Origin of the sequence: Zhouia amylolytica (assembly GCF_900116365.1) — a bacterium.
Classification (GTDB): Bacteria; Bacteroidota; Bacteroidia; order Flavobacteriales; family Flavobacteriaceae; genus Zhouia; species Zhouia amylolytica.
The window spans coordinates 357,012-472,354 of record NZ_FPAG01000002.1; the positions used below are offsets into that span (position 1 = coordinate 357,012).

92 protein-coding genes (2 of these 92 cut by a window edge) are annotated in these 115,343 nt (G+C 37.1%); 60 read left to right on the forward strand and 32 right to left on the reverse strand.

Annotation, left to right across the window (positions count from 1 at the left end; translation table 11 throughout):
* The 6 genes from BM361_RS04150 to BM361_RS04175 all read left to right on the forward strand — a co-directional run.
* Nucleotides 1-504, forward strand: partial view of a hypothetical protein gene (locus BM361_RS04150; RefSeq protein WP_074977120.1) — the 3' portion only. 138 nt of this gene lie to the left of the window's left edge; the window shows 504 of its 642 coding nt (coding positions 139-642); its start codon lies beyond the left edge, outside the window; its stop codon occupies nucleotides 502-504.
* 95 nt (nucleotides 505-599) lie between these two features.
* Nucleotides 600-1,424, forward strand: coding sequence for a helix-turn-helix domain-containing protein (locus BM361_RS04155; protein WP_074977122.1), 825 nt, complete (start codon nucleotides 600-602; stop codon nucleotides 1,422-1,424).
* A 4-nt stretch (nucleotides 1,425-1,428) separates the two neighbouring features.
* The gene (locus BM361_RS04160) at nucleotides 1,429-1,707 is read left to right on the forward strand and encodes a helix-turn-helix domain-containing protein (protein WP_074977124.1); all 279 of its coding nucleotides are present in this window, start codon (nucleotides 1,429-1,431) and stop codon (nucleotides 1,705-1,707) included.
* 40 nt (nucleotides 1,708-1,747) lie between these two features.
* On the forward strand, nucleotides 1,748-2,797 hold the full coding sequence (locus BM361_RS04165) for a tetratricopeptide repeat protein (protein WP_175496545.1): 1,050 nt from the start codon (nucleotides 1,748-1,750) through the stop codon (nucleotides 2,795-2,797).
* 158 nt (nucleotides 2,798-2,955) lie between these two features.
* The gene (locus BM361_RS04170) at nucleotides 2,956-3,840 is read left to right on the forward strand and encodes a LysR family transcriptional regulator (protein WP_074977129.1); all 885 of its coding nucleotides are present in this window, start codon (nucleotides 2,956-2,958) and stop codon (nucleotides 3,838-3,840) included.
* Nucleotides 3,841-3,913: 73 nt separating this feature from the next.
* Nucleotides 3,914-4,834, forward strand: coding sequence for a YeiH family protein (locus BM361_RS04175; RefSeq protein ID WP_074977131.1), 921 nt, complete (start codon nucleotides 3,914-3,916; stop codon nucleotides 4,832-4,834).
* Nucleotides 4,835-4,896: 62 nt separating this feature from the next.
* Here the strand turns inward: BM361_RS04175 and BM361_RS04180 are convergent, their stop codons facing one another.
* Nucleotides 4,897-5,523, reverse strand: a complete 627-nt coding sequence (locus BM361_RS04180) for a hypothetical protein (protein WP_074977132.1) — start codon at nucleotides 5,521-5,523, stop codon at nucleotides 4,897-4,899.
* A 529-nt stretch (nucleotides 5,524-6,052) separates the two neighbouring features.
* On the opposite strand from BM361_RS04180, the gene BM361_RS04185 reads away from it, so the two are divergent.
* On the forward strand, nucleotides 6,053-6,265 hold the full coding sequence (locus BM361_RS04185; RefSeq protein WP_074977134.1) for a hypothetical protein: 213 nt from the start codon (nucleotides 6,053-6,055) through the stop codon (nucleotides 6,263-6,265).
* Nucleotides 6,207-6,785, forward strand: coding sequence for a hypothetical protein (locus tag BM361_RS04190; protein ID WP_139226603.1), 579 nt, complete (start codon nucleotides 6,207-6,209; stop codon nucleotides 6,783-6,785). Before BM361_RS04185 ends, BM361_RS04190 begins: the two co-directional genes overlap by 59 nt.
* Before the next feature lie 28 nt (nucleotides 6,786-6,813).
* On the opposite strand, the gene BM361_RS04195 is transcribed toward BM361_RS04190, so the two are convergent.
* Nucleotides 6,814-7,701 (reverse strand): dienelactone hydrolase family protein, encoded by an 888-nt coding sequence (locus BM361_RS04195; protein ID WP_074977136.1) that lies wholly within the window; start codon nucleotides 7,699-7,701, stop codon nucleotides 6,814-6,816.
* A gap of 231 nt (nucleotides 7,702-7,932) precedes the next feature.
* The gene (locus BM361_RS04200) at nucleotides 7,933-9,600 is read right to left on the reverse strand and encodes a discoidin domain-containing protein (RefSeq protein ID WP_083425849.1); all 1,668 of its coding nucleotides are present in this window, start codon (nucleotides 9,598-9,600) and stop codon (nucleotides 7,933-7,935) included.
* 420 nt (nucleotides 9,601-10,020) lie between these two features.
* On the opposite strand from BM361_RS04200, the gene BM361_RS04210 reads away from it, so the two are divergent.
* From BM361_RS04210 to BM361_RS04260, 11 genes are all read left to right on the forward strand, one after another.
* The gene (locus BM361_RS04210; protein ID WP_074977142.1) at nucleotides 10,021-11,265 is read left to right on the forward strand and encodes an efflux RND transporter periplasmic adaptor subunit; all 1,245 of its coding nucleotides are present in this window, start codon (nucleotides 10,021-10,023) and stop codon (nucleotides 11,263-11,265) included.
* A complete protein-coding gene (locus BM361_RS04215; RefSeq protein WP_074977144.1) occupies nucleotides 11,262-12,710 on the forward strand; it encodes a TolC family protein in 1,449 nt (482 codons plus the stop codon). The genes BM361_RS04210 and BM361_RS04215 overlap by 4 nt, the downstream gene beginning before the upstream one ends.
* Nucleotides 12,707-13,372, forward strand: coding sequence for an ABC transporter ATP-binding protein (locus BM361_RS04220; protein ID WP_074977146.1), 666 nt, complete (start codon nucleotides 12,707-12,709; stop codon nucleotides 13,370-13,372). Before BM361_RS04215 ends, BM361_RS04220 begins: the two co-directional genes overlap by 4 nt.
* 11 nt (nucleotides 13,373-13,383) lie before the next feature.
* Nucleotides 13,384-14,724 carry an ABC transporter permease gene (locus tag BM361_RS04225; protein WP_074977148.1) on the forward strand — a complete coding sequence of 447 codons (1,341 nt, stop codon included), beginning with the start codon at nucleotides 13,384-13,386 and terminating at the stop codon, nucleotides 14,722-14,724.
* A complete protein-coding gene (locus tag BM361_RS04230) occupies nucleotides 14,721-15,896 on the forward strand; it encodes an ABC transporter permease (protein ID WP_038264346.1) in 1,176 nt (391 codons plus the stop codon). The genes BM361_RS04225 and BM361_RS04230 overlap by 4 nt, the downstream gene beginning before the upstream one ends.
* Nucleotides 15,886-17,253 (forward strand): sigma-54-dependent transcriptional regulator, encoded by a 1,368-nt coding sequence (locus BM361_RS04235; protein WP_074977150.1) that lies wholly within the window; start codon nucleotides 15,886-15,888, stop codon nucleotides 17,251-17,253. Before BM361_RS04230 ends, BM361_RS04235 begins: the two co-directional genes overlap by 11 nt.
* Nucleotides 17,243-18,502, forward strand: coding sequence for a sensor histidine kinase (locus BM361_RS04240; RefSeq protein WP_074977152.1), 1,260 nt, complete (start codon nucleotides 17,243-17,245; stop codon nucleotides 18,500-18,502). The genes BM361_RS04235 and BM361_RS04240 overlap by 11 nt, the downstream gene beginning before the upstream one ends.
* A 135-nt stretch (nucleotides 18,503-18,637) precedes the next feature.
* On the forward strand, nucleotides 18,638-19,600 hold the full coding sequence (locus BM361_RS04245) for a patatin-like phospholipase family protein (RefSeq protein ID WP_074977154.1): 963 nt from the start codon (nucleotides 18,638-18,640) through the stop codon (nucleotides 19,598-19,600).
* A gap of 270 nt (nucleotides 19,601-19,870) precedes the next feature.
* On the forward strand, nucleotides 19,871-21,763 hold the full coding sequence (locus BM361_RS04250) for a helix-turn-helix domain-containing protein (RefSeq protein WP_074977156.1): 1,893 nt from the start codon (nucleotides 19,871-19,873) through the stop codon (nucleotides 21,761-21,763).
* 222 nt (nucleotides 21,764-21,985) lie between these two features.
* Nucleotides 21,986-23,878, forward strand: a complete 1,893-nt coding sequence (locus BM361_RS04255) for a helix-turn-helix domain-containing protein (RefSeq protein WP_074977158.1) — start codon at nucleotides 21,986-21,988, stop codon at nucleotides 23,876-23,878.
* Nucleotides 23,879-24,114: 236 nt separating this feature from the next.
* Nucleotides 24,115-24,633 carry a hypothetical protein gene (locus tag BM361_RS04260; RefSeq protein WP_038264335.1) on the forward strand — a complete coding sequence of 173 codons (519 nt, stop codon included), beginning with the start codon at nucleotides 24,115-24,117 and terminating at the stop codon, nucleotides 24,631-24,633.
* Between the two features lie 70 nt (nucleotides 24,634-24,703).
* On the opposite strand, the gene BM361_RS04265 is transcribed toward BM361_RS04260, so the two are convergent.
* From BM361_RS04265 to BM361_RS04295, 8 genes are all read right to left on the reverse strand, one after another.
* Nucleotides 24,704-25,738: a TQO small subunit DoxD gene (locus BM361_RS04265; protein ID WP_074977160.1), complete on the reverse strand. Its 1,035-nt coding sequence runs from the start codon at nucleotides 25,736-25,738 to the stop codon at nucleotides 24,704-24,706.
* A gap of 93 nt (nucleotides 25,739-25,831) precedes the next feature.
* The gene (locus BM361_RS04270; protein WP_074977161.1) at nucleotides 25,832-26,224 is read right to left on the reverse strand and encodes a hypothetical protein; all 393 of its coding nucleotides are present in this window, start codon (nucleotides 26,222-26,224) and stop codon (nucleotides 25,832-25,834) included.
* A gap of 113 nt (nucleotides 26,225-26,337) precedes the next feature.
* Nucleotides 26,338-26,751, reverse strand: a complete 414-nt coding sequence (locus BM361_RS04275; RefSeq protein WP_074977163.1) for a VOC family protein — start codon at nucleotides 26,749-26,751, stop codon at nucleotides 26,338-26,340.
* 176 nt (nucleotides 26,752-26,927) lie between these two features.
* Nucleotides 26,928-28,898 carry a heavy metal translocating P-type ATPase gene (locus BM361_RS04280; RefSeq protein ID WP_074977165.1) on the reverse strand — a complete coding sequence of 657 codons (1,971 nt, stop codon included), beginning with the start codon at nucleotides 28,896-28,898 and terminating at the stop codon, nucleotides 26,928-26,930.
* Between the two features lie 32 nt (nucleotides 28,899-28,930).
* Nucleotides 28,931-30,121, reverse strand: a complete 1,191-nt coding sequence (locus BM361_RS04285; protein WP_074977167.1) for an efflux RND transporter periplasmic adaptor subunit — start codon at nucleotides 30,119-30,121, stop codon at nucleotides 28,931-28,933.
* Nucleotides 30,122-30,125: 4 nt separating this feature from the next.
* Nucleotides 30,126-34,451 carry a CusA/CzcA family heavy metal efflux RND transporter gene (locus BM361_RS04290; protein WP_074977169.1) on the reverse strand — a complete coding sequence of 1,442 codons (4,326 nt, stop codon included), beginning with the start codon at nucleotides 34,449-34,451 and terminating at the stop codon, nucleotides 30,126-30,128.
* A gap of 95 nt (nucleotides 34,452-34,546) precedes the next feature.
* Nucleotides 34,547-34,849: a DUF6660 family protein gene (locus BM361_RS17235; RefSeq protein WP_394331292.1), complete on the reverse strand. Its 303-nt coding sequence runs from the start codon at nucleotides 34,847-34,849 to the stop codon at nucleotides 34,547-34,549.
* A 43-nt stretch (nucleotides 34,850-34,892) separates the two neighbouring features.
* Complete coding sequence (locus BM361_RS04295; RefSeq protein WP_217643755.1) at nucleotides 34,893-35,300, reverse strand: Fur family transcriptional regulator; 408 nt, start codon at nucleotides 35,298-35,300, stop codon at nucleotides 34,893-34,895.
* A gap of 106 nt (nucleotides 35,301-35,406) precedes the next feature.
* Between BM361_RS04295 and BM361_RS04300 the strand changes: the two genes are divergently transcribed.
* The 7 genes from BM361_RS04300 to BM361_RS04335 all read left to right on the forward strand — a co-directional run bounded on the left by BM361_RS04300 (nucleotide 35,407) and on the right by BM361_RS04335 (nucleotide 44,804).
* A complete protein-coding gene (locus BM361_RS04300; RefSeq protein ID WP_074977172.1) occupies nucleotides 35,407-35,997 on the forward strand; it encodes a Crp/Fnr family transcriptional regulator in 591 nt (196 codons plus the stop codon).
* Between the two features lie 128 nt (nucleotides 35,998-36,125).
* Nucleotides 36,126-37,004: a pirin family protein gene (locus BM361_RS04305; RefSeq protein WP_038264321.1), complete on the forward strand. Its 879-nt coding sequence runs from the start codon at nucleotides 36,126-36,128 to the stop codon at nucleotides 37,002-37,004.
* Nucleotides 37,005-37,040: 36 nt separating this feature from the next.
* On the forward strand, nucleotides 37,041-37,940 hold the full coding sequence (locus tag BM361_RS04310) for a pirin family protein (RefSeq protein WP_074977174.1): 900 nt from the start codon (nucleotides 37,041-37,043) through the stop codon (nucleotides 37,938-37,940).
* A gap of 26 nt (nucleotides 37,941-37,966) precedes the next feature.
* Nucleotides 37,967-38,677 carry a pirin family protein gene (locus tag BM361_RS04315; protein ID WP_074977176.1) on the forward strand — a complete coding sequence of 237 codons (711 nt, stop codon included), beginning with the start codon at nucleotides 37,967-37,969 and terminating at the stop codon, nucleotides 38,675-38,677.
* Between the two features lie 64 nt (nucleotides 38,678-38,741).
* Nucleotides 38,742-40,592, forward strand: a complete 1,851-nt coding sequence (locus tag BM361_RS04325; RefSeq protein WP_083425850.1) for a sigma 54-interacting transcriptional regulator — start codon at nucleotides 38,742-38,744, stop codon at nucleotides 40,590-40,592.
* A 173-nt stretch (nucleotides 40,593-40,765) separates the two neighbouring features.
* Nucleotides 40,766-41,317 carry an OsmC family protein gene (locus BM361_RS04330; RefSeq protein ID WP_074977178.1) on the forward strand — a complete coding sequence of 184 codons (552 nt, stop codon included), beginning with the start codon at nucleotides 40,766-40,768 and terminating at the stop codon, nucleotides 41,315-41,317.
* Nucleotides 41,318-41,381: 64 nt separating this feature from the next.
* Nucleotides 41,382-44,804, forward strand: coding sequence for a 4Fe-4S binding protein (locus BM361_RS04335; protein WP_074977181.1), 3,423 nt, complete (start codon nucleotides 41,382-41,384; stop codon nucleotides 44,802-44,804).
* 55 nt (nucleotides 44,805-44,859) lie between these two features.
* On the opposite strand, the gene BM361_RS04340 is transcribed toward BM361_RS04335, so the two are convergent.
* The 6 genes from BM361_RS04340 to BM361_RS04370 form a co-directional block, all read right to left on the reverse strand.
* On the reverse strand, nucleotides 44,860-48,294 hold the full coding sequence (locus BM361_RS04340) for a tetratricopeptide repeat protein (protein WP_074977183.1): 3,435 nt from the start codon (nucleotides 48,292-48,294) through the stop codon (nucleotides 44,860-44,862).
* A 147-nt stretch (nucleotides 48,295-48,441) separates the two neighbouring features.
* Nucleotides 48,442-50,616: a S46 family peptidase gene (locus BM361_RS04345; protein WP_074977184.1), complete on the reverse strand. Its 2,175-nt coding sequence runs from the start codon at nucleotides 50,614-50,616 to the stop codon at nucleotides 48,442-48,444.
* 348 nt (nucleotides 50,617-50,964) lie between these two features.
* On the reverse strand, nucleotides 50,965-51,372 hold the full coding sequence (locus BM361_RS04350; RefSeq protein WP_038264310.1) for a hypothetical protein: 408 nt from the start codon (nucleotides 51,370-51,372) through the stop codon (nucleotides 50,965-50,967).
* Between the two features lie 97 nt (nucleotides 51,373-51,469).
* The gene (locus BM361_RS04355; protein ID WP_038264307.1) at nucleotides 51,470-51,913 is read right to left on the reverse strand and encodes a hypothetical protein; all 444 of its coding nucleotides are present in this window, start codon (nucleotides 51,911-51,913) and stop codon (nucleotides 51,470-51,472) included.
* Nucleotides 51,913-52,467, reverse strand: a complete 555-nt coding sequence (locus tag BM361_RS04360; RefSeq protein ID WP_074977186.1) for a hypothetical protein — start codon at nucleotides 52,465-52,467, stop codon at nucleotides 51,913-51,915. The genes BM361_RS04355 and BM361_RS04360 overlap by 1 nt, the downstream gene beginning before the upstream one ends.
* 327 nt (nucleotides 52,468-52,794) lie before the next feature.
* The gene (locus BM361_RS04370) at nucleotides 52,795-53,790 is read right to left on the reverse strand and encodes a metal-dependent hydrolase (RefSeq protein ID WP_074977189.1); all 996 of its coding nucleotides are present in this window, start codon (nucleotides 53,788-53,790) and stop codon (nucleotides 52,795-52,797) included.
* A 144-nt stretch (nucleotides 53,791-53,934) separates the two neighbouring features.
* Here BM361_RS04370 and BM361_RS04375 point away from each other — a divergent pair, with 144 nt between their 5' ends.
* From BM361_RS04375 to BM361_RS04410, 8 genes are all read left to right on the forward strand, one after another.
* Nucleotides 53,935-56,301, forward strand: coding sequence for a TonB-dependent receptor (locus tag BM361_RS04375; RefSeq protein ID WP_074977191.1), 2,367 nt, complete (start codon nucleotides 53,935-53,937; stop codon nucleotides 56,299-56,301).
* A 161-nt stretch (nucleotides 56,302-56,462) separates the two neighbouring features.
* Nucleotides 56,463-57,089, forward strand: coding sequence for an RNA polymerase sigma factor (locus BM361_RS04380; RefSeq protein WP_074977193.1), 627 nt, complete (start codon nucleotides 56,463-56,465; stop codon nucleotides 57,087-57,089).
* A 41-nt stretch (nucleotides 57,090-57,130) separates the two neighbouring features.
* Nucleotides 57,131-58,216: a FecR family protein gene (locus tag BM361_RS04385; RefSeq protein ID WP_074977195.1), complete on the forward strand. Its 1,086-nt coding sequence runs from the start codon at nucleotides 57,131-57,133 to the stop codon at nucleotides 58,214-58,216.
* 18 nt (nucleotides 58,217-58,234) lie between these two features.
* Nucleotides 58,235-61,597, forward strand: a complete 3,363-nt coding sequence (locus tag BM361_RS04390) for a SusC/RagA family TonB-linked outer membrane protein (RefSeq protein WP_083425852.1) — start codon at nucleotides 58,235-58,237, stop codon at nucleotides 61,595-61,597.
* Between the two features lie 15 nt (nucleotides 61,598-61,612).
* Nucleotides 61,613-63,151 (forward strand): SusD/RagB family nutrient-binding outer membrane lipoprotein, encoded by a 1,539-nt coding sequence (locus BM361_RS04395; RefSeq protein ID WP_074977197.1) that lies wholly within the window; start codon nucleotides 61,613-61,615, stop codon nucleotides 63,149-63,151.
* Nucleotides 63,152-63,226: 75 nt separating this feature from the next.
* Nucleotides 63,227-64,966: a LamG domain-containing protein gene (locus BM361_RS04400; protein WP_074977198.1), complete on the forward strand. Its 1,740-nt coding sequence runs from the start codon at nucleotides 63,227-63,229 to the stop codon at nucleotides 64,964-64,966.
* 184 nt (nucleotides 64,967-65,150) lie between these two features.
* A complete protein-coding gene (locus BM361_RS04405; protein WP_074977200.1) occupies nucleotides 65,151-67,700 on the forward strand; it encodes a phosphocholine-specific phospholipase C in 2,550 nt (849 codons plus the stop codon).
* Between the two features lie 713 nt (nucleotides 67,701-68,413).
* Entirely contained in the window at nucleotides 68,414-69,571 is a 1,158-nt protein-coding gene (locus BM361_RS04410) for an MraY family glycosyltransferase (protein WP_051413448.1), read from the forward strand.
* Between the two features lie 59 nt (nucleotides 69,572-69,630).
* On the opposite strand, the gene argH is transcribed toward BM361_RS04410, so the two are convergent.
* The 9 genes from argH to BM361_RS04455 form a co-directional block, all read right to left on the reverse strand.
* Nucleotides 69,631-70,917: an argininosuccinate lyase gene (gene argH / locus BM361_RS04415; RefSeq protein WP_074977202.1), complete on the reverse strand. Its 1,287-nt coding sequence runs from the start codon at nucleotides 70,915-70,917 to the stop codon at nucleotides 69,631-69,633.
* A 127-nt stretch (nucleotides 70,918-71,044) separates the two neighbouring features.
* Nucleotides 71,045-72,106: a M20 family metallo-hydrolase gene (locus tag BM361_RS04420; RefSeq protein WP_074977204.1), complete on the reverse strand. Its 1,062-nt coding sequence runs from the start codon at nucleotides 72,104-72,106 to the stop codon at nucleotides 71,045-71,047.
* Entirely contained in the window at nucleotides 72,103-72,882 is a 780-nt protein-coding gene (argB, locus tag BM361_RS04425; RefSeq protein ID WP_074977205.1) for an acetylglutamate kinase, read from the reverse strand. Before argB ends, BM361_RS04420 begins: the two co-directional genes overlap by 4 nt.
* A gap of 1 nt (nucleotide 72,883) precedes the next feature.
* Nucleotides 72,884-73,822 (reverse strand): Rossmann-fold NAD(P)-binding domain-containing protein, encoded by a 939-nt coding sequence (locus BM361_RS04430; RefSeq protein ID WP_074977207.1) that lies wholly within the window; start codon nucleotides 73,820-73,822, stop codon nucleotides 72,884-72,886.
* A 35-nt stretch (nucleotides 73,823-73,857) separates the two neighbouring features.
* Nucleotides 73,858-74,991 (reverse strand): aspartate aminotransferase family protein, encoded by a 1,134-nt coding sequence (locus BM361_RS04435; protein ID WP_074977208.1) that lies wholly within the window; start codon nucleotides 74,989-74,991, stop codon nucleotides 73,858-73,860.
* A 113-nt stretch (nucleotides 74,992-75,104) separates the two neighbouring features.
* Nucleotides 75,105-75,896, reverse strand: a complete 792-nt coding sequence (gene proC, locus BM361_RS04440; protein ID WP_038264274.1) for a pyrroline-5-carboxylate reductase — start codon at nucleotides 75,894-75,896, stop codon at nucleotides 75,105-75,107.
* A gap of 73 nt (nucleotides 75,897-75,969) precedes the next feature.
* On the reverse strand, nucleotides 75,970-76,944 hold the full coding sequence (argC, locus tag BM361_RS04445) for an N-acetyl-gamma-glutamyl-phosphate reductase (protein ID WP_074977210.1): 975 nt from the start codon (nucleotides 76,942-76,944) through the stop codon (nucleotides 75,970-75,972).
* Nucleotides 76,937-78,130, reverse strand: a complete 1,194-nt coding sequence (argG, locus tag BM361_RS04450; protein ID WP_074977212.1) for an argininosuccinate synthase — start codon at nucleotides 78,128-78,130, stop codon at nucleotides 76,937-76,939. The genes argC and argG overlap by 8 nt, the downstream gene beginning before the upstream one ends.
* Entirely contained in the window at nucleotides 78,127-78,750 is a 624-nt protein-coding gene (locus tag BM361_RS04455; RefSeq protein WP_038264264.1) for a GNAT family N-acetyltransferase, read from the reverse strand. Before BM361_RS04455 ends, argG begins: the two co-directional genes overlap by 4 nt.
* Before the next feature lie 310 nt (nucleotides 78,751-79,060).
* Between BM361_RS04455 and pabB the strand changes: the two genes are divergently transcribed.
* Genes pabB through BM361_RS04475 form a run of 4 tightly spaced genes read left to right on the forward strand, consistent with a single transcriptional unit; the run spans nucleotide 79,061 to nucleotide 84,541 of the window.
* The gene (gene pabB, locus BM361_RS04460; RefSeq protein WP_074977213.1) at nucleotides 79,061-80,383 is read left to right on the forward strand and encodes an aminodeoxychorismate synthase component I; all 1,323 of its coding nucleotides are present in this window, start codon (nucleotides 79,061-79,063) and stop codon (nucleotides 80,381-80,383) included.
* A gap of 26 nt (nucleotides 80,384-80,409) precedes the next feature.
* The gene (locus tag BM361_RS04465; protein ID WP_074977215.1) at nucleotides 80,410-81,237 is read left to right on the forward strand and encodes an alpha/beta hydrolase; all 828 of its coding nucleotides are present in this window, start codon (nucleotides 80,410-80,412) and stop codon (nucleotides 81,235-81,237) included.
* A 14-nt stretch (nucleotides 81,238-81,251) separates the two neighbouring features.
* A complete protein-coding gene (tilS, locus tag BM361_RS04470) occupies nucleotides 81,252-82,562 on the forward strand; it encodes a tRNA lysidine(34) synthetase TilS (RefSeq protein WP_074977216.1) in 1,311 nt (436 codons plus the stop codon).
* A complete protein-coding gene (locus BM361_RS04475; RefSeq protein WP_038264251.1) occupies nucleotides 82,559-84,541 on the forward strand; it encodes a protein-disulfide reductase DsbD family protein in 1,983 nt (660 codons plus the stop codon). The genes tilS and BM361_RS04475 overlap by 4 nt, the downstream gene beginning before the upstream one ends.
* Nucleotides 84,542-84,570: 29 nt before the next feature.
* On the opposite strand, the gene BM361_RS04480 is transcribed toward BM361_RS04475, so the two are convergent.
* Entirely contained in the window at nucleotides 84,571-84,771 is a 201-nt protein-coding gene (locus BM361_RS04480; protein WP_038264248.1) for a helix-turn-helix transcriptional regulator, read from the reverse strand.
* Nucleotides 84,761-85,240 carry a hypothetical protein gene (locus BM361_RS04485; protein ID WP_074977218.1) on the reverse strand — a complete coding sequence of 160 codons (480 nt, stop codon included), beginning with the start codon at nucleotides 85,238-85,240 and terminating at the stop codon, nucleotides 84,761-84,763. The genes BM361_RS04480 and BM361_RS04485 overlap by 11 nt, the downstream gene beginning before the upstream one ends.
* 191 nt (nucleotides 85,241-85,431) lie before the next feature.
* Between BM361_RS04485 and BM361_RS04490 the strand changes: the two genes are divergently transcribed.
* The 8 genes from BM361_RS04490 (at nucleotide 85,432) to BM361_RS04525 (ending at nucleotide 97,945) form a co-directional block, all read left to right on the forward strand.
* On the forward strand, nucleotides 85,432-87,270 hold the full coding sequence (locus tag BM361_RS04490; protein ID WP_038264243.1) for a CocE/NonD family hydrolase: 1,839 nt from the start codon (nucleotides 85,432-85,434) through the stop codon (nucleotides 87,268-87,270).
* Nucleotides 87,271-87,275: 5 nt separating this feature from the next.
* A complete protein-coding gene (locus tag BM361_RS04495; RefSeq protein WP_038264238.1) occupies nucleotides 87,276-87,848 on the forward strand; it encodes a pentapeptide repeat-containing protein in 573 nt (190 codons plus the stop codon).
* Nucleotides 87,849-87,997: 149 nt separating this feature from the next.
* Nucleotides 87,998-89,584, forward strand: a complete 1,587-nt coding sequence (locus BM361_RS04500; RefSeq protein ID WP_038264235.1) for a solute:sodium symporter family transporter — start codon at nucleotides 87,998-88,000, stop codon at nucleotides 89,582-89,584.
* Nucleotides 89,585-89,853: 269 nt separating this feature from the next.
* Nucleotides 89,854-90,570 (forward strand): hypothetical protein, encoded by a 717-nt coding sequence (locus BM361_RS04505; protein WP_074977220.1) that lies wholly within the window; start codon nucleotides 89,854-89,856, stop codon nucleotides 90,568-90,570.
* A gap of 14 nt (nucleotides 90,571-90,584) precedes the next feature.
* A complete protein-coding gene (locus BM361_RS04510; RefSeq protein ID WP_074977222.1) occupies nucleotides 90,585-93,341 on the forward strand; it encodes a TonB-dependent receptor domain-containing protein in 2,757 nt (918 codons plus the stop codon).
* 12 nt (nucleotides 93,342-93,353) lie between these two features.
* On the forward strand, nucleotides 93,354-94,556 hold the full coding sequence (locus BM361_RS04515; RefSeq protein WP_074977225.1) for a DUF4249 domain-containing protein: 1,203 nt from the start codon (nucleotides 93,354-93,356) through the stop codon (nucleotides 94,554-94,556).
* 12 nt (nucleotides 94,557-94,568) lie between these two features.
* Nucleotides 94,569-96,317, forward strand: coding sequence for a hypothetical protein (locus BM361_RS04520; protein WP_139226604.1), 1,749 nt, complete (start codon nucleotides 94,569-94,571; stop codon nucleotides 96,315-96,317).
* Nucleotides 96,318-96,409: 92 nt separating this feature from the next.
* Nucleotides 96,410-97,945: a YifB family Mg chelatase-like AAA ATPase gene (locus BM361_RS04525; RefSeq protein ID WP_074977229.1), complete on the forward strand. Its 1,536-nt coding sequence runs from the start codon at nucleotides 96,410-96,412 to the stop codon at nucleotides 97,943-97,945.
* A gap of 30 nt (nucleotides 97,946-97,975) precedes the next feature.
* On the opposite strand, the gene BM361_RS04530 is transcribed toward BM361_RS04525, so the two are convergent.
* On the reverse strand, nucleotides 97,976-98,563 hold the full coding sequence (locus BM361_RS04530; RefSeq protein ID WP_074977231.1) for a hypothetical protein: 588 nt from the start codon (nucleotides 98,561-98,563) through the stop codon (nucleotides 97,976-97,978).
* 394 nt (nucleotides 98,564-98,957) lie between these two features.
* Here BM361_RS04530 and BM361_RS04535 point away from each other — a divergent pair, with 394 nt between their 5' ends.
* Nucleotides 98,958-102,200, forward strand: a complete 3,243-nt coding sequence (locus tag BM361_RS04535) for a S41 family peptidase (RefSeq protein WP_083425853.1) — start codon at nucleotides 98,958-98,960, stop codon at nucleotides 102,198-102,200.
* A gap of 76 nt (nucleotides 102,201-102,276) precedes the next feature.
* Here the strand turns inward: BM361_RS04535 and BM361_RS04540 are convergent, their stop codons facing one another.
* Nucleotides 102,277-102,744, reverse strand: coding sequence for a GNAT family N-acetyltransferase (locus BM361_RS04540; RefSeq protein ID WP_038264215.1), 468 nt, complete (start codon nucleotides 102,742-102,744; stop codon nucleotides 102,277-102,279).
* Nucleotides 102,745-103,213: 469 nt separating this feature from the next.
* Entirely contained in the window at nucleotides 103,214-103,663 is a 450-nt protein-coding gene (locus tag BM361_RS04545; protein ID WP_074977233.1) for a GNAT family N-acetyltransferase, read from the reverse strand.
* Between the two features lie 212 nt (nucleotides 103,664-103,875).
* On the opposite strand from BM361_RS04545, the gene BM361_RS04550 reads away from it, so the two are divergent.
* From BM361_RS04550 to BM361_RS04570, 5 genes are read left to right on the forward strand one after another with little or no spacing between them, the layout of a single operon-like run.
* On the forward strand, nucleotides 103,876-104,979 hold the full coding sequence (locus BM361_RS04550) for a DUF2891 domain-containing protein (protein WP_074977235.1): 1,104 nt from the start codon (nucleotides 103,876-103,878) through the stop codon (nucleotides 104,977-104,979).
* The gene (locus BM361_RS04555; protein ID WP_074977237.1) at nucleotides 104,976-106,181 is read left to right on the forward strand and encodes an Nramp family divalent metal transporter; all 1,206 of its coding nucleotides are present in this window, start codon (nucleotides 104,976-104,978) and stop codon (nucleotides 106,179-106,181) included. The genes BM361_RS04550 and BM361_RS04555 overlap by 4 nt, the downstream gene beginning before the upstream one ends.
* A complete protein-coding gene (gene pxpA / locus BM361_RS04560; protein WP_074977239.1) occupies nucleotides 106,178-106,921 on the forward strand; it encodes a 5-oxoprolinase subunit PxpA in 744 nt (247 codons plus the stop codon). The genes BM361_RS04555 and pxpA overlap by 4 nt, the downstream gene beginning before the upstream one ends.
* Entirely contained in the window at nucleotides 106,908-107,633 is a 726-nt protein-coding gene (gene pxpB, locus BM361_RS04565) for a 5-oxoprolinase subunit PxpB (protein ID WP_074977241.1), read from the forward strand. The genes pxpA and pxpB overlap by 14 nt, the downstream gene beginning before the upstream one ends.
* Nucleotides 107,626-108,465 carry a 5-oxoprolinase subunit C family protein gene (locus tag BM361_RS04570; RefSeq protein ID WP_074977242.1) on the forward strand — a complete coding sequence of 280 codons (840 nt, stop codon included), beginning with the start codon at nucleotides 107,626-107,628 and terminating at the stop codon, nucleotides 108,463-108,465. Before pxpB ends, BM361_RS04570 begins: the two co-directional genes overlap by 8 nt.
* A gap of 246 nt (nucleotides 108,466-108,711) precedes the next feature.
* Here the strand turns inward: BM361_RS04570 and BM361_RS04575 are convergent, their stop codons facing one another.
* Nucleotides 108,712-109,425, reverse strand: coding sequence for a hypothetical protein (locus BM361_RS04575; RefSeq protein WP_038264196.1), 714 nt, complete (start codon nucleotides 109,423-109,425; stop codon nucleotides 108,712-108,714).
* On the opposite strand from BM361_RS04575, the gene BM361_RS04580 reads away from it, so the two are divergent.
* The 8 genes from BM361_RS04580 to ilvD form a co-directional block, all read left to right on the forward strand.
* Nucleotides 109,424-110,041, forward strand: a complete 618-nt coding sequence (locus BM361_RS04580) for a hypothetical protein (protein ID WP_051413446.1) — start codon at nucleotides 109,424-109,426, stop codon at nucleotides 110,039-110,041. The genes BM361_RS04575 and BM361_RS04580 overlap by 2 nt on opposite strands.
* A gap of 61 nt (nucleotides 110,042-110,102) precedes the next feature.
* On the forward strand, nucleotides 110,103-110,834 hold the full coding sequence (locus BM361_RS04585; RefSeq protein WP_055725810.1) for a hypothetical protein: 732 nt from the start codon (nucleotides 110,103-110,105) through the stop codon (nucleotides 110,832-110,834).
* An 86-nt stretch (nucleotides 110,835-110,920) separates the two neighbouring features.
* Entirely contained in the window at nucleotides 110,921-111,586 is a 666-nt protein-coding gene (locus tag BM361_RS04590) for a hypothetical protein (RefSeq protein ID WP_139226605.1), read from the forward strand.
* A gap of 105 nt (nucleotides 111,587-111,691) precedes the next feature.
* Nucleotides 111,692-112,087: a hypothetical protein gene (locus BM361_RS04595; protein ID WP_074977246.1), complete on the forward strand. Its 396-nt coding sequence runs from the start codon at nucleotides 111,692-111,694 to the stop codon at nucleotides 112,085-112,087.
* A 394-nt stretch (nucleotides 112,088-112,481) separates the two neighbouring features.
* Complete coding sequence (locus BM361_RS16850; RefSeq protein WP_139226606.1) at nucleotides 112,482-112,820, forward strand: hypothetical protein; 339 nt, start codon at nucleotides 112,482-112,484, stop codon at nucleotides 112,818-112,820.
* 78 nt (nucleotides 112,821-112,898) lie between these two features.
* Nucleotides 112,899-113,696 carry a sensor histidine kinase gene (locus tag BM361_RS04605; protein WP_074977250.1) on the forward strand — a complete coding sequence of 266 codons (798 nt, stop codon included), beginning with the start codon at nucleotides 112,899-112,901 and terminating at the stop codon, nucleotides 113,694-113,696.
* A gap of 4 nt (nucleotides 113,697-113,700) precedes the next feature.
* The gene (locus BM361_RS04610; protein WP_038264185.1) at nucleotides 113,701-114,357 is read left to right on the forward strand and encodes a response regulator; all 657 of its coding nucleotides are present in this window, start codon (nucleotides 113,701-113,703) and stop codon (nucleotides 114,355-114,357) included.
* 855 nt (nucleotides 114,358-115,212) lie between these two features.
* A protein-coding gene (gene ilvD, locus BM361_RS04615) for a dihydroxy-acid dehydratase (protein ID WP_074977252.1) crosses the window boundary here: on the forward strand, nucleotides 115,213-115,343 show its 5' portion. Its footprint extends 1,549 nt past the window's final position; only the first 131 of its 1,680 coding nucleotides appear in the window; its start codon is at nucleotides 115,213-115,215; its stop codon lies off the right edge, out of view.

The following is a 115,343-nucleotide window of genomic DNA, read 5'->3' on the forward strand; positions in this document are numbered from 1 at the left end:
ATTAAAGCCGATTACTTAAAACAAGCAGATCGTCCGTTAAGCACTGCGCAAAGAAGTGCCTTAATTCACAAACTCTCGGATAAATATGGATTAAACACCTATCCTAATACAGGTACCTCTTTAAGAATTAGTTATGAGGATATTACCAGGCAGGAGCTTCAGCAACTCATCGAGAATTCAGATTTAAGTACTGCCGCGAAAAACAGTTTGTCAAACTTTGCTAATACCATATTGATGGTCCAGTACCAACCGGATCCTGAACTTTATGATTATTTAATTCAATATCAATACAATGTACTAACAGACAACCAGTTTAATAGCTATGATATACAGGTGTTAAATACCACCTCAGATATGGCAATGTTGACAACCTATGGCGATGACGAAGAACGTGAAGATGAAGATTGGGATATAGCCGTCGGTCATATAGCCTCCTGGATTAATAGCTCCTTGGAAAGCAATGAGGAGGCAGCTTTAGAAACACTAATTCAACAGTTAAAATAATCCCCGAATAAACCTCGGAAAAGGGAGGGGTCATTCACAGGGCACCTCTCTTTTAATTAAATTAAAGAAGCTTTTATTTAATGATGATTTAAGTTATGGATGTTGATTACAATATGAGATCCATAGATAGATCGGAGCATATAAGGTTACAAACAAGCAATTTATACCTGATCATTATTCAATATGGAATACTACAAGTGTCTGGTGAGTATGTCAAATCTAATTTGCATCAAAAAGCGCTATTTCTAATCGGAACTAAACTTCCGGTATCCTTAAACATAGTCGGTACCGATTTTAGGGCTTGGCTTATTCAAATTAACTTAACTGTTCTCGGAAAGTATAATGCTTCGGGCTTGGCTCAATTATATTTTTATTCGATTGAAAAAGAAAAGTCCTTCAATTTAAGATTAAGTAATAGAACATATATCATATTAAAAATATTAACGAGTTATATATGGTATAAATCAAACTCACAGACATTTAATTCTTTAGAAAGGAATTTGAAACAGTTGGCCCTTGTAATCTTTTTTATGGAGGTAGAAAAGATTCTCCCTGTTTCAGAGCATTATATACTGGTTGATCACCAAATTTTCATTGACTTTTTAAAATTAGTGAATCAACACATTTCTAGCGAACATCAGGTGCAATTTTATGCAGATCGCCTTTGTGTTACTCCACAAACCCTGTCTTCAAAACTTAAAAAAATAAGTGGTAAAACTGCTAAATATTATTTAAGTGAAGTCCTGTTACAAAAAGCGGAAATTGCATTATCCGGCTCTTTATCTATTATTGAGATTTCAGAGAAATTGGGCTTTAGGAATCCAAGCTGCTTTAATATTTTTTTTAAATCTAAAACCAATCTAACACCTACATCATATAGAAAAAAGCTCCAGAAACTTACCAGTAAAACCAAATATTAAAACTATGACCCAAATTTTACTTACCGCAGAAGACCTTGAAGGATTTAAAGATGAATTAATTAATGAAGTTAAAATGCTTGTTAAGGAAGCCTTGCATACTTCCACCACGAATTGGATTAAATCGGCAGAAGTACGGAAATTACTCGGAATAAGTCATAGTACTTTATGTAAAATGAGAGCCAACGGGACCCTGCCATCCACTAAAATTGGAGGCATATATTTCCATGATAGAAAAGCGATTGCCCAACTTTTAGGAGTAAATATATCCTTTGAAGAAGCATAGAATGACAATCTTAATTTATAATAATTTAAAACTATTCAACATGCAAACTGAGTTTCGTGTAAAATCATACAAAAACAGAGCTAAGCAATATTATAAAATAAAAAACTTCAGAAAAGCTGCTCAAGTCTATACCTTATTAATAGCAAGTAATCCAAGTCATGCAAGTCTTTATTACCACAGGGCTAAATGTTATAGCAAACTGTGGTGGTACAGGAGCGCCTTAAAAGATCTTAATACCTGTATTAATATTGATCCGAAGTATTATAAGGCCTATAGTTTAATGGGATTTATATTCACAGAAAAAAATAAATACGATTTGGCTAAACTTCATCTTCAGCATTGCGTTGATATTAACCCGAACTATCCCAAAGTATACAAACACCTGGCTTTTTGGGAGTATGCCAATAATAATTATAAGAAAGTGTTTGATCACCTGAATAAAGGATTGATGTTATCCCCTGAAAAACCATTATTCTATTATTTAAAAGGGATTGTCTATGAAGAACTTAATAAGTTCACTATAGCCATAAATCATTATAAAAAAGCTATTGAAATTAATCCTTGTTATGCCATTGCTATTTTGAATCTTGCAAATTTACTAGCAACCATAGGGAAACACTCTGATGCATTAAATGTATACGATCAATTATTGGAGTTAAATCCGAATAATGATATTGCTTATGTAAATAAAGGAGCTGTTTACGTGGAATTGACTATGACTGAAAAGGCCTTAGCATGTTTCAACAGGGCAATATTGATTAATAATCAAAATGCGGATGCTTTTTATAAACGTTCAAAACTAATGTTGCTTGGTAAAGAGACGAGTCTGGCATTAAATGATTTGAATACTTGTTTACATATAGACCCTTATTGTATGGAGGCATACTACTATAGAGGCTTTATTCATTTAATTAAAAAGAATTATAAAGACGCCCTTTCAGATTTTGATAAATTTATTGAAATGGAGGATGAGGAAGCGGCAGCCTACCATTACAGAAGCGAAGTACATATGAAGCTTGGAAATATCGCGGCGGCTCTGGAAGACAAGAACAGAGCCCACAAACTCGACCCGGATAACTTTACACTCTAATCGAATCATGAGTGCGAATCATGGTATCAAATCTTTTCTTTGAGAATAAAAGACTAGCAGACCGTTACAGTCTTCAGGTTTTGATTTTGTAATTTTACCATGCTTCCCAAAAAGCCACTGCATCACTAGCTTGTCTTTTTGGATCCTACGACATACAAATGAAAAATAAATTACACATTTTTAAAACAGTAGCGCATTACAATAGCTTTACCAAAGCGGCAGAGCAATTGTCAATTTCACAACCCGCCATTTCCAAAGCGGTTCGAACCCTAGAAGACACCTATAAAACCACCTTCTTTGTTAGAAACAGGAACGCTATTGAGCTTACCGACGAAGGCAAAGCGTTTTTAGTATATGTGAATAAAATACTGGATGTCTATGCTAAAATTGAAGAACAATTTTTAACCAAAAAAGAATTATTTCCCGAACGCATACAAATGGGAGTAAGCACCACCGTGGGGAATTATATTTTACCTGGTGTAATCGCTAAATTTAAAACTCAATTTCCTCAGACAAACTTTAAAATAACCTCCGATAATTCGGAGAACATCGAACAGTTAATACTAAACCAACAACTGGATTATGGTATTACGGAAGGAAAAAATACCAATCCGAAACTACATTTCAAGAAGCTGATCAAAGATGAAATTGTACTGGTTACCAATGCCGCTAATCGAAGCATTAAAAACGGAACCATCACTATCGAAACCTTAAAGGAAATCAACATGGTTGGCAGGGAATCCGGCTCCGGAACTAAAGATATCATCGCAAGTGCCTTACGAGACCATCAGGTTGATCAACTTCATACGGTGGTGAGTTTTAATAGTACCGAAGCCATCAAAAATTACCTGTATTATTCAAATGACTACGCCCTGCTATCGATACATTCCGTCACAGAAGACTTGCTAAATAATAAACTCAAGGTTATAGACATTAAAGGTATTGCGATCGAACGATGGTTCTATTTTGTTTGTCGTACAGGCTATCAGTCAGGAACTATGGATGCATTGGAAAATTTCATACATAACAACTATAACTTTTAGTTATGCAACATAGCTAATTACTGTGCTTAAATGTTATTGTTTGACCATACCTTTGCAGGTATATATGAATAACATGAAAGCAGTTTTATCACCTTTAGTTTATACAACCCTGGTAATATTGATCCTCTTCGGTATTATCAATAGTGGGGTAGCCCTGGTACTAGGTTTTTTATCTTCTGTTTTTTTAGAAAACCCTTTTAAAAAATATACGCATACTCTGGTTAGTGTACTTCTCAAAATAGCGGTTATCGGCCTGGGTTTTGGAATGTTCATCAAAGAAACAATCAAAGTGAGTGGGGAAGGACTGCATCTTACCCTGTTATCTATTGTGCTAACCGTTGGCCTGGGATTATTGCTGACACGCCTATTGAATCTCGACTTTAAACTGGGGCATTTAATTACCTCGGGAACCTCCATTTGTGGAGGTAGTGCCATTGCAGCTATTGCCCCGGTCATCAAGGCGGAAGCCAGGATCATTAGTATGGCCCTGGGGGTCGTATTCTTTTTAAATGCCTTAGCCTTATTTATTTTTCCTTCAATAGGGCATTGGTTTCATTTGAGTCAACACCAATTCGGAATGTGGTGTGCCATAGCCATCCACGATACCAGCTCTGTAGTAGGAGCTGCCATGAGTTATGGAGATGAAGCCTTAAAAATTGCCACCACCGTTAAACTATCAAGAACCCTGTGGATAATTCCGATGGCGATCTTTTCCATGTTTTATTTTCGTACCAAAAAGGAGAAGATTAAATTCCCATATTTTATACTTCTGTTTATAGGAGCCATCATAGCCAATAGTTACCATATCATCCCGGCAGAGCTTTCCCATAACATCGTTTTGGTCTCAAAAAGATTACTGGTATTTAGCCTGTTTGTAGTAGGGAGTACCATTTCTTTAAAAGATCTGAAGAAGGCAGGTACGAAACCGTTGGTTCTCGCACTGTTTTTATGGACCTTTATCTCGGTCTTTTCTTTAGCCTTTATAATTTTATAGTACCCGGACCACCACCTGGCATGGTATCATAACAGGATAAGCTATTAAAGCCTGTCGGGATATTACTTCTCCGAATTCTCCCGGGCTTCCCTTCTTTCTACAAATTCGATAAAGTAGTCTTTAACCTTTTTGTTTTTCCCTTTTTCCTTTTCAAATTTCTCCAGTAGCTCAGGATCAGTAGCCTCCAATAAATCATGCATGGTGTATCTGTTCAATTCCATGAACTTACCATTGGCCAGGTTAAAGAAGCCATGTGTTTTATTATAAGAACTACTGGTGTGAGAACCGTTTCGAATGGTAGATTTTTGAAGAAATTCCAGGTAACAGAACTGACCGTAGAATTCAACCTCATAGAAATTGGTCTTAGAGTCAAATTCTTTCATGGCAGCGGGATTGATATAGACATGTGTTCCATCGCTGAAGCCGATGATACCACCGATCTTTTCTGCTTCCTTACGCTTTAGCTTAAAACGTTTTACCGGATGCCCTTCAAGTCCCATAAGTCCGTGCGAAGCTTTTTTATCCTGGATATCAAATTGAGAGAGCTCCAGGGTAGGAGCGTTGGTGATAAATTCGCCATATGTTTTATAAACACCGGGTTTGTAAGTTGCCTGATCCCATATAAATTCCTGCGAAATACCGAATTGACTGAATATGATCAAACAAAAAATTAGTAGTGATTTTCTCATAGTTTGGGTTGATTTAGTTTAGTTTTTGGTGGGTAAAACTAATATTAATTTTTAACCTGCCTAAATTTTAATCCAAGAAATCCGGAGGATTTAAAAGGATCATAAGAGTGGGGAAAGAAGTGAATAAAATAGAAAACAGGTGTTGCTTTTCAACCGCTCTCAGTGAGATTCCTGCTTGGCGGAGCAACCAAAAATACCTATAACCATACCTCTTTGCTTGCGAATAAATGGAACAATGATGAATAAAGTAAGTAAATACCCGGATTTAATTAAAGTTGTTTTCCAAAAAAATAAGTATTTTCAAACAATGAAAATTGCAGCAAATCAATCAAAATGCTTGTCAATTTTCATTGTTTTATGACTGTAACACACCATAATACGCCATTTTAAAAGGATATTATGACCTGTATTTACTGATGATAACACACTGATAACCAACTTATATAATCGTTTAATGGTGAGGTGGGATGCTCATTTTTGATGTATTTTTAGGTTTTTAATTAATTATTAACTTATAAATCATTTACAAATGAAAAAAGTATTATTATTGTTAGTAGCAGTTTTAGGAGTATTAACCTACGCATGTACCCCAGATACATCGCATGAAGAAACGCAAGAATTGTATGGAATTGACAAAGACAAGGTCGTACCTCCAGGAGAAAAAGGGAGGCAACAAGAAGTCTATGGAATCGATAAAGACAAAGTCGTACCTCCAGGAGAAAAAGGGAGGCAGCAAGGCTAAAAAAGATGTTATTCTTATTGGAGCAATAGCCTTTTTAGGGGCTATTGCTCCCTTTTTACATATCTTTTATATAAACTCAGGAGTAACAGGCATTTTCGGATTTAAAGAAATGTCGTCCTTCTTATTTGCCATAGGTTTTCCCGTCCTGGCCGTTTGTTATGGCTTTATTCTCAATTTTATCAGCTATAAACTCGAAGAGCTGAGAGCCACCTTTCAATTAATATCCATTGTCGTAATGTCTATTGGCTTCTACTTTATTTCATGGGCCATTATTCCGTCGGTACAAGATTATCCACCGCTGATGTACTACGGTTTTATGATCCTGATCGCTATTGCTTGTAGTTTATTCATGATCAACTTACATAACCTCTTACCATCGAGCGACCATTTAAAATTGGTCGTGCGCTACCTTACAACCGTTATTGAATTTGAAGGGAAGGAACATGCCAAAGACAAAGATGCTTATGAACGTAATGTCAGTAAGCCGATAAAAGATTATGTCGATGAGCAGACTAAATAACTCTATTGAAATCTTGAATCAAGTGGTTCTAAGCTAACTCCTCTTTAAAAAATTCAATGGTTCGGCTCCAGGCTAATTTGGCAGCAGCTTCATCATAACGTGGTGTCGAGTCGTTATGAAATCCATGGTTGGTATTCTGATAGATATAAGCAATATATTCCTTATCGTATTGGTTCAACGCTTTTTCATAAGCAGGCCAACCGGCATTGACACGTTCGTCCAATTCAGCATAGTGTAATAATAGAGGGGCATTAATATCCGGAACCAGTTCCAGTGGGGGCTGACTTCCATAGAAAGGAACAGCAGCTTTAAGGTCTTTTAACTTTACAGCCATCATATTCGAGATCCATCCTCCAAAACAGAATCCTACAACACCCACATGGCCTGTACATTCCTTATGATTCCTTAAATACTCAAACGCAGCGATAAAGTCCTCCAGCATCTCATTCCGGTCCCGTTTGCGCTGCATAGCTCTTCCGTCATCATCATTACCCGGGTAACCGCCCAAAGGTGACAACGCATCGGGTGCAATGGTGATAAATCCAGCCAGTGCCCCACGACGAGCCACATCCGCTATATGCGGATTTAATCCGCGGTTTTCATGTACCACCACAATCCCCGGTAACTTCCCTGTCGCACCCTTGGGGCGCGATAATTGAGCCTTGATCTTACCACCGCCCTTAGGCGACTCGTATTCGATGGTCTCCGTATGAAGCTCCTGGCTTTCCGCCGCCACCTGTATGGTATTTTCGTAATTAGGGAGCACAAAGCTCAATAACGATGAAATGGTAAGGCCACCTACAGCATATAGCGATAACTTTTCAATGAATTCCTTACGATCCATTTTATTGTGTGCATAGGCATCATATAAGTCGAATACCTTTTGGTCGATGTCTTTCTTTTCAATCTTTTTCATAAGTGATGGTTGCTAAAGTGTTGGTAATAATAATCTTAAAGTTAACGGTAAAACGGAAATAAACCAAAATTAATACGATCGGTAAGGAAATAGCGGGAGAAAGGGTAAATAAAAAAGAAACCCCGCCCGAATGAGCGAGGTTATCAACCAAATTAATCAACTGATCTTACCTTAAAAATAAGAAAGTTAATGTTGCTGTTATCTAACTAAAGATGAGGTGCTACCTGCTTTTCAAAAGGCACCGAATTCCGCAAGTGCACACACATCTTTATTGTAGGTACTGTTCATAGTTATTCTAACATAGCGCAGACTGAGCGGATCGGCAAAAGTTCTGATCTGTCGCTCCTGTATTTGCTGCAAGCTATAATCACCCATCTTCGTCCAGTTCGTCTGGTCGTTACTGATCTCGATGGTGTAATTTTTAATATGTACTTGTAACGGACCACTGTTGTTCGGGTCGGTTTGCTGTCGTTGTACGAATGTGAAACCGTTTACCGTTTTAACAGCTCCCATATCGACGATAAAATCTTGTGGAATTTTTCCGATCTGAGGAGCACCCCACCATTCGCTGTGCCAGAAGGTATTACGATCGTTATCGATTAGGTTTTCTTTTCCTTTGCCGGCTTGTTCCGATTTTATATAGGTCACCTGCCAGTCCGATTTATCCATTTCATTGATGGTTTCATTTAAATGCATATCCAGGAGTGGCTTCCCATTAAGCATGAAATACCCGAAATTATCGATACTCTCCAGGGTTCCGTCCTCAAAGACGATACGAAGTTTTAGTCGGATAAAGGCCCAGTCTTCACGCATGTCAGGGTAAAACCCGGCCAGTGGCATCGTTAATTCTGCATTACCGTTCTCATCGAAGGCGGTGGTCCAATTAATAGCATCGTAATCGTTATTCACCCATGCAGGGTACTTATCGTGATAAACCGCCAAATGAGCCGGCTTGGCCCCGGTAGCTACCAGGTGCGCCTTGATATAGATGTTTTCCTCGTCCGAAGTGAATTCGAAATTGTCCAAACCAAATTCAGGTGAGGTATAGTGCGGACTGGCAGTAGTCTGAAAGATCTGGTTCTTATCCAGGATAGCGCAAGCTGCCTTAGTGATATGAACTTTCCCCGCATATTCTTGTCTCGACAATCGGCCACCACCGCCACTCATAATACATTCCCTGAAATTATCAGGATCGTTATAACGCTCCCGGTCGTGGGGTACGTTCAAAGAGTGTAATAATTCGTGCATATTCGACCCCACTTTTAAACAATCGCCTTCAGTAGTTCCGTTTCTGAAGTATTTCATGTCTAACTTCTCGTAATCTATTAAATAGGCCAGGTTGTTTATACCTGTGAAAAAAAGCTTGGGATCCGGGTTAAAATCACAGCCTGATCCGTTGCCGGTACCGCGTTGGAAAATGGCCGTATGAGGTCCGGCTTTCTCTTCAGGATGCTCGGCAAAATAAGCGTTTACTTCTTCTGCAATGTATTTTATATTTTGTGAACCACTACGGTAGTCTTCGTACTGCCCCTCAATAGGAATGATTTTCACCAATGAGTCATTGTAAACATCCCTGAGTAATCCAAACTTTCTTCTTTCATAGCCATAACTCCCTAATTCGTCCGCCAGGTATTCCTGCCAAAATGTTAATACCCCCGAAAGTCGCTTCTGATACTTTGGATGTGGTTGGGTGCCTTTAGGATAAAAATAGACCACGTTAAGGTTATAAGGCATATCCGAACGATAATCCGGTTCAGGATCCTCAGTACCTTTTAAATGCTCGTAGGTCAACGTTTCCGAAGTGTCATATTCACTGCATGCGTAACACAGTGTAAACAAAATGACCGCACCTATCAGGTGGGGCAGGCGAAAAGTAATTGTTGATAGTAATGTTTTCATAATAGATAAAGTTTAAAAGTTTATCAATTTTATTGGTGTGGTTTTTAGTGATATAAAGAGCGTGATTTATGGCTAAAAAAACGGGGAATTGGTCGTTGAATACCCATGACATTTTTGTTTTTTGAGATTTTAAGCCCTGTAAACTTGTGGTTTGAAGAACAGAACAATTCAATTCCAACATTTTTTATTTAATGAGCAAAGCGGCCTCAAGTCTTCAAAGAATTGATTGATCCTGCCATACCAGTACCCATAACCTTCATGACCAAAAGTTAAAAATGTGAATGATAGCGAAATGTTCGTTACTTGTCGAAAACGAACATAAGTGTTCGAAATCGAACACATTCTTATTTCTTTATCAAGCATAAAGAACTGATTATAAAGTATTTATGATTTTGGTATACAATTGGCACATACCCTGGCATGGATAAAATTATTGATAAGAAAAGTCAACGTACTAATAAGTTAAAGCGACTTAGGGTTCCTATGGGAATTGGAGGCGTGGTTATTTTCCTGCTGATAGGGTTGCCACAATTTTTCAGAGCTTCTCTGGAAAGAGATGCAGTAATTATAGAAACAGTAAAAAGAGGGAGCGTTGCCAATACACTTTCTGCGGAAGGGATAGTGGAACCTTTTGGTGAAGTGGTCCTGGTAAGTCCGGCAACCGCAAAAATTAAAAGTGTGTTCCGGGAAGCCGGGGCAGTGATCGATTCCGGACAAGCCATCCTTCAACTCGATGCTGAGTTTATGGCCAGGGAATATAAACGCCTGGAAGACGAATTAAAATTAAAAGACAATAACGTACAGAAATTAAGACTCGAACTTCAAAAGAATTTACGCCAGATAAAACTAGAAAACGAAATTAAAGAATTACAGGTAAAGAACTTCATAGCTGCAGTAGATCGTATGGAACGCTTGTATGAAATTGGAGGTGCTACCAAAGAGGCCTTAAACGAAAGCAAACAAAACCTTGAGATTGCCCGTTTAGAAAAAGAGAAGCTACAGAGTGAATACGAATATAAAAAGGCATCCTTCGGACAGGAGTTGGCCAACGAAAGTATTTTGTCTTCTATTCAGCGTCAAAAGCTGGAAGAACTCGGCAAGAAACTCGAAGATGCTTCCTTAAAAGCCCAGCAGGCAGGAATGCTTACCTGGGTAGAAAAACGCATCGGAGTACAAGTGCAGGAAGGGGAACCCTTGGCTAAAATAGCAAACGTTTCTTCCTTTATCTTAACCGCCAGGATCTCTGACCGCTATATGCAACAATTGCAAATAGGATTACCGGTACTGGTTACGGTTAACAGTGAAGTAGCTAAAGGAGAAATCGATCAAATTTCACCAACCGTTGAAAATAATGCCGTTAATTTTAAGGTACGACTGGAAGCCAATAGTCAGGATATGCTTAAACCAAACCTCTCTGTTCCGGTTTCTGTGGTAATCGGGAATAAGGAAAATACCTTGTTCTTGCCGGATGGAGCTGCTTTTAAAGGTGCCAAAACACAAAAGGTCTTTGTGTTAAATGATGATAAGGCAATAGCTAAAGAGGTGGAACTGGGCATACAGGCCGATGGAAAAGTAGAGATCTTAAGCGGACTGGAAGAAGGTGATCAGGTAATTATTTCTGATATGGAAAATTACAAGAACAAATCTAAAGTCAATATCCGATGAAGAAGCTTTTAACAGGCATAATGTTATTGATTTGCGGGATAGGACTGGCACAACAATCCGACTATACCCTGGAACAGCTTATCAGCCTGGCACAGGGAAATGCGATGAGCCAGAAAGAGGCAGTCCTTACCCTTAGAGAAGCGGCGTTGGATTATGAAGCGATTAAAGCTGCATTAAAACCGCAACTTAATCTGAAAGCACAATTACCTAATTTCTATAAAAGTTCTTCAGCCGTTACACAACCGGACGGAAGTATTAGCTTCCTTCCAATCTCTCAGGATGACAGCGATTTGCAATTGCAGCTGTCTAAACAAATAGGCCCCACCAATACCCGCCTGTTTACCGAGGTAAACCTGCAGCGCTATGAAAACTTTACGGCCGATGCGGTACTTTACAATAGTGTGCCCTTTAGAGTGGGTATACAACAGGGAATCAATACCTTTAACAGGTTTAAATGGGATAAATCACTGAATCAGATCGATTATCAGATCGCCTTAAAAAACTCAGAGGTGAACATGGAAAAGGTAGCCCTCGAAGTGGTTTCCGGTTTTTTTAACTTACTATTGGCCCAGGTGAGTCACGAAATAGCAGAAACCAATCGCGATAGTAATGAGAAAATCTATAACATCGCAAAAGAACGCTATAGTTTGGGAGTGCTTTCGAAGGCAGATCTGTACCAGTTGGAATTGCAATTGAATAAATCGGAGGAACAGTTGATCAGTGCAAAAAGACAGTTATTAAGTTCTGATAGCGCCCTCAGACGTGCAGTGAATGTGTTTTCTGATCAGGATAACTTATTCAAAGTACTGGTTCCTCAACAAGTAAACCATTTCTTTATCGATCCGGATAAAGCGGTTACTCTGGCATGGAACAACCGACCGGAGCAACTCGAAAATGAACGGGCCCTTATGGAAGCGGAAATGGTTTTGGAACAAGAAAGAAAAACTCGTGGCCTCCAGATGCAACTTTACGGAAGTGTAGGGGTAATAGGTTCCGGAATGGATATAAGTACGGCTTATCAAAACTCAAAAGCTGATGTATTGGTGCAATTAGGACTGGAAGTGCCTATTTTTGACGGAGGGCAACGCCGTATCGCCATCGAAAAGCGTAAAACCCAGCTAGCCTTCAACCAGGCCGAAAATACCTTTAGAGAACAAAGTTTTAAGCAAAGAGTACGACAGTTGGTCATTCAATTCAATGAGATCCAGGAGGAACTGGAGTGGAGTCAGAAGAATTTAGATCTGGCACAAAAGCGCTATGAAATAGCCAATCAACGGTATGTCCTGAACGGGATCAGCGTAACCGATCTAACCCTGGCCTTTGCAGAACGGGATACCACATGGCGCAATCATATTATCCTTTTGCAAAGCTATTGGACCCTCTATTACACCATAAGAGAATTAACGTTATACAATTTTGAAACATCTAATTATTTATACCAATGATAAAGATAGAAAACCTTAACAAATCGTATTTCACAGATACACTGGAAACACAAGCACTGCAAAATATCAATTTAGATATAGCTGAAGGGGAATTCATTTCAATAATGGGCCCTTCAGGATGCGGGAAATCCACCTTATTAAATATGATCGGTTTGATCGATCAACCAACCGACGGACAGATATTCATCAATCAAATGCAACTGGAAGCCCTACCGGAAAAGAAACTGGCCGAGTTTAGAAACCAACACCTCGGTTTTATCTTTCAGAGCTTTCACCTAATCTCGGATTTGTCCGTAATTGATAATGTGGAACTCCCGCTTCTTTACAGAAAAGTAAATGCTAAGAAACGCAAAGAAATGGCTGAGGCGGCTTTGGAAAAGGTCGGACTGCTGCATCGTAAGAATCATTACCCAAATCAACTCTCGGGTGGACAACGACAAAGAGTGGCCATTGCCAGAGCGATTATTGGTCAGCCTTCTGTATTATTAGCGGATGAACCTACCGGAAACCTTGATAGTGTTTTAGGAACCCAGGTAATGGACCTGTTAATGGAACTCAACAGCGCTTCAAAAGTAACCATCGTAATGGTTACACACGATGAAGCCATTGCGCAGCGAACCAATCGTATTGTACGTTTATTTGATGGAAACATCGTCAACTAAAAACTACTGAGATGTTAAAGAACTATTTAAAAATAGCACTAAACAGCCTTCGGAAGAATGTGTTGTACACCGGGGTAACCCTCTTTGGGATTAGTTTTACCCTTATGGTACTCATATTTGCGGTGGCCGTGCTGGAAAATGAATTAGGAAGCAATAAACCCATGACAAACTCAGATAAACTTATGTTTATTCCGAGTATGACCGCCAAAGGGTACGAACGACAAAAAGAAACAAAATACGATAGTATTTGGGTAGACGATACCCTGAAAATAGATACCATTACCACCACCAAGATCAATAGGGCCAATGTGGTTAATGAATCGAATGCAGGCTTGTCTTATTCCGTGTTTAACGATAGACTTAAAACCATGACGACCCCCAGGTTTAAGTCAGTATATTTTCCTAAAATACCGATCAATGTATATCCGTCGAATGCCAAATTAGAATTAGAGGCTAATCTGGTGGATGCGGAGTTCTGGAAGATCTTTGACTTTAAATTCCTCGAGGGTAAGGCCTTTTCCGAAATGGCTGTAGAAAATAGGGTTAGAGAAGTGGTCATGAAAAAAGAGGCCGCTAAAGCTTATTTCGGAGATAAGGATTCTTACCTGGGGAGTGAATTTACCTGGGGTTCCAATGGTACTTTTAAGGTAGTGGGGATTGTAGATAAATCCGTGTCCTCCAATGAAGCAGTAAGTGTCGATTTGTTTTTCCCGGTTACATTTACCAACAGCGACGACCTTAACTACAGCTTTGGTCACCTCGGATCCGGTCATGTGGTCCTGATGGCTCATAACCATAATGATTTCGATAAAATATCTGCGGAGCTCGATAAGGTGGAAAACAACATTCAGCCAGTCGATGATTTCGACGAGTTCATTTTTAATGAAAAAACGCTGGAGGATATGTACGCCTGGGGTTTTATAGGAAATCAAACGCAACGATTTGGTAGTAAACTTTTAGGGTATATTTTCACGGGCCTCGGACTCTTTTTGCTCATTCCCCTGATTAACCTTATCAACCTGAATAGCACCCGGGTCCTTGAAAGATCGGCCGAAATCGGAGTTCGAAAAGCCTTTGGGGCACAAACAAAAGATGTGTTGGTACAGTTCCTGTTTGAGAACCTGATCTTAACCCTTATCGGAGGTTTTATTGGACTGATTCTTAGTCAACTCTTATTAGGACTATTTAACGCAAACCAGTGGCTGGGAGAAACCCATTTGGCCATCAATCCGATGGTTGCCTTTATCGGGTTGGTTATCATGATCGTTTTTTCATTTCTGTCAGGAATCATTCCTGCCTACAGAATTTCTAGAATTGCTATTTCCAACGCTTTAAAAACTGCCTCATTATGATAGTTCATTATTTAAAATTATTGTGGAAACGTCGCAGAAGACACACCCTTCTGTTCCTGGAGTTTGTATTTACCTTTTTTATTCTGATTGCTGTACTGCACTATACTTTGAATAAGGTAAAATACATGAATGAACCGATGGGGTTTGATTCCGAGAACCAATATATTGCCAATATACAATTTGACAGAGAACTATTGAAAGACTCTGCGGGCTTCTTTAACCTTACCAATAAACTGAAATTAGGATTAAAATCCCTTCCGGAAGTGGAGACCGTAAGTGTCTCTAATTATGTATATCCCTACGGAAATGCAGAATGGTACACCAATAATGAATCTGATAACTTTTCGTATAGAACATCTTATACCCAGGTCGATGAAGAAGCAATTAATGCTTATAATTTGAATATGGTGGCAGGACGATTCTATACCAAAGCAGATTACATCAGAAAGAAAGTGCCTATCGTGGTTAACCAGGCATTTGTGGATACCTTTATGGAAGGAAAAGATCCGGTGGGTTTTGTACTTACCCTACATGGCGAAGATGCAGAAATAATTGGAGTAACCGAAGCATTCAAATATAATGGAATCTTTTTGGAAGGTGAACCTTTTACCTTTTACCCGCTGAATTACAGCTGGGGCAATTCGGCGGCCTTGGTCATAGATATGAAACCGGGTACGCCCGCAACCGTGCAAAAGGAAATGCATGAAATCCTTAAAAAAGAACTCAAACACGAGAACTTTTCTCTAACCACCTTAGACGACCTAAAGCAGACGTTTAATAACCGTTTTTGGGTGCCATTGATAGGAATGCTCAGCGTGAGTCTGTTTTTGATCATTAATATAGCAATGGGGTTATTCGGAACTTTGCGATATGCTATCAATAAAAGAAAATCAGAGATCGGATTGAGAAAAGTACTGGGAGCCACCACGAGAAATATTCGTTTTCAGGTAGTCGGAGAGGTAATATTACTTATGATATTAGCTTTTTTCGTAGCCTTGATTCCTGCTGTCCAGATATTTGAATTTGGAAACCTGATCACCGATTACAGTACTTTTATAACATCTATTGCTTTGAGCTTGCTTTTAATTCTTATTTTGGTGTTAATTTGTAGTATTATACCAAGCCAAAGAGCTTCTAAACTTATGCCAGCGGTAGCTTTACATGAAGAGTAATACAAAACACCCATATAAAATACTCGTGCTTGACGACGACGAAACCGTTTGTCAATCACTCCGATATTTGTTTATCAAACAGGGTTGGGAGGTGCAAACACTTACCAACCCTCTTAATGCAGTGGCTTTTCTGAAAAATAACCCTGCCGATCTGATTTTGCTGGATCTGAACTTTAGAGTGGGAACCGATGGAAAGGAAGGCCTGGGGATATTAAAAGAAATTAAAAGTTATACGAAGGAGGTGCCGGTCATTTTATTTACCGCCTGGGGCAGCATGCAGTTAGCGATTGATGGAATGAAGCTGGGGGCTGCTGACTTTTTAACCAAACCCTGGGATAATGAAAACCTGATTGCTGCCATTCGTACACAATTACAGCTAAGAGGTAAAAATGAAGATCCACCAACGTCACATTCTAGCCTGGATGCTATTATTGGAACTTCTGAAACCATTAAGGCAATTAAAGAATGGATCGTTAAAGCTGCACCCACCGATGCTACCGTTTTAATTTCAGGAGAGAGTGGTACCGGAAAAGAATTGGTGGCTAAAGCCATCCATGACCTTAGCAAACGACAAGATCAGGCTTTTGTCTCAGTCAACCTGGGAGCCATTCCTGATTCTCTTTTTGAAAGCGAACTCTTCGGTCATAAAAAGGGGGCCTTTACTTCGGCTGTTTCTGATCGGGAAGGACGTTTTAAATTGGCTGAGAAGGGAACCCTGTTTCTCGATGAGATCGGAGATTTAGCCCTGGCCTCACAAGTAAAGCTTTTAAGGGTTCTTCAGGAAAAAACCTTTGAACCCCTGGGAGGTTCGAAACCGATCAAAACAGATGTTCGCATCATCTCCGCCACGCATAAAGATCTTTCAGATATGGTGGTACGCGAAACTTTTAGAGAAGACTTGTTCTATCGAATCAACCTGTTGCATATACATCTCCCTGCCTTATCAGAACGTCGTGAAGACATTCCGCTTTTGGTAAATCATTTTATTCAACAGTTCAATGCAACTCAGAATAAAAAGGTGAAAGTAGAGTCTCATGCGCTGGAATGGTTAGAAAAGCAGGCATACCCGGGTAATATTCGTCAGCTTAAGAACTGTATCGAACGGACGGTGTTATTAACTTCAAAGAATAGTTTGGGTATCAAAGATTTTAAACCTCATTTAGAAGCAAAACCTGGGGGAAGTAATAAATTCCCAAAGGTGGGCGAACTTACCCTCGATGAAATGGAGAAGACACTAATAGCAAATGCTTTAGAGTTTTATGCCGGAAATATTACCGATGCCGCACGGTCCCTCGGAATAACCCGTAGCGCCCTATATCGCCGAATCGAAAAATACAATATAAATTATGACGCTTAAATGGCGATACCGCTTATATCATGGGGTAGTGTTCTCTATGTTCACCGCCCTGGTGATATATACCTTTCACGATCGATTGTTGTACCTAATGATAGCCGAAATCATGGTGTTCGTGCTCATCGTTTTATCATTTTACCTTTTCAAGTCATTGTTCTTGCCTATCGAACAGATTAATCTGGGGATCGATACCATAAAAGATCAGGATTTTACAGTTAAGATCAGTGAAACAGGAATGAAAGAAGTGGATGAGATGATTAAAGTTTATAATTCACTCATTGAAAACATCAGGAATGAGCGACGGTTTCAAAAAGAACAACATTTCTTTCTCTCGCAATTACTGGAGAGCCTCCCGATTGGGGTCCTTATTTTAGATTACGACGATCAGATTGCCGAATACAATCCTGCAGCATCTAAATTTTTTAATCTTGAGAAAACCGATATAGGAGCTCCAATATCGAAAGTATTACCTTTTGTAAATAGCACGGAAGCCACTACAACATTTCCGATAAAAAGATATCAGAACAATTATTACCGGGTAATAGCAAACACCTTTGTTCATAAAGGATTTCATAGAAAGATCATCATGCTCGAAGAAGTGAGTAAGGAAGTCTTTGCTATCGAAAAAAAGGCCTACGATAAGGTGATACGAATGATGGCCCATGAGGTTAAGAATTCGGTGGGAGCCGTAAACTCAATATTGGAGGAATTAAAGAATGATCTGGATACCGAAGAGGCCAACCTTTTAGAGATAAGTGTTCGAAGAAATAAAGCCCTGAATCAATTCATTAATAATTTTGCTAGGGTGGTTCGTATTCCTGAAGCTCATAAAGAACCAATAGAATTAGGGACCTGGATTGAAGAGGTATTGATCCTGATGAAGCCTAAAGCTGAAGCTAAAGGGGTTTCGATGAGGTTTATAAATCCAGGACTTAAAGTGTATCAATATATCGATGCGACCCTCTTGGAACAAGTGCTTATTAATGTATTACTCAATGCAATAGATGCCTCGGAAAATGCAGCCCAAAAGGAAGTAAAAGTCGAACTAACTAAAAATCAGTTAATCGTTACAGATTTTGGAATTGGAATTCCTGAAGAACTGCAAAAAGAACTTTTTACACCCTTTTTTACGACCAAACCTAAAGGACAGGGAATCGGACTAACCATGGTGCGAGATATCCTCGAAAAGCACGGGTTTCAATACCGTTTGAGTAGTGATAATGGAGCTACCCGATTTCAAATTAAATTTTAGGCAACTGCCTGCAAGGACTCCAAAATTAAAGTTAATCCGGAATAATACCGCCTGAATTGGGTGAAAAACCCCTGTTTTTACGCTTTTAGATTTTGTAACTTTATTTAAGGAGAGGGACGTATTAACTTTAAATCTATGGCAATGAAACATCTGGGTATATCTGGCGGAGGTACTAAAATTGGAGGCCTTTTTGGAGTCGCCGAATCCATCATCTTTGAAAGGGGATATCAACCTGATATTATAAGTGGAATTTCGGCAGGAGCGGTGCTATCACTTCCATTGGCATTGGGGAAACGAAATTTGATAAAAGAAATGGTTCTTGATTTTAGTCTGAAAACATTTTTTAATGTACCGCCCGTTAAGGAAAATGGTAAAATAAGACTATTCAATGCCATAGGAAAGATAATAGCAGGTAAGCCTTATCTGGGAGAACAAAAGAACCTTGAAAGATTATTGAAACAAATAGTTTCAAGAGAAGAGTTTGAACATTATAAGACAGCTGATAATCTACCCATTTGTATTGTCGGAGCTGTTGATTTTTACACGGGAAAACGTTTTTATATCAATCTTAAAGAGGTGAGCTACGACGACTTTCCGAAGTTTGTAAATGCTTCGGCATCCCTGCCAATATTTACGCCCGGAGTCAAATTCAATACGAAAATAACTGATTTCGAAGGAGTTTCTAATGCCCACGATAAGGTGCTGTTGTTTGACGGAGGTGTCAGAGACCATAGTCCGAGTGCAAAGATCCTGAACAGCAAGATTACCAATTTCAATATCACAGAAACCTGTACCATCTTTTCCAGACCGGAAAGTTTGTATGATATTTTAAGCCCATTCGATTTTCTTCCTCGCAATCTTCTTAAAATATTGGAGCGCTATGTATCAATCACCAATGCCGAAGTATCTAAGAATGATCAGGCTCAGGAAGCACAAATTATTAAGGAAAAGGAAATCCTCGATCATGGAACCTTTTACTTACCGCGCATCATGAAAGGAGTCTATGATGTAGACAAAAGCCGCCTGGCAGCACTTTATGAAAACTCCAAGGAAATTGTAACAGATGAAAGTTGGAATGATGTAACGCTTTTCGCTTAAAATTGTATTATTATATGAGTTTAAAACTACTACGTAAAAATGCTGAATGCTTTTAAAAACAGGAACAATAGAGACTTTGAATAAACATGTACAATCAGTTTTGTAATAAAAAGTTTTAGGAGGCCTGGATATTTTTATACCCATGAATCTTATTAAGATCTTAAGGATTTTAATTAGCTGATTTTTAAATGTTTAACTTTTTAGGGTTAAGTCTTTTGTATCTTTGTACAACGTATTAAAAATGGAGCGATCTAAAATGAGGAAGCGAAGATGTATAAGTCTGCATATGATATGGGTCATGAAGATTTACTCCAAAAACTCAGACAGATTGTTTTAGCCAATCTGGACAATGAGAATTTTGGGGTGTCTCAGCTGTCTGAACATATCGGAATGAGTCGCTCAAATCTTTTTAGGAAATTAAAGCAACTAACAGGAAAGTCAATAAGTTGTTTTATTAGGGAAATCAGGTTAGAAAAAAGCCTTGAACTTTTATTAAATAGCTCCGATACGGCATCTGAGATCGCTTATAAAGTAGGCTTTAACAGTCCTTCCTATTTTCACAAATGTTTCTATAAATATTATGGCTTTCATCCTGCTGAGGCCAAAGACCAATCTGCAGACATTTTGTATAAGAGAATAAAAAGTCAAAAGGTGGTAAAGACTGGTAGGCCGTGGATTATACCAAGAATTGTTTATCCAGTGGTTATTCTTCTTATAATCATTTTTGGGGTGGGATATACCTTGCTGAATACTGATAACACTCAAAGTTCAACCGGGGAAATTGAATTGGAAAAGTCCATAGCCATATTGCCTTTTCAAAACTTAAGCTCGGATGCAAGCAACCAATACTTCGTAGATGGCCTGGTGGACGATCTGATCAATAGACTTTCAAAAGTGGAAGGTATCAGCGTGATTTCCAGTACTTCATCAGATATGTATCGGGAGCGAGGTACCAAAACAGTACCACAAATTGCCGGAGAATTAGGGGTCGCTTATTTAATAGAAGGTAGTGTACAGCGGGATGCCAATAATATTCGGATTAACGTTCAACTGAACGACGCTAAAAATGATGAACAAGTGTGGTCTCATATTTATGATAGGGAGCTCAATGATATATTTTCTACCCAAACCGAGATTGCCATGATGGTAACCTCTGCCATGCACCTCGTGCTTACCCCTGAACAAACTAAAGAATTATCGAGTTCTGGAACTATGAATTTAAAGGCCTTGGAACACTATCAGTTAGGGAGGTTTCATCATGATAAAATGACTACCGAAAGTTTAGGGAAGGGGATTTCATATTTTAAGGAAGCCATCGAGGAAGACTCAACATTTGCCAGGGCTTATATAGGGTTGGCTGACGCTTACAGCATGCTGCCCGCCGAACCTTATGTTCCTAATGTTAAATTAAAAAGAGAATTGGCGTTAAAAGCTTTGTCTTTAGACAAAAGTTTAGGTGAAGCGTATGCTATTCTTGCTGAGTGTTATGAAGCGGAAAAAAACTGGAAAGCCGCTGCAACTGAGTACATGAAGGCTATAAATTTAGAACCTAATAATCCCAGAATTCTTAGACCTTATTCTCAGTTTTCGTATTTGACCAGGAAAAAGCAAGATGCTCGGGTATACATCGATAGAGCCATTAAATACGATCCATTATCCTTTTTAAATCATCATTTTAGTGCCTTTATTTATGCCAACGAAGAACAATATGAAAAGGCCATGGAAGAATTGATCATATGTGAAGAACTCAATAAAAATCAACCATGGATGCTGTTAGGGAAAAGTCATATCAACCATTATTTTGGTAATGACCATGAAGCCGTTGTTGCATTAAAAGCCTATGCTAAAGTTGCTTTTGGAGCGGATTATTCCAAAGAAATTGACAGTATATATGCAATTAGCGGGTATAAGGCACTTTTGGAATGGCAAATACCAAAAACCAATTTCCCTCAATATCAATCGGAATTATATGCAGCTCTGGAAAATGAAGAAATGGCCATACGTACCTTAGAAAAGGCCTTGGATGAAAATCTACTGAATAACTATTTCGTATATAGACCTTGTTATAAAGAGTATGTGAATAACCCACGTTTTAAGGCCATTGTGAAGAAAAAGAAATTATATAAATTTTACTACGATAAAGATGGTAACTACATTCAATAGCACCATAAGTTACTACGTTAACAATTAATGAAATTTTTCATACATATTTCGTACACATAGATACTCCCTCAAAACGCTCATATTTTAATTTATTGAGCTGAATTGATTTGTTTTAAAGTAGTTTAATTAACTGATTTTTAACTGTTTGTCTGTTTGGTTTTAAGTCTTTTGTATCTTTGTACAATACGTTAAAAGAGGGAGATATTAAGTGAGGAATCCAAGATGTATAAGTCTGCATATGATATGGAGCATGATGATTTACTCCAAAAACTCAGACAGATTGTTTTAGCCAATCTGGACAATGAGAATTTTGGGGTGTCTCAGCTGTCTGAACATATCGGAATGAGTCGCTCAAATCTTTTTAGGAAATTAAAGCAACTAACAGGAAAGTCAATAAGTTGTTTTATTAGGGAAATCAGGTTAGAAAAAAGCCTTGAACTTTTATTAAATAGCTCCGATACGGCATCTGAGATCGCTTATAAAGTAGGCTTTAACAGTCCTTCCTATTTTCACAAATGTTTCTATAAATATTATGGCTTTCATCCTGCTGAGGCCAAAGACCAATCTGCAAACATTTTGTATAAGAGAATAAAAAGTCAAAAGGTGGTAAAGCCTGGTAGACCGTGGGTTATATCAAGAATTGTTTATCCCGTAGTTATTCTTCTTATAATCATTTTCGGGGTGGGATATACCTTGCTGAATACTGATAACACTCAAAGTTCAACCAGAGAGATTCCAATAGAGAAGTCAATAGCGGTTATGCCATTTCAGAATTTGAGTGCCGAAGAACAAAATCAATATTTTGTAGATGGGCTCGTTGATGATTTGATTAACAGACTTTCTAGAGTTCAGGGTATTAGTGTAATATCCAGAACGTCTTCTAATGTGTACCGGGAACGTGCTTCTATAACAATTCCTCAAATAGCCGAGGAGCTAAATGTTAATTATATTATTGAAGGAAGTGTTCAACGCGATGCAGATCAAATTCGAATAAATATTCAGCTATTAAATGCTAAAGATGATGATCAGATCTGGTCTCATATTTATGATCGGGAGCTCAATGATATATTTTCAACCCAAACCGAGATTGCAATGACTGTAACCTCTGCCATGCATCTGGCCCTTACCCCTGAACAAACTAAGGAATTATCAAGCTCAGGAACGAAGAATATTAAAGCACTTGAATATTATCAATTAGGGAGGTTTCACCATGATAAAATGAGCAAAGAAAGCATGCAAATAGCAATGTCTTATTTTAAAGAGGCCATTAACGAAGATCCTAATTATGCCCGTGCGTATTTAGGGTTGGCTGATGCATTTAATATATCGCTGGATAAACCCTTGGAACCAAATATTGAAAAAAAGAGAGCATTAGCTTTAAAAGCTTTAGAACTGGATGAAAATCTGGGAGAGGCACATGCTATACTGGCTTTATGCTATGAGGCTGAAAAAAACTGGAAGGGAGCCGCATCTGCTTACATGAAGGCTATAAACTTAGAGCCCAATAGTCCCAGAATCCTTAGGGCATATTCTCAGTTTTCCTATTTGATTGGAAATAAAAAAGAAGCTCGGATGTACATAGATAAGGCTATAAAGAATGATCCATTATCTTTTTTAAACCATCATTATAGTGCCTTCATTTATGCCAATGAGGAGCAATATGAAGAAACTTTAGAAGAGATCATCATATGTGAAGAGCTCAGCAATAATCAATCCTGGATGCTAATTGGTAAAAGTCATGTTAATTATGTATTGGGCAATGTGAGCGAAGCGGTTGATGCATTGAAGAAATACGCGGAAATAGCATACCCTAAAGATCATTCAAAAGAAATTGATAGCATCTATTCAATAAAAGGATATGAAGGCCTTCTGGAATGGCAAATAACAAAAACTAATTTTCCCCAATATCAATCGGAATTATATGCATATCTGGGGGATGAAGAAATGTCGATAAGCGCTCTGGAACGAGCATTCGATGAAAATTCATTGAATGATTATTTTGTAGTTCGCCCTTGTTATAAAGATTATGTGAATAATCCTCGCTTTAAGGCCATTGTGAAAAAAAAGAAATTGTATGATTACTACTATGATAAAGATGGTAACTACATTCAATAGCACCATAAGTTACCACGCATGCAACCTGATTCCCTCTGCAACATAATTTTTCAAAAAATTACATTTTTCTACAACATACTTGTTAAGTGCAACTTTCATAATTATTGCAATTTTGAATAGGTTTTTCTAGTACCTATAAGTACTCCACAAAAACGCTCATTAAATAAGTTTTAGATATGAATTGTATTCCAATAAATACAATAATAGTAAATGTTTAACCTTAAAAACAATGAATTATGAAAGCTTTAATAATGGTTTTATTATTTGGTCTGACCAGCCTCGGATTTGCACAGTCTAATCATGGTATTTTTGATGGGATTATTTTGGAGGATGTGGTAGTAACTCCCTTGAACATGGATTATTTAAACACGGTTCGCGATGAATGGACTCCAAAGAAAGCATTGCAATTACAAGAACGAGCCGCTCGTTTTGATATCAGGGATACGGAAGAATTTAAAGATGGATTGTCTCCATTTGCTGTAGAGTTTTATGGATCACACGGAAAGATTAAGGCGGTTTACAGTGAAGAAGGGTACATCATTTCTGCCGTTGAGCGTTTTAAAAATATTGCACTTCCGGCAGCAGTAATGGAAATGGTATGCGAAGAGCATCCCGGTTGGGCAATTGTAGCTGATAAGTATATCAATCAATACAGCGATAATGATATTGTAAAGCGCGAATATCAATTAAAACTCAGCAAGGATAAATTGAATAAAAATATAACGATAAATCTCCTGGCTGTAGTCAAAGAGTAAAATTTAAAAGCATGGTTGAAAAACCATGCTTTTTTATAATTGGAAATGGTCATTCTTTGCATAACATATATTATGGACGAATGACCTGTTCCCATTTCACACCACTAATATCCGTTAGAATTAATGTATAGGAATTATTAGTATAGTTCAGATCTTTAGGGAGTTGAAGACTTATAATTGCCTTCGCCCCCAAAGGAATTATCAGGCTGTGCGCACCTGGCTTTATCTTAGCGATATAACGATTGTTTATTTCAATAGATTCTTTTTGGGATAGAGCCTTCCCATCTAAATGAATAATGGTTTGGTTCTGTTCATCTCTCAGGCTTATTCCAATTAAAAATGAACCGTATACATCGACCCCTTGGGTTCTGTACATTTCAAATGTTAATAAGTTCTCCTTAATTTGAGCATCTGCTATTTCAATTTTTGGTTTTACCGATTTGTTATGGAGGTCTCCCCAAACACCACCGTGGAAATATTGATTGGTAAACAAGGTTATAAATAAAATGATTCCCGAACCTATGGCAACAATCCTGGGTAGTTTTTTCATGTGAACAGGAAGTATACCGGAGCCCAATAGTGAGAACCATTTTCTTTGAGCAATCGACGCATGGTTCCGGATTATAAATGAATCCAATGAAAAGGTACCTCCACCACTCATAAATATGGTAAATCCGGCAGCGATTCCCAAAACACCTATTTGCCATTCATCAAGGCAGGTGGTGCCTATCCATCCTGCACCGAGTAAAATACCCATGGCCAAACCAAAAACGCCTATGCTCATGAGTCGCGTTAGAAACCCAAACATAAACAGCAAGCCTACAATCCCTTCTATAATGGTAAAAATCACCATGGTCCACCATAAAGTTTCCGGATGCGTAACGAGATACTCGATAAAGCCCTGTATCCCTAATGCATTTGGTAAAAAATGATTGAATTTCTCCCCGATATAACCTGTAGTATTCGGATCGAGTTTATTGGCTAAAAACAGGCGTCGCCAAAAAGCTGAAAAATAGGTCCACCCTACAACCAAACGCAAGGCGGTAGTGAATAATCCGGATAGCTGATATGCTTCCAGTTTATTTTTATACTGAATGTTTTCCATTTTAATTAATAAGTTAAATAATGATTATTTAAAATAATTCCTGTAGTACCGGTTCGAACTACAAGTCTTTTGTTTGTTGATGTAACGAAAACATTACAGATGAAGTCGAAGCTTTTTGAATAAAATATAGCCCGGTATTTTCGTCATTGCAGGCCATCCTGACTTATTATGGCCTTTTAGAAGTATATCTTCACCTTCCCGGCTACGATAATTTAATTCGTTAGGGGAAATAAACGGAAGGCTGAGAACTATTTTTGTTTTGGAATGCCCAGACTTGGTTAAGGCGACTTTTTCACTGTAATCATAACAGGATGCTACCGTGTTAAAAGTTGATTTACCAACGTTGAGCTGTTTAGCAACAGAGAGATCTAAAAAGTGTTGTACCGGTTTGCGTAGGGAACACGAAGACAACAAAACCACCACAAAAAAGAGTAGGACAGTGCCTCCTCTTAATAATTGCTTTATAGATTTCGTGTGTTTTTTCATGTCGTCAGACAAAGATGTAAAAAAATAAGTGGAGAAAAATCACCTTTAAGATAACTTTAAATATCCTTTTATATGCGAATAGAATTCATAAGGAGTGGTTATAAAAGAAGAATCTAGTTAGCGTTGTAGAATAAATTAAATTTGTGTCCATCCGGATCGGCAAAAACGCAAACATAATACCCATTTTCATCGTAAAATTTCTTTCTGTCCTTCAGCGAATTAAAGAAAATTTTGCCCCCGGTATTTTTTACTTCATCAATCCAAGTAATAAATTCATCCATGGTTTCAACCGATAGGGTAAACATAATTTCATTTCCTTCATTTAAATCAGCTATAGCACCCTCAATACTATTGCTCAGTTGATCCCTATGAAAAAAATGAATTACAAATTCATTCTCACCAAATAAAAAACTGACCAATTCTTTAGTCGCATAACCGTTTTGTTTAAAACCTAATGAAGAATAGAAGGCTTGTGTTCTTTCTGTGCTTGCTACGCCAAAATTTGCCCAGATATTTTTTGGTTTCATGACACCCTGTTTTTAGGTTATTAAATAGATTTGATCGTTCGAAGATATAAAATAAAGATCATGATTGAAAAAGCATGTGTTAAAAAAGGAAAAAGCCTTATTTTTAGTAAGCTTTATCTTATGTATATACAGGGGTAGATCTATAAAATAATCTAACACCATTATAGCGAATCGTTTTACACTTTATAATCAAACCTCAATAAACGCAAGGCATTGAATACGACAACAAGAGTTGAACCCTCATGCATTAATACAGCCGGACCTATAGTAGCAATCCCTGCAACGGTTAATGGTATTAAAATCGCAACCATGCCCAAACTAATGAAAAGGTTTTGCCTGATGATATTTTTTGCCTTCCTGCTTAAGGCAATGGCAAAAGGTAATTTGTTGAGTTTGTCTCCCATCAGTGCAATATCAGCAGTTTCCAGAGCCACCTCACTACCGGCAGCACCCATGGCAATGCCAACTGTACTATGTGCCATGGCCGGAGCATCATTAACTCCATCACCAACCATAGCTACTTTTCTATGTTGTTCTATAAGCTTTCTAATTGCAGTAACTTTGTCTTCCGGCAATAGTTCGCCCCAGGCGTCAGTGAGTCCGATCTTTTGAGCAATAGTTTTAGCGACGAGCTGATGATCCCCCGAAATCATGATCATTTGTTCAATGCCAATATCCTTGAGTTGCTCTAATGTTTCCCCGGCTTCTTCCCTTGGCGTATCCATAACAGTAATAATGCCTATAAAAGAATTATTTTTACAAACAAGCATGGTTGTTTTTCCTTCTTTAGCCAGGGCGTTTATTTTTGATGAAATATGTTCCGGAGGGGTCAGGTCAATAGCCTGAAACAATTCTATATTACCAATATAGACGGATTCCTTATTTAAGATAGCTTTTATTCCTTGTCCCATATACGCTTCCAGATCTTGTGCTTTTGGAAGTTTTAAATCGCCAATTCGTTGCAATCCATCTTTTACAATTGCTTTGGCAAGGGGATGATCACTTAACTTTTCTACGGCAATTACCGTTTGTAACAGTTCGTTTTCAGTAGTTGCTGATAATGGAAGTACATCAATTAATTTTGGTTTTCCTTCCGTCAGTGTACCTGTCTTATCGAAAGCTATGGCTTTAAGAACTCCTAAATCTTCCAAAGGTTTACCCCCTTTAATGAGCACGCCACTCCTGGCTGCCCGAGCTACGCCACTTAGCACGGCACTGGGTGTTGAAATAGCTAAGGCACACGGACTGGCGGCTACCAAAACAGCCATGGCTCGATAAAAACTCTCACTGAAGCTTTCATCAATGACTAAAAAAGCAAAATGTAAAGCTACCACTAGAATTAAAACAGATGGAACAAAGTATTTTTCGAATTTGTCTGTAAACAATTGTGAGGGTGATTTTTGCGTTTGGGCCTCTTTAACCAGTGTTATAAGTTTGGCCAGTGTGGTATCGGTCGACTTTTTAAGGACGAGCACTTCCATCGAATTACTCCCGTTCAGAGTTCCTGAATAAACCTGGTGTTCCGAAGGGATAGTCTTCGTCTGTAACAATTCATTGACCGATCCTTCCATAGCAATTTTATCTACCGGAATACTCTCCCCGGTAATTGAAGCCTGGTTTACACTGCTATTACCCTTAATGACGACACCATCTGCAGCTATCTTAGTGTGTGGTTTTATGAAGATGACATCTCCGGGTTTGAGGGTATCAATAGCAACTTCTGTTGTTTCTCCATTTAATTTTAAAAAGGCAGTTTTAGGAGAGATCTCAGCGAGTGCTGCGATCGAACTTTTGGCTTTGTGCATAGCGAAATGCTCTAAAGAATGCCCAAGACTAAATAAGAAAAGTAAAAGAGCTCCTTCTGCCCATTCACCTAATATGGCCGCTCCGATTGCCGCTACAAGCATTAAAAAGTCAATTTCAAACCCTCCCTTGACAACCGTTTCAATAGCTTCTTTGGTGGTGTAAAAACCACCAAAGAAGTATGCCAGCAGGTAAAGAGCAAAACTACACCACAAAGGAACAGTTACTATATAACTCAAAGTAAACCCTAGTCCGAGGACAACGCCACTAATGATCGAAAAAATAAGCTCTGTATGCTTTCCGAAAATTCCTTTATCGTGATGATGATGATTGCTAGTCTCCATGGCATTGATATTTTATTTAATTAAAAGAATAATTAATGACTATGTTCTGCTTCTCCTTTTTTCATTTCCGCTAATAAATAATAAGCATTGTTAAACGCAAACCTGGAACCGGGAGGTATAGAATCAATAAAGTTAACCGCACTCCATTTTAGGTCTTCACCTGTTTTAATGAGTTTTACAGGTGCGAAACTCCAGCCGTTTTCTTCTTTTTCTGCAGTAAATGCATAAAATGTATCCCCGTCTTTAACAATTCCTGAAGTAGGAATGGCAATTACTCGGTTATTATCGATCTCTACGCGACCCTGTATATACATCCCTGGAATTAAATGTCCCTTTTTATTTTCGATCTCAGCATGAATATGGACGGCCTTCGGACTTTCTTCAAAAGTTTTGCCCACAGAGTAAATCTCAGCAGAAAGCTCTTCATCAGGTAAAGACTGAACCTGGAAGCGAACTTTTTGCCCTTTCTTCACTTTTTGAACGTCTTTCTCAAAGACCATTAAATCTGCATGAACATGATGCGTATTTACCACCTCAAAAAGTTCCGTTTGCGGCGCTACATATTGGCCTGTTTTTACCTCTACCTTTTGAATGAAACCTTCTATCGGACTTCGCAGCCCTACCTTTTGTTGTATGTTTCCATTACGCACTGCCGCAGCATTAATGTTTAAGATCTTTAATTGTGCTTCTAATCCATTAATGCGCGCTTTCGAGGCTAAATAGGCGGCTTCAGCTTTTTGATAATTCATTCCGGAACCGACCCCCGCATCATATAGTTTCTTTTGTCGCTCGTAGTCCTTTTTTAAGAACTCCCCATCGCTGAAAGCGTTTAAATAGTCAGTCTGTATATTTATAATGTTCGGATGCGCCAGGTAAGCTATTACCTGACCCTTTTTAACTTCATCTCCCTCAATAACCTCGATATCGGTAACATTGGCTCCAATAACGGCAGTTACTGAGGCTTCATTCTGAGGAGGAACTTCAAGCGTTCCATTGGCTTCAACATAACCACTCATGTTTCTGTTATGAAGTGTGTCTACCTTCATTTGTAACGCTTCAAATTGACTGTTAGACAGGGTTACTTTATTATTATGAGTCTCCTGTTCAGCATCTTCGTTATGTTCATGGCCATGACCATCGTTATCACTTTTATTAGTTCCACAACCTACAATTGTGAAGACGGACAGGATTAAAAAGAGGCTTTTATATATTAACTTTTTCATCGTATTATTGTTTGAAATATTGTAATTGAAACATGCTGTTTAAATAGTTGGCCAAAGCTTCCTGAGCGGCAACCTCAGAAGCAATAGCATCTTTGATCATCTGTGAAAAACCACTATAGTCAATGGCTCCTTCCTTATAAGCCATTAAGGCTCCGGATCGTTGTTCTTTGGCCAGAGGCAAAACTTCATTAGCATAAAATTCCCACGATTGTGCCCATTTTTCATAATTGGCAACTGCCTGAACCATTTCAGATCTGATCACTCGATTTTGATAATTTACTTCCGATTTTACAATAGCGGCATCATATTTAGCTTTCTTGATTTTAGCCCGATCTTTTCCCGAAAGAAAAGGCACCGAGATTCCGGCCTGGTAACTATAAAACCCCGTATTATTATTAATCTCCTGCAGTCCTCCCTGAAGATTAAATTTAGGTAGCATCCCGGCCTTGGCATTTTTATAATTCGATTCAGCCAGTTCGACACGTTTCTCATTCGTTAAAAATGCCGGGTGACTCTCAAGATGCATTTCCTTTACATCTATAACGGGTATAGTTAAATCATCAGTAACCGTATATACCGTGTCTGCACCGAGCCATAGATTCAATTGCTGCAAGGAAATCTCATAATCCTTTTTCGTTTGAGCTAATTGGTTCTGTATTTTCAAGGCTTGATTTCTCGCTGCTAAATATTCCAGTTTAGAAATAGCCTCTACCTCATAATTTAAGGTAACCGCTTTTGAGAAATTCTTATAAATGGAGTCCAGTTCAACATACAGATTAAGTTTCCTTTTTTGTTGCAAAGTATGGGCCCATGCTTTTTTTACTTCGGTAGAAACCTCCAGTTGTGTTAACTGATAAATGTTTTCCGCCAATTCGATCCTTTTTTGTTGCAGTCGCTTTTTGGAAAAAATACCAAGGAGATCAATATTCGATTGACTGATACCAACGGTCGTATATATACCGGCTTCCTCATTTATTTCTTCCCCTCCGGTAAAAACCTGGGTAGTTCCAAGGTCGAACGCCGTGCCTTGCAATGCTTCCTGTTTTTCCATTTCCAGTAATTGCTGTTGTAGCAACGGATAGTTTCTTTCGGCTAATTGTATAGCCTCTCCTAAACCGATCTCAGGATATGGTTGGTTTTGTGCATTAATGCTATTAGGAACAATAATGATGAAGATAACAGCTGTAATGGTAGCTAGTTGTTTCTTAGGTACTTTCATCGGTTTCGATTTGTTTTCAACCCAATGATATAATATCGGTAGAATGAATAAGGTGAGTAGAGTAGAAGTGATTAATCCTCCAATAACCACGGTTGCAAGGGGTCTTTGCACTTCAGCTCCAGCCGAAGCAGATAGGGCCATTGGTAAAAATCCAAGCACATCCGTAAATGCAGTAAGCATAATAGGACGAATACGTCTTTTCGTTCCTTTCAGGATTCGTTCTCTCAGGTTGGTAACTCCTTCTTCCTTTAATTCATTTAATCCGCTAATCATTACCAAACCATTTAATACCGCTACCCCAAATAGCACGATGAATCCAACACCAGCGGAAATACTGAATGGTAAATCGCGGAACCATAAGGCGAGTACCCCACCGATCGTAGCCATAGGAATGGCAACGTAGATCATTAAAGTCTGAGGAAATGATTTTAACGCAAAATAGATAAGAATGAATATCAGGAATAGTGCTATGGGAACCACCGTCTGTAGTCGGTTGCTGGCTCGCTCGAGATTTTCGAAGGCTCCCCCGTAACGAATATAATAACCAGGAGGCAGCTGAAAGCTTTCTTGTAATTTTTGTTGTATGTCTTCTACCACCGATTTAACATCCCGGTCCCTGATGTTAATCCCTACATAGGTACGACGGTTAGTGTTGTCTCTGCTTATTTGCATGGGACCCGGTCGATAGCTTATCTCCGCCACCTCCCTCAAAGGAATCTGACTACCGGATGACAGGGTAACAAATAGGTTTTTGAGATCGGAAATATCCGTTCGACTGTTTTTCTGTAAACGCACCACAAGATCGAAGCGCTTTTCACCCTCAAAGATAACCCCGGCATTAGCTCCTGCGAAAGCAGCTTCTACAATGGTATTAAGTTCATTGATCTGTAAGCCATATTGTGCAAGTTTACTTCGGTTATAAGCTACAGAAATTTGCGGCTGACCAGTGGTTGCTTCTACTTTCATATCGGCCACGCCTGGAATGTTGGCAATGAGTTTACCGATTTCTTCGGCCTTTGCAGCCAGTACCTCCAGGTCTTCACCGAAGAGTTTAATGGCAACATCTTCACGTACTCCTGTTAACAGCTCATTAAAACGCATTTCTATAGGTTGGGTAAATTCGTAATTTACACCGGGTACAATGCTAACTGCCTCTTTTATTCGATCCACCAGCGCTGCTTTATTAGGTGCTGAAACAAATTCGGAAGGGTCTTTTAAAATAACAAAGACATCGGCTATATCCATCGGCATTGGATCGGTAGGAACGTCCGCAACACCAATCCTGCTTATAACTGATGTTACTTCGGGAAAATCAGCTTTAATGATGCGCTCTATTTTTGTGGTGGTTTCAATGGTCTCAGAAAGTGAACTGCCGGGTTTTAAGATAGCGTGAAAGGCAATATCTCCCTCATCGAGCTGTGGAATGAATTCACCACCCATTCTACTGAAAAGGAAAACGATGAAAGCAAAAATAACCACCGCACCTCCAACAATGTATTTACCTTTTTCTAAAGCCTTTGATAAGATCGGTTCATATTTACTTTCAATCCAATGAACAAAACGATCCCCATAAGATTGTTTCAGAGTTTTTGACCCCCTTAAAAACAAGGCAGAGACCATTGGCACGTAAGTCAAACAAAGGATCATAGCACCCACCATGGCAAATATAAAAGTAAGAGCCATGGGTTGGAACATTTTACCTTCAACACCTTCTAATGCTAGAATAGGTATGAAAACAATAAGGATGATGAGCTGGCCGAAGAAGGCAGAATTCATCATTTTTTTGGATGCAGATGCTGCGATTTTATCACGTTGCTTTTCTGAGAGTTCTTTATTACTGTTGGCTTTAGTGACAATTAAGAATACAGTACTTTCTACAATGATCACCGCACCATCAACGATAATTCCAAAGTCAATGGCACCAAGACTCATTAAATTGGCCCAAACCCCGAATAGGTGCATTAGAATAAAGGCAAACAATAACGATAACGGAATAGTGGAAGCCACAATAAGTCCACCCCTCCAATTTCCTAATAAAAGAACAAGTACAAAAATTACAATAAGACCACCCTCCAGCAGGTTATTCGTGACGGTACCCGTAGTTTCACTGATCAGCTCACTTCTATCCAAAAATGGTTTTACCGAAACTCCTTCGGGTAAGGATTGCTGAATTTGCTGCATACGATCCTTAACATGATTGATGACGTTATTAGAGTTGGCACCTTTTAACATTAAGATCATTCCACCGACTACTTCACCTTTACCATCTTTTGTAAGAGCTCCATATCTAACGGCGTTGCCAATAGTAACATTGCTGATGTCCTTGATACGTATGGGAATATTGTTGACATTCTTGACAACAATGTTTTCTATATCAGAAACAGATTTTACTAAACCTTCACCCCTGATAAAATTTGCCTGATGGTTCTTTTCAATATATGCACCACCAGTATTCTGATTGTTATTTTCCAGCGCTTTGAATACATCCGAAATGGATAGTCCGATAGCCCTGAGTTCATCTGGTTTAACTGCAATTTCATATTGTTTCTTGTTACCTCCAAAGGCATTTACCTCGATAACGCCCGGTACCATAGCCATTTGCCTTCTGATAATCCAGTCTTGTATGGTGCGCAATTCGGTTTCATTATATCGGTCTGCGTAAGTGCTGTCTACCTCAAGGGTGTATTGGTAGATTTCACCCAACCCGGTCGAAATCGGACCCATTGTCGGTTTTCCAAATCCCTCCGGAATTTGTTCCTGAATTTCGGGTAACTTTTCAGATACCAACTGTCGTGGCAGGTAAGTTCCCATATTATCATTGAAAACAATGGTTACGACAGATAGTCCAAAACGTGAGATAGAGCGTATCTCTTCCACCTCGGGTAGGTTGCTCATTGCTAATTCCACGGGGTAGGTTACAAATTGTTCAATTTCTTCGGTACCTAAATTAGGGGCCTGGGTAATTATTTGTACCTGGTTATTGGTAATATCGGGTACTGCATCTATCGGAACTTTGGTCATACTCCATATGCCCGTTCCAATAATAGCCAGGGTGAACAACCCAATTATAAATTTATTATTGATTGAGAAATCAATGATTCTGTTAATCATGATTATGGTTTTAATTCAACTTAATTATAGGGTATTGGTAATCTGTCTGTGTATTTCAGAAGATTATAAAATAATACGTTATTTAAAATATTGAATTAAACCTGTGGTGGTCGAAGTAACCTGTTTAGGTGTGAGTCCATCACTAAGTCAATATAAATACTCGTAAAAGACAATATGATAGTGGAACCTTTGGTTTCAAAAAGTTGCGTAGGAAAAGTAGTGTGAGAATGGCAACACTGACATACACAAAACGGAGAACATAAGTCTACATGTTGTTCGTGATCACTGTGGTCAGAGGCAACCTGCATTTCACAATCCGCCTTAACTTCTGCATCAGAGCAGGGAGCCATGGATAAGCTGATTAGAAAAATTGCGAGTATGAATGCTATCGTTTTCACATGGTAAATATAGTAATTAATTTATGCAACCAATTTGCAAAAGTTAAGATTCACAATTAGGACATACCCCTTTATAAACCATAGTGGCACTCGTAACCTTAAAACCAGACGGGATATTGGTGGAGGGAATCTTGGACTTCATAAAGCAAAAGGTTTCTTCACAAACAGAGCAGTGAAAATGTATATGCTGATCTTGTGGTTCACAGTTACAATTTTCTTCGCACATGGCGTACTTTAAAGAACCGGTACCGTCTTCAATACTATGGATAAGCTTTTTTTCTTCAAATGTCTTTAAAGTACGATATAAGGTGGTTTTATCCACGCGATCAAAACAGGCTTCCAGATCACTTAGGCTCATAGCACTTTTTGAGGATATAAGCTGCTTTAAAACTAAGATCCGCATGGAAGTAGGTTTGATCTGATGTTTATTTAATGCATTCTCAAGATTCATTTCGATCATTATTACTATCTTCAAAATTACAAAATACGACTACATATTGTGATTTAAACTGACTATATTTAAGTTTTAAGTTACTGTGTATATAACGACCTCATTAATGTTCGAAAATTTTAAAGCCTACCTGGTAGATAAATCGGGAATTGAATCGTCAAAATGTGAAGCGCTGTCGAGAACGGTAAAATCCTTAGATTTTAAAAAAGGATCATACTTATTACGGCCTGGCGAGATATGCCATCATACATTTTTTGTCGAAAAAGGACTCCTCAGAGCTTATACGGTCGACGAACAAGGAAAAGAGCATATCATTCAATTTGCCTCGGAAAGTTGGCTGATGTCCGATCGAAGCAGTGCTTATTTTAATGAACCGGCAGATTATTTCATTGAAGCTATTGAAGATACAACGGTTATTTTAATCGATAAAGAGCTGATCAATGCTTTGTCAAAACAAAGTGAATCTTTTAGGAGACACAATAATAAACTCTTACATAACCACATCAGACATCTTCAGAAAAGAATCAATATGCTTTTGGGAGCATCTGCTGAAAGCAGATACCTCGATTTCGTTCAAATGCATTACGATTTAACCCTGAGGGTACCGCAGTGGATGATTGCATCATATTTAGGGATTACCCCCGAAAGTTTAAGCAGGGTTCGGAAGGAGTTGGCAAAAAAGAATTTCAAGCCATAAAACTCGTTGACTTCAAGGTTGTAAAGATTTCCTCATTGCGCCTGTGGTTTTAATACTTCTTACCATACATCAATGCATAGGCCCTTACCTTAGTTTAATTTTACAGTGTAATTAAAAGGAGATTTATAATGAAGACAAAAAAAGTAGAATTGGTAGTAGCACCACCAGCACCGCATTTCGTTGGCGATGGTTTTAGGGTGCATAATTTTATACCCGGTGGATACCATTTAGATATGCAGCGAATGGACCCGTTTATTATGTTCGATTATAATTCTAAGTTTTACTTCCCACCAAGCGATCAACCGAAAGGAGTAGGGGTTCATCCACATAGAGGGTTTGAAACTGTTACAATTGCTTATAAAGGAAAAGTAGCACACCACGATAGTGCGGGCAACAGCGGAGTTATAGGTGAAGGTGATGTACAGTGGATGACAGCGGCCTCAGGTGTTTTACATAAAGAATATCACGAAGAGCATTTTAGTAAGGAGGGTGGTGATTTCCAAATGGTACAATTATGGGTTAATCTTCCCGCAGCATTCAAAATGTCTGATCCAAAATATCAGGGGATTAAAAGTGACCAAATGGGAAGATTTCAACTTCCGGATGATCAAGGGGAGGTAGCGGTAATAGCCGGAGAATACATGGATGTGAAAGGCCCTGCTACTACTTTTTCACCGGTACAGATGTACAATGTATCATTAAACAAAAATGGAGAAGCTCAATTTTCCTTTCCCGCACATTATAACACCGGGTTATTGGTTTTGGAAGGTAACATTATGGTAAATGGATCGGAACAGGCCGAAACCGACCGTTTTGTGTTGTTTGAAAATGAAGGCGAAACCTTCACTATTAAAGCATCAGAAGATGCTAAAATACTGATTTTAAGCGGAGAGCCTCTAAATGAACCTATCGCAGCCCATGGCCCCTTTGTAATGAACTATAAAGCTGAAATATTACAGGCTTTTGAAGACTTCAATCTGGGGAAATTTGGGTATCTTGAAGATTAATAGTTTGATTTTTTAAAAACATTAATAAATGCAATCATGTCTAATATTCAATTAATTATTGAAGAACGTGCTGCGGATATAGGCAATTTTCTGGTAGGTAGGTTGTTACCATTCAGGAAGAAGCGAATGGTCGGCCCCTTTATTTTTATCGATCACATGGGGCCAGCTGCTTTAAAAGAACACCAGAATATAGATGTAGGACCACATCCACATATCGGCTTGTCTACCCTTACGTATTTGTTTGAAGGAAGTATGATGCACCGGGATAGCCTGGGTACTGAAATAGAAATAACACCTGGTGCTGTGAACTGGATGACGGCGGGCAAAGGAATTGTTCATTCCGAACGAACCCCGGAATACCTCAGGACATCGGAGAAAAGTATGCATGGATTACAAATTTGGGTGGCCTTGCCAAAAGCACTGGAATTTATGGATCCTACTTTTACTCATGTAGAAAAAGAAGACCTGCCAGCATGGACTTCCGAAGGGGTACACTATAAACTAATAGCAGGGAAAGCCTTCGATAAAGAATCACCAGTTCCGGTACATAGTGAACTCTATTTTATTGAAATTAAAACGAAAAAGCGTGCAACTATAAATATAGGGAACCATTTATTTGGAGAAAGCGCACTGTACATTTTGGAAGGAAGCGTAATCAGTGAAGGAAATGTATTTGAACCAAAGCAAATTTTGGTCGCTAAAGACAGTACCCTTTGCGAATTTGAAATGGCAGACAACACTACTGTTTACATTTTTGGAGGTGTTCCATTTCCCGAAGAAAGACATATTTATTGGAACTTCGTCGCCTCTGAAAAGGAAACCATCGAAAAAGCAAAGGAAGATTGGAGATCAGAACGATTTCCAGTAATTCCAAATGATGATGGAGCTTTAGTGCCGTTACCTCCGGAAAAAACAAATGGCTTGAAACATAAATAATAATTAATTATTGGAAAGGATAAACAATGAAAACGATATTGCATAAAAATGAAACAAGAGGACATGCAGATCATGGCTGGTTAAACAGCTATCACACTTTTAGTTTTGCTAATTACCACAATCCGGAAAGAATCCATTTTGGAGCTTTAAGAGTATTGAATGATGATACGGTAGCCGGTGGAATGGGGTTTGGTACCCATCCTCATGAAAATATGGAAATAGTATCTATCCCCCTCAAGGGAGCTTTGGAACATAAGGATAGTATGGGGAATATCGGCGTGATTAATAAGGGAGATATTCAGGTTATGAGTGCCGGTACAGGCGTATATCATAGTGAATACAATAAGAATAAAGATGAAGAGGTCAAGTTTCTTCAGATATGGGTTTTTCCCGATAAAAGAGGGGTTGAACCAAGATATGATCAAATGACCTTAAATGATGATGACAGACATAATACCCTACAGGAAGTCATTTCCCCGGGTTTTGATAAAGGATTATGGTTACATCAAGATGCATGGTTCTACCTTGGTAAGCTCGACACTGATAATACGCAGGAATATCACTTAAAAAAGGATACCAATGGGGTTTATATATTTGTTTTGGAAGGAGAAATAACCATTGGAGATCAAAAGCTTCACAAAAGAGATGGATTTGGTATCTGGGAAACGGATATATTCACTTTAAAAGCAAATACCGATGCTGAAGTACTTCTGATGGAAGTCCCTATGGATATTTAAAATTGCCGACCTCTTTAGATTATTCATTATATTTATATTACAAGATGCTAATTATTAGAATGATATGGATACATCTAAAGAGGTCGAAATCGTCGACTTCCTCGCCGAAGTTTTATTCTTTTCGGAGGTAAGTCAAAAATCACTTAAAAATTTTGCGGCAAAATTAACCATAGAAGTTTTTAGAAAAGGTGAGGTGATTTTTGAAAAAGATGAAATCGGCGATTCCATGTATGTTATTCTTGACGGAAAAGTGAAGGTATACGAAAGAGATCATACCTATGGCATCCTGGAAAAAGGAGAGTGTTTTGGAGAATATGCCCTTATTGACAGTAAAAAACGATCTGCCGCCATTGCCGCGCTCGAGGAAACCCAGGTATTAAAAATAGACCGAAAATATTTTTACGAACTATTATCAACAGACATTGGATTTGCAAAGGGTATCTTATCAGTAATGATCAAAAGGCATAGGAAGCTCGATGAAACCCAGGAGCAATTAATGCAATCCAGAAAAGAACTTCAGGAACTTAATGATAAGCTGAATGGTTTGATAATGGGAGCCACCGATGCCATTATTATGTTCGATAAATCATTTAAAATTATTTTGGCAAACCCTTCTGCGCATCAAATTCTTGAGAATAAGGATGCCCTTAAAAGAAACGTTTTATTTTTTTTAGATGAACCATCTGCTTCAAAAATTGAGCATCTGGTGTCTCATCAATTCCTCAAAGAGGGTATTCAAAAACAAACTTTTATTGATGATGTTATAAAGGTGATTGGCTCTGAAGGAAAGGAATCTAATCATGAGGGAACACTTAGCAGTTATGATCATGAAGGAGAAAACTTTTACCTTTTGATCCTCAGGAATATCGAAGAACGTCTTATTGCAGAAAACAAAATTACAGCCCTTCAAACCCAAACTGCCTATTTGGAAGAAGAGGTAAAAGAGCTTACCAGGTCGTTTGGAATTATAGCCAACGACCAAAGCATGATGCAAGTGTTGAAACAAATTGAACAAGTAGCCCAAACCAAGGCGACTGTGCTCATTCATGGAGAAACAGGAACTGGGAAAGAATTGGTGGCCTGGGCAATTCACAATTCAAGTAATAGAGCCAATAAGCCAATGATACGGGTCAATTGCGGAGCGATACCTGGCAATTTAATCGAAAGTGAACTTTTTGGGCACGAAAAAGGGGCATTCACCGGGGCAGTTACCAGTAGAAAAGGACGCTTTCTACTAGCCGATGGCGGGACTATATTTCTCGATGAAATCGGAGAACTCCCTATCGAATTACAACCAAAGCTTTTAAGAGTCATTCAGGAAGGTGAATTTGAACCTGTAGGTAGTTCAGAAACCATAAAAGTAGAAGTGCGCATTATTGCTGCGACACACAGAGACCTTAAAAAGTCAATTTCTAAAGGACAGTTCAGGGAAGATCTGTATTATCGTTTGAATGTATTTCCAATTAACGTGCCATCCCTGAAAGAAAGAGGAGACGACGTTTGCCTTATTGCACAAAGTATGATAGAGAGATTCAGCAAAGAGTTGAATAAGACTCATGTAACCCTGTCCGAGACCGATAAGATCTATTTCAAAAATTATGACTGGCCAGGAAACGTAAGAGAACTTCAGAACCTCATAGAAAGAGCTGTGATAATTTCTAAGAATGGCAAAATAGATTGGTCAGATATTATTCCAATGAAAAATAAGGAAGAAGAAGCCTCTAAACCCCTGGATAACCAGAAAATATATACCACTCAGGAAATGCAGGAATTGGAAAAAGAAAACATTGTTAAGGCGCTTAAAATTACGCGTTGGAAAATTTATGGTAGTAACGGAGCTGCAGCGCTATTGAATATCCCACCAACGACTTTAGCTTCCAAAATTAAGAGCCTGAAAATTGAACGTCCGCTATAATTTCCACTAAATTTCGTGTTCTCTACAACGAAAAATCATTTTATAACGAAATATCGTTAGTGTTTAAAATCACATAAATATCATAAACACCTGATAAACAGTGTTTTATAAGTTTTGGCACGGGGTGTGTATAAAGTTAGCTATCAAAAATGTTTAACTAAATACATACTAAAATGATTACTACAGAAAATGTAAAAAACGGAGTGAACGTAGATCAATTAATGGCTACTATCGAAGCAGTTCAAGGAAATCCTGAATTGGCAAAGTTTAAATTCAGATCAAAAAACAATTGGATCGAAGGAGGAAATTGTGTTTCCAGTATTAAAAGTTTTTATGGGGTTGGAGAAGAAGATACTACCCGTGATAAAACTTTTACCTTAGAGTGTGATCATCCTCAGGTATTGCTGGGTAAGGATAAGGCACCAACACCACCGGAGGTAATTCTACATGCTTTAGGATCTTGTTTAACCGGGGCGATGGTATATCATGCTGCTGCTCATGGAATAGATATCGATGCCGCAGAATCCAGCATGGAAGGTGATATGGATCTTCAAGGGTTCCTGGGGCTGAAACCCGAGGTTCGAAAAGGATTTAACGGTATTACATTTAAGATTAAAGTAAAATCTGAAGCAACTGACGAGCAATTGGAAGAATTAGCCAAATATTCTCCAGTATTTGACATGATCGTTAATCCAACACCGGTTCAAATTGTATTTGAACGCTAAACCTCAGAAAAGTCCATAAATCACTTTATGGACTTTTTCTTTTTAATCACAACGCTAACAACTCATGGCACTTCTACAAACGAATAGCATTACCGCAAATCAGGCCGTTGCCTGCATAGCTTTTAAAACGAACGAGATTTGCTCTATTTATCCTATAACTCCTGCCTCTGGTATGGCAGAATTAGCTGAAGAATGGAGTGCTGCCGGATATACAAATGTATGGGAAAATACTCCAGTGGTCTATCAGCTCCAAAGTGAAGCGGGAGCAGCAGGAACTATGCATGGAGCATTACAAACAGGAGCCCTGGCTACAACATTTACTGCCTCCCAGGGCTTATTATTAATGATGCCAAATATGTTTAAAATAGCAGGACAATTATTGCCGAATGTTATTCATGTAGCCACCAGGTCGATTGCGACTCACGCCTTATCTGTTTTTGGAGATCATAGTGATGTTATGGCCGTTCGAAGCACAGGATATGCAATGTTGAGCTCTTCATCTGTTCAGGAATCAATGGATATGGCATTAATTGCGCAAGTAGCGACGTTGGTATCCAAGGTACCTTTTGTTCATTTTTTTGATGGATTTCGAACTTCACATGAAACCAATACGATTTCACTAATTGAAGATAAAGTTATAAAACAAATGATGCCCTCAGATGCTATTGAGGCTCATAAAGACAAGGCTTTAAGCTTTAATAATCCTACCGTGAGAGGGTCCGCACAGGGGCCGGAAATATTTTTTCAGGGAAGGGAACGAATTAATACTTATTATAACGAATGTCCGAAAATAGTTTCAGGTTTGATGGAGCAATTTAAAACATTAACAGGACGTTCGTATAAACCTTTCGAATTTATTGGAGATCCTGATGCAAACCACGTTATCATATCGATGGCTTCATCTACCAGTACTATTGCAGCGGTTGTACATGAATTAAATAGAAAAGGTAAAAAGCTCGGATTGATCAATGTCAGACTTTACAGACCATTCAGTGCGGAGTACTTAGTTAATGCCATTCCAACAACCTGTAAATCTATCGCGGTTCTGGATAGAACAAAAGAACCGGGAGCATCTGGCGAACCTTTGTATCTGGATGTATTACAGGCTTTAACAATTCAAAAAGCAACAGTAAAGTTTACAAAACCTCCAAAGGTATATGGAGGTAGATATGGATTGTCTTCAAAAGAATTTAATCCGGCAATGGTACATGCGATTTATAAGGCGTTAGAAACCAATTGCCTGATAAATAATTTTACCGTTGGAATAAATGACGATGTAACGAATTTAAGCCTGAAAACAGATACCGGTTTTCAACTTCAAAAATTTGCTAAAGAATTCATTATTTATGAAGATAAATCAACAACAGATCGTAAAAGCCTGAGTCAGCTTTTTCAGGAATTGAATAATCGTGGTAAAAATATACAGGCCTATACTGAATGTAGTTATAAAAAAAGTGAGACCGAAAGTGTGTGTCACCTTCGGGTTTCAGATAACAAACTCGAAGCTCCTTATCTTATAGATCATCCGGATGTTATTTTATGTGACTCCTTAAAGCATTTTAACAATGAGCGGTTTATAGAATTACTTCACAAAGCATCCAGTTTAATTATTAATACGAAACTCGATGAACAAGAATTACTTCAAAGGCTAACGAGTTCGCAAAAACAATTAATAAAAGATAACAATATTGCCATCTATTCGATTTCGGAAAATGATTTGCAGCAAGGTTTCTTAACTCCTTTACACCATCTGGTTCTGGAAATTTTTAAAACAACCGACGCCTCTGGTTGGGAGGAGGGCTTAGCCGATACCTTAAGCCACATATCTTTAGCTCCTTCAGAGGAAGACGTCCCTTTTACAGGAATAAACCATCAGCATTTATCCCTCACTGAGGCACTTGTAATGAATAAAGGAAATCAACTTAGCGTAGGCGACTTTCCCGCAAATGGGAGCTATCAAATCAATGATAAAGTATATGGACAACCCAGAATTTCTGAATTCATTCCTGTTTGGGAGGCCTCAGATTGTATTCAATGTGGAGCCTGTACTATGAGTTGTCCGCAGGCTGCATTGAGAATGAAAGTTTTTCAAGCGGAAAAGCTTCCCATGGAGGTCATGCAATTAAATAGTGTAGAGCCTTCAGTACATGAATGGAAGGAAGAAGATTTTCAATTAACTATTCAAGTGAATCCGGATCAGTGTAATGGATGTAATAACTGTATAGATAGTTGTCCGGTAAAAGCCTTAATTCCTAAATCAGATAAAGAAACCATTGAATTAGAAAGAGTGCGATGGGAACTTTTCGATCAACTCCCGGAATTTGACAGGTCTAAAATCGATGTTGAGTCCTTAGGGCAACAACAATTACAGGAACCCTTATTCAGGTATCCATATGGTGTTGAGGGATGTGGTGAAGCTCCTTACCTGAAGTTGCTAGCACAGTTATTTGGAGATCGTATGCTGGTAGCAAACGCTACCGGAGCAAGTTCTATTATTGGAGGAGCTTTACCACAAACCCCATGGTATAAAAATAATGATGGAAGAGGACCGGCCTGGGCTAACTCTTTATTTGAAGATAATGCAGAATTTGGTTTAGGTTTTAGACTGACCTATGATTTTAATAGAAAAAAGGCAGAACACCTTTTAAGAAAACTGAAAAGTCAGTTAAATCCTGATCTTGTAGAAGACCTTCTTTCTGATCAAAAACAATCAGATAAAAATGTTCAGGATCAACGCACACGAATTAATAACTTAAAAGAAGCATTACAGGCCATTGAAAGTAAACAGGCAAAAGACCTTTTTAAGGTAGCCGACTATTTATTAAAGCCGGCTATCTGGATCGTAGGAGGTGATGGATGGGCCTATGATATTGGGTATGGTGGCCTTGATCATGTAGTGGCTTCAGGTGAAAATGTAAATATCTTAATTTTAGATAATGAGGTCTATGATAATACAGGTGGACAAATGTCAAAAGCCACTCCTTTCGGAGCCTCTGCAAAATTTGCCAGTAAAGGTAAATACAGAAAGAAAAAGGATTTAGGACTTATGCTAACTGCTTATGAAGATGTATATATAGCCTCCGTATCGATAGGTGCAGATAAGGAACAAACCTTACAGGCTTTTTTAGAAGCAGAAAGCTATGATGGACCATCAGTAATTATAGCTTATTGTCATAGTGTTTCCCAGGAAGTAGATATGAAACATCCATCCCAGTACCATAAGGCTAAAGTCGCCAGTGGCCAATGGCTGTTGTATAGATTCGACCCCAGAAATAAAGAATTGGGAGAGAGCCCGATGATCCTAGATTCAAAGATCACCGATAAAACCATTGAAAATTACCTTAAAATGGAAGGTAGGTTTGACAATTTGTTGAGGCATAAAGACGCAGGTAACTTAGTGGATGAACTTCAAAGACAGCAGGATCAACGTTATGTGAATTATTTAAGACGTACATCAATATTAAATAATCATAGTTGTGTTTTATAACATGAGTCCAAGGAGATAAGACTCGATACATCATTTATAAAGTCGTATACTCATATTATTTTTCAGTAAGGATATTAACATCTTCCCAGTTATCAGGTACTCCATTTATAGTGTATTCAGCAGAAATTGTCAAAAAGTACTTAGCGACTTGATCATTTGGATTTTCTGAAAGCACGGCATCAAATAAAGAAGTTGCTTTAGGAAATTCCTGGTTGAAATAATGTTGCATACCATTATTAAATGTGGTGAGAGTAGCTAGTTTTAGCGCAACTTGTTCTTCTGCGTCACCATCAAAACATTCATAGATTCCAATAGCTTTAATTTTACCCTTTACCCGCACCTTACCAAGGTATCTTAAATTAAATTGATCTTGATTTTCAATGGTTTGTAAACTATTTTCACTCAGGATTATTTTGGCACCGTAAAATTTAGTAACACCTTCCATTCGGGAAGCCGTATTAACAGTATCCGCGATAATCGCAGTGTCATTACGATGAGAGTCGCCTATAACACCCATAATTAAAGGTCCGGTATGAAGTCCAACACCGGCACTAATAGGTTTAAAGCCTTCTTGTACACGTCTTTTATTATATTCAATAATGCATCGTTGCATCTCTATAGAAGCAGAAAGAGCTAAAGAGGCATTGTCAGGAAATAAAGCCATAATACCATCACCCATATATTGATTGACAAAACCCTCATACTTTTTAACGATGGGCCCCATGCGGCCAACATATGCATTCACGAATTTAAAGTTTTGCTTCGGTGACATGGTTTCAGCAAGCGTAGTATAGTCTCTTATATCTGAAAATAAGACTGTAATGTTTTTTTGAATATGATCTCCCAATTTAACTTCGGTGATAATTTCTCTTCCGACCGATTTTAGAAATTCTGTTGGCACGAACTTCGATGTAGCACGGTGAATTCCTTTCAGATTTAAGTGTGTCTTAATTCTGCTCAATAATTCATTTTTCGAAAATGGCTTCGTAAGGTAGTCATTCGCACCCACCTGAAATCCGTTTACAAGATCGCTGATTCTGTTCTTGGCAGTTAATAAGATAATGGGAAGATCATTCGGAAGATGTTCTTCTCTGATTCTCTGACATACTTCATATCCGGAGATTCCGGGCATCATGATATCCAGTAATATAAGATCAAAGTCTTTTTCTTTTTCGAGAACAGATAAGGCTTGTGTTCCATTCGATACCTCCGATATTTCGTAGCCTGCAAAACTTAAATGATTATGTAAAACCTTACGGTTAATCACTTCATCATCAACAATAAGAATTTTTATAGGTTGGTTAGACGAATTAGTGTCTTTAGGGTCACTATGGAGTACTGGTTCTTCATTGATATCAGCGTAAAGTTGCGACTGGATGGTGTCTGCTTGTATATGATCCGTCGAATGGGTAAGGGATTTAGTTTCCGGAGAGATAGGTATCGTAAAAGAAAAACGGGACCCCTTATTTAAGGACGATTTTACCCAAATATCACCTCCGTGTAATGCTACCAGTTGCTTGGTAACCGCAAGCCCTAATCCGGTTCCTCCATATTTTCGCTCGGAGGAACTATCTACTTGTTCGAAGGAATTGAAAATGGTATTGATTTTGTCGTCGGGTATGCCTATACCCGTATCTTCTACATGGATGACGAGAAATTTATCACGTTCCTCTGTACTTATCGTGATCGTCCCTGATTCCGTAAACTTTATGGCGTTTCCGATAAGGTTATACAAAATTTGTTGCAATCGATTCTCATCGGCGTTGATTAAAGGAACTTCCTTGTTGATTTTATTGATTATTTCTACCGATTTTCCATTCAATAAAGGTGTCATTAGTTTGAGAACCAGGTTAGAAATAGGGTAAAGGTCAACAGCATTTATGGAGAGGGTGAGATCCTTGTTTTTTAGTTTTGAAAAATCAAGAATATCATTAACCAGATGCGCTAAACGTTTCCCGCTGTTTTCAATAAGACACAGGTTCTCTATGGCTTCAGGCGATAAAGGACCGGCAACTCCATCTTTTAGAGATTCAGTGATTCCAATAATTCCGTTAAGGGGAGTTCTTAATTCATGGGAGGTGTTGGCAAGGAATTCATCTTTTAATTTATCTATTTTTTGTAATTCGGTGACACGCTGTTTCTCAATGGCAGTTTTTCTACGTTCATCAGCCAACATTCTTTTCTTTTCTTCGGCTTCTTGTTTGGCCCGCTGTTTATGTTTGTAACGATTAAAAAGGACCAGGAAAAATAAGAGGACTCCAATGGTAGTTCCTATAGTGATATTTCTTAGTGTTGTCTGTCTTTTTAATCTGAGGTTTTTTATTTCTGCATCTTTTTGGAGGGTAGTAATGGCATCTTGTTTTTTTTGAGTTTCAAACTTTGTTTGTAATTCTTGAATTTGTCTGGATTTAGTTTCGTTGAAAAGGCTGTCTTTTAAAACAATAGCCCTTTCTTTATAGATAAGCGCTTGCTGAAAATCTCCCTTCTTTTTATAAATCTTCGATAGCTCTTCATAGGCTTGCTGACTTTCAGCTTTAGCCCCAATTTCATCGGCTATCGTAACTGCCTTCTCAAGATGATCAAGAGCCAGAGAAATTTGGTTCGTGCGCACGTAATCAATAGCCACCAAAATATGACTGAATGCCAATTCTTTTTTTTGGTTCAGCTCTGACCTGATTTTTAGTGCTTTTAGGTGGGCTTCGAGAGCTTCATCATGAAATCCTTGATTGCTGTAAACTTTTCCCATAGCCTCATAATCATAGGCAATTCCCCACATGTTTTTTTCACTATGGTCAATTTCTAAAGCAAGATTAAAATAGTTCAGTGCTTTTGCATATTCGTTTTGCAGTGAATAGGCATCACCAATGTTATAATAACAATTAGCTACATCGGAAGTCATTTCAAGATCCTGGTAAATCTTTAGAGCATCCTGATAGCTCTTCATGGCCTCGTCATATTTTTTATTTAATTTATAGATCTGGCCTAGACTGTTTAAAACTGTGGCTATACTGTAGCGATCATTCTGATTCTGATAAATACTTAAAATGGTGTGATAGAGTTCAAGACTTTTATCAACGTCCCCAATATAGTCATATACAATAGCCTTCTGATAAAGCGCATTCGCAATAGCAATTGAATCATTTTTTGGAGCTATCGATTTAAGATATTTATCAAAAAAAACAAGCGCAGAATCAAAGGTTCCTTTTTGTCGATGTAATACTCCGTATTGATAGTTTGAGATATCAATTCCTTTCTGAAAGTTGATAGCATTACTGAGGAGGTACACGGAATCTATATATTTTTCGGCAGTATCAGTATTAGACCTGGTATTCAAATAGGCCCATGAGATATTTTTTAAGATTAAGATTCTGGCAGTATCTGATTGGGTTTGCTGTAGCACATTTTTAAGGCTATCAATTTCATGAAGTTGGCCTTGACAACAAATAGATATCAATAACGTAAAACCGAATGTTAAAATTTGACTTTTCATGTCGTTATACTCTTAAGTAGATGAAAGTCAGATCTGGAGGTAGTTAAAGTTACGTTTTTAAATAGGAATGAACAATCTTTAACTATGAGACTGAATAAAAAAGCTGCTTGAGAACAAGCAGCTTTTTTGAATATTTAGATTTCCAGGTTAATTTCGCTTCCTGGATCGCTTTTTATTTTTATTCTTTTTTGGATGAACCAATGTCATTTCGGCGATTAAATTATCTGCTTCAGCATATTTATCGATGATGAATAACACATAGCGAATATCGACCATAATGTTTCGACAAATAGCAGGATCATAATAGATATCACTCATGGTCCCTTCCCATACACGATCAAAATTAAGCCCTATAAGATTACCATTCGAATCAATAGCAGGGCTGCCGGAATTTCCACCTGTAGTATGATTAGTCCCAATAAAGCATACCGGAAGCTTTCCATTTTCCGAATAGGCACCATAATCTTTCTTATTGTATAACTCAAGAAGCTTTTCAGGTACATCGAATTCGTAATCATTAGGTACGTATTTCTCTATTACCCCCTCAAGATAGGTAACAGGTTCGTAATAAACAGCGTCCTTTGGACTATATCCTTTTACCGTCCCATAGGTAACACGCAAAGTACTGTTAGCATCAGGAAATATTCTGGCGTCCTGAGGGCTTAATTCCAGTAATGCCTTCATATAAGTACGCTGTAGGGCCTGAATTTCAAGATTTAATTGATTATAAACAGGTTCAACCTGCATATGATAGGTCTTGGCAATATCATAAACCAGCGAATAACCCGGGTCGTTTTGTAACTTACCTATAACTTCTTCCGGATTCCCTTCCAGTAAAGTTTTTAACGAATCATAACTTGTTAGTGCGGAGGTTAAATATACTTTAGTAGTAAGCGCTGAAGGATCAATGTTTTTTAATGAGTTAGGCAGAAAATTTTTAGGGGCATCCTTGGCATAAATATCGATCAATGCTTTAAAAACATTCTCATCCACGTTTTTATTGTAATCTTTATAAGTAGCTGCCAGGCGATTAATAAGGTTACCCTTCCTGGCCATGAACGCTTGCTCACCCTTGCTATTCAAAACAAGTTCAAGCTGGACTAATTGATAACCGATTTTTAATAATTCTACGTTCCTGTTTACAATCTCATAAAAGTAATCTCTACTTAGGGCATAAGGACCGATTTCATCGTAGTATTTTTCAAAATCAGGAATCAAATGCCCATACATTTCATCTTTTCCGGCTTTCTTGATCCATTCCTGAAAAACCTGTTCATGGGCTTTCTTAACAGCAATGGCATTTGACTTTGTTAAGCCCTGATTTTCACCAATCCATTTTTTCCAATAATTCGCAATACGGGCATATTTAGAGGCATATTGTATTTTAATTTGTTGATCATTTCGCATGAACTCATCCTGAACTTTAAGGGCAGCATCTCTTATGGCTATTTTAGCAGGGTTAAGTTCGTTCACAATCTGTTCTACCGCAACCGCAGGTAAATATTCTTGAGTACGCCCCGGGAAACCAAACACCAAAGTAAAGTCGTCTTCAGCGATACCATCTAAAGAAATGGGTAAATAATGCTTTGGTGTATAAGGAACATTATCAGCAGCATATTCAGCAGGACGATTGTTTTTATCCGCATAAATTCTAAATAGAGAAAAATCACCGGTATGTCTTGGCCAAACCCAGTTGTCAGTATCAGAACCGAACTTACCTATGGATGATGGCGGTGCTCCAACCAATCGGATATCCTTAAAGGTTTCCACCACAAAAAGCATGTATTGGTTTCCTTCATAAAAAGTCTTAACTCTATTTTCTTGCCAATCTTCCTTGGGATAGTTGTTGACCAATTGACTAATGTTCGTCTGGATCTTTTGTTGTTTTTCACTTTCTGTATTAAGGAGATGAGTTCCTTCAAGAACCTGCTTGGTTACATCTGCAATTTTCACAATAAAGGTGACGGAAGTACCCGGATTTGGAAGCTCTTCATTTAAGTCCTTAGCCCAAAAACCATCAGTTAAGTAATCGTTTTCTAGCGTTGAGTGCGATTGAATCATACTATAACCACAATGATGATTTGTTAGAAGAAGCCCCTTAGGAGAAATCACCTCTGAAGTGCAACCTCCATTAAAATGGGGAACCGCATCTTTTAAACTGGAATTGTTCACATCATAGATGTCTTTTGCTGACATCTGCATGCCTAATTCTTTCATTTCTTTTTCATTCATTCCTTCTAATAGAGAAGGAATCCACATGCCACCTTGTTGCGCAAATAGTGGGAAAACTGCTAGTAAAAACAGTAGTTTTATATATTTCATGGATAGATTTTTTAAAAGTTCTGCAATATAAAGGTTTTCGCAAGGGTAATTATTAGGGAATTCTTAAAATAATCGCAGGAAGGTTGAGATTTTTATTACCCTTATTACCCTAGTGAATTATGAAGTCGAACAAAATACCTAAACCTAAAGTCCATAGTATTCAGCCTACTTTTAATAAGGTGAAATTCTAAAAAGAATATTTGGCGATTGGGAGGCTTAAATCTTCACTTATTATAAGTCGATAATCTGCGATTCACGTTATTGAAATGAAAACCCTGATGTAATGAAGGTCAACCAAGATGGCTGAAAACAAGAGAGGTTGCGAACCTACTCACAACCTCTTTTAATTTAGATAGAAATTCTAATGGAACCATTTCTAAAGAAAAGTTCTGCATCAATGTTTATGGGATTACGAGTTCTTCTCGAGTAGTATACATCATCCTCGTAATAGTAATCATCATTGTGGTAAAATTCATGATTACATCTTCTGCATGCTTCCAAATGTTGAAGTTCACGCTCCCTTAAAACTTTATAATATGCTCTTTCGGCTTTTGCCATTTCACGATAATAATGTGCTTCAGCCTTTCGACGCTCCTTGTTATATTTAGCAATCTCTTTTCTACGCTCTTTTTCCCATTTGTGGTGTTTCTTGTGTATTTTATTTTTATGCTTATGACTCTTAGCATGAGGGGGTTGTCCATGGGCAACAAGAGCGGAAAAGACTACAGTGACTATAAATAATAATTTCGCTTTCATAAGATTTAATTTTAATGTTCACTGAAGTCCATTCAATAGTCGTGCCAGAATAATTTTTGTAGCATGTATGCTTATTCCGTATAAGTAGTATGGCAACCTATTTTTTCCTGTAAAGTAGTTTTCTCAATATTAAAATACCATTGGTGACTTTTCGCTTTTTAGTTAAAATAGGAATAGATAGCGTAGCAAGTATGGAGATACATGCTGCAGTACCTAATGCCCCGCCATAACCGTTAAAGAAGTCACTTGTGTTAATATAAAAAAATGAGAAAATAATCCCTGAAAAAGTAATGAGCCAGTAGTTTGAAATAATACGCGAAGAAACCATTCCGATGAATGATCCGCCTATAAAAACAACTGGAATATTATTCGTTAAGTGCTCACTTAAAACAGAAGGGAATAAATAAAAGAAACCACCAACCAATAGGGCCGATAAAGCCGATGCCCGAACAGGACCTTGTTTAAGTTTGGTATTTATGATATAAGTTAACAGGGCTCCGATGATTCCAAAACATACGATGATAAGTTTTTCTATAAACATTAGTAAAGCAAAAATAAGAGAAATGAAGTGAAGGCAACACCACCAAAAGCTATGGTACCTAATTTACCGCCAAATCCGTGAAAAACACCCTTTGAAATAACCATAAATAACCCTGTAATTACACCAGCAATTATGATGAAACTATAATTCGGAGCTACATCATGATGAGACATCCCGACAAAACAGCCACAATAGATGGAAGCCGGAGCAAGCTTAAACAATCTTGACTCACGATTAATAGTTGGAATAAATGAAGCCATGGTGCCGATAATGCCTGCAGCCAATACAGGGCCTGTTTTTAAATAATGAGTAACAGAGTAGGTGGAGATGGCACCTAAAGTTACGAATACAATTGCTATGAAATCTTCAATAAAATGTTCTTCATGAATTAGGGGGGCTTTGTAATAGGTCACTGTAGTTAAAAATAAGAACAGTATGAGCAGAAAACTGATGGGGAAAGCATTCTTCTTTTCTAAAATTAAAGCCACTAAGAATATAAGATGAAAAAAAGCAATTAATGAAAATGAGATAATGCGGATAATCTTTGGTTTCAAATATGCAGCTGTTTTTAATTTTTATTAAATGAGTGCAAAAGTATTGAGTAATATCCGTACCACCATAGGTTTGTTGTGTTTTAACTCATCTAATTAAAACATAGGAAAAATGATATAAAACCATTGAATAATCATAAATCCATTATCAATTATCCATTATTCATTATTCATTATTCATTATTCATTATCATTTATCAACTATCAACTATCAACTATCAATTATCAATTATCAATTATCCATTATCAATTATCAATTATCCATTATCAATTATCAATTATCCATTATTCATTATTCATTATTCATTATTCATTATCATTTATCAATTATCAATTCCCTTTAATACGTAACCATAAATCATTCAGAAGTTTCTTGGCATTACTACGGTCTTTAGGTACCTCGGTTATTTGTATGGTATGATCGGATTTAGTTAACAAATAACTAAATACAAAATTTTGGCTGGAGGGGTCCACACTTAAGGTTCCGAACCTAAGATCATTTATATAGAGCAATTTATCCTTCTCCGCAATAGAGTACCACCCATTGGTAATTTTAATCAATCGCCTTATTTTGTCGTTATCTTTTAAGGCTCCCAGTAGGTGATGATTTTTTGGATGTGCCGTAAAATGTATAGGTTTAGAGTCGAAAAATGAATAATACCCAATGAGATAATGATCATCGGTTTCCACATTGGCGGTCCATAAAATACTGTTCAACGGGCTAGGACGAGTTTCAATTTGTGTATAGCTAAGCTTTTGTTGATCAAGAGCCTCGGTAAATTTAGTATAAACGATTCCTTTTAAAATAATCGTTAAAACCAAATAAGAACTACTCACAAACAAACCGATGTTATTTAATCGTCTTCGTTTCGCATGGTCTTTCTTGAAAAACATAGCCCATAAAAGAAACCCCATAAAAGGAAGGGTGTATAACGGATCGATCACAAAAATGTTTTTATAGGCTAAACGCAGATCCAGAGGCCAGAAAAGCTGTGTCCCCCAGGTGGTATGAGCATCCAGTAATGGGTGAGTAAACAACGCTAAAAACATGAGTTTCGACCACTCTTTCCAGGTGGCTCCCTTTTCCCAAAGTGAAATTAACCAGCCAAATAGCAAACCAAAGAGTATGGAAAACAGTATGGAATGGGTAAATCCACGATGTATCTCCAGAGCGGTTACCGTGTCATAAAGTTTACCAATATAAACGTCAAGATCGGGAATGGTACCGCCAATAGCCCCATAGAGCATAGCTTTATTACCAACTTTCTTGCCTAAGGCAACTTCTCCTACAGAAGCACCAAGTACGATTTGAGTCAGGGAATCCATCGATACATTGAATTGATACCACAAAAATAACCTTTTACGGAGAGTCGGGACAACAAATTACCGGATATTGAAATTTATTTTGAAAAGAGGATGATAATAATTTTGTTTAATATATTTTTGTCTTTGTTAAACAATTATCTCACTATGATTGATCACCATACAAGGCATATACATATTGTAATTCTTTTATTATTTAGTATTTCCTACACTTTCGCCCAACAAGCAAAAGGAACCTTAACAGGGTATGTAACAGATATGTTGGGGTATCCGTTGGAGGGAGCCACGGTTGTAATACAAGGAACTTCTCAGGGTACGGTAACAAATCAAAATGGTAAATATAGTCTTGAAAATCTACAGCCGGGCTCATATCAGGTAACGGCCTCCTTCTTAGGATATAAGTCTGAAACCATATATAACGTTGTGGTTAAATCGGTCGGAACCGTACCACTGAATTTTTCGTTGATGACTCAAGAGGAGACTTTAGAAGCCGTAATAGTTCAGAAACAACCAACATCACGGCCAAAAGAAACTCCATTGTCATATCAGCAACTCTCGGCGGTTGAAATAGCCACATATCCCGGGGGGAATAATGATGTAGTTCGTGTGGCTCAATCATTTCCAGGGGTTTCACCTTCGGTTGGAGGCTTTAGAAATGATTTAATAATCAGGGGTGGAGCACCCAACGAAACAGTGTATTATTTAGATGGGGTAGAGATTCCTAATATTAATCACTTCAGTACACAGGGGAGTTCAGGAGGTCCGGTAGGAATGTTGAATGTGTCATTTATTGAAGACGTGAATTTAGCCACCTCTTCATTTGGAGCCGTCTACGATAATCCACTCTCGGGTGTTTTACAGTTTAACCAACGCGATGGAAATCGTAAAAATTTTAGAGGAAATTTTCGATTGAGCGCTAGTGATGCGGCTCTCACTGTAGAAGGTCCTTTATTTAAAGGCCGGAATGAAGAAAGTAATACCAGTTTTATGCTATCTGTTCGACGAAGCTACCTTCAGTTTTTATTTAAATTTATTGGATTGCCAATTCGCCCTGATTACTGGGATTATCAATACAAACTAACGCATAAAATAGGGGATTATGATGAAATTAATATCCTGGGATTGGGAAGTATTGATGATTTCTCATTAGAATCACCTGAGGATTTTGATGAAGAGCAACAAGCTACTTTTGAACAAACACCGTTTATTGAACAGCAGACCAATACTATTGGTATATCCTGGAAACATCGCTTTAAAAATAGTAAAGGATATATCAGAACAGTCCTTAGTAATAATACCCTGGAAAATAACTTTACAAGGTATGAGGACAATGAAACGCAGTCGAATCCTTTTTTTATAAACGATTCAAAGGAAGCAGAAACCAAATTGCGGTTTAGTTATAATAAGTTTTTTGACGGATGGAAATTAGAGGGTGGATTCAATACGCAACTATCCAATTATAAAAATAGTACGGTCGATTTGAAAAATGATGCAGCCTATATTACTGAAATTGACTTTTTTAAATATGGGTATTATGCGAATGTTACAAAATCGTTCTTAGAAGGGCGCATAGATCTGTCAGCAGGATTTAGAATGGATGATGACTCTTTTACTTCCGAAAACAATTTATTGAATACATTTTCACCCAGAATGGCCGTTTCATATGAATTCATGCCAAGCTGGAAATTGAATGCTACCGTAGGCAGATATTTTAAATTACCTCCTTATACGATTTTAGGTTTTAGAAATAATGATTCGGAGTTGATCAATAAGAATGTTAATTATACCCGATCAGATCATTATGTAATAGGAATTGAAAAAATACTGTCTGGATCCAGTAGTATAGCTGTCGAAGCATTCTATAAAAAATATGCAGATTATCCCGTTTCAGTTAGAGATAGCGTTTCTTTAGCCAACAAGGGAGGTGGATTTGAAGTTTTAGGGAATGAACCGGTAAAGTCCGTGGGTAAAGGCAGATCCTATGGAGCCGAATTGATGTTCCAGCAAAAACTTACGAAAAACTTCTATGGTATTTTCTCTTATACGTATTTCTTTAGTGAATTTACCGGGTTTGATGAAAGTCAATATCTCCCTTCTGTATGGGATAGCAGACATTTGATCTCTTTCACAGGAGGTTATCAGTTACCAAAACTTTGGGAGGTAAGCACACGTTATCGTTTTAGCGGAAAAACACCGTTTGTTCCTATTGATATCCAATCGAGTACAGCATCTTACCCTGATCTTATTTATGACTACAACAGATTAGGTGAAGAAAAGCTGAAAAGTTTCTCGCAACTGGATATTAGAATTGATAAAAAATGGAACTTTAAAAAGATCTCTCTGGATTTATTTTTTGAAGTACAGAATGTGCTCGCCGAAGATTTGCCACAACCTCCGGAATATGGACTGGCAAGAGATGAATCTGGCCAACCGCTTACACCGAGAACACTTACAGAAATAACCACCGATTCAGGAACTATTATCCCCGTAATTGGTTTAGTGTTAGATTTTTAGTAGTCTTCAGTTAAGTGCTAAACCATGTTGGTTATCTGGATATGTTTTTAAATAAAAAGAAAATTTAAAACTTTCATTTGTTTTTTATTTATAATAATTTTTCTTTGTTTTGTTATTATTTCAGAATTTAAGTTGAATTCATAAATTATAAACAATATATCTTGAAAGTTGTTTCGGAAGCTTTAGATTTTAACAATACCACTACAGTATCGGTAAAGAATCCAACTGTAGAGGAGGTTCGTTTTCAGACTGATTCTGAATTATGGGAGGCTTTTAAAGAAGGTGATGAAACAGCTTTTATAAAAATATATAATGATTATTTTGAATCCCTTTGTGATTTTGGAATTCAATTCGCTCCTTTATCTACTGTCAAGGATGCTGTCCAGGATGTATTTATACATTTAAGAACTAAACGAGCGCAATTACCCGCATTAAAAAATTCGATTCAACCATTTTTATTCCAGTGCTTAAAAAGACATTTGTTTAACCTCAATAAGAAAGCAGCAAAGAGTAATTTTAAACTTACTGAGGATATTTTTGAAATAGCTGTATCGCATGAATCTGCAATTATCCTGAATCAGGAACACAAGGTAAAACTTGAAAGACTCAATAGGGCCCTGGGAAAATTGAATGCCAAACAGCGAGAAGCGATCTATTATTATTTCTACAAGGAAATGAGTTATGAAGAGGTTCAGGATCTAATGGGGTTTGATAATGTAAAGTCGGCTCGGAACCTGATTTATAAGATCGTTAAGAAACTCAAACAAACTTTTTTATACTTTTTTTAAAAAAAAACTGATGTCGTTTTAATGTTTCGGATGTCTATAGGATGAAAACTATAGATACATTGAAAAAAGATAATCACGACATAGCCTATTTTCTAACGAATCGTTCTTTTGTTACTTGGGTGAAGAATCCAAATCCTGACAGTAACTACTTTTGGAAAAAATGGATTGAAAATAATCCCCAAAGCAGAGAAAGTTTCTATGCAGCGAAAGCTACCATAGAAAGAATAGATTTTAAAAAGGCAAACGTAACAGAAAAGGATAAGGAAGAGGTCTTAAATAAAATTCTTCAAAACTCTACGTCGAAAGAAATCTCTTTTGAAAAGCCTCAAAAAAAGATATTTAAACTTCATAGAACTGTATATGGCGGTGTTGCTGCAGCCATAGTTATATTGATAGTTTCCGTATCATTCCTTAATCAATACAATAATGAAGGAGTTAAAGAGTCTGAAATTAAAACGCAATCTGCATTAATAACCAAAACAGCTGAACGTGGAAAACAAAAGGCCATGTTTTTACCAGATGGTTCTAAGGTGATTTTGAATGCAGGTAGTTCCTTGTCTTATTACGAAAACTTTACTGGCGATACCAGGGAAGTAACCCTTGTGGGTGAAGCCTATTTCGATGTCACTCACAACCCTGAGAAAAAATTTATTGTTAAATCCAATGGGATTGCTACCGTTGTTCACGGCACCTCTTTTAATGTTAAAGCATATCCCAATGAAGGTCCTTTGAGTGTTGCACTGGAGCGAGGTTCGGTGGCTGTTCAATCTTTACTGCATAAATCAGATAGCACAACCATTTTTATAAAACCCGGAGAGAAAATAACTGTAGAGGAACAGTTTGAAAATTCTTTGGTCGACGAATTCAATTACATAGAGGAGTTTGGCTGGAAGGATGGCATCCTTGTGTTTAAAGATGCAGGAATAGAAGAGTTTATAGGTAAACTGGAAAGATGGTACAATGTAAATATCAGTGTGGTGGGAAGAAATGATCATGACTGGGAAATAAATGGAATGTTCAAAAAACAAAGTCTGCAAAATGTACTCGAAAGTCTTGAGTTCGCCAGAAAAGTAAAATATACCATCAAAGAAAATCAAATAACGATTTATACCGATTTAAAAAACTAACCAATCAAATAATTAACTATGAAGCAAAACACAACAAATCTTTTATTTCGGAAAGGAATATTCCTTTCATTATTGCTGATTCAGGTTTGTGCCTATGCAGGTATGAAAAATGTACAGGGCAACATGGATTTAGACAATATTTATATTTCCATAAAGGAGCAAAACAGCTCTTTGAAGAAGGTCTTTAAAACAATTGAAGCAAAAACCGATTTCAATTTCTTTTACGATAATAAAATAGTTAATGACCAGCAAAAGGTTTCTATTGCTAAAAATCGTACTTCCTTGAAAAAGGTATTGCTGGAACTTTCTGAAAAATTAGGACTTAAATTTAAGCAGGTTGATAATGTAATCAATGTAAATATAATTGAAAAAAGAACAGTACAGCAAGGTATAAAGATTACCGGAAAAGTAACGTCATCCTCCGATGGCCTCGGAATGCCGGGAGTTACGGTTATGGAGAAAGGAACCAGTAATGGAGTCACTACGGATTTTGATGGTAATTATGAAATTAATGTATCCGATTCGCAGGCAATTATTACATTCAATTACCTGGGTTTTAAATCCATGGAGCAGGTAGTAGGACAAAAACGATCCATTGATGTTGTACTTCTTGAGGATACTGAAGAGTTGGATGAGGTAGTGGTAACGGCACTGGGAATTAAACGTGAGGAAAAGTCATTAGGGTATGCCGTTCAAAAAGTATCGGGAGATCAAGTCCAGGCCGTAAAAGGTGTTGATGTAGCTACTTCTTTAACAGGTAAGGTAGCAGGTTTATGGATTCAAAATAGTACAGAGTTTAATGAAGCTCCTGATATTCGATTAAGAGGAGGTTCTTCAAACCCTTTATTGGTTATTGATGGCGTACCTTATGGAAATATGTCATTGAGTGATGTGGCCTCCGATGACATCCAGAGTATGGATGTATTAAAAGGAGCAACAGCTTCGGCTCTCTATGGAGCCAGAGGTAGTGGAGGAGCTGTAATCATAACTACCAAAAGCGGAGGGAACGGAGTAAGTGTAAATAGCAATCAAATGTTTTTTGCCGGCTATCTTTCGCTTCCTGAAGTACAGTCATCATATAGTGCCGGGTTAGGAGGGACTTATAGTGCCACCGATTACGTATGGGGTGATAAACTCGATATCGGTACCATAGCAGAACAGTGGAACCCTGAAACAAAGACCTATGAAGACATGCCGCTTACCTCAAGAGGGAGTAACAACTTTAAAAACTTTCTTGAGCCAGGTGTAATCGTAAACAACAACATTAGCTTTGCTCGTTCAGGAGAAATCGGTTCCATCCGATCTTCATTTACGCATATTATGAACAAAGGGCAGTACCCTAATTTAAAGCAGAATAAGTTTAATGTAAATGTTGCGGGTAAACTGAATTTAGGTGATAATTTCGATCTACAGGCTAACCTTGGATATAATCGAAGTATGACTTCTCAGACTACAGGATCCGGTTATGGTAATCAGGGGTATATCTATCAAATACTACTGTGGACCGGACCGGAATACGATCTAAGAAAGTACAGAGATTATTGGGTGGTGCCAAATGAAACCCAAAACTGGCATTACAAGGCCTGGTATGATAATCCATATTTAATAGCTCATGAAAAATTAAGAAGCGATGAGCAAAATATTACCAACGTTAATTTAACCGCCAATTATAAACTTTTTAAAGACGCGAAATTAACCGCAAGGGTGGGGTACGATTTTTATTCGAATGAATCAACTAGTCAAAACCCTCCTGGAATAAACTCTACAAGAGGTTGGAATGTAAATGGATTATACAGTCAAAATCAATATAGAGGTTACAGTTTAAACTCAGACCTTTTGTTCAAATATGGCAAAAGAGATGTCTTGCTGGATGGATTTGACTTTGATTTTACTGTAGGTGGATCCGTTTATAAATGGGAAGACCAGGGAATTGGAGCCTCGACAAGGGGTGGAATCATTGTACCTGGGATTTACTCCTTAAACAATTCCGTTGAAAGACCCAACGTATCTTCTTATGTAACCAGAAAGCAGGTGAATAGTTTATTAGGGTTGGCGTCATTCTCCTATAAAGATGCATTTTTCGTTGATGTTACCGGACGTAATGACTGGATCTCAACTTTACCATCTGATGAACGCTCTTATTTCTATCCGTCGTTGGCAGGTAGTTTAATTTTAAGTGAATTATTTACCAAGCCAAAATGGTTAGACCTATGGAAAACAAGAGGTTCATGGACCTTGTCTAAAGATGATTTAGGGGTTTATGCAACCAATGTGAATTATAGCGTGAGCCAGGGGGTTTGGAACGATTATAATACTGCTGCATATCCTTCTACTATAAAAAACACTTCTGTAGCACCTGAAACAAGCAGAACCTGGGAGGTTGGAACAGCAGCTTACTTGTTCGAGAACAGACTGATGTTAGATGTGGCCTACTATAACATCTATACCTATAATCGCCAGGTTTCAACCAGAGTCCCTTCTTCATCTGGTTTTACCTCCACTTTGATTAATACTGATGAAACGAGAGAACGTAGAGGATTAGAGTTAACCTTGAATATGGGGATTATCAAAAAGGATAATTTTAGCTGGGATGCAGCTATCAACTGGTCTAAAACACACGCCTATTACAAAGAACTGGATGATGTGTATTCACCAGATAACTTATGGGCGAAACCAGGAGGAAGAATAGATAACTATACAATCTATGATTGGCTAAGAGATCCTAATGGAAATGTGATTCACAGCAGTGGTGGCCTCCCTGTTAGAAGTGATTATGCTTCATTTTTAGATTACAGCGATCCTGACTTTTTATGGGGATTTACCAATAATTTCACCTATAAAAACTTTAATCTTCATTTAAGTTTTGATGGAAGAGTTGGCGGGAAGTTATTTAATTATACTTCGTATAAGATGTGGGATACCGGTGCACACCCCGATACTGATAATGCATGGAGATATGACGAGGTGGTAAACGGAAATACATCTTATATAGGTAAAGGAGTACGAGTGCTTTCTGGTAGTGTAACCTACGATGAGTATGGTCGTATAGAAGAGGATACCAGAACCTATGAAGCCAATGACACTCCAGTTTCTTATGAAACTTATGCACGTCGATTCGGTGATGGTTCTTTGGGTGTTAAGGATCCAACCTTTATTAAACTAAGAGAATTGTCAATAGGATATACACTGCCAAAGAATGTTAGTGAAAAATTCGGATTAAGCAGGGCTAGTATTGCTCTAACCGCTCAAAATGTTTTTATGTGGACCAAAGAATTCGAATTTGCAGATCCTGATTGGAATTCTGACAGCGACCTGTCGTCACCTTCCCAGCGTTTTGTTGGTTTAAATATTAGGTTTCATGCAGGTAATACCTCAAAATAATTTAAAAGGATAATTATGAAGTTATTTAAAAGATACATACTCGCTTTTACAAGTATATTGTTAATATATAGTTGTGCTGATCTCGATAAGATTAATACCAACCCTGATGGCATTACTACAGCCACTCCACAAATGTTGGCAACAAAACTGATTCTAAATATAACCAGGGATGATATAAGTGGAACCAAAGGCTTCATGCGTCCACATATGCTTAATAAGTATATTTTGTGGAGCGAGTTTCCCGAAAGTCCTCAGTACAATGATTTAGGAAGAACAGGTTTTGGAAGGTTTACCAGGCTTATTGATGTTCAAAAAATGATTGAATTAACAGAAGGTAAAGAGGAAACTGAAAAAAATGCATATAAAGCCTTGGGACACTTTTTAAGGGCTTATACCTTTTTCAGAACGACCATGGAGGTTGGAGACATCCCATATAGTGATGCTTTAAAAGGAGAATCTGATGGAAATGTGAAACCGGTATATGATACCCAAAAAGAAGTTTTTCTCGGGGTATTAAATGAACTTGATCAAGCTGATCAACTCTTCGCAAGTGCTTCACAATTTGATGGCGATATCATTTATGGAGGCGACCCGCTGCAATGGCGTAAAATGGTCAACTCTTTCGCCCTGAAAGTGCTGATAAACCTATATAAAAAGACAGGAGATGGTGATTTAGATGTGGTTGCAAGATTTAATCAAATCATTAATAACAGACCCATTTTTGAAAGCAATAATGACAACTTTAGTTTAGTGTATTCGGATGTGGAAAATCAAAGATATCCGTTTTTTAAAGAGGGTAATCAGTTTGTAATTTACCCAATGGTTTCTGATGTCATCATTAATAAACTAAAAAACTATAATGATTATCGATTGTTTTACTACGCAGCACCTTCAGAAGTGAAGATTGATGAAGGCTATACAGCCTCTGAATATGACGCCTATGTAGGTGTAGATCCTTCAGCAGTTTATTCAGATGTGAGCTCCATAGCTTCTTCAAAAGATTATTCAGATATAAATCAGCGCTATAAAGAAATAGCCGAAGGAGAACCGGTATACCTTTTAAGTTACGCGGAAATTCAATTTGTGCTTGCCGAAGCAGCAGTTAGAGGTTGGATCTCAGGAAATGCAGAAACCTATTATAATGAAGGTGTAAGAGCAGCAATGCACTTTGTGGCCGATCAAACTCCTGATGAAGAAATATTTCATCATAACATGATTATTGACGATGCCTATATCAATAATTATTTGCAAGGACCTGAAGTACAGTTCTTGTCAAGTGCTGAAGAACAAATAGAGCAGATCATCACTCAAAAATACCTAAGCACCTTCTTACAGTCATTAAACAATGCATTTTTCGAAAATAGAAGAACAGGTTACCCGGAATTCCCAATTAATCCCGCAAGTAATGAGAATATACCATCAGATAAGTTACCGGTACGCTGGATGTACCCTTCTGATGAAGTAGATTACAATAAAAGCAATCTCGATGAGGCTTTGAACAGGCAGTACAATGGGACAGATGATAATAATGGAGTAATGTGGATTTTGCAGTAAGTCTCAACCTTGTAAATAATTCCACGTTTTGTATGGATTCAAGTTTTAAAAACACGATTACAAAAAATTAAAAAGATGAAAAGTATATTTAACTTTCGAAATAAACACCTTCTATACCTATCTCTCGGCCTGTTATTTATTTTGGTTAATGGATGTAAAGAAGATGAAAACAGTTATTATTACGATGGAAAGTATTTGGTGAATTTGGATGTGTATGTTTCACATCCAAATCCAAATACCGGTAACCCTTATACCGAAGAAGAATTAACGGAATTAACCTACGACCCTCTAAAAAAGGAATCATACCTTGAAGGACAAATGGTAGATTTAACATTGGTTTCTGCAAGTTTGCCATCTGAGGTAAAAGTGGTAGGAGAAGATGATGCAATTATTGAAACTATTACCGATTTTTCTGAATCGGATGGCGTATTCCATGCCAGAAATTTTCAAAGTTCATTAGAAGAACTCGGACTTACGGAACCGGATCAAAAAGCTAAGATATTCTTTAAGGTAACGTACCCCGGAGGACCACCGGTGGTGACCACCTTTGAAGTGAAAAGAATCGCTGAGGCAGCTGAACAGTCAACATTTTATACTTTTCTCAAAAAAGCAACAGGGGAAACGCTTGGCTTACTAGTAGAGGAGGAATTAACCTCAGTTTCCAGTGATGGGCAAAGGGGGTCAATACTAACTTTTGATGGTATAGACGATAGAGTACGTATCCTAAATAATAACGAATTGAATTTTAGAGGAACAGAAGATTTTTCTGTTGGTATTTGGGTGAATACAACATCTTCGATTAGTGATCCTGCTATCATATCTGATAAAGACTGGGGAAGTGGATCCAATCCTGGATTTGTGTTTTCTTTCACCGGAGGAACCTGGAAATTAAATGCCGCAGATGGATCGAATCGTATTGATATAAATGATTTAGGACCGGTAAATGACGGAGAGTGGCACTTCCTGTTAGTTTCATTCGATCGTGATGGAAACGCTACCGCTTATCAGGATGGGGTTGAAGTTGGTAGTGCAGATATGTCTTCTTTAGGTGATATGACCAGTAGCTTACCTATTTATCTCGGTCAGGACGGTACAGGGAATTATAGTTATGGTTACTGGTATGAAGGAATGCTAGGACAAGCTTATATTTTTGATTATGCTTTAACAAGTCAGGATGCAGCTGAATTATACGATGCAGAACTTCCTACAGGAGCCCAATTAACAAATGAAAATGGTGCGATTACCAATATTAATGTTACTAATGATGGCGGTGTTGTAACTACCATGGAAGGAAATAAAACAGTATTTACTTATGATGGTATAGACGATTTAACTACCTGGAGCAATCCATCGAGCCTTGATTTTAGAGGAACCGAAGATTTTTCAATATCCGTTTGGGTAAATACAACCTCTACGAATGATGATCCATCAATAATTGCTGATAAAGATTGGGGAAGCGGAGGAAACCCCGGTTTTATCCTGGCATATACTGGTGGTACCTGGAAGTTGAACGTTGGTGATGGGTCTAACCGGATTGATATCAATGGATTAGGTCCTGTAAATGATGGTGAATGGCATCAGTTGGTCGTTACCTTCGACCGGGATGGTGATGCTGTTGCATACCAGGATGGTGTAGAAGTAGGTAGTGCAGATATGTCAGGTATTGGTGATATTACAAGTGGATACCCTATTCGACTTGGTCAGGATGGTACCGGAAATTATAGCTACGGATATTGGTTTGAAGGTAAACTGGCAAATAGTACTATTTTTAATCATGCATTAACAGCTGAACAGGTAGGAGCATTATATAATTAGTTTGATCGTTTTCGAAAAGACTAAATAAACTTCATAATAAAATAACATGAACTCCTTAGAGTTTTTGTTTATTTGGTTGATTGCGCATTCCCCAGGAATGTAGTTATGAAATAAATTTCATAAAAAGCGGGTGGTAAATAATTTTTACCACCCGAACTTTTGATATGTTAGCACAAAATTACTCATGGACAATAGAAGAGATTTTTTAAAGAAAGCTGCAATGGTAAGCGGCGGGTTGGGTGTATCAATGGCCTTTCCTCCATCAATAAAAAAGGCATTAGCTATAAATCCGGAAGAAGGCTCTACCTTTGAAGATGCAGAACACGTAGTGCTCCTGATGCAAGAAAACAGATCGTTCGATCATTGCTTTGGAACCTTAAAAGGTGTCAGGGGATTTAATGACCCGAGAGCAATTTCCCTGCCTGATAAAAATCCAGTTTGGTTACAGACCAATGAAAAAGGCCAGACTTTTACTCCATTCAGGTTGAATATAAAAGATACCAATGCCACATGGATGGGAGATTTACCGCATTCATGGGAAAACCAGGTAGATGCCAGGAATGATGGAAAGTATGACAAATGGTTGGAAGCCAAAAAGGTATGGAGAAAAGCATATAAGGATATTCCCTTTACACTGGGGTATTATAACCGCCAGGATATACCGTTCTATTATGCGTTTGCTGATGCCTTTACCGTATTTGATCAGCATTTTTGCTCTGCTTTAACCGGAACTACGACCAATAGACTTTATTTCTGGACAGGATCAAACAAGGGAAGTAAAGACGATCCTTCTAATGTTCGAAACTCAGAAGTATATTACAACAAGGAGGCAAACTGGAAAACATTCCCGGAACGCCTGGAAGAAATGGATATCTCCTGGAGAATCTATCAGAATGAAGTAAGTATACAAACAGACCTTAAAGGAGATGACACCTCTTTACTTGGGAATTTTACAGATAATCCCCTGGAGTGGTTCTCTCAGTTTAATATTCGATACGCAAAAGGACATCAAAGATTCCTCAAGAAAAGACGATTAGAATTACCAGGGGAAATAGCAGCGTTAAAAGAAGAAATAGTACGTTTACCAAAAGCTAAAACTCAAAACTTGAGAAATACTTTAGGTAAAAAAGAAAAACAACTTCAAAAGATAGAGGAGGAGCTGAACCTTTGGAATCCTGAAAATTATGAGAAACTGTCACAGTTTCAAAAAAACATTCACGAAAAAGCGTTTACAACCAATATAGATGATCCTCATTATCATCAAACAGAAACCCTTGAATACGATGAACAAGGTGAAAAAAGAGAATTGAAAGTTCCTAAAGGTGACATTTTACATCAATTCAGGAAGGATGTTGATAATGGGAAAATGCCAACCGTCTCCTGGTTAGTGGCCCCTCAAAAGTTTTCAGATCATCCAAGTGCTCCATGGTATGGCGCCTGGTATGTTTCTGAAGTTTTGGATATACTCACAAAAAATCCGGAAATCTGGAAAAAAACCATCTTTATCCTAACCTACGATGAAAATGATGGCTATTTCGATCATGTGCCACCATTTGTTGCACCTGATCCAAATAATAAGCATGCACTATCTGAAGGTATAGATACAGCCACAGAGTTTGTAACCATGGATGATGAAATTAATTTAAAAGGCGTAGATCCAAAGAATGCCCGTGCGGGTGCTATTGGTTTAGGATACCGTGTTCCTTTGATAGTTGCGTCACCGTGGACTCGAGGTGGTTGGGTGAATTCGGAAGTTTCGGATATAACTTCCACGATACAGTTCCTGGAAAAATTTATAAGTAATAAAAAAGGAAAGGAACTTAAAGAAACAAATATTAGTAGCTGGCGTCGTACCATTTCTGGCGATTTAACTTCTGCTTTCAGACCTTATACAGAATCCGCTTTGATCTTTGCAGATTTTGTTGATAGAAATAAGTTTATGGAAGAAATTAATAATGCCAGTTTTAATGCACCTCCTGCAAATTTCAAGGCATTGTCAAATAGTCAGATTGAACTGGCAAAGCGGGGTGAGGAAGCATTGGAATTTTTACCGCGGCAAGAAGTTGGAATTAAAAATTCATGTCCGCTCAACTACCAATTACACGTAGATGGTATTTTAGATCCAAAAACAAAGGAATTCAAAATAGCCATGGAAGCATCCAATAAGTATTTTGGAGAAAGAGCGGTGGGAGCTCCATTTAATGTTTATGCTCCCGGTAAATATCTTCAGAAAAATAAAAACGGACTCGATACTTTCCAGGATGTAAAGACATGGGCTTTTGCAGTAAAATCAGGTGATGAGATCACAAATAGTTGGCCTGTAGATCATTTTGAGAATAAACAATATCATCTAAGGGTTTACGGACCAAATGGGTTCTATCGTGAATTCTTCGGGAATCTTAATGATCCGGAAATTCAGCTCAATTGCACCTATGAGTACAAAGGTCGTTTACTAAGTAAGCTTACAGGAAATGTGACGCTGAAAATTTCCAACTTTTCAAAAGAAAAGAAAAAGATTACCATTAAAGATAATGCATATAAAAACAGAACTAAATCAATTTCGGTTGCAGCAAATAAAGAAGAAGTAATTACACTGGAGGCAGCTAAAAGTTTTGGTTGGTATGACTATTCAGTTCAGGTGGACGGTTTTGATGACTATGGTGTGAGATATGCCGGAAGAGTAGAAACTGGAAAATCGTCTAAAACAGATCCGTTCATGGGTAGAATAGTCTAAATTTTAAATTGAATAAGGAAGAGTCCGGTCTCGTAGTAATAAAATTTAACAATAACAAAAACCAGTAGGTTCGCGTAATTTTATTATACAGGCTTAAACCAATATAATTACAGGAGGTAATGTCATTTACAGTAATGAATTACCTCTTTGTTTATTTGGAAAAATAATAATAGTTAATTCTAAATGCATACCATGAGGTAAGTAGTTATATTATTCATCGATAATTCATAAATAAATTTGGAAGACCAGGAACAATTTAAGGTGTGGTAATGTGGTAATTTAGTGGGATAATTTAATAGAGTTATGGTATTATCTGAATATAAATTGGTTTTCCGACGCAACCTTTAACAAAAATTAACATCTAGAAGATAAAGGTTCTATGCACCTATACGTTTTATATACTAGGTGTTTACTATGTAGCAACAGGTTCCGTGAAATAATTAAATTATGTAAATGTTAAAATTAGGTACCGTTTAATAAGAAATTATTAAGAATGGAATGCTTAATCCCAATAAAGACTTTTCTAATTTGCATAGAAAATATTTTATGGATACTTTTGATGAGTTTTTGTAAGGTTACATTTTCCCCAAACTAGTAAAAAAAGAATAGCAATTTTTTTAACAGATGTGTAATTACGTAAAAAACGTAAGTGGTTTTAGGAGCATGTCTTTAGCTTTGATAAAGACGAAATTAACAGAATAAACAAATAACTTATGCTGTATGCTATAGGAGTTTTTCTGGGTTGTTTTATATTAACAATCTGGACGGTTCCGAAGATAATTAGAGTTGTTACTCACAAAAATTTAATGGACGACCCGGGTAGTCGTAGTTCTCATGAAACCAAAACACCTACGCTTGGTGGTGTGTCTTTCTTCTTAGCACTCATTGGCGTGTTATTTTTTATTCGGGATTTTGATCAATTTGAAGAAGCCATTTATTTTGTTCCAGCGCTTACTGTAATCTTTATAGCAGGTTTAAAAGATGATCTGGTTTCCATTAGTCCGAGAGCTAAATTGCTTGCACAACTTTGTGCTATTGGCTTTATTTTGTACAATAGTGGTTTTCAAATTCAAAGTCTTAACGGCTTTTTAGGTATTCACGATATTCCCGTGTGGTTGGGAGTGCTGCTGTCAGGGTTTTTAATGATCGTGGTGATAAATGCCTTTAACCTTATTGATGGAATTGATGGCCTGGCCTCTATGGTAGGGTTAGTTATATTGGGAGCCTATGGAACTATTTTTTACCTTATAGATCAACATTTCTATATGCTGCTATGCCTGGCTTTACAAGGCTGCTTGCTTGCTTTCCTATATTATAATCTTTCCATTAAGCGTAAAATTTTTATGGGAGATACAGGTTCGCTCATTGTTGGATTTATAATCAGTGCTTTAACTGTTAGGTTGCTGGCTATGAATCCTTCAACTATGTCTGAACTGCCTTTTATAATGGAAAATGCTCCAATTGTAGCTATAAGTATTCTGATCGTTCCCCTGTTTGATACAGCCAGGGTTTTTACGGTACGACTTCTACAGAAAAGATCACCCTTCTCCGCAGATAGAAATCATATCCATCATTTATTTATTGACGGATTGTTACTCTCACACAGAAGAGCTAGCTTTTTTATAAGTGTACTTAACTTTTTATTTATTTCCTTTATCGTATTAATGGCCGGTGAAATAGGCTATCTCGAATTAATTGGTGTATTTGCTTTGTCAATTGCTTTATTATGTGTGGTGTGCTATGCCTTAAAGAAAAATAGAGATCGTTTGCAAAGTAGATCCAGTGCGGTGAAACGATTAAAAAGTATTGTGAAACAAAGACAAGCCGATTCCTTGACACAGTTGAATGTGTTGCGAAGGAATGCAGGTTAAAAAATATTCGTAATAAAAAAAACGCCAGGTTTATTTGAAACTTGGCGTTTTTTTTATGACTATTTCTTGTCGATATTATTGAATTTCTCTTTGATTTTGTCGAGGCATAAATTCCCTAAACTTCCATCATGGGTGTGTTTAATATCTCTTTTTGGTGTAAAAGTGCCGTTTTCAATTTCTTCTCCCATTTTTTTATATGCATCCCTGAATGGCATTCCACCTAGAACCAGATCATTTAACGTATCTACGCTAAAGAGATAATCATACTTTTGATCCTCAATAATATGGTCTTTTACAATAACATTCTTTATAGAGAAACTCATCATTTCCAAACATGATTTTAACTCCTGAATGGCCGGAACAATGATTTCTTTAGTTAGTTGCAGATCTCTGTGGTATCCGCTAGGCAAATTAGTAGTGAGCATGGCCAACTGGTTAGGAACTGCCTGTATCTTATTGCACTTACCTCGTATAAGTTCAAATACGTCAGGATTCTTTTTATGAGGCATGATACTCGAACCGGTAGTTAATTCGTTCGGAAATGTAATGAAATCAAAATTTTGACTCATATACAAGCAAATGTCCATGGCAAACTTAGATAATGTAGCGGCTATACCACTCAATGCCATAGCTGTGGCCTTTTCTGATTTACCCCTGCTCATTTGAGCGGCGACAACATTGTATTTCTGACTCGTGAAATCTAATTCTTTTGTAGTGAATTCTCGGTCAATAGGGAATGAGCTACCATATCCCGCAGCACTTCCCAGTGGATTTTGATCTACAACACGATAAGCTGCCTCAACAAAATATAAGTCATCAATGAGGCTTTCGGCATAAGCTGAAAACCATAACCCGAACGATGAAGGCATTGCAATCTGTAAATGAGTATAACCCGGTAATAAAACCTCTTTGTATTGATCGGCTAGCGTAATTAAGATGTCAAAAAGCTCCTTAGATTGCTTCTTTATTTCCTGTAATTCATTCTTTAAATAAAGATTTACAGCTACGAGCACCTGATCATTTCTGGAACGTGCCGTATGAATCTTTTTTCCTGTATCACCTAACTTCTCAGTGAGTAAGAACTCTATTTTACTATGAACATCTTCAAATGAATCTTCGATAGTAAAAGTACCCGCTTCAATCGTTTTGCCTATAGCCTCCAAGGCATCAACCAGGTTGTTAACTTCATTTGCACTCAATAATCCAATTTCACCGAGCATTTTAGCATGAGCCTTTGATGCTATAACATCATATTTGGCAATGACTAAATCGAGTTCTCTATCCGAACCAACGGTAAAGATGTCTATCTTTTTGTCTGTTGAAAAACCTTTGTCCCAGAGTTTCATTTTTCTGTTGTTTTTGATCTGATTTTTTAAAATTATATTTCCTGCATTGAACCTGTTAGATCGAGCATTTAAAGATTTAAAGTTCGATGACTTCTTACCTTAATATTCGATCTTCAAGACAACCCCATTATAATACTTTATCTAATATTTTAATATAAATTTCAATTCCTTCGTGAATTTCGTTTACATAAATAAATTCATTTGCCGAGTGCGAACGTGTTGAATCGCCCGGTCCAAGCTTTAATGATGAACAATACAATACGGCCTGGTCTGAAAGTGTTGGAGAACCATAGGTTTCTCTGCCAATTTCAATCCCTGCTTTTACCAGGGCATGATCAGCTGGTATTGAAGACGAATTCAATCGGAGTGATCGGGCAGTCATTTCACAAGGTGCCTGCTCTTGTAAAATAGTATTAATTTCTTCATTACTGTAACAATCATTAACACGAACATCCACCACGATAGCTACTTCAGAAGGAACTACGTTGTGTTGTTTCCCCGCATTTACCTGGGTCACTGTCATTTTTACTTTGCCCAGTACCTCAGATTCCTTTTTAAATTCATAATCTTTGAACCATTGCAAAACATCAATGCTATTGTAAATGGCATTATCATCATTCGGATGGGCAGCATGACTTGGAGTTCCTTTTATGATTCCATCAAATACTACCAGTCCTTTTTCAGCTATAGCCAAATTCATCAGGGTAGGCTCCCCAACAATAGCAACAGCTACCTCAGGTAAACTTTTCAAAACCGAATTTAATCCGTTCGGCCCCGAGTTTTCTTCTTCGGCCGATGCCACAATAACGATGTTGTATTTTAAATCTTTTTTATCGTAAAAATGAGCAAAAGTAGCCAATAACGAAACAAGGCAACCTCCGGCATCATTACTGCCTAATCCATATAGCTTTCCATCCTCAATATGTGGATCGAAAGGATCTTTGGTATAGGCATTATTGGGCTTTACTGTATCGTGATGTGAATTAAGCAATAGTAAAGGTTTACCTTCCTCAAAATACTTGTTAAAAGCCCAAATGTTGTTATTTTCCCTCTTAAATGGTATATCGTGAGATTGAAACCAATTTTCAATATGTTTTGCTGTTCCTTCTTCCTCCGTTGAAAATGATGGAGTTGCAATGAGGTTCTTCAAGAGCTCAATAGCCTGATTTGAAAGCTCGTTTGTTGTCATAAGGTGATGGTTGTTTTTTTGGTTTGTGGGTCGGTTATCATTTTGATGCTTCCAATATATACTTTCGCTACCTCGTGCTCCAGGGCATTAAAGCAGTTGAAAAGTTTAGGAAGCATACCATCGGCGATAATTTTTTCTTCTAATAACTTTTGATATGAATTGGTGTCGATCTCTTCGATAACAGAAGTGTCATCATTGATATCTCTGAGCACACCATTTTTCTCAAAACAATAATATAAATGGGTTTCAAAATCTTTACTGATAGCTTTAGCAATTTCTGAAGCGATGGTATCTGCATTGGTATTAAACAACTGTCCTTCTTTATCATGTGTGATCGCACAGCATACCGGAGTTATTTGGTGGTCAAGTAATAATTTTAATGCTGCTGCATTTACCGCTTCCACATCACCTACAAATCCAAAATCATGGGTTTTAACCGGACGCTTAACGGAACGTATAAGGTTGAGATCGGCACCTGATAAACCTATGGCATTGCAATTCTTTGCTTGTAATTTGGCAACAATGGTTTTATTGGCATAACCCCCATAAACTTTGGTAATGATTTTTAAGGTTTCCGCATCTGTTATTCGGCGGCCGTCAACCATTTTTGTTTCAATACCCAGTTTCTCCGCTAATTGCGTGGCGAGCTTTCCACCTCCGTGAACCAAAATTTTTAATCCTTCTAATTTAGAAAACCCTTCAATAAATTCATCTAAAACGGCTTCATTCTCGATAAGGTTGCCACCTATCTTTACTATAGAAACTTTTTCCTGCATTTTATAAACTTTCTAAAATATTCTTTAAAATCACCTGGGCCGAAAAGGTTCTGTTATTGGCCTGTTCAATCACTAATGATTGTTCGCTGTCTAATACTTCGTCAGAAACGATAACATTTCTTCTTACTGGTAAACAGTGCATAAACTTGGCTTCACCTAATTTTTCAGAGGTCATCATCCATTTTTCATCAGTGCACTCAATTTCTCCATAATTTTTATAGGAACTCCAGTTTTTTACATAGACAAAGTCCGCATCAACAAGCGCCTTTTCCTGATCGTATTCAATTGGTGTGTCTTTGGTGATTTCAGGATTCAGCTCATAACCCATAGGGTGGGTAATAACAAAATCAACGTCTAACAATTGCATCATTTTAGCAAATGAATTTGGAACGGCATGAGGCAATGCTCGGGGATGAGGAGCCCATGAAAGCACCACTTTTGGTCTGGGTTTTTGTTTTTGTTCCGTTATGGTAATTGCATCGGCTAACGCCTGTAATGGATGCGCTGTAGCACTTTCCATATTAACGATCGGAACCGTTGCATATTGTTGAAAACTTCTGATTACCTGTTCTTTCTCATCTTTCTCTTTATCGTTTAGCGTTGGGAAAGCGCGGATAGCCATAATATCCACATATTGCGATATCACTGCAGCTGCCTCTTTTACATGTTCGGCAGTTTTTGCATTCATTACGGTACCATCCTCAAATTCAAGTCCCCAGCTATCAGAATTTATGTTTAAGATCATGGTTTCCATTCCAAGAAGTTGAGCAGCCTTTTGGGTGCTTAAACGTGTACGTAAACTTGAATTAAAGAACAGTAATCCAAGCGTCTTATTTTTCCCCAGGTATTGATATTCAAGGGATTCTTTCTTTAAACTTATGGCTTCTTTAATTAATTCGTTAACGTTTGGAATATCTTCCAGATCTATAAATTGTTTCATTTTAATATTTCAATTTTATTTTTTTGATAACTTCATTAGATTTCTTCCAGAGCTTCTTTTAAAGCCCCGATAAATACATCTATATGTTCTTTTTGTATGGTAAGAGGAGGGAGGATTCGAAGTAACTTCTTATTGCTGGAACCTCCTGTAAAGATACGTTTTTCGTAAATAAGTTTTTTACGTAACTCACCAACCTCAAAGTCAAACTCGAGCCCTGCCATAAGACCACGACCTTTGATTTGCTTAACTTGTGGAATCGATTTTACTTGTGCTGTAAAATACGCAGAAATCTCCTGGGCATGGTGCATCAGGTTTTGCTCTTTAATGACGTCTAAAACGGCAATTCCGGCGGCACATGCTAAATGATTCCCTCCAAAGGTGGTGCCTAACATACCGTACTTGGCTTCTATTGAGGGATGAACAAGAATTCCACCAATAGGAAAACCATTCCCCATGCCTTTAGCCATTGAGATTATATCAGGTTTGATGTTATGGTGCTGAAAAGCAAAAAACTTTCCACTTCGACCATATCCCGATTGCACCTCGTCTAAAATAAAAAGTACACCATGTTTTTTACAGAGTTCCTGAGCTCCCTGAAGGAATTCGGTTGTCGGTTCATCCAAACCACCTACACCTTGAATAGGTTCTATAATAACCGCACATACGTCCCCTTTGACTAATTCATAATCTAAAGAGTGAAGTTGGTTTAAAGGTAGGAAGGAGACGTCGTGCTGGTTATTCAATGGTGCGTTAATGCTTTTATTATCAGTCGCAGCAACTGCTGCTGAAGTTCTGCCGTGGAAGCCATTCTCAAAAGCAATTACCCTGCTTTTTCCTGTAACAAAAGAAGCCAGCTTTAATGCATTTTCATTGGCCTCTGCTCCAGAGTTGCATAAAAATAAATTGTAATCATCACAACCGGATATTGCACCCAGCTTGTCCGCAAGTTCCTGTTGTAACGGATTCTGAACAGCATTAGAATAAAATCCTAAAGCCTGTACCTGATCGCTTATCATTTTTACATAATGCGGATGTGAATGACCTATAGAAATAACAGCGTGCCCGCCATATAGATCGAGATACTTTATACCTTGCTCATCATAGATATAAAGGCCTTCTCCCTTAACAGGAGTGGTGTTATAAAGTGGATATACGTCGAATAATTTCATTAGATGTAAATATTATATTATTATGAGCTGGTATGAGGTTTATATAAACCCTTTAAAACTTTATGATATGAATCCTGCCAGCTATACATTACGCATTCTTAAATACTATGTTTTTATTTAGCAATTTGATTGATCTTCTCATAAGAGCTTACAATCCCTTTAATTAATGATGAACTGAGTCCCTGATGTTCCATTTCATTGAGGCCTTCAATAGTACATCCCTTTGGCGTGGTTACCTTGTCAATTTCCTGTTCGGGATGACTTCCGCTCTGAATGAGTAAACTAGCAGCTCCGGAACAGGTTTGCATTGCCATTTCCTGGGCTTCAGCTGCATCAAAGCCCAACTGGATAGCACCTTGGGTAGTGGCTCGTATTAAGCGCATCCAGAATGCAATACCACTGGCACAAATCACTGTTGCAGCCTGCATTTGTTTCTCAGGAATAGAAATGGTAGTCCCTAGTCGGTTAAAAATTGCTTTCGCAAGGTCAATACGTTTTTCACCTTTTTCATTGGCACATAAACAAGTCATCGATTTACCAACAGAAATTGCTGTATTAGGCATACTTCTTATGATATAATGGTCTGAACCGATCACGGACTCCATTCTTGGAATTTTAAAACCTGTAATGGTGGAAATCAACACATGATTTTGATGAAGTAGATCCTTAATATCCAGTAAAATGGATTCAAACTGAGCAGGTTGTACAGCGAAAATAATAATATCCGATTGCTGAACAGCTAATTTATTGTCATCAGTTACAAATACATTTTTGTATTCTTCATAGCTCTTAATGCCTTCCTTGTTTCTCCTCGTAAGATACAAAGTGGTGATGGCATTGGTGGTTATCAATCCTTTAGCGATTGATAGTCCCAGGTTTCCTGCACCTATGATTGCTACTTTCATTATTGTGGTTGGTTATTAAAATTATTTTAAAAGTGTTAATAGTTACGTTCTGGTTTTAAAAGATTCCTGATGCTTAAAAGTAACTTGCTTTTAAATTCAATCCTTCTGTTTCCGGAAATCCAAATTGTAAGTTCATATTTTGAATGGCCTGGCCGCTGGCACCTTTTAAAAGATTATCTTCTGCAGTAGTGATCAACAGGAGGTCTTCGTGTTTATGAAGGTGAACATGACACATGTTGGTGTTGACAACTTGCTTTAAATGAATTTCCTTGTCTGATACTTGAGTAAATGGCGCGTCCTTGTAAAAATCCTGATAGATTTTTTTCGCCTCCTCAAGAGTTCCTTCAAATATTGTGTAAGCCGTTACAAAGATCCCTCTGGCGAAATTTCCACGCTGCGGCATGAAAATAAGAGAAGTATCTGCTCCCTGTAAAGACTTTAAGCTTTCTCCAATCTCTCCAAGGTGTTGATGCGTAAAGGGTTTATACCAGGAAATGTTATTGTTTCTCCAGCTAAAATGTGATGTGGCTGAAGGACTCACACCGGCACCGGTACTACCTGTAATGGCGTTAACATGTACATCTTCCTGTAATTTCTTTGAAGCAGCCAGTGGCAATAATGCTAATTGAATAGCCGTAGCAAAACACCCGGGGTTCGCAATGTAATTAGCTTGTTTTATTTTTTCTTTGTTCAGTTCAGGCAAACCATACACGAACTCCATCCCGTTGAAATTAGAATCATTTTCAAGCCTGAAATCATTACTTAGGTCAATGATTTTGGTGTTTGTCGAAAACTCATTTTCATTTAAAAAGTTAGATGAATTACCATGCCCTAAACACAAAAATAGTACATCTACCTCAGGATTTACATTTCCTGTAAAGGTTAAATCTGTTAGCCCTAATAAATCTTCATGTGCATCGCTCAAAGCCTTACCGGTTCTTGTTGTACTGTATACAAAGTCGATGCTTGTTTTCGGGTGATTTAACAATAACCTGATTAGTTCGCCCCCGGTATATCCCGATCCTCCTATAATACCAACTTTAATCATAACTCTTTTTGTTTACCGCCTGGTGAATTTTAGCTGAATTCGACATTATTTTAATAAACCCTTTGGCGTCCTCTGCAGTCCATCCTTTATTCATTTCACCATAGGCACCGAATTTTGCACTCATTAAATCGTGCTCAGATTTAATACCGTCGATCACAAATCTGTACGGGTGAAGACTAATCCATACATCTCCGGATACATTCTTTTGAGAATCAGTTAAGAAAGCCTCTATATTTCTCATCGCCTCATCTAAATACTGCCCTTCATGAAGAAGCATTCCGTACCAGTTTGCCAGGTATTCTTTATGATGTTGTTGCCATTTGGTAAGAACATGCTTTTCAAGTGTATGGTGCGCTTTGATGATTATTAAGGGAGCGGCTGCTTCAAATCCAACTCTTCCTTTAATTCCAATAATAGTGTCACCCACATGAATATCTCTTCCAATAGCATAAGAAGAAGCTATATTGTTAAGCTTTTCAATATTTTCTACAGGTTTTCCCTTTTTCCCGTCAATAGCTGTTAACTCTCCTTTTTTGAAGGTCAGTTTTACCTTTTGCGATCCCATATTGGTTAATTGACTCGGATAGGCTTCATTAGGTAAGGGTAGTTGAGAAGTGAGGGTCTCGTCGCCACCAACACTGGTACCCCATAATCCTTTATTTATAGAATATTTGGCTTTAGACCATTCCTGGTTGATTCCTTTATTTTTCAAATAATCAATTTCCTCCTGTCTGGAAAGCTTCTTATCTCTGATTGGAGTGATGATTTCAATCTCCGGTGCTATGATTTGAAAAATCATATCGAATCGTACCTGGTCATTACCGGCACCCGTACTACCATGAGCAATATATTTAGCACCAATTTTTTTAGCGTGCTTAATAATTTCAATAGCTTGTACAATTCTTTCAGCACTTACAGAAAGAGGATAGGTGTTGTTCTTGAGAACATTTCCGTATATAAGGTACTTTACAACTTCATCATAAAAAGTTTGAACGGCATCAATAGAAGTGTAAGAAGTTACCCCTAGAATTTTAGCCTTTTTTTCAATTTCAGCAATTTCTTCACCAGTAAAACCTCCAGTGTTAACGCTAACTGCATGAACTTCAAAACCTTCTTCTTCTGTTAAATATTTGGCACAATACGAAGTATCTAAACCACCGCTGTAAGCTAAAACTAATTTCTTCATTTTTTCTTTTTTTCTTTTTTCAGGAAAATATTCTGTTTAATACTTTTTAATCTTTTAAAAACTTTTTTGTTGTAACTATGCTTATGAGTATGTTCCTTAACCGCAGGATCATAAAGCATACCGGTACACAAACACATTTTTTTATCAGTTCTGGAAAGAATGTCGTAGTTTTTACAGGTCTGACATCCACTCCAAAAGGCTGGATCGTCTGTTAACTCAGAAAAGGTTACAGGTTCATACCCTAAATCATAATTGATTTTCATTACCGCTAATCCGGTGGTAATACCAAAGATTTTGGCATCTGGGAATTTCTTTCTACTGTATTCAAAAACCTTTTTCTTGATCTCTGTGGCAAGTCCTTGTCCTCTGTAATCAGGATGGACAATCAACCCGGAATTGGCAACATATTTACCATGGCCCCAGGTTTCGATATAACAAAATCCAGCAAAAGTTTCACCGTCTAAAGCAATTACAGCATTACCGTTTTCTATTTTGGTAACGATATACTCAGTGGTTCGCTTAGCAATCCCTGTTCCTCTCTGCTTAGCGGAATCTTCAATGGTGTCACAAATAATTTGTGCGTATTGAATATGCGAGTTGTTGGCAATAACTACCTGCATAGTGTTCTAAAAAAATTAAATTCTTGAATTAAAATAAAATTGGGTTTCTCAAGGGGGAGTTGGACACACCTAACTCCAATAACTACTGTGCACCCTTACGGGCGACGGCGGCGAATAGGACGAACTGGAGTAATCGCAAAAACAACCCTAGGAGCTTTTAGCCCTGGAAAGAATTGTATGTTTTGATTGTTTTGCATTTTATTGATAAATGTTTGTCCTTTGTTTTATGGGTACAATATTAGAAAATATAAATGAATTATAATCTCCAATCTTTGTTAAATTTGTAACAATGAATTATTAATTTCTGTGCATGTATAGGAAAACTGTAGTATTTGAACCAAAGGATATAGAGAAATTTAAAGATAAGCTATTGTCTTGGTCGCAACAATTTGAAGAGGTAACCTGGTTAGACAGTAATAACTATAATCGCAGGTACAGCTCTTTTGATAGTATCTTAGCGTTCGATGCTTTAACATCAATTCAAACAGATGCGTTTGATGCGTTTGATAAACTTAAAGAATACCAGTCAGTTACCCATGATTGGTTGTTTGGCTATCTGACTTATGATCTTAAAAATGATGTGGAGCGTCTGGAATCAAATAATTATGATGGATTAGAATTTCCGGATCTGTATTTTTTTCAACCTAAAAAAATCATCACAATAAAAGGGACTAAAGTAGAATTTCATTACTTGCCCATGGTAGATGATGAAGTGGAGGAAGACTTCAATTTAATTACAAATTTTTCAACAGATGATCCCAATCGCGCAAATGAACAGAATGCAATAAAGATAAAATTACGCATACATAAAGATGAGTACCTTCATAAGGTTCAAAAGATGTTAGATCATATTCATCGAGGTGATATTTATGAAGCTAATTTTTGTCAGGAGTTCTATGCCGAAAACACTGAACTAGCTCCTTTAAAGAGTTATAGGCATTTAAATGAAATCTCGAAACCTCCGTTTGCTACGTTTTTAAAAATTCGGGATAAGTATTTGATGTCCGCTTCTCCAGAACGTTATCTTCGTAAAGAAGGACTACATATACTATCACAACCCATAAAAGGAACTGCTAAACGCGCTCCTTTTTTAAAAGCCGATGTACAGTTGGTTAACTCGTTGCGAAATAATCCTAAAGAGCGTTCTGAGAATATCATGATTGTAGATTTGGTGCGTAATGATCTTTCACGGGTAGCAGTCAAGGGCTCAGTAAAAGTAGAGGAATTGTGCAAGGTGTATACCTTCGAACAGGTACATCAATTAATTTCAACCGTAAAAGCAACTGTAACTGATGATATGAATCCCATCGATATTATAAAAGCTTCATTCCCAATGGGAAGCATGACCGGTGCTCCTAAAATATCCGCAATGAAAATCATAGAAGAACTGGAAGAAACCAAAAGAGGTTTGTATAGCGGAGCCGTTGGATATTTTACCCCTGTGGGAGATTTCGATTTTAATGTGGTGATAAGAAGCATCCTTTACAATGCTGGTAAAAAGTACATATCCTTTTCTGTGGGAGGCGCAATTACAGCAGAATCAATTCCTGAAAATGAATACGAAGAATGCCTTATTAAGGCAAAAGCGATGCGCGAAGTTTTGGAAGGAAAGGATAAAGGCGAAAAAGTTTAACTTTACACGAACCTTAAATCTTCAAAATGCAGCATAGCGAATTTTACTTTAACTGTCATGAGAAAAAGCTCTTTGGACAGTGGTGGAAACCACAGAAAATAAGAGCGGTGATTGTGTTGGTTCACGGAATGGGGTCCCACAGTGGCCGTTACTCATCATTTGTAGTTCCTGAGTTTATCGATAAGGGATTTGCGGTAATAAGTTTTGATCACTTTGGACATGGGCATTCTGAAGGAAAACGAGGAACCTGCCCTGGATATGAAGCTGTTCTTGATAGCGTTTCTGAAATTTTCCAAAAGGCAGACGAGTTTTTTAAAGACTACCCAAAATTTTTATATGGGCATAGTATGGGAGGTAATGTCGTACTGAACTACGTAGCACATAGAAATCCTGAAGTGGCAGGGGTCGTGGCAACCAGTCCTTTTTTAAGAATTGCATTTCCTACCCCGGTTTGGAAAATGACTTTAGGAAAGATTTTTTATCGAATTGCTCCCCATGTTACTTTCTCCAGTGGCATTGAGGCCCGGTACATTTCACGAGATGAGAAAGAGGTTAAACGCTATAAAGAAGATAAATTAGTTCATGATCGGGTAAGCCCTAATTTTACGTTTCCGTTTATCGAAGCAGGAGAAAACATTATTGGTTTAGCTTCAAAATTTCACCATCCCCTTTTATTACTTCACGGAACAGACGACTATATAACAAGTCATTATGCAAGTAAGGCTTTTGCTAAACAAGCTGAAAATTATACAGATTTAAAACTAATGGAAGGAGGATACCATGAATTACACAATGATCTTGATAAGCACGAAGTGCTGAACTACATAACGAATTGGATGGAATCTAAACTATAAGATACTTTTGCGGTATGGTAGCATTGTTTGAAAAACATATTAAAGATAATTTCCCTTTTTTGGTTAAAGCTAAAATTCTAATTGCCATCAGTGGAGGAATAGATAGTGTAGTTTTAACTTATTTGTGTAAAGAAATTGGACTTAACCTAAGTCTGGCGCACTGTAATTTTAACCTAAGGGGTAAAGAAAGTGATTTAGATGAGCAGTTTGTGAAAGACTTAGCTGATAAATTAGATGTTCCGGTCTATATTGAAAGTTTTGATACGAAGGCTTATAAACATTCTCATAAATTATCAACGCAAATAGCAGCCAGAGAATTAAGATATAATTGGTTTAAATCACTTCAGGAGACATTTAAAATAGATTATGTACTCACCGCACATCAGGCAGATGATAATCTGGAAACTTTTTTAATTAATCTGTCAAGAGGTACTGGTATTGAAGGACTTACAGGAATACCAGAAGTGAATAATAATGTGGTCCGTCCATTGCTTCCCTTTACCAGGGATCAAATTAAAATATATGCCACTGAAAATAAAATTGATTGGAGGGAGGATAGTAGTAATAAGGAAGCTAAGTATCTTAGAAATAAATTACGACTCGAGGTGTTACCTGCCCTTAAGGAGGTGAATCCAACCTTTATGGATAATTTTAATAAAACAATAGACCACCTCAATGGGACACGGGGAATTGTAAATCATCATATAGCCAATTTAAAGGCAGTCTTATTCAAAAGAGAAAAAGAACAAATAAGTATTGCTATTGATGAACTCATCAATCTAAATCCCAGAAAAGATTATCTGTATGAATTGTTTAACGAATTTGGATTTACAGCCTGGGATGATGTAGAAAATTTGCTTTTTGCCATGAGTGGTAAACAAATATTTTCCCATTCGCATCGAATGTTAAAAAATCGTAAAGAACTATTAATAACACCCATAAACCCTATTGAAATAGAGGACTATTATGAGCTGAAAGAAAATGAAAACACCATCGTAAAACCCTTAAAACTAGATGTTTGCGATGTTGCTCAAATCGGGGATCTAAAAAATGAAATAGCGTATATAGATAAAGATTTGTTAAAGTATCCATTGATCATTAGGAAATGGAAAAAAGGCGATTATTTTTATCCCCTCGGAATGCGGAATAAGAAGCTTTTGTCGAAATTTTTTAAGGATGAAAAGTTTTCCATCGTAGCTAAAGAAAACACATGGATTCTGTGTTCTGGAGACGAAATAATTTGGGTTATTAGCCATCGGTTAGATGATAGATTTAAGGTAACCCCAAAAACAAAACACATATTAAAATTAGAGTACTTAACATGAACCGACTTTACTTATTTTTTTTATTAACCTTAGCATCAGTAGTTTCTCTTACTGCCCAAATTAAAGACCCCGTTAAATGGACTACGGAGGTTGAAAAAATATCAGAATCAGAGTATAATTTAGTCTTTAAAGCTGCTATTGAACCTCATTGGCATTTGTATTCGCAAGAATTGCCTGAAGGAGGTGCTCTGCCAACTACCTTTAGTTTTGAAGGTGCGGGTGAAGGTTACGAATTAATTGGAAAAACAGAAGAAAGCCCATCCATTACAGAATATGATAAAGTATTTGAGATGGAGCTGTCTTATTTTGACGAAGAGGCAACTTTTACTCAAAAAATCAAATTAAAGGATGCTTCATTAGCAACCATTAATGCTGCAATTGAATTTCAGGCCTGTGATGATGAGAGTTGTATCTTTGATAGTACGGAACTGTCTTTTGTAGTAAATGAGAATGCTGTAGATGAGCAATCAACTGAAGTAGCCGCTAAAACAGCTACTGAAAAGTCTGATGCCAATGAAGGCCAGGTTGCGACCAAGGATAAAAAAGAAAAGAAGAAAGGACTGCTAACGATCTTTTTAATTGCATTTTTCTCTGGGTTTGCAGCACTCTTAACACCATGTGTATTCCCAATGATACCTATGACGGTAAGTTTCTTTACCAAACAGAGTAAAACAAGAGCAGCAGGTATTAAAAATGCTATTATTTACGGGATTTCAATCGTTGTTATTTACGTTCTTCTGGGATCACTCGTAACAGCTGTTTTTGGGGCAGATTCATTAAATGCATTATCTACCAACGTTTGGTTTAATATTATATTCTTTATCCTGCTGGTGGTTTTTGCAGCATCTTTCTTAGGAGCTTTTGAAATCGTATTACCAAATTCATGGGCAAATAAAGTAGACAGACAAGCCGATAGAGGTGGTATTATAGGAATTCTTTTTATGGCTTTGGCTTTGGCAATAGTATCTTTTTCATGTACAGGACCAATCGTAGGTACTTTATTAGTAGAAGCAGCCAGCAAAGGGGGAGCAGCACCAATCATAGGTATGCTAGGATTTTCTTTAGCCTTGGCATTGCCATTTATGTTGTTTGCCATGTTCCCTGGATGGTTAAATTCATTACCTAAATCAGGAGGATGGCTGAATTCTGTTAAAGTATTTTTAGGATTTTTAGAATTGGCGCTGGCGTTTAAATTCTTATCCAATGCAGATCTTGTATTACAATTACACTGGTTAGAAAGAGAAGTGTTTATCGCTATTTGGATCGCAGTATTTGGAGTGTTAGCAATGTATCTCTTTGGAAAGATCAGCTTACCGCATGATTCACCTTTGCAACACATTTCAGTAGGACGACTAGGTCTTGGGTTGTTGGTATTGTCATTTACGATATACTTAATTCCAGGACTTTGGGGAGCGCCGTTGAAATTAATAAGTGGATTCCCTCCACCAATGCATTATAGTGAATCACCTTATGGGGTCGGATTTACCAAAACCGGAGGTGGCGGTGCTGCGCATGCAGAACTTCCGGAAGGTGCACATCACGGTCCTCAGGATATTGTAGCTTTCCTTGATTATGATAAAGGAATGGCTTATGCTAAAGAAGTAGGAAAACCAGTAATGATTGATTTTACAGGACATGCTTGTGTCAATTGTAGAAAAATGGAAGAACGCGTGTGGAGCGAAGATCAGATCTTAAATATTTTGAATAATGATATCGTCCTTATTTCTTTATATGTAGATGATAAACGCCCGCTTCCTGAAAGTGAACAATACGTTTCTGATGTAACCGGTAAAAATATTAAGACGATCGGTAACAAATGGAGTGATTTCCAGATTACCAAATATAAAGCCAATGCACAACCATATTATGTGCTTGTAGATAATGATGGCAACAACCTGAATGATCCGGTTGGATATACTCCGGATGTCGACGACTATGAAGCGTGGCTTAAAGATGGAATATCAAATTATAAGAAATAAATACAAAGGCTGCCAATTGGCAGCCTTTTTTAATCTTCTTCTTCCAGTATAAATAATTCCTCAACTGGTTTTTCAAAAAACCGGGCAAGCTTTAAAGCTAGTACAGTGGAAGGAACATATTTGCCTTTTTCCATTGCATTGATAGTCTGTCTGCTGACATTTATTTCTTCAGCTAACTCAGCTTGGGTAATATCTTTTATAGCGCGATGTACCTTAAGGTTATTCTTCATTTTTCAAGGTCTTTTTCGATTTATAAAGTAAATAGTGAAATCGGATAATAAAAAACAATAGGCATGAAAAAAGGTTAAAGGTAATTATTGATAGATATATCATTCCGTAGGTAAAAATAGTCAGGAATAGTAAAAGACCAAAATTAACATAAAATGACCATACAAGCGATTCTGTCCTGAGCATATAGGTATATTCATCTTCATGCTTAACACGAGAAAATCCGGTGAGTAGTCCTCCGATAATGATAGTAATGAAGACGAACTCATCCATTACATCATTTGTAATCCAAAGAAAATATTGATTCTCTTCAGAAAAACTATCGTAGATCAGGGCAAAAACTTTTGTCGATAAGCTAATATCAGTGTCATCAGGTAGAAACATCATTAGGAGGTATGTAATGATCCCGATAAGAAACAAGATCCACCCAAATTTTTTAAAACGATAAGGAAATAAATAACGTGTTTTCATATTGATGAAATTAATGATTCAGATGTAAATGTAAAGTAAACAATACTAAAAGTCAAGTTTATTTTACTTTAAGTATAATTTGTTTTACTATTTAACCGAGGTAAGATGCTTAATAAGTCACCTGGATACTTTCATTTTAGTGATAATCAGTCTATATTTATGCACCTTAAAAAACAAACAATTAATAGATAATGAAAAAACTACTATTTCTCTTTCTTCTGATTTCTGTGAGTTGTATAACGGCACAAACAGAATATGATGTAAAAGAACATTATACCAAAAAAGAAGTAACCATCGAAATGCGTGATGGAATAAAATTGCACACAACTATCTATAGTCCGAAAGATACCTCAAAAGAGTATCCCATCGTGATGCAACGAACGCCATATAGTTGCGCTCCTTATGGAGAGAATCAATTCAGATCGAAGATAGGTCCGAATGAAACGATGATGAAAGAAGGATATATTGTCGTATATCAAGATGTCAGAGGTAGGTGGAATAGCGAAGGCGTTTATGATAATATGCGTGCTTTCATTCCTAAGAAAAAAAGAAAGCAGGTAGATGAAGCTTCCGATACCTATGATACCATAGACTGGTTGGTTAAAAACGTACCTAATAACAATGGTAAAGTAGGGGTTTGGGGAATTTCTTACCCTGGATTCTATTCGACTTATGCACTTTTGTCAAATCATAAAGCACTTAAGGCTGTGTCTCCTCAGGCATGTATTGGAGATTTCTTTTTTGATGATTTTCATCACAATGGAGCTTACTTGCTAAGCTACTGGCGTGCTACTGCTGTTTTTGGTTATATGAAAGATGAGCCAACGACGAAAAGCTGGTATTCATTTCCGGATTTAGGAGCAAAAGATCAATATCAGTTTTTCCTGGATGCAGGACCATTGTCGAACCTGGATAAATATTACAAAGAGGACAATGTTTTTTGGCAGCAGCTGAAAGAGCATCCTAATTATGATGAATTCTGGCAGTCAAGAGGAATTATACAGCATCTGGAAGATATAAAACCTGCTACGATGGTTGTAGGTGGATGGTTTGATGCAGAAGATCTTTATGGACCTTTGGAAACGTATAAAAACATTGAAAAAAGAAGTGATAATTACAACACGATAGTAATGGGCCCATGGAGCCATGGCGATTGGGCAAGAACCAAGAAGAGACAGGCCATTGGAAATGTCTATTTTGGTGATGATATCTCCAAATTTTATCAGGAAAATATTGAAACCAGATTCTTTAATCATTTCCTGAAAGGTAGTGGTGATGACAACTCAGGGTTGCCGGAAGCCTATGTTTATGATACAGGTGAGAGAGCATGGAGTACCTATGAAACCTGGCCTCCCGTAAATGTAGAGGAAAAAACTTTTACCTTAAATAATGGTAGGCTTGCTGAGATTACAACAATGGACTATCGATTTGAAGAGTTTGTGAGTGATCCGAAAAAACCAGTACCTTACTCTGAAGATATTAAAATGGTATTTACTCCACGTAAATTTATGACTGACGATCAACGTTTCGCAGCGAGAAGACCTGATGTATTGGTTTTTGAAACGGAAGTGTTGGAAGAAGATGTTACCATGATTGGAGATATATTGGCCAAATTAAAAGTTTCTACTACCGGAACTGCTGCAGATTGGGTTGTGAAGGTTATTGATGTTTATCCACCGGATGCAGAAGACTATCCCGAAACTCAGGAGTATTTGAAAATGAGCAATTATCATATGATGGTACGAAGTGAAGTTTTAAGAGGCCGTTTTAGAAACAGTTTTGAAAACCCGGAACCTTTTGTGCCTAATGAAGTTACGGATGTTAATATTAAACTGCAAGATGTTTATCATACCTTCAAGAAAGGTCATAAAATTCAGGTGCAGATACAAAGTACCTGGTTTCCTTATATAGATTTGAATCCACAAACCTATGTGGATAACATATTTGAAGCCAAACCTGAAGATTTCAAGAAACAAACACATAGAGTGTATAACTCATCTAAAATTGAATTTTCGGTTCTTAAGAAATAATCTTAATGGATAACCATTACAAAGAAGGGGAGGAATTTGAGGGTATCGATTTTACCCTCAATGATCTTCCTAAAATGGAATACGAAGACTGTGTCTTTAAAAATTGTAATTTCTCCAGGTCCGACATCTCAAGGATCACCTTTACGGATTGTCAGTTCGTAAACTGTAACCTGAGCAATGCATATATGGTCGAAACAACATTCAACGAGGTAAGTTTTAAAGAAAGTAAGTTATTAGGAGTAGCTTTTGACGCCTGTAGTGAATTTATGTTTAGGGTACACTTCCATAAATGCAATTTAAGTATGGTTTCTTTTTATAAGCGTTCTTTGAATAACACGACTTTCGATACCTGCATTCTTAAGGGAACCGATTTTACTGAATCAGTCTTGCAGGGAACTGTTTTTAATGAATGTGATTTTTTGAATGCCATTTTTCACCGCACTGATTTGACGAAAGCCGACTTTAGAACCTCCTTTAACTTTTCAATAGATCCAACTATAAACAAGGTTTCCAAAGCTATATTCACGAAAGAGAATGCCTTAAATCTATTAGAAGGTTTCAAAATAGTCATTAAATAAAACTGTTAGATTTAGTGATTTAGCCCTTGTAATTTGTTTGATAATTACAATTCTCATAAAAAATCGAATATTCAGGTGGGGTTTGTATAATATTTTAGATATAAAATTATAAATTCGGCAACTTAATAAAACTATTCTAACTATAACTTATGGCAATACTTTCTTTTATAGGATTTACCCTTTTAGTAGCGGTCATAGCCTACTTCGCTACACGTAAAACGAATGAACAAACAAGTGATGGTTACTTTTTGGGAGGCAGGAGCCTTACGGCGGGAGTAGTAGCAGGATCTTTATTACTTACTAATTTATCAACAGAACAAATTGTCGGATTGAATGGAGCGGCCTACACTGAAGGGATTTTAGTGATGGCTTGGGAAACATTAGCTGCAATTGCGATGGTAGTTACTGCAGTTTTCTTATTACCAAGATATCTTAAGGGCGGCCTCACCACTGTACCGCAGTTTTTAGAAACCCGGTATGATAAACAAACCAAATCAATCGCTTCGTTCCTGTTCTTAACAGGGTATGTGGTTATATTTTTACCGATTGTACTCTATTCAGGTTCTTTGGCCATTTCAACCATGTTTAATATTCCTGAAATGTTGGGAGTATCCCTTTGGGCTTCGGTTTGGATTTGTACCTGGGGAATTGGAATTATAGGCTCTATTTATGCCATTTTTGGAGGATTAAAGGCCGTAGCGGTTTCAGATACCATTAACGCAATTGGCTTGTTGATTGGTGGTTTGTTAATCCCTTTCTTCGGATTGATGTTTATTGGCGATGGTTCGGCTTCAGAAGGGTTAACCATATTGCTCAATGAAGCTCCTGAAAAGTTTAATGCTATCGGAGGACCTAAAGCTTCAGTGCCATTCGGGACCATCTTCACAGGTATGATGTTAGTTCAATTATTCTATTGGGGAACCAACCAGGCGATAATCCAAAGAGCACTGGCAGCAAAAAACCTCAAAGAAGGACAAAAAGGATTACTGTTGGCGGCTTTTATCAAAATCTTAGGCCCGCTAATTGTTGTGTTACCAGGTATTATTGCCTTCTATATTTTTGGGTCAGAATTGGAAACGCCAGATCAGGCATATCCATTATTGGTAGATAAGGTACTTCCAAAAGCCTTGCTTGGATTCTTTGCAGCAGTACTTTTCGGTGCAATTTTAAGCTCATTTAACAGTGCATTGAATAGTGCAGTAACCTTATTCAGTATTGATTTCTACAAAGAATATATCAATAAAGAAGCCTCTGAAATAAAAGTCATTAAAAGCGGTAAATACTTTGGAATCGTTTTGGCAATTTTGTCAATGACCATCGCTCCCTTTATTTTCTTTGCAGGTCAGGGATTGTTTGGGTATTTACAAGAAGTAAATGGGGTGTATAGTATTCCTATTTTAACCATTATCGTAGTTGGATATCTGACAAAATATGTGCCTGCTATTGCAGCAAAAATAGGTATCATCTCAGGATGCGTACTCTATTGTATCAGTCAATTTATCTTAAAGCCTTTTGTTTTCGGAGAAGATAATTACCCGCATTATCTACACGTTATGGCAATACTATTTGTTTTGAATGTCGCTATAATGCTTATCATTGGTAAGTATCGACCAAGAGCTGAAGCTTATGAATTAAAATATACCAAGAAAGTTGATATCATGCCTTATAAATTTGTGAAACAGGTAGGTTTGATTATTAGTTTAATAGTAATTGGAGTCTATATTTACTTTTCATAAGACTTAAATAATATCAACTCAAAATTCAAAAGAGAAATTGTTAAGGCAATTTCTCTTTTTTTATTCCTTCATTTTTTCGAAATGTACCTGTTGTGTTTTTAACAGATTTAATGATATATATCTATAAAAATAACTTTATTTGTAAGAATTATTTGTTTGGTAATTCAAATTATGTATCTTCATTCGCTGTAAGATTTTTTTGTTAAATCATAGCAGTAAGTTTAGATGGCTATGACCTGCTTTAATAAACAGTTGTAAGGTTAAATTGAATGAAAACAATTAATAATTCACTACTAATCGCTTTTCTTTTTCTTCCTCTTTATGTTATTTCGTTAAGCGCTCAAAACAATAAGACCACTGTATACCATTGGTTTGATGATGTCGTGGGCATTGAGAATACCGCCATCTATACAGGTGTTCAGTATAAAGAAGTCTACAGAACTTATGGCGATAAACACAAATTCCTTTTTTCCTATGACTTTTTAAATGGAGATATAATGTATGAAGGACAAGTGTTTGAAGATGTGATGATGAAATACGATGTTTATGAGCACAATGTAATTGTAAAACTTAATGGAAAATTTGGAGAATCTGTGTTTAGGTTGATCCGGAATCACATTAATCAATTTTCAATTAGGGGCCATATATTTTACAATATAACCCAAGATGAAGAGTTCCTGGGTTTTTATGAAATTCTAAGCGATCAGAATTCAAACATTACTCTCCTGAAAAAATATCGGAAAAAAGCGGAAAAAAAGTTGAATAAAGATAATGTCTACTATGAATTTACCGAAGAACCCGCTCAGTATGTACTTTATTACTTCGGTGAGTATTATGACATTTCAAATTATAAAGACCTGGTACAAATTTCGAAAAAATCACAACCTGAAATGTCTCAATATGTTAGAAAAAACAAAAAGTTATTAGATATAGATGCGGACAGCTTCTATATAGGAGCAATGAGTGTATTAGCAGAGCAACAATAACTAATTTCTATTTGATGAAGAAAGTATTCACGATTCTATTATTTCTTGTTTGCGTCCTTGCGTATACTCAAGAAAAGAAAACAACCTGGTCTTTTGAATTTGAAAATATAAATTTTGAAACGGCTCTTTTAGAAATTGAGAACAAAACAAATTATAAGTTTTATTTTTTAAAGGATTGGTTAGATCAAAAACAAATTACGGCTAATTTTAAAGATGAAAATCTGGAAACCATTCTGGATGAAATATTTAAGGAAACTACTATTAATTATTTTATCAGAGACCAACGTATTATTTTAACTCAAAATAGTGTGATCTATAATAAACTACCTGAGAGTTTTTATAGAAATCAATCCATTTCGTCAGAAACAAATACCCAGGAAGCTTCTGCACCAATTTTTACTGATGATCAATCTAAGAGTGCATCAAATAGTATCACTACTGTTAAAATAGGAAAAGCAAATAAAAACTCAAATAAGACAACTTTTTCAGTTTCGGGGGTGGTTAAAAATAAAACAACCGGAGAACCGATTCCAAACTTGGGGGTGTTAGTAAAGGAAAAGAACCTCTCAGCAATTACAGACGACAATGGCTTTTATGAAATTAAATTACCCGCAGGGATTTTTTTAATAGAAACCAGTGCCTTGGGCGTACAAAGCATAAAAACAAGGGTGGTAGTCTATAACGATGGTGAATTGAACCTGCAGTTGCAGGAAGATCATCAATTATTGGATGAAGTGGTAGTTAATGCCGAAGCAGATAAGAATGTTGAGAAAGTAATTACGGGTGTCACCAAAATAGAAATTGAAGGAATTAAGAATATACCGTTAGTCCTGGGAGAAAGAGATATTCTTAAAGTAGCTACCACCATGCCGGGTATTACAAAAACTGGAGAGGGATCATCCGGGTACAACGTAAGAGGAGGAAAGGAAGATCAAAATTTAATTTTATTAGACAATGCCGTTATCTATAATCCAGTTCACTTTTTTGGCATCTTTTCAGCTTTGAATCCTTTTACTTCTGGTGAAGCAAACATTTATAAGGGATCTATACCATCCCAGTTTGGAGGGAGATTGTCCTCTGTTTTTGATATTAAAACAAGAGATGCTAATACCAATAAAGTTTCTGGAGAGGCCTCTTTGGGGCCAGTGACCGGTAATTTAATGATTGAAACTCCCATTGTTAAAGAAAAATCAGCGTTAATGGTAGGAGCACGGGCCTCTTATTCTGATTGGATTTTGAAAAAACTTGAAGAAGAAAACTTAAAGAACAGTGAAGCTACTTTTTACGACGTGATTACAAAATATAATCACCGTTTTTCCGAGAAAGATAACATCAAAGCTACTGCATATTTCAGCAAAGATCGATTTAGTATAACCTCAGATTCTCTTTATAGCTACAAAAACCTCTTGTTTTCTGCAGAATGGAATCATAATTATAATGATAAAACAGAAGGAAGTCTTTATGTAAGTCAAAGTAATTATGAATTTAATATAGAGTATAATGAAAATGAAAATAGAGATTTCGAATTGGGTTATGATATTAGTGAAACAGATCTTAAGTATTTGATGAATCACAACCTGAATAGTAAGCATGATCTGCAATATGGCCTATCAGGAAAGCTATATTCAGTTCTTCCCGGCAATCAAAAGCCACTTGGTGACGATTCAATTGTAGAACGTTTTTCTGTGCCTAGAGAGAAGGGTATAGAAACAGCGTTATTCCTTTCAGATAACTTTGAGATTAATGATAAGTTTTCTTTAGAGGCCGGATTAAGATATTCATGGTATGCCTTTCTTGGAGAAACACAACAAAGAACATACGAAAATGGAAAACCAAAAAATGAAGAAACCGTAGTTGATACTTTGAACTATGGAAATAATGAGATTGCTAAAAGCTACGGAGGCCCTGAATTCAGGGTTTCATCCCGGTATTTTCTTAAACCGGATTTGTCAGTTAAAGCAAGTTTTAATTCAACATATCAATACATACATATGTTGTCTAATAATACGACCGTTTCGCCAATCGATACCTGGAAATTATCTGATCTGAATATAAAACCGCAAAAAGCCTGGATGGCTTCCTTGGGAGTTTATAAGAACTTTGATGAGAATACCTATGAATTAAGCATCGAAGGATATTATAAAAAGTCAAAAGACATTTTAGATTTTAAAGTTGGAGCCGAACTATTCCTGAATGAACATGTAGAAACAGAAGTTCTACAAGGCTTAGGGAAGGCCTATGGTGTTGAATTTTTATTGAAAAAAGACGAAGGTCGCTTGAATGGTTGGGTGGGCTATAGTTATTCCAGATCCTTTTTTAAATTAGATAGCGAGCATGCTGAAGAACGCGTAAATAACGGAGCCTATTTTCCATCAAATTACGACAAACCACATAACTTTAATTTGGTTTCGAATTACAGACTGACAAAGCGATATAGCTTTTCAGCGAATTTTGTGTATCAAACCGGAAGACCCGTAACCTTTCCGGTAGGAGAATATGAGTATCAGGATGCAAAATATGTTTACTACAGTAATAGAAATCAATATCGAATACCAGATTATTTCAGACTGGATTTGGGCCTCAATATTGAAGGAAATCACAAGATAAAAAAATTGGCACATAGCTTTTGGAATATATCGGTTTATAATGTGCTTGGAAGAAATAATCCTTATTCGGTGTTCTTCGTTACGGATTCAGGTGAAATCAAGGCATATAAAAGCTCAATTTTTGCCATTCCCGTACCGACCATAACCTACAACTTAAAGTTTTGATTCGTATTAATAATGAAGAAAATTAAAATTAATCTTACATATTCATTGCTTTTTATAGGAGCGCTGTTTCTAACAAGTTGCGTAGAGGAATTTGAAATTAGTACAGATACCTATGAACAAGCATTGGTGGTTGAAGCCGTTATTACCGACGAACTCAAATATCAACATATTAAATTGAGTAATACCTATACATTTGAGGAAGAAGATGCGAGTCCGGTTGAAAATGCCACAGTGAAAATAATAGATGATCTGGATAATGAATACCCTTTTGAAGAAGTCGAGCCGGGAAACTATGTGTCATCAAATGTTTTTATGGCCGAACTGGATAGAGCTTATAAACTTTCCATTCAAACCAATTCCGGAAAAAGCTATTTGTCTGATGCAACAGCTTTACCACAGAATACTTCCATTAGTAATTTCTATGCAGAACCAATTACAAATGAAGAAGGTGAAGAAGGGGTAGCGATTAAAATTGATGCAGATCAAAATAATTCAAACACACGATACTATAGATATGAATACGAGGAAACTTATAAAATTATAGCCCCGTATTGGAGTCCGTCAGATCTCGTCCTGGTTTCTCGCAATCCTATAGTTATAGAGGTGGTGCCACGGGAACAAGATGAAGAAATTTGCTATAAGACCAATGTTTCGAGAGATATCATTCTAGAGAACACTATAAATTATCCAAATCATGAAGTAGATGATTATCAGCTCCGATTTATAAATAAAAAAGATCTGATGATAGCTCATAGATATAGTATTTTAGTTCGTCAATATCAACAATCGTTAGAAGCCCATACATACTATAAAACGTTAAAAAAGTTTTCTGATCGTGCCAATGTTTTTTCCCAGATTCAAACCGGAAACATTAATGGTAATATTTATTCAGTCAATGACGAAAATGAAAAGGTAGTAGGGTATTTTGAAATTGCAGGTATTGATTCCAAACGGATATTTTTTAACTGGGAAGATTTATATGGCTTTGAACCTAAACCGGAATTGGATTGTGAAATTACAGCCCCGGCTATTTTTATAGATTTTCGAACACCACTTCCAGATGCAATAGAGGCGGGAACAGTGCGATTTTTTGATTACAATACAGGGCTTTATCCCGTAGAAGGTTTTCAGGGGCCTTATTATGTGGTGCCAGCAGATTGTGGAGATTGTACCACCCAGGGAAGTAATGTTGTTCCCGATTTTTGGGTAGAATAAAAATGATTTCTTATGACAAGATTTAGAAAAATATTAATTGGGTTTTCTTTGTTGATGATGGCTACAGCCGGATTATCAGGGCAAAATAGTGCGATAAAAAGAGATCTGATTGAATTACCTAAGGAAAAACTTTATGTGCATCATAATTCCAATATGATTCTGACGGGAGAACCCCTGTATTACGTGGTATATAACCTGAAAATGCACGATCATACTTTGAGTGAATACAGCAAGATTGCCTACATCGAACTTATTAATGATGGATCCGATGTGGTGCACAGACAAAAGGTGCGTTTGAATGGAGGTAAAGGATTTGGAGATTTTATCATCCCAATGAATTTAACTTCGGGCCCTTACAAATTAATCGCCTATACCCGAATGGCTTTAAATAATGGATGGTCTTCTGTATTTCAAAGCGATATTGCTATTATTAACCCTTATAATGATAATCAAAATAAAATAATTTCTAACGATAGTATTACAGACATTTCACAGCAAAGCAAAGCTGTTGGGAAGGATTCGGGCAATAACACATTGTTAGAACTCAATAAAAAGAAGTATGCTAAAAGGGAAAAAGTAAAATTAATGCTTAATATACCTGCCTCCGAAATTTCGAATTATAGTTTTTCAATTTCTGTTAAAAAAGTGGACTCCCTTTTCAATGGGGAAATGAATGATATTAAAAGTGAATTTGAACAGGTAGCTTATAATAATAGCACCTACGATGTTAAGACGATAATAGAACTACCCGAGCTAAGAGGGGAATTAATTACGGGGAGTATAAAAAATAATGAAAATCCAGGTTCAGGATTATATAATATTCAGTTAGGCTTGTCTATTCCTGATCCCGTAAATCCAATAATTAAGGTAGCAAGTACTAATAAAAACGGTGAATTTTTCTTTAATATAAATCGTGAATATGATAGTGATAAAGCATTTGTTGAAGTTTTGTCACCGGATGCAAAGTCGTATGAAATAGCCATAGACGATGCGAATAATTTAAATTATGATGAACTGCAATTCAAGGACTTTAAAATAAATGAAAATAGCTATAGTAACTTATTAGAGCGAAGTGTGAATAATCAAATAGAGAACAGTTATATAGAAGTTAAAAAGGGCTCATTGATAGCCCTGAAAAAGGAATTGCCGTTTTTTGGATCAGAATTTATACAATACAATCTAGATGATTACACGCGTTTTAAAACGGTAAAAGAAACGGTCATAGAATTTATAGAAGGGGTCCGTCTTCGTTCAGATGGTGATAACAGTGCTCATTTTGAGGTTCGGGAAGAGGGAGAATATAATTACAACAACGTACCTGGTTTATTAATTGTTGATGGAGCTATTATAACCAATCATAATAATCTCATTGATTACGATTCAAGAAGAATAGAAAAAATAAATGTAATTAGAGACAGGTTTTATTATGGAGGCCAGGTTTATAATGGGATTATTTATGCAGAAACATTTGATGGAAATTTTTATAATACCATCAGCTTATCCAATTGGAAGCGTATTCAACTTTTCCCGGTAAATCGAGTTAAGGATTATAATTTCCCATTATACTTAAATACCGGGGCGAATGAAAGAATTCCGGATTATAGAAACCAATTGTTCTGGAATCCTGATTTGCAAATAACCGAAACAAATGAGGTGGTATTCTATACTTCGGATCTGGATGGCCTATTTGAAGTAGTATTGGAAGGGGTAGCTCAGAATGGAGAATTAATATCTATGAAAACGTACTTGAAAGTCGAGTAGATTGGCTAACACATAAAAAATAATGTAAGAAAAAGACTTCAATAATGAAGTCTTTTTTTTATATTTAGACTTTAATGCTAAAATGAATCCATATGCTGGTAAAAGTTTTTGGTAGTGCGGTGTTCGGTATTGAAGCTACAACCATTATTATAGAAGTAAATATAGATAAAGGAGTTGGTTATCATTTGGTTGGGTTGCCCGACAATGCCATTAAAGAGAGTAATTATAGAATAGCAGCTGCATTGCAGAATAATGGATATAAAATACCTGGAAAGCGGGTAACCATCAATATGGCTCCGGCAGACCTTCGTAAAGAAGGTTCTGCGTATGATTTACCTATAGCCCTTGGTATTCTTGCAGCTTCAGGAAAGATCGAATCCGACAGCCTTAAAAATTATGTCATCATGGGAGAACTTTCATTAGATGGTGGCTTACAACCGATTCGAGGAGCACTCCCAATAGCTATTCAGGCTAAAAAAGAAGGTTTTAAAGGTTTAATACTTCCCAATCAAAATGCTATCGAAGCAGCTGTGGTAGATGGGCTTGAGGTATATGGCATAGACAATATAAGTGAATTAATAGCCTGTTTAAATAAAGAAGCTGAGTTGAACAGGACCATAGTCAATACTGCGGATGTTTTTTATAAAAACATAGATTTTCCTGAGTTTGACTTTTCAGATGTAAAGGGTCAGGAGAGTATAAAGCGAGCGATGGAAATAGCAGCAGCCGGAGGACACAATATTATACTTATAGGGCCGCCTGGAGCAGGAAAAACCATGTTAGCAAAGCGACTCCCAAGTATTTTACCGCCAATGACATTAGAAGAAGCTTTGGAAACCACAAAGATACATAGCGTTGTAGGTCAAGCATCAGGAACAGGATTAATGGCTCAAAGACCATTTAGAAGTCCACACCATACTATTTCAGATGTTGCCCTGGTAGGTGGAGGAACCTATCCGCAACCGGGCGAAATATCCCTGTCACATAATGGGGTCCTGTTTCTGGATGAGTTACCTGAATTTAAACGCAACGTGCTGGAAGTAATGCGACAGCCGTTAGAAGACAGAGAGGTGACAATTTCGAGGGCAAAGTTTACGATTACCTACCCGAGTAGTTTTATGTTGGTTGCCAGCATGAATCCCAGTCCCGGAGGCTATTTTAATGACCCGGACACACCGGTTACCTCATCACCGGCAGAAATGCAACGCTACATGAGTAAAATATCGGGTCCGTTGCTGGATCGCATCGATATTCATATCGAAGTAACCCCGGTTCCATTTGATAAACTGTCAGAGGAAAGAAAGGGAGAAAATAGTGTATGTATCAGAAAGCGTGTGATAAAAGCCCGGGAACAACAAGCAAGTAGGTTCAAAGGATTACCTAATACCCACTACAATGCACAGATGAATACCAAACAGATCAGAGAATTTTGCCAGCTCGACGAACCGTCAAAAGAATTGCTTAAAAATGCTATGACACGCTTAAATCTGTCAGCCAGAGCTTATGATCGAATCTTAAAGGTAGCACGCACCATCGCAGATCTGGAAGGTGTATCCAGGTTAACCGGCACCCATCTAAGTGAAGCCATCCAATACCGAAGCCTCGATAGAGAGGGGTGGTTGGGGTAGTAGCCATAATGGTTTATTTCGGTCTTAAAATTAACGAAGCTGCTGCTCGTTATAAAATTTGATGGCCTGGTTGGTAGTTTTTTTATCGCTTTCAGAACGGTGTATAATGCTCGAGCTTTCATCACGATTATTCTTGATCGTGATTACGTTCAAATAGGTGGTTCCATCAGGGTTAATAATCGTGTTTTTTTCAATGAGCATGTTCTTTTCATTCGTAGAGGTGGTTTTAATGTATTCCGACCCATCAGGAAACTCATAAATTGATTTGAATCGATTTAAGTTTGAAGGGGTTGGCTTTGTTACATTTGAATCACTAAATCTCATCGCGAATGTTTCGATAGAACCATCTGTATTTCCCGAAGTATAGTTACGGATAATTTCTTCATAATAGTCCAACAGAGCCAATTCAGGTTTAATTAACCGGGTACCGTCTGCTAATATCATATCCATCGCAAGATATCTTTCAAACTGATCATCCATGGTAGTTACCATGGGGTGATCTGCTCCCAGTTCTGCAACCATATCCGGGTAGTAGATCGAAGATTTTAAATGAACCGGATTAAGAGAGTCTTTAGCTTGAATTACATTAAAATCATCCTTTGTAGCAATGCTGTCCATACTACTCTGACAAGATAGGAAAATGGAAATAAGTAAAATGAGAAAGGGGCTGCGGAAATAAAGCTTGTGATTTCTCATAATAGAATGGATTATATAATTAATATACAAGTGTAAGATAACGCTTCTCTATTAACTTCAAAAGAGGTAATTACCTGTAAATCAATAGGGTGTTATCCTTTTTTATTGAGGGGGTAATTATCTGTATTGGTAGATGGTACCGATGCGGAATTCATTTTTAGAATGTTAATCTCATCACTATTTATAGATCTGATTGTGTTAAATCTATAGATCTAGTGGGATTTATAAAATATTGTTAAACATTCGTTATTCATTTTTCATACATCTATTTTTGAAAAGTAACTAATATAATTTACAACCTGAACCTATTTATATAATGAGATTAAGAAAAACTACGCTTGCCACATTTCTATGTGGAATGGGATTATTTTCTTTTGCGCAATCAAATAATCCTTTAATTCAAAAAGCCGCATTAAACCCGGATGCTACTAAATTAGCTTTCTCATATCAGGGAGATATTTGGACAGCCAATGCTGATGGAACCAACCCTCGTCGTTTAACCATTCATGAGGCCTATGAAACGAACCCCGTTTGGAGTGCTGATGGAAAAAGTATTGCCTTCCAGGGAGTAAGATATGGGAATTATGATATTTATGTAGTATCGAACGAAGGAGGTATTCCAAAAAGATTAACATATCATTCAGCAAGTGATGCTGTTACTGATTTTACCCCGGATGGTAATATATTATTCAATACAGAAAGAAACTTTTCTCAAATTGAAAGAGAGGCGGAAACACACCAGGTAAGTACCAAAGGAGGGACTCCATACAGAATTATGGACGCTCTGGGCTTTGAAGCTAAACTATCACCCAATGGTAACTTAATTGCATTTACCAGGGGAACCTGCCGTCCTGAACGGGAAGCCTATAATGGTCCTGCCAACCGCGATGTTTGGGTGTACAATATTAAAGAAGATACCTATCATGAAATCACCTCTCATGGAGTCAATGACTTTAGTCCTTATTGGGGAGATGATAATACCCTGTATTTTCAGTCTTCAAGAGATGGAAAGTACAATATCTATAAAGTAGGTATCGAAGGTAACGGGGCTAAAAAAGGTGCTATTACTGCTATAACAACCTTTAAAGACATGGGAATCTTTTCATTCAGTATCAGCGACAATGGTGAAAAATTAGTAGCTGTAAAAGGGGATGAATTATATAATATTGATGCTGCAACACAAAGAGCATCCAAAATTACTATAGACCTTGCTACCGACTACCGTTTCGATCCTGTGGTACGCAAGACATACAGTAGTAATGTTAGTGAGATAGTGCCTTCTCCAAACGGTAAATACAGTGCCATGGTGATTAGAGGTGAAGTGTTTATTACCGAAAACGATAAGGAAAAAGATAAAACGGTAAATGTATCTAACTCTGCTTACAGAGATAGAGATGTTACCTGGCTTACTAATGAATCATTGATCTTTGTTTCAGATAGAGAAGGTCAGAATGATATCTATATGGTGGTTTCAGACGATAAAGACCAAAAAGATCTGTTTAAAACCTATAAGCGAAAGATCATTAGAATTACAAATACAAAAGACGAGGAGGAGAATCCTGTAATTTCACCGGATGGTAAATCCATTGCCTATACAAGTGGTGCAAAACTGATTGTTGCCAATATCAATGACAAAGGCTCACTTTCAAATTCTAAAACACTTTTAGATGGATGGGATACACCAAGCGGTATTACCTGGTCACCAGATTCAAAATGGTTAGCATACTCCCTTCAGAATCTCGATTTCAATGCCGAAATATATGTGCATAAAGCAGATAATAGCCAGGATCCGGTTAATATTTCAATGCATCCAAAAACAGACAGATCTCCAGTTTGGAGTGAAGATGGTAGTAAAATAGGTTTCTCTTCAAACCGTAACAATGGTGACTACGATGTTTGGTTTGTATGGCTTAAGAAATCTGATTGGGAAAAAACCGCTCAGGATTGGAAAGATGGAGATATCCAGCAAGCTAAAAAAGAAGATGAAAAAGAGGATGACAAAGACAAGGATAAGGACAAGGATAAAAAGAAAGAAAAGAAGGTAAAAGATATCCAAATAGATTTTGATGAAATTTATAGAAGACAAATTCAGGTAACGTCGTTTACCGGTGGTGAATTCCTTAGCACGATCTCTAAAGATGGAGAAACTTTTTACTATACCACAGGAAACGGTAGCAGAGGAAATGCCAGGGTAGAAAGTAGCTTGTATAAAATTAAATGGGATGGTAAAGATCTGAAACAGATTACCAAAGGATCCAGCCCCTATGGCATTGTAAAAGATAGTAAAAGTACATACTTGTATGGTGTAAACCGCGGAGCGCCGGTACGTATTAGTATGAAGTCTGATAAGACCGAAAGATTAGCGATCAGAGCGAAATTAGATATCAACTATAAAGAGGAGTCAAATCAGATTTTCGAAGAAGCCTGGAAAGCAATAAACGATGGTTTTTATGATCCGCAATTCCACGGTCAGGATTGGAGCAGTCTCAAGAAGAAATATAAACCATTAGCTCTGAAAGCATCTACAAGACAAGATTTTAAAATGGTCTTCAACTGGATGTTAGGACAGATCAATGCCAGTCATATGGGGATGTACAGAGGTGAAGATCGCAGTGATGTTCAAAGAACTCAAACAGGATTGTTAGGGGTAGAGGTGCAGCCAAAATCTAATGGTACATTAGAAATCACTTCGGTTATAAATCATATGCCGGCTGATAAAGAAATGAGTAAACTTCATGTGGGTGATATTATCGAAGCCGTGAATGGAACAGAACTTACCAAAACAACCAATCTGTATGACTTATTGAACGATACCGCAGGAGAACGTATTTATTTAAATATAAAAAGCGCCGATGGTGATAAAGAAGTTATTATTCGTCCTGATTCAAGTAATAGTAATGAAAACTATTATGCATGGGTTAAAGAACGTCAGAAATTAACAGATAAATACTCTAAAGGACAACTTGGATATATTCACATCCAGGGAATGAACTGGACCAGTTTTGAGCACTTTGAACGTGAACTAATGGCTGCCGGTCATGGAAAGAAAGGTGTCGTGATTGATGTCCGTTACAATGGAGGTGGATGGACTACCGACTACCTGATGGCCGTATTAAATGTGAAACAACATGCTTATACAATTCCGCGCGGTGCTGCTAAAAGCTTGAATGAACATGAGAAATTCAGAGATCATTATCCATTCAGTGAACGCCTGCCTTTGGCCTCTTGGACGAAGCCTTCAATAGCGTTGTGTAATGAACGTAGTTACTCGAATGCAGAAATATTTTCACATGCATATAAGAGTCTTGATCTAGGTACCCTTGTTGGACAACCAACTTTTGGTGCCGTGATCTCAACTGGAGGAAGAAGTCTTATAGATGGATCTTATGTTCGTATGCCTTTCAGAGCCTGGTATGTTAAATCAACTGGAGAGAATATGGAATTGGGCCCTGCTGTTCCGGATATATTAGTAGAAAACACACCGGATGCTAAAGCAAAAGGAGAAGACCAGCAATTAAAAAGAGCGGTTGATGAACTTTTGAATCAAGTTTCAAAATAATTAATATTTAGATTTTATATATCAAAAGGCCCTGTTAAAAAGGGCCTTTTTTAATGAATATAGTCGAGAAGTGAATCTAATTCTTCTTCCATTGCATTTTAACAGTCTTTAAAACATCAGTTTCAAAAATGACCTCGGGATACAGCATAAAATCATTTTTTTCATAAAATTCAACTGGTGGCTTATAAGGTTTGCCATTCTTTTTAGTATACTCATGCTCACATATAACCCAACCGCTTAACGAATCAAAATGCTTTTTAGCTTCATTCAGGAATGAACTTCCGTACCCTTGTCCTTGCAAGTCCGAACTAACCATCATTACAAACCATCGTTCATCGTTTCTTAAAAAATCTGCAAACCACCCCTTAATGTCATTGGCATCATCAAATAATAGCGTATGCCTGACATCTTTCAACTTTGAAAGGTATTTATCAAACTCATACGTCGATTTAAACTGAAGGATGTCTGGATATACCTCATTCCATAGTTCAATGAGCTGTAACTTTTCTTTTTCATTTAAATGTAATACGGTAAGGAATCTCATAATATGTAAAGTTTAAATAAACCAAATGCTTATTTCCTTAAAAACCAACATAGAATAAATAAGCATATCCCAGGCGGTATAATTGTTTTAGTTAATAAGTGATTGTTAGATCCGTCAATCCTTATAGAGGGCACTCTTAATAATCTTCAGAAGGCAATCGCCTCATCGCTTAACTTTCATTTATGGACGAAGCGAACTCCAATTATTATAGTCATTGTAGTAAATGAAATTAAAAAAATGATCCCATTGAGGGATGTCTATCCAAACCCCTTTATCCCGTTAGTTCATTCTATCTTAAAAAAACTTTTAATCATGTGCCGCATTATTACAACACATTAAAAATGTTTTTATGAAATCAAATTTTAGGGGGGCGCCAGCTGTTGTGTTATAGTAAAGATAGTGAAAATTAGCTATTTATTATAGGTTAGTTAAATCAACAGATGTTATAATTTCCTAAATTTCAGCGTTTTTAGAAAACTTTTTCAAAACAGATACTGTTTTTAACATTTTTATAAGGACCGTAGTTTTGAATGATTTGATATCCCGATTTATGATATAAAGCAATAGCCTCCGGTTGGCGTCTTCCTGTTTCTAAAATACATCGTTCTATAGATAATTCTCTGGCCCATGCTTCAAGCTCCAATAAAATATGAGTGGCAATCTTTCTTCCTCGATAATCTGGTTTGGTATACATTCGTTTTACCTCCATCGTATGAGGATCAAGTTTTTTTAAAGCCCCACAACCTATAGCAAATCCTTTTTCATAAGCAATAACCACATGTTTAATAGCATCCGGTTTGTTGAATTGATCGTAGAACTCATGTTCATCGCCATCTTGAATAGCAAGATACTGATCAAGGGCATCTATCAACCGTAAAAAATCGACATGGCTTGAATCGGTTCGCAATAATGTGATCATGATAGGTAACTTTTAATCAAATAAAGATAATCAGTCAGGATGGGTTTTCATAGCCTTTTTAAATAGGGATAGATTTTTTATGTGGCAGAGGTGATTATTCATTTCCTTTCTTATTTTTGAAAAAATGACCCTAAGAGTAAAAGGCTAAATATTATGTTGGCAACATTAATGACCTCTTGGATTATCGAACCGTATAACCTAACCTTAAATTTATGAAGAAAGTAAAGTTGTTAACCCTTGTATCAATATTAATAATAACGGCATGTAAAAACAATGATAAAGCAGGAACAATGGAAACAGTAGAAGAAACGAGCCCTCTAGAATTAACCCTTGAAGAGGCGAATCGTTTAAGTAAACTTCCGCTCGAATGTATGCAAGTTCAATATCCTAACAAGCTTGGGCAAACATTACACGACTCTACTGATATAAAAGCTCCGAAAGTACTGCACCCTGCTTTTTATGGCTGTTTTGATTGGCATTCCTCGGTGCATGGACATTGGTCTTTGGTAAGCCTTTTAAAGCAATTTCCGACCCTTGAAAACGCAAAAGAAATAAAAGGGAAACTACAACAGAATATCTCTAAAGAAAACATATTAGCCGAAGTGGCTTATTTTGAAGGTAAAGGAAATACTTCTTATGAACGTACCTACGGATGGGCGTGGCTTTTAAAGTTAGCCGAAGAACTTTATACATGGGATGACGCGCTTGGGAAAGAATTATCAGAGAATCTAAAACCCTTGACTAATCTTATCGTTCAACGCTATATGGAATTCCTGCCTAAACTTAATTACCCGATAAGAGTTGGAGAACATACCAATACGGCATTCGGACTTACCTTCGCATATGACTTTGCTGTTACCACTGGTAATGAAGATTTAAAAGAATTAATCGAAAAACGTGCAAGAGATTTTTATGCAAGCGATGTACATTGTCCATTGGATTGGGAGCCTAGTGGATTTGATTTTCTCTCTCCTTGTTTAGAGGAAGCCGAACTGATGATGCGCGTATTGCCAAAAGAAGAATTTAAAACCTGGTTGAAAGAGTTTTTACCTGAACTCGGTCATAAGACCTTCCAATTGGAAACCGGAAAAGTGTCAGACCGAACCGATGGAAAACTGGTACATTTGGATGGAGTGAACTTTAGCAGGGCATGGTGTTTATATGGAATCGCTGAAACCCTCCCTGAATATGGCCATTTAAAAAATATAGCGAGAAATCACTTAACTTATTCTTTACCAAGCATAGTTGATGGTAATTATGAAGGAACTCATTGGTTGGGTACATTCGCCATCTATGCACTTCAAAAAGCAGAATGATGTTAAAGTGGTTTAAAAATATCGGACCGGGAACTCTGGTGGCTGCTGCTTTTATAGGTCCCGGCACAGTAACCGTATGTACGCTGGCAGGAGTCGGATTTGGATTTACACTACTATGGGCCATGATGCTGTCCATAGTTGCAGCTATAATTCTTCAGGAAATGTCGAGCAGAATAGGCATCGTTACCCGAATGGGACTGGCGGAGGTTATTAAGCATCAGATAAAGTCACCGCTGTTAACCAAATTGGCAGTAATATTAATTTTATCAGCAATAGTAGTAGGAAACACCGCCTACGAAGCTGGAAATATCAGTGGTGCATCCTTGGGATTGGAAGCCTTGTTTGGTACCGAATATTGGAGTTTTTATCCACTGGTGATTGGAATTTCTGCTATTATTTTATTGCTGCTTGGAAACTATAAGGTGCTGGAGCGAATTCTAATCGTCCTGGTACTCATTATGAGTATTTCATTTATCGGAGCAGCAGTCTTAACCAAGCCTGATATGTTCGCAGTATTTAAAGGGATTTTCTCGATTTCATTTCCGGGAGAAAGTATATTGACCATTGTCGCTTTGGTTGGCACCACAGTAGTACCCTATAACCTTTTTTTACACGCTTCCTTGGTTAAGGAAAAATGGCAGAGTGAGAAGGATCTCAGAGCTTCCAGAATTGATACGATAGTTTCAATTATTATGGGAGGATTAGTTTCCATGTCCATCATTATTGCAGCGGCCGCTATTAAAACGGATACCATTTCAAGCGTCCTGGATTTAGCGAAAGGACTGGAACCATTGTATGGAAGTATGGCTAAATACTTTTTAGGCATTGGTCTTTTTGCCGCCGGAATAACCTCTTCAGTTACAGCACCACTGGCTGCGGCCTATGTGGCTGATAGTTGCTTTAATTGGAAATCAAAATTAACCGATTGGAAGTTTCGGATGGTATGGGGAGGTATTATAATGGTTGGTATTGTACTATCAAGCTTAAAAATAAAACCAATTGAGCTCATACAATTTGCCCAAGTCGCCAACGGAATTTTACTGCCTGTGGTAGCTTGCTTTCTTGTTTGGGTGGTTAATAAAAAGGCGGTTTTAAAGAAATATGTCAATAATAAAACACAGAATATTATTGCAATCGCAATTGTTTTAATAGCTTTATTACTTGGAATAAAGAGTATATTAAAAGTATTGGCTTTATTATGATTAAAGAGATTGATATAAATTGCGACCTTGGAGAAGGACTCAATAATGAGCACTTAATAATGCCGTATATCAGCTCTTGCAATGTTGCCTGTGGCGGTCATGCCGGCGATAAGGAATTGATGGAGAGGGTAGTGGAGCTTGCCATGAAATATCAGGTGAAACTCGGTGCACATCCTTCTTATCCCGATAAGAAGAACTTTGGAAGAGTATCGTTGAAACTAAGTAAGTCTGAACTTGAGGTTACAATCATTGAGCAAATTAAGATCTTCAAAGAAATAACAGATAATCATGCCGTACGTATGCATCATATCAAAGCGCATGGAGCACTTTATAATGATCTTGCGAAAGACGAAGCGTTATCAATACAGTACCTGGAAATATTGAATCCCTATAAAAAGGATGTTTTTTTATATGTTCCTTATGGTTCGGTTATAGAAAAGAAAGCCCTGGAAAGCGGATTTAAAATTAAATATGAAGCCTTCGCAGACAGGAATTATAATGAAGACCTCAGCTTGGTGCCTCGAAGTGAAGATAACGCAGTGATTAAAAATGAAGCGCAAATCTTGAATCATGTTTTTAATATGGCCTTACACCAAAGAGTTCGCACCAGTACCGGAAAAGAGATGTTCATTAAAGCGGATACCTTTTGCGTTCATTCAGATACGGAAAATGCCGCCGGAATGCTTCAGTATTTATACCATAACTTGCATTTAAAGGGAGTGAGCCTTGCAAAATTATAATCTTACATATAAACCTTTTGGAAATAAAGCAGTACTTATCGAATGGCCTGCTGAGGTTAATGAGAACATCCTGAACGATATCGTTTCCTATAAACGGTATATTCAGAAATACTTTCAAACCACCGAACTCGTGGTGGCATACCACTCCTTAACCGTAATTTTTAACGAAGAGATAAATTTTAAAATAATCGAAAAGAATTTAAAAGACATCTACAAGTTAAATATTGAAACTATAGTATTGGATCGAAAGATCTGGAAGATTCCAGTGCTTTATGGAGATTCCCTTGGCTTAGATATGCAGCAGTTTGCCATGGAAAAAGGATTATCGGAAGAAGCAGTAATCGATCTCCACCAGGAGGCCTTATATACAGTATATGCCATTGGGTTTTTACCTGGATTTTTATACCTGGGTGGACTCGATGAAAAGTTGCACCACCCCAGGAGAAGAGAACCAAGGTTAGAAATTCCCCAGGGCTCAGTAGGTATAGGAGGGAAACAAACGGGGATCTATCCGCAAATATCTCCGGGTGGATGGAATATTATAGGAAATACTCCCGTGAGACTTTTCGATATAGCCAATCCGGAAGTTTGTCCGGTTAGTGTGGGCGATAAGGTTAGGTTTTATGCTGTAAACAGATATGAATATGAATTAATTGCAATTCAGGTAAAAACAGGAGTATACCAATTCGAAAAGGAAGATTATTATGATTAAGGTACTAAAAGCCGGTTTTTATACAACCATTCAGGATCTTGGTAGATTTGGATACCGGGATAAAGGAGTACCTGTATCCGGAGCTATGGATACGTATTCGTCATCGCTGGCCAATGCCTTGCTCGATAATGATCAGAATGCAGCAGTGCTGGAAATGACAATGCTGGGGCCAAAACTGAAGTTCATGACCGATACCGAAATAGCGATCTCAGGAGCATACATGCACCCATCGTTAAACGATACCCCATTAAGTAACAATCGGAAATACCGTGTTAAGATGGGAGACGTTCTTAACTTTAAAGGGGTTTCAGATGGTTTTAGAACCTATTTGGCGGTAAAAGATGGGATACAATCTCCTGTAGTTTTAAATAGCAGGTCGATGTACGTACCAATAACAACATTTGCTCAGTTAAAAGAAGACACAACCATTCCTGTTAATACTGCTTCCGGACATGTTACGGAATATGCACATATTAAAACAGATGAAGAATGGTATTCAGGGAACGATATAGAAGTATTTAAAGGTCCGGAGTATGATTTGTTTCCAGACATAAAAAAGAGGCTTAGAAACGATTATACAGTATCTAAAGTTAATAATAGAATGGCTTACCAGGTGGAAGAAGTGTTTATAACTCATGAACGTTCAATGTTAACTTCAGCAACGATACCCGGAACCGTTCAGCTTACTCCTGCGGGTAAACTTATCATATTGATGAAAGATGCCCAAACCACCGGCGGATATCCAAGGGTATTTCAACTTACGGAAAAAGCCATAGCAAAATTAGCTCAGAAGAAAGCTGGTGAGAACATTAGGTTTGAACTGTTAACCTGAAATTAAAGATCATCAACATACTACTGCCAATAAGGATCGGGTTATGAATGTTTAAAGGCGAAATGAGCACCCTCCAAATCCCGCCTTTTAACTGATGAAGAAACTGGAGAAGCTTTATACATTAGTTCAAAACAAATAACGCAAGTTTTATGGGCACTTATAAAGGGAAATTTCTACAGTTAAGAACATTTCAAATAGCGCCGAAGGAGCCCGTTATAAACGGGCAACGCTATTATTTTTTACCAATTAGTACTGTTTGGAAACCTGGGCCTGATTAACCTCTTTGGCTAATAATTGCAGAGCATCGTCTTCGGTAATCCGATCTAAGACTAAAAGGGTCTGTTGTTTAAAATTTTCGTGTTTTAAAAATAAACGCCACAGCGCATGGATAAAATCCGGAAAATTAAGGCCATCATTCCACTGAATCATATTACTATCGTAGGCTTTGTTCACCAGCATTTTGATGATGATTTGGGATTCCTGAATACGATCTTCAAGCGGTTTCATTACATTATTGAGCGTTTGGTTTGCAGAAGGTAAAATGTTTAATACAGTATCCAGTTGATCACTTTTCAACGGAACTTTACGGTCATAAGCAATTTGAGATGCCAGAATTTTACTTCGGTAAGAAGCCAGCTGAACATATTCGTTTATTTGGTTCTTTCTAAAAGTATCTTCCACATCCTTCAATAGTAAATATAAGGAATCTATGGCATTAATGTCTTGATTTTCAACTAATAATTTTATTTTTTTTAATCCAATCCTAAGCTTGTCGAGCTTCTGATGGATGTTTATAAAAGAGGAGGTAACCGGTATCATAGCTTTTTGAGTTTGTTCTACTGTAAAAATCGTACAATCTACCTTCTCATAAAAGGGGAAAAATCCTGATTGTCTTTGTAAGTTGTTCAGGATAAGAATTTTATTATATCTTAGTAGGAAACTAATAACCAAAAATAACATGAAAACATCTTTGCACAAGTACTTTGCATTGGCGGTATTGGCTGCTTTGGTTGTGACTGTATTTTCCTGTCAGCCACAGCAAAAGGAGGCAGCAATTACGGTCGATCTGAGCAACAAAAAACTGAAACCCGAACAAGCTAAAAAGATCAGTAAAAAGTTTGTGACTGACATTGAAAGCCTTTTTCAGGCTCAGGATTCCCTCGAATATTATAAGAGACTCCTTAAAGAAGTACAGTTAAAAGCAGAAGGAAAAGACCCTGCTAGAGAAGAAATGACTGAAATGGCCATGGCCAAAAATAAATTTAAACTTTCTGTTTCCAGTTGGTATTCGGTGGATGAACTTCAAAGTTATATCAATGAGTCCATTAAAAAGGCAGATACCCTGGGCTATAGTGTTGATGGTTTTAGAATATATATTGGAGTATTCCCCGATGAAGATCAATATGGTTCAAAAAAGAATACCCTTACAACGTTCATTACCCCAACAGGTGTAAGGAATGTTCAAAAAGGAAGCTTTATGATGTTACCACCACCTAGTTCGGATGATATCGAGGAAGTTGATCCGATCGAATACGGAGGACAAAGAGATCCACCTGATGCTCCATATGGATCATAATGCTTAAATTATTTTTTAATACATTAGTAAAGGGTTGGCTCAAAAACCAACCCTTTTAAGTATGATCATCAATGAGATTTTATTTAGGAAGGTAATCTATTTAAGTGAATTTTTCGCTTTTATAACGGCATTGGTTACCTATAGGTACTATAAACACACCCCAAACAAAATATTCTTATTCTTTCTGTCTTACGTCTTATTGACAGAGTTTTTATCTGAGTTAATAAGTTATTTCTGGAAATACCCTGACTCTGAGGTGTATTCTTTTTTAAAAAATATAATTCCTACCGTCTTTTTAAATACGGTACTTTGGCTGGGAGCTCTCTTTTCTATAATTTCATTTTATGTCTTTTTGATCTATTATCGTTACCTGATAAAGGATTTTAAGAAAAGAAAATTGATAGATGGTCTTGTGATTTTTTATACCATAGCAGTAGTATTGGATCATTTTTTTAATGCAGATGTGGTATTTAAAAAGTTTCTGGTTTATCACAAAATAGTTGGCGTATTATCAGTAATGATATGTGTCGGAATGTATATGAAAGTACTATTTAATAGTAATAAACTATTCAGCTTCTATAAATTATTGTCTTTTTGGATTTCTATAGGATTGCTTTTTTTCAATGTAATGACCATCCCTATATTTATTTTTTCAAAACAATTAGAGTTTTCCAATACCATTTACTTGTTTATCCTTTCTCTATCATGTTTAGTGATGTACGGGTCCTTTACTATTGGCTTTATCATTAACGCCAGGGAAGAAAGAAATCTACGCAAACAGGCTGTACGTTAACATTCTTAATTTTTATTCCTACCTTAGAAAAACGCCAATAGTAAACTAAGATGGGGTTTTATTTCTACTTTCATAAAACAATTTTTGTGATCGTTTTATTAACGGCCATCATAGCTGCCTTGGAATATAAAACCATAAAAAACACCCCGAGCAATGTGTTTCTTCCATTTATTTGGTTTGTATTTGTAATTGAGGTAGTCCGAATGATTCCTACACTAAATGAAGCTTTTCCCGATAGTCATTTTATAGAAATAATAAAAAGAATACTACCTCCGTCCATAACCGAAAGTGGTGTGGTGGTTGGGAGCGTGTACTCTATAATTTCATTTTACTTTTACCTCTATTACTTCAAACGGGTTATACCCAAAGGAACCTATACTAAAAGATGGTATGTTCTTTTTGCACTTTATACCGTATTCGTGCTTATTAGCTTATTTAACTACAACGATCTTTTTAAAAATTGGCTGCAACCCCATATGTATGCCGGCGTTTTTTGCACCCTGGCAGCAATTTTTGCCTATATGCAAAACCTGCTGAGAACTGATCTTATTCTCAATTTTAAAACCGCCTTCTCATTCTGGTTCACCATGGGCGTTCTGTTCTTTAATTTAATAACCATTCCCATTTTTATATTTGCTGAGCAATTCAACTTTTCACAACCTTTTTATATCATCGTTTTAGTACTATCCTGCTATGTAATGTATGGCTGTTTTATGGTAGGGTTGATCATTCAATCTGAACCTCACGAATAAATAACAGATTTTGTCAAAAAATACCCCGTAGAAAATTTAAACTAACAGTTTGAGCTATGAAAATTTTCTGTAGATTTGTTACGTATCTAATATAAATACCAGAAAATGACTCAGAAACCTAAAAAATGCATTACTAAAGATAATGCGAAAAAGCTTCAAAAAAATTACGTAGATAAAATTGAAAAAATTCTGAAAAAAGAGTTGGGTAAGCAGGAAGCCAGAGACTTTTGGTGGTCTGTTGAGGAGGTGGAAGAGTATATAGCCTATGTAAAAGCGGAGGCTGCTAAAAAAGGCTACGAAAACCTGGGGCTTCGTTTCTTTATGGGGAAATACGATGATGGTACCAAAGATGGACAAACTACTATGTTTATGGCTCCTACGAAAAGAACGGATTCAGTTTCTCTAAAATCCACTGAGCCTGGTACTGGAGAAGATGAAACTATAGAGGATATTGATCCGTATAATGATGGGTATGGGAAGATTCCTCCAACAGATTATTAAAATTGAATAATTGTTTTCAAATCCCTTTATTTTATTAATAACCTTATTGCAGATTTCGGCAGCGGTTTTGAGTGTAATTAATTACAAATTACAGCGTTCAAAATCTAATAAGCTGCTTGCTGTATTTTTATGGGTAGTGGTAATAATTGAATTATTAGCCATGATTCCTTATTACTTTTACTATTACCCTGAATTACATGTTTTTAAGTTATTATTGACAATAATAGATCAAAGGATATTGAAAAGCCCTATATGGCTGTTTAATGTTTTTAAACCTTTGTGGTATATGTTTTATCTTACCTATATCATTTTATTGATAAGTAAAATTAGGTTAAAATCTTGGGTTAGGTTATTATTAATAATTTTCACTATAATTTCATTACTTGAAATTGTAATGAAATGGAATCTACTTTTAAAAGAATGGCTCCCAATAACAAGGATTGTTGGAGCTATGCTTTTCTTTATCGCAGCCACTATGTATTATTTGGAAGTGCTGAATAGTAAAATAATACTGAATTTTCATAAAAAAATAGACTTTTGGGTGATTACTTCAGCATTGCTATATAACCTTTCTACTGTTCCCATATTTATATTTTCCAATCAATTGAACTTTTCACATCCGATTTATGATAATATTCTTCTTTTTTCAAACATAACCATTTATGGCTCATTGATCGTTGGCTTTCTTATCAACGCCAGGGTTCAAAAAGGGGAAAAAGCCCCTCTAAGCTAATTTATTCCCTTGCGTTTTCTTTAGTAACTTTAAAAATGTATAAGTTTATAGTATAAATATTCCAGATTGTAGCTTTTAATGGAAAACCAAAAAGAAATCATTAGCCTCATTATCTATGTGAGTGTACTTATAGTTATTGTAATTGTTTTTGTAGTCTCTTTTTTTCTGGCCTATCAAAAACGTAAAACACAACTACTCATTGAAAAAGCAGAGCAAAAACGCTATTTCGATGAAGAATTAGCCCGTGCTCAAACCGAAATTCAAGAACAGGCTTTTAAAAACCTAAGCTGGGAATTACACGATAACATAGGCCAATTGTTATCAGTGGCGAAAATGCAAATGAATATGCTACAGGCAGATATCCCGGAAGACAAACAAAAGGCATTTGGTGAGGCTTCCAATGTATTGGGTGAGGGACTTAAAGAGCTTCGTCAGCTTTCGAGAACCCTAAATACTGATTATATTAGTAAGATAGGGCTGTTGGAGTCCCTGGAGACTGAAATCAAACGCTTTAAACGCCTCAACTTTCTTAAAATTGACTTTGATATCAAAGGAGATGAGGTTAAGATTAATAAGAAAGATGAAATCATTATTTTTAGAATATTCCAGGAATGCTTTTCTAATGTAGTGAAATATTCCAAAGCTTCTTTGCTAACCATCGTGGTGGAATACCTGCCTGATCATCTGAAAGTGACTGCCGTTGATAATGGTATCGGATTTGATCTGAAAAATGTAAAAGAAGGGGCCGGACTTACCAATATGAAACGCAGATCTGAATTAATAGGGGCTACGCTAAACATAGAAGCAGAAGAAAATAAAGGAGTTTCCGTAACCTTAACGTATCCATACGAACAAAAACTAAATAAAACCGCATAACGTCATGAAAAAGTACTCCATAGCCATAGTCGACGATCACTTACTATTTGCGCAATCATTACAAACATTGGTTTCGTCCTTTGATAATTATGAGGTTATTTTTCACGCCGCTAACGGAAAGGATTTTATAGAGGTGCTCAATTCGAATGGACATGTTCCTGATATTGTTTTATTGGATATTAATATGCCTATTATGGATGGCGTGGAAACCATGGGGTGGCTTAAGGAAAACATGCCCGAGCTAAAAGTGATAGCCCTCTCTATGGATGATACGGAAGACACGATTATTAAAATGCTTCGATTTGGAGCAAAGGGCTACCTGCTAAAGGATATTCACCCAAATATCTTTAAACAAGCTTTGTCAGATGTGGTAGAAAAAGGATTTTACTTTTCAGATCGAATTACAAACACCTTGCTGGACACCCTCGACAAGAAAGAATCAGAGAAAGATCAGATCTATCTAAAAGACAGAGAAGTGGAGTTTCTAAAGTATGCATGCTCCGAAATGACTTATAAAGAAATTGCAAACGAAATGTGTCTCTCTCCAAAAACCATTGATGGTTACAGAGAAAGCTTATTTGAAAAATTACAGGTAAAAAGCCGTATAGGTCTGGTCTTGTATGCTATAAAACATGAGCTTATAGAAATGAATGATGAATAGAAGTTATAAATCGATTTCCGCTATCGTGCGTGCTCAACTTCTCAGAATGAATACCAGAATTATTCACACCAAATAGTTTCCTATACCCATTCGGGATATCTTTAATTGGCGTTGCAATAAATCGAGATCTGGTATTTGAATCTTATTAAAAGGTAAAATCAGCCTGCTTTTATAGATCAATAAAGCTATTTTAAAGTATATCTTAAATGCTCTAGGCCCGGTGCTAAAGTATAGATACAGTATAGATAGAGTATGGTTAAAGTATGGTTTATATAGTTATTTGGCATTGCAGCATAAGTGCAGGAATAGAACACGTACTTTTATTGGTGAATCGCTTACCAAGTTTCCTGAAAACCTTAATATTTTGAAAAAAAATCAAAAGATACTTTTTTTACCAAATAATTATAGATAATATTGCAGGGTAAATGAAAAGAAATCTAATTAATATCATCGCTGTTGTCATTATTGTGATTATTTCACAATGATAAGGGGATGGTATATCAATAATATTTAAAAGCCTTCCCCGAACGGAAGGCTTTTTTTATAGACTATATTAAATGAAATTACAAAACGTCATTATTAACATTATCGTCATTATTATCATTCCATGGTGAACTGATACAGATGCTTTATGTTAATAATCAAAAAGACCTGTATCGACCAACCGATACAGGTCTTTTTAGTTAAAACAAATTTTTAAAGTTGAATATGATAAAAAATAACACATAAATAACTGTAAATCAATAACTTAAACTAATGTAAATGCATTTGAGTTTGAATGCTTAAACCAGAATAAAAAGAAAGAGAGTATTAATTCAAATAATTTAGCTGTTTAATAAGAATATTATAAGTAAAATGTTAAATAAGTATAGTAAGCAAGTTACACAAGATCCGTCATTGCCAGCAGCACAGGCAATGTTACATGCAATCGGACTTACCGATGAAGATTTACAAAAACCTTTAATAGGGATTGCAAGTACAGGTTA

Excerpts from the sequence above, each read along its gene's own strand:
- BM361_RS04155 (WP_074977122.1), top strand. The coding sequence starts at position 600 with ATGGATGTTGATTACAATATGAGATCCATAGATAGATCGGAGCATATA.
- BM361_RS04160 (WP_074977124.1), top strand. The coding sequence starts at position 1,429 with ATGACCCAAATTTTACTTACCGCAGAAGACCTTGAAGGATTTAAAGAT.
- BM361_RS04165 (WP_175496545.1), top strand. The coding sequence starts at position 1,748 with ATGCAAACTGAGTTTCGTGTAAAATCATACAAAAACAGAGCTAAGCAA.
- BM361_RS04170 (WP_074977129.1), top strand. The coding sequence starts at position 2,956 with ATGAAAAATAAATTACACATTTTTAAAACAGTAGCGCATTACAATAGC.
- BM361_RS04175 (WP_074977131.1), top strand. The coding sequence starts at position 3,914 with ATGAAAGCAGTTTTATCACCTTTAGTTTATACAACCCTGGTAATATTG.
- BM361_RS04180 (WP_074977132.1), bottom strand. The coding sequence starts at position 5,523 with ATGAGAAAATCACTACTAATTTTTTGTTTGATCATATTCAGTCAATTC.
- BM361_RS04185 (WP_074977134.1), top strand. The coding sequence starts at position 6,053 with ATGAAAAAAGTATTATTATTGTTAGTAGCAGTTTTAGGAGTATTAACC.
- BM361_RS04190 (WP_139226603.1), top strand. The coding sequence starts at position 6,207 with ATGGAATCGATAAAGACAAAGTCGTACCTCCAGGAGAAAAAGGGAGGC.
- BM361_RS04195 (WP_074977136.1), bottom strand. The coding sequence starts at position 7,701 with ATGAAAAAGATTGAAAAGAAAGACATCGACCAAAAGGTATTCGACTTA.
- BM361_RS04200 (WP_083425849.1), bottom strand. The coding sequence starts at position 9,600 with ATGAAAACATTACTATCAACAATTACTTTTCGCCTGCCCCACCTGATA.
- BM361_RS04210 (WP_074977142.1), top strand. The coding sequence starts at position 10,021 with ATGGATAAAATTATTGATAAGAAAAGTCAACGTACTAATAAGTTAAAG.
- BM361_RS04215 (WP_074977144.1), top strand. The coding sequence starts at position 11,262 with ATGAAGAAGCTTTTAACAGGCATAATGTTATTGATTTGCGGGATAGGA.
- BM361_RS04220 (WP_074977146.1), top strand. The coding sequence starts at position 12,707 with ATGATAAAGATAGAAAACCTTAACAAATCGTATTTCACAGATACACTG.
- BM361_RS04225 (WP_074977148.1), top strand. The coding sequence starts at position 13,384 with ATGTTAAAGAACTATTTAAAAATAGCACTAAACAGCCTTCGGAAGAAT.
- BM361_RS04230 (WP_038264346.1), top strand. The coding sequence starts at position 14,721 with ATGATAGTTCATTATTTAAAATTATTGTGGAAACGTCGCAGAAGACAC.
- BM361_RS04235 (WP_074977150.1), top strand. The coding sequence starts at position 15,886 with ATGAAGAGTAATACAAAACACCCATATAAAATACTCGTGCTTGACGAC.
- BM361_RS04240 (WP_074977152.1), top strand. The coding sequence starts at position 17,243 with ATGACGCTTAAATGGCGATACCGCTTATATCATGGGGTAGTGTTCTCT.
- BM361_RS04245 (WP_074977154.1), top strand. The coding sequence starts at position 18,638 with ATGGCAATGAAACATCTGGGTATATCTGGCGGAGGTACTAAAATTGGA.
- BM361_RS04250 (WP_074977156.1), top strand. The coding sequence starts at position 19,871 with ATGTATAAGTCTGCATATGATATGGGTCATGAAGATTTACTCCAAAAA.
- BM361_RS04255 (WP_074977158.1), top strand. The coding sequence starts at position 21,986 with ATGTATAAGTCTGCATATGATATGGAGCATGATGATTTACTCCAAAAA.
- BM361_RS04260 (WP_038264335.1), top strand. The coding sequence starts at position 24,115 with ATGAAAGCTTTAATAATGGTTTTATTATTTGGTCTGACCAGCCTCGGA.
- BM361_RS04265 (WP_074977160.1), bottom strand. The coding sequence starts at position 25,738 with ATGGAAAACATTCAGTATAAAAATAAACTGGAAGCATATCAGCTATCC.
- BM361_RS04270 (WP_074977161.1), bottom strand. The coding sequence starts at position 26,224 with ATGAAAAAACACACGAAATCTATAAAGCAATTATTAAGAGGAGGCACT.
- BM361_RS04275 (WP_074977163.1), bottom strand. The coding sequence starts at position 26,751 with ATGAAACCAAAAAATATCTGGGCAAATTTTGGCGTAGCAAGCACAGAA.
- BM361_RS04280 (WP_074977165.1), bottom strand. The coding sequence starts at position 28,898 with ATGGAGACTAGCAATCATCATCATCACGATAAAGGAATTTTCGGAAAG.
- BM361_RS04285 (WP_074977167.1), bottom strand. The coding sequence starts at position 30,121 with ATGAAAAAGTTAATATATAAAAGCCTCTTTTTAATCCTGTCCGTCTTC.
- BM361_RS04290 (WP_074977169.1), bottom strand. The coding sequence starts at position 34,451 with ATGATTAACAGAATCATTGATTTCTCAATCAATAATAAATTTATAATT.
- BM361_RS04295 (WP_217643755.1), bottom strand. The coding sequence starts at position 35,300 with ATGAATCTTGAGAATGCATTAAATAAACATCAGATCAAACCTACTTCC.
- BM361_RS04300 (WP_074977172.1), top strand. The coding sequence starts at position 35,407 with ATGTTCGAAAATTTTAAAGCCTACCTGGTAGATAAATCGGGAATTGAA.
- BM361_RS04305 (WP_038264321.1), top strand. The coding sequence starts at position 36,126 with ATGAAGACAAAAAAAGTAGAATTGGTAGTAGCACCACCAGCACCGCAT.
- BM361_RS04310 (WP_074977174.1), top strand. The coding sequence starts at position 37,041 with ATGTCTAATATTCAATTAATTATTGAAGAACGTGCTGCGGATATAGGC.
- BM361_RS04315 (WP_074977176.1), top strand. The coding sequence starts at position 37,967 with ATGAAAACGATATTGCATAAAAATGAAACAAGAGGACATGCAGATCAT.
- BM361_RS04325 (WP_083425850.1), top strand. The coding sequence starts at position 38,742 with ATGGATACATCTAAAGAGGTCGAAATCGTCGACTTCCTCGCCGAAGTT.
- BM361_RS04330 (WP_074977178.1), top strand. The coding sequence starts at position 40,766 with ATGATTACTACAGAAAATGTAAAAAACGGAGTGAACGTAGATCAATTA.
- BM361_RS04335 (WP_074977181.1), top strand. The coding sequence starts at position 41,382 with ATGGCACTTCTACAAACGAATAGCATTACCGCAAATCAGGCCGTTGCC.
- BM361_RS04340 (WP_074977183.1), bottom strand. The coding sequence starts at position 48,294 with ATGAAAAGTCAAATTTTAACATTCGGTTTTACGTTATTGATATCTATT.
- BM361_RS04345 (WP_074977184.1), bottom strand. The coding sequence starts at position 50,616 with ATGAAATATATAAAACTACTGTTTTTACTAGCAGTTTTCCCACTATTT.
- BM361_RS04350 (WP_038264310.1), bottom strand. The coding sequence starts at position 51,372 with ATGAAAGCGAAATTATTATTTATAGTCACTGTAGTCTTTTCCGCTCTT.
- BM361_RS04355 (WP_038264307.1), bottom strand. The coding sequence starts at position 51,913 with ATGTTTATAGAAAAACTTATCATCGTATGTTTTGGAATCATCGGAGCC.
- BM361_RS04370 (WP_074977189.1), bottom strand. The coding sequence starts at position 53,790 with ATGGATTCCCTGACTCAAATCGTACTTGGTGCTTCTGTAGGAGAAGTT.
- BM361_RS04375 (WP_074977191.1), top strand. The coding sequence starts at position 53,935 with ATGATTGATCACCATACAAGGCATATACATATTGTAATTCTTTTATTA.
- BM361_RS04385 (WP_074977195.1), top strand. The coding sequence starts at position 57,131 with ATGAAAACTATAGATACATTGAAAAAAGATAATCACGACATAGCCTAT.
- BM361_RS04390 (WP_083425852.1), top strand. The coding sequence starts at position 58,235 with ATGAAGCAAAACACAACAAATCTTTTATTTCGGAAAGGAATATTCCTT.
- BM361_RS04395 (WP_074977197.1), top strand. The coding sequence starts at position 61,613 with ATGAAGTTATTTAAAAGATACATACTCGCTTTTACAAGTATATTGTTA.
- BM361_RS04400 (WP_074977198.1), top strand. The coding sequence starts at position 63,227 with ATGAAAAGTATATTTAACTTTCGAAATAAACACCTTCTATACCTATCT.
- BM361_RS04405 (WP_074977200.1), top strand. The coding sequence starts at position 65,151 with ATGGACAATAGAAGAGATTTTTTAAAGAAAGCTGCAATGGTAAGCGGC.
- BM361_RS04410 (WP_051413448.1), top strand. The coding sequence starts at position 68,414 with ATGCTGTATGCTATAGGAGTTTTTCTGGGTTGTTTTATATTAACAATC.
- argH (WP_074977202.1), bottom strand. The coding sequence starts at position 70,917 with ATGAAACTCTGGGACAAAGGTTTTTCAACAGACAAAAAGATAGACATC.
- BM361_RS04420 (WP_074977204.1), bottom strand. The coding sequence starts at position 72,106 with ATGACAACAAACGAGCTTTCAAATCAGGCTATTGAGCTCTTGAAGAAC.
- argB (WP_074977205.1), bottom strand. The coding sequence starts at position 72,882 with ATGCAGGAAAAAGTTTCTATAGTAAAGATAGGTGGCAACCTTATCGAG.
- BM361_RS04430 (WP_074977207.1), bottom strand. The coding sequence starts at position 73,822 with ATGAAACAATTTATAGATCTGGAAGATATTCCAAACGTTAACGAATTA.
- BM361_RS04435 (WP_074977208.1), bottom strand. The coding sequence starts at position 74,991 with ATGAAATTATTCGACGTATATCCACTTTATAACACCACTCCTGTTAAG.
- proC (WP_038264274.1), bottom strand. The coding sequence starts at position 75,896 with ATGAAAGTAGCAATCATAGGTGCAGGAAACCTGGGACTATCAATCGCT.
- argC (WP_074977210.1), bottom strand. The coding sequence starts at position 76,944 with ATGATTAAAGTTGGTATTATAGGAGGATCGGGATATACCGGGGGCGAA.
- argG (WP_074977212.1), bottom strand. The coding sequence starts at position 78,130 with ATGAAGAAATTAGTTTTAGCTTACAGCGGTGGTTTAGATACTTCGTAT.
- BM361_RS04455 (WP_038264264.1), bottom strand. The coding sequence starts at position 78,750 with ATGCAGGTAGTTATTGCCAACAACTCGCATATTCAATACGCACAAATT.
- pabB (WP_074977213.1), top strand. The coding sequence starts at position 79,061 with ATGTATAGGAAAACTGTAGTATTTGAACCAAAGGATATAGAGAAATTT.
- BM361_RS04465 (WP_074977215.1), top strand. The coding sequence starts at position 80,410 with ATGCAGCATAGCGAATTTTACTTTAACTGTCATGAGAAAAAGCTCTTT.
- tilS (WP_074977216.1), top strand. The coding sequence starts at position 81,252 with ATGGTAGCATTGTTTGAAAAACATATTAAAGATAATTTCCCTTTTTTG.
- BM361_RS04475 (WP_038264251.1), top strand. The coding sequence starts at position 82,559 with ATGAACCGACTTTACTTATTTTTTTTATTAACCTTAGCATCAGTAGTT.
- BM361_RS04480 (WP_038264248.1), bottom strand. The coding sequence starts at position 84,771 with ATGAAGAATAACCTTAAGGTACATCGCGCTATAAAAGATATTACCCAA.
- BM361_RS04485 (WP_074977218.1), bottom strand. The coding sequence starts at position 85,240 with ATGAAAACACGTTATTTATTTCCTTATCGTTTTAAAAAATTTGGGTGG.
- BM361_RS04490 (WP_038264243.1), top strand. The coding sequence starts at position 85,432 with ATGAAAAAACTACTATTTCTCTTTCTTCTGATTTCTGTGAGTTGTATA.
- BM361_RS04495 (WP_038264238.1), top strand. The coding sequence starts at position 87,276 with ATGGATAACCATTACAAAGAAGGGGAGGAATTTGAGGGTATCGATTTT.
- BM361_RS04500 (WP_038264235.1), top strand. The coding sequence starts at position 87,998 with ATGGCAATACTTTCTTTTATAGGATTTACCCTTTTAGTAGCGGTCATA.
- BM361_RS04505 (WP_074977220.1), top strand. The coding sequence starts at position 89,854 with ATGAAAACAATTAATAATTCACTACTAATCGCTTTTCTTTTTCTTCCT.
- BM361_RS04510 (WP_074977222.1), top strand. The coding sequence starts at position 90,585 with ATGAAGAAAGTATTCACGATTCTATTATTTCTTGTTTGCGTCCTTGCG.
- BM361_RS04515 (WP_074977225.1), top strand. The coding sequence starts at position 93,354 with ATGAAGAAAATTAAAATTAATCTTACATATTCATTGCTTTTTATAGGA.
- BM361_RS04520 (WP_139226604.1), top strand. The coding sequence starts at position 94,569 with ATGACAAGATTTAGAAAAATATTAATTGGGTTTTCTTTGTTGATGATG.
- BM361_RS04525 (WP_074977229.1), top strand. The coding sequence starts at position 96,410 with ATGCTGGTAAAAGTTTTTGGTAGTGCGGTGTTCGGTATTGAAGCTACA.
- BM361_RS04530 (WP_074977231.1), bottom strand. The coding sequence starts at position 98,563 with ATGGACAGCATTGCTACAAAGGATGATTTTAATGTAATTCAAGCTAAA.
- BM361_RS04535 (WP_083425853.1), top strand. The coding sequence starts at position 98,958 with ATGAGATTAAGAAAAACTACGCTTGCCACATTTCTATGTGGAATGGGA.
- BM361_RS04540 (WP_038264215.1), bottom strand. The coding sequence starts at position 102,744 with ATGAGATTCCTTACCGTATTACATTTAAATGAAAAAGAAAAGTTACAG.
- BM361_RS04545 (WP_074977233.1), bottom strand. The coding sequence starts at position 103,663 with ATGATCACATTATTGCGAACCGATTCAAGCCATGTCGATTTTTTACGG.
- BM361_RS04550 (WP_074977235.1), top strand. The coding sequence starts at position 103,876 with ATGAAGAAAGTAAAGTTGTTAACCCTTGTATCAATATTAATAATAACG.
- BM361_RS04555 (WP_074977237.1), top strand. The coding sequence starts at position 104,976 with ATGATGTTAAAGTGGTTTAAAAATATCGGACCGGGAACTCTGGTGGCT.
- pxpA (WP_074977239.1), top strand. The coding sequence starts at position 106,178 with ATGATTAAAGAGATTGATATAAATTGCGACCTTGGAGAAGGACTCAAT.
- BM361_RS04570 (WP_074977242.1), top strand. The coding sequence starts at position 107,626 with ATGATTAAGGTACTAAAAGCCGGTTTTTATACAACCATTCAGGATCTT.
- BM361_RS04580 (WP_051413446.1), top strand. The coding sequence starts at position 109,424 with ATGAAAACATCTTTGCACAAGTACTTTGCATTGGCGGTATTGGCTGCT.
- BM361_RS04575 (WP_038264196.1), bottom strand. The coding sequence starts at position 109,425 with ATGTTATTTTTGGTTATTAGTTTCCTACTAAGATATAATAAAATTCTT.
- BM361_RS04585 (WP_055725810.1), top strand. The coding sequence starts at position 110,103 with ATGATCATCAATGAGATTTTATTTAGGAAGGTAATCTATTTAAGTGAA.
- BM361_RS04595 (WP_074977246.1), top strand. The coding sequence starts at position 111,692 with ATGACTCAGAAACCTAAAAAATGCATTACTAAAGATAATGCGAAAAAG.
- BM361_RS16850 (WP_139226606.1), top strand. The coding sequence starts at position 112,482 with ATGAAATGGAATCTACTTTTAAAAGAATGGCTCCCAATAACAAGGATT.
- BM361_RS04605 (WP_074977250.1), top strand. The coding sequence starts at position 112,899 with ATGGAAAACCAAAAAGAAATCATTAGCCTCATTATCTATGTGAGTGTA.
- BM361_RS04610 (WP_038264185.1), top strand. The coding sequence starts at position 113,701 with ATGAAAAAGTACTCCATAGCCATAGTCGACGATCACTTACTATTTGCG.